General features: G+C 47.2%; 103 protein-coding genes, 1 rRNA gene and 1 riboswitch (1 of these 105 only partly in view). Of the genes, 31 read left to right on the top strand and 73 right to left on the bottom strand.

Annotated features, from left to right (window positions below; translation table 11 throughout):
• The 4 genes from J2T16_RS19555 to J2T16_RS19540 form a co-directional block, all read right to left on the bottom strand.
• Positions 1 to 188: ribosomal RNA gene (locus J2T16_RS19555) — 16S ribosomal RNA — on the bottom strand; the annotation flags it as partial.
• Between the two features lie 647 nt (positions 189 to 835).
• Positions 836 to 2059 (bottom strand): TraB/GumN family protein, encoded by a 1224-nt coding sequence (locus tag J2T16_RS19550; protein WP_154892206.1) that lies wholly within the window; start codon positions 2057 to 2059, stop codon positions 836 to 838.
• Between the two features lie 200 nt (positions 2060 to 2259).
• Complete coding sequence (locus J2T16_RS19545) at positions 2260 to 3123, bottom strand: DUF421 domain-containing protein (RefSeq protein WP_154892205.1); 864 nt, start codon at positions 3121 to 3123, stop codon at positions 2260 to 2262.
• 140 nt (positions 3124 to 3263) lie between these two features.
• Positions 3264 to 4013 (bottom strand): IclR family transcriptional regulator, encoded by a 750-nt coding sequence (locus tag J2T16_RS19540; RefSeq protein WP_251509851.1) that lies wholly within the window; start codon positions 4011 to 4013, stop codon positions 3264 to 3266.
• A 200-nt stretch (positions 4014 to 4213) separates the two neighbouring features.
• Between J2T16_RS19540 and J2T16_RS19535 the strand changes: the two genes are divergently transcribed.
• The 4 genes from J2T16_RS19535 to J2T16_RS19520 all read left to right on the top strand — a co-directional run bounded on the left by J2T16_RS19535 (position 4214) and on the right by J2T16_RS19520 (position 9541).
• Positions 4214 to 5446: an MFS transporter gene (locus J2T16_RS19535; protein WP_499019077.1), complete on the top strand. Its 1233-nt coding sequence runs from the start codon at positions 4214 to 4216 to the stop codon at positions 5444 to 5446.
• A gap of 25 nt (positions 5447 to 5471) precedes the next feature.
• Positions 5472 to 7178: a CocE/NonD family hydrolase gene (locus J2T16_RS19530; protein ID WP_499019076.1), complete on the top strand. Its 1707-nt coding sequence runs from the start codon at positions 5472 to 5474 to the stop codon at positions 7176 to 7178.
• A gap of 323 nt (positions 7179 to 7501) precedes the next feature.
• On the top strand, positions 7502 to 7972 hold the full coding sequence (locus J2T16_RS19525) for a MarR family transcriptional regulator (RefSeq protein ID WP_154892201.1): 471 nt from the start codon (positions 7502 to 7504) through the stop codon (positions 7970 to 7972).
• 150 nt (positions 7973 to 8122) lie between these two features.
• A complete protein-coding gene (locus tag J2T16_RS19520; RefSeq protein WP_499019075.1) occupies positions 8123 to 9541 on the top strand; it encodes an MDR family MFS transporter in 1419 nt (472 codons plus the stop codon).
• Between the two features lie 322 nt (positions 9542 to 9863).
• On the opposite strand, the gene J2T16_RS19515 is transcribed toward J2T16_RS19520, so the two are convergent.
• From J2T16_RS19515 to J2T16_RS19490, 6 genes are all read right to left on the bottom strand, one after another.
• Complete coding sequence (locus J2T16_RS19515) at positions 9864 to 10046, bottom strand: hypothetical protein (RefSeq protein ID WP_145407867.1); 183 nt, start codon at positions 10044 to 10046, stop codon at positions 9864 to 9866.
• Between the two features lie 188 nt (positions 10047 to 10234).
• Positions 10235 to 11533, bottom strand: coding sequence for an ABC transporter permease (locus J2T16_RS19510; protein ID WP_499019085.1), 1299 nt, complete (start codon positions 11531 to 11533; stop codon positions 10235 to 10237).
• The gene (locus J2T16_RS19505) at positions 11526 to 12428 is read right to left on the bottom strand and encodes an ABC transporter ATP-binding protein (RefSeq protein ID WP_499019074.1); all 903 of its coding nucleotides are present in this window, start codon (positions 12426 to 12428) and stop codon (positions 11526 to 11528) included. The genes J2T16_RS19510 and J2T16_RS19505 overlap by 8 nt, the downstream gene beginning before the upstream one ends.
• A 21-nt stretch (positions 12429 to 12449) precedes the next feature.
• Positions 12450 to 13352: an ATP-binding cassette domain-containing protein gene (locus J2T16_RS19500; RefSeq protein ID WP_445648446.1), complete on the bottom strand. Its 903-nt coding sequence runs from the start codon at positions 13350 to 13352 to the stop codon at positions 12450 to 12452.
• A gap of 12 nt (positions 13353 to 13364) precedes the next feature.
• Complete coding sequence (locus tag J2T16_RS19495; protein WP_090919013.1) at positions 13365 to 13754, bottom strand: GntR family transcriptional regulator; 390 nt, start codon at positions 13752 to 13754, stop codon at positions 13365 to 13367.
• 92 nt (positions 13755 to 13846) lie between these two features.
• Positions 13847 to 14560, bottom strand: a complete 714-nt coding sequence (locus J2T16_RS19490; protein WP_499019073.1) for a hypothetical protein — start codon at positions 14558 to 14560, stop codon at positions 13847 to 13849.
• Positions 14561 to 14777: 217 nt separating this feature from the next.
• On the opposite strand from J2T16_RS19490, the gene J2T16_RS19485 reads away from it, so the two are divergent.
• Positions 14778 to 15137, top strand: a complete 360-nt coding sequence (locus J2T16_RS19485) for a hypothetical protein (RefSeq protein ID WP_139168873.1) — start codon at positions 14778 to 14780, stop codon at positions 15135 to 15137.
• A 121-nt stretch (positions 15138 to 15258) separates the two neighbouring features.
• On the opposite strand, the gene J2T16_RS19480 is transcribed toward J2T16_RS19485, so the two are convergent.
• The 9 genes from J2T16_RS19480 to J2T16_RS19440 form a co-directional block, all read right to left on the bottom strand.
• Entirely contained in the window at positions 15259 to 15630 is a 372-nt protein-coding gene (locus tag J2T16_RS19480) for a hypothetical protein (protein WP_154960588.1), read from the bottom strand.
• 80 nt (positions 15631 to 15710) lie between these two features.
• Positions 15711 to 16175, bottom strand: coding sequence for a DUF420 domain-containing protein (locus J2T16_RS19475; RefSeq protein ID WP_090918548.1), 465 nt, complete (start codon positions 16173 to 16175; stop codon positions 15711 to 15713).
• A gap of 32 nt (positions 16176 to 16207) precedes the next feature.
• Positions 16208 to 17140 carry a cytochrome c oxidase assembly factor CtaG gene (gene ctaG / locus J2T16_RS19470; protein WP_336121234.1) on the bottom strand — a complete coding sequence of 311 codons (933 nt, stop codon included), beginning with the start codon at positions 17138 to 17140 and terminating at the stop codon, positions 16208 to 16210.
• A 171-nt stretch (positions 17141 to 17311) separates the two neighbouring features.
• Positions 17312 to 17632 (bottom strand): cytochrome C oxidase subunit IV family protein, encoded by a 321-nt coding sequence (locus J2T16_RS19465; RefSeq protein WP_090918552.1) that lies wholly within the window; start codon positions 17630 to 17632, stop codon positions 17312 to 17314.
• 3 nt (positions 17633 to 17635) lie between these two features.
• Positions 17636 to 18262, bottom strand: a complete 627-nt coding sequence (locus J2T16_RS19460; protein WP_336121235.1) for a cytochrome (ubi)quinol oxidase subunit III — start codon at positions 18260 to 18262, stop codon at positions 17636 to 17638.
• Positions 18259 to 20109 carry a cytochrome c oxidase subunit I gene (ctaD, locus tag J2T16_RS19455; protein WP_418792773.1) on the bottom strand — a complete coding sequence of 617 codons (1851 nt, stop codon included), beginning with the start codon at positions 20107 to 20109 and terminating at the stop codon, positions 18259 to 18261. Before ctaD ends, J2T16_RS19460 begins: the two co-directional genes overlap by 4 nt.
• Before the next feature lie 71 nt (positions 20110 to 20180).
• Positions 20181 to 21233 (bottom strand): cytochrome c oxidase subunit II, encoded by a 1053-nt coding sequence (gene coxB, locus J2T16_RS19450; protein ID WP_154892194.1) that lies wholly within the window; start codon positions 21231 to 21233, stop codon positions 20181 to 20183.
• A 566-nt stretch (positions 21234 to 21799) separates the two neighbouring features.
• Positions 21800 to 22555, bottom strand: coding sequence for a type I methionyl aminopeptidase (gene map / locus J2T16_RS19445; protein WP_090918558.1), 756 nt, complete (start codon positions 22553 to 22555; stop codon positions 21800 to 21802).
• A gap of 205 nt (positions 22556 to 22760) precedes the next feature.
• Positions 22761 to 22949: a hypothetical protein gene (locus tag J2T16_RS19440; RefSeq protein WP_017690840.1), complete on the bottom strand. Its 189-nt coding sequence runs from the start codon at positions 22947 to 22949 to the stop codon at positions 22761 to 22763.
• 395 nt (positions 22950 to 23344) lie between these two features.
• Here J2T16_RS19440 and J2T16_RS19435 point away from each other — a divergent pair, with 395 nt between their 5' ends.
• Complete coding sequence (locus J2T16_RS19435; protein ID WP_090918561.1) at positions 23345 to 23617, top strand: transposase; 273 nt, start codon at positions 23345 to 23347, stop codon at positions 23615 to 23617.
• 71 nt (positions 23618 to 23688) lie between these two features.
• On the top strand, positions 23689 to 24027 hold the full coding sequence (locus J2T16_RS19430; RefSeq protein WP_090918563.1) for a DUF4870 domain-containing protein: 339 nt from the start codon (positions 23689 to 23691) through the stop codon (positions 24025 to 24027).
• A gap of 345 nt (positions 24028 to 24372) precedes the next feature.
• Here J2T16_RS19430 and J2T16_RS19425 read toward each other — a convergent pair whose 3' ends face one another.
• The 3 genes from J2T16_RS19425 to J2T16_RS19415 form a co-directional block, all read right to left on the bottom strand.
• Positions 24373 to 25734: a nucleobase:cation symporter-2 family protein gene (locus J2T16_RS19425; RefSeq protein WP_336121236.1), complete on the bottom strand. Its 1362-nt coding sequence runs from the start codon at positions 25732 to 25734 to the stop codon at positions 24373 to 24375.
• A gap of 1 nt (position 25735) precedes the next feature.
• A complete protein-coding gene (locus tag J2T16_RS19420; protein ID WP_090918567.1) occupies positions 25736 to 26323 on the bottom strand; it encodes a xanthine phosphoribosyltransferase in 588 nt (195 codons plus the stop codon).
• Positions 26324 to 26557: 234 nt separating this feature from the next.
• A riboswitch (purine riboswitch) is annotated at positions 26558 to 26657 on the bottom strand.
• Complete coding sequence (locus tag J2T16_RS19415) at positions 26649 to 26774, bottom strand: hypothetical protein (RefSeq protein WP_499019071.1); 126 nt, start codon at positions 26772 to 26774, stop codon at positions 26649 to 26651. It overlaps the preceding riboswitch by 9 nt.
• Positions 26775 to 26920: 146 nt before the next feature.
• Here J2T16_RS19415 and mscL point away from each other — a divergent pair, with 146 nt between their 5' ends.
• Complete coding sequence (mscL, locus tag J2T16_RS19410; protein ID WP_090918569.1) at positions 26921 to 27415, top strand: large conductance mechanosensitive channel protein MscL; 495 nt, start codon at positions 26921 to 26923, stop codon at positions 27413 to 27415.
• Between the two features lie 283 nt (positions 27416 to 27698).
• Here mscL and J2T16_RS19405 read toward each other — a convergent pair whose 3' ends face one another.
• Entirely contained in the window at positions 27699 to 28001 is a 303-nt protein-coding gene (locus J2T16_RS19405) for a hypothetical protein (RefSeq protein WP_090918571.1), read from the bottom strand.
• A 79-nt stretch (positions 28002 to 28080) separates the two neighbouring features.
• Between J2T16_RS19405 and J2T16_RS19400 the strand changes: the two genes are divergently transcribed.
• Complete coding sequence (locus tag J2T16_RS19400; protein ID WP_499019070.1) at positions 28081 to 28875, top strand: NUDIX hydrolase; 795 nt, start codon at positions 28081 to 28083, stop codon at positions 28873 to 28875.
• A gap of 599 nt (positions 28876 to 29474) precedes the next feature.
• Here the strand turns inward: J2T16_RS19400 and J2T16_RS19395 are convergent.
• Both J2T16_RS19395 and J2T16_RS19390 read right to left on the bottom strand, forming a co-directional pair.
• Positions 29475 to 30278 carry a TrmB family transcriptional regulator gene (locus J2T16_RS19395; RefSeq protein WP_090918573.1) on the bottom strand — a complete coding sequence of 268 codons (804 nt, stop codon included), beginning with the start codon at positions 30276 to 30278 and terminating at the stop codon, positions 29475 to 29477.
• A 60-nt stretch (positions 30279 to 30338) separates the two neighbouring features.
• Positions 30339 to 31157, bottom strand: a complete 819-nt coding sequence (locus tag J2T16_RS19390; protein WP_336121238.1) for a zinc ribbon domain-containing protein — start codon at positions 31155 to 31157, stop codon at positions 30339 to 30341.
• A 355-nt stretch (positions 31158 to 31512) separates the two neighbouring features.
• Between J2T16_RS19390 and J2T16_RS19385 the strand changes: the two genes are divergently transcribed.
• Positions 31513 to 34218 carry a UvrD-helicase domain-containing protein gene (locus J2T16_RS19385; RefSeq protein WP_336121239.1) on the top strand — a complete coding sequence of 902 codons (2706 nt, stop codon included), beginning with the start codon at positions 31513 to 31515 and terminating at the stop codon, positions 34216 to 34218.
• 116 nt (positions 34219 to 34334) lie between these two features.
• Positions 34335 to 34703, top strand: a complete 369-nt coding sequence (locus J2T16_RS19380; RefSeq protein ID WP_090918577.1) for a hypothetical protein — start codon at positions 34335 to 34337, stop codon at positions 34701 to 34703.
• A 165-nt stretch (positions 34704 to 34868) separates the two neighbouring features.
• Here J2T16_RS19380 and J2T16_RS19375 read toward each other — a convergent pair whose 3' ends face one another.
• Both J2T16_RS19375 and J2T16_RS19370 read right to left on the bottom strand, forming a co-directional pair.
• A complete protein-coding gene (locus J2T16_RS19375) occupies positions 34869 to 35939 on the bottom strand; it encodes a Gfo/Idh/MocA family protein (RefSeq protein ID WP_499019067.1) in 1071 nt (356 codons plus the stop codon).
• A gap of 38 nt (positions 35940 to 35977) precedes the next feature.
• Positions 35978 to 36454 (bottom strand): GNAT family N-acetyltransferase, encoded by a 477-nt coding sequence (locus J2T16_RS19370; RefSeq protein WP_336121240.1) that lies wholly within the window; start codon positions 36452 to 36454, stop codon positions 35978 to 35980.
• Positions 36455 to 36704: 250 nt separating this feature from the next.
• On the opposite strand from J2T16_RS19370, the gene J2T16_RS19365 reads away from it, so the two are divergent.
• Entirely contained in the window at positions 36705 to 37766 is a 1062-nt protein-coding gene (locus J2T16_RS19365; protein ID WP_499019066.1) for a copper amine oxidase N-terminal domain-containing protein, read from the top strand.
• Positions 37767 to 38012: 246 nt separating this feature from the next.
• Here J2T16_RS19365 and J2T16_RS19360 read toward each other — a convergent pair whose 3' ends face one another.
• From J2T16_RS19360 to J2T16_RS19310, 11 genes are all read right to left on the bottom strand, one after another.
• On the bottom strand, positions 38013 to 38411 hold the full coding sequence (locus J2T16_RS19360; protein ID WP_253498157.1) for a RidA family protein: 399 nt from the start codon (positions 38409 to 38411) through the stop codon (positions 38013 to 38015).
• Positions 38412 to 38507: 96 nt separating this feature from the next.
• Entirely contained in the window at positions 38508 to 39479 is a 972-nt protein-coding gene (locus tag J2T16_RS19355; protein WP_154891471.1) for a D-alanyl-D-alanine carboxypeptidase family protein, read from the bottom strand.
• Between the two features lie 299 nt (positions 39480 to 39778).
• Complete coding sequence (locus tag J2T16_RS19350; RefSeq protein ID WP_499019065.1) at positions 39779 to 40669, bottom strand: hypothetical protein; 891 nt, start codon at positions 40667 to 40669, stop codon at positions 39779 to 39781.
• Positions 40670 to 40717: 48 nt separating this feature from the next.
• Positions 40718 to 43891 carry a DEAD/DEAH box helicase gene (locus J2T16_RS19345; protein ID WP_341181534.1) on the bottom strand — a complete coding sequence of 1058 codons (3174 nt, stop codon included), beginning with the start codon at positions 43889 to 43891 and terminating at the stop codon, positions 40718 to 40720.
• 203 nt (positions 43892 to 44094) lie between these two features.
• A complete protein-coding gene (locus J2T16_RS19340) occupies positions 44095 to 44514 on the bottom strand; it encodes a chemotaxis protein CheW (RefSeq protein WP_186809797.1) in 420 nt (139 codons plus the stop codon).
• 473 nt (positions 44515 to 44987) lie between these two features.
• Positions 44988 to 46949 carry an alpha/beta fold hydrolase gene (locus J2T16_RS19335; protein ID WP_499019064.1) on the bottom strand — a complete coding sequence of 654 codons (1962 nt, stop codon included), beginning with the start codon at positions 46947 to 46949 and terminating at the stop codon, positions 44988 to 44990.
• 92 nt (positions 46950 to 47041) lie between these two features.
• On the bottom strand, positions 47042 to 47701 hold the full coding sequence (locus tag J2T16_RS19330) for a TetR/AcrR family transcriptional regulator (protein ID WP_499019062.1): 660 nt from the start codon (positions 47699 to 47701) through the stop codon (positions 47042 to 47044).
• A gap of 271 nt (positions 47702 to 47972) precedes the next feature.
• On the bottom strand, positions 47973 to 49274 hold the full coding sequence (locus J2T16_RS19325) for an ABC transporter substrate-binding protein (RefSeq protein ID WP_499019061.1): 1302 nt from the start codon (positions 49272 to 49274) through the stop codon (positions 47973 to 47975).
• A gap of 286 nt (positions 49275 to 49560) precedes the next feature.
• Positions 49561 to 49725 (bottom strand): hypothetical protein, encoded by a 165-nt coding sequence (locus J2T16_RS19320; RefSeq protein ID WP_499019060.1) that lies wholly within the window; start codon positions 49723 to 49725, stop codon positions 49561 to 49563.
• A gap of 90 nt (positions 49726 to 49815) precedes the next feature.
• Positions 49816 to 50652, bottom strand: a complete 837-nt coding sequence (locus tag J2T16_RS19315) for a carbohydrate ABC transporter permease (RefSeq protein ID WP_339835094.1) — start codon at positions 50650 to 50652, stop codon at positions 49816 to 49818.
• Positions 50652 to 51533: a carbohydrate ABC transporter permease gene (locus J2T16_RS19310; RefSeq protein WP_090918610.1), complete on the bottom strand. Its 882-nt coding sequence runs from the start codon at positions 51531 to 51533 to the stop codon at positions 50652 to 50654. The genes J2T16_RS19315 and J2T16_RS19310 overlap by 1 nt, the downstream gene beginning before the upstream one ends.
• 143 nt (positions 51534 to 51676) lie before the next feature.
• Here J2T16_RS19310 and J2T16_RS19305 point away from each other — a divergent pair, with 143 nt between their 5' ends.
• Positions 51677 to 53515 carry a cache domain-containing sensor histidine kinase gene (locus J2T16_RS19305; protein WP_336121249.1) on the top strand — a complete coding sequence of 613 codons (1839 nt, stop codon included), beginning with the start codon at positions 51677 to 51679 and terminating at the stop codon, positions 53513 to 53515.
• A gap of 5 nt (positions 53516 to 53520) precedes the next feature.
• Complete coding sequence (locus J2T16_RS19300; RefSeq protein WP_336121250.1) at positions 53521 to 55146, top strand: response regulator transcription factor; 1626 nt, start codon at positions 53521 to 53523, stop codon at positions 55144 to 55146.
• Between the two features lie 367 nt (positions 55147 to 55513).
• Here J2T16_RS19300 and J2T16_RS19295 read toward each other — a convergent pair whose 3' ends face one another.
• Positions 55514 to 56479 carry an arsenic resistance protein gene (locus J2T16_RS19295; RefSeq protein WP_499019057.1) on the bottom strand — a complete coding sequence of 322 codons (966 nt, stop codon included), beginning with the start codon at positions 56477 to 56479 and terminating at the stop codon, positions 55514 to 55516.
• Between the two features lie 229 nt (positions 56480 to 56708).
• On the opposite strand from J2T16_RS19295, the gene J2T16_RS19290 reads away from it, so the two are divergent.
• Positions 56709 to 57467 (top strand): TspO-related membrane protein, encoded by a 759-nt coding sequence (locus J2T16_RS19290; protein WP_499019056.1) that lies wholly within the window; start codon positions 56709 to 56711, stop codon positions 57465 to 57467.
• A 363-nt stretch (positions 57468 to 57830) separates the two neighbouring features.
• Here the strand turns inward: J2T16_RS19290 and J2T16_RS19285 are convergent, their stop codons facing one another.
• The 4 genes from J2T16_RS19285 to J2T16_RS19270 all read right to left on the bottom strand — a co-directional run bounded on the left by J2T16_RS19285 (position 57831) and on the right by J2T16_RS19270 (position 61872).
• The gene (locus J2T16_RS19285; RefSeq protein ID WP_090918620.1) at positions 57831 to 58205 is read right to left on the bottom strand and encodes a RidA family protein; all 375 of its coding nucleotides are present in this window, start codon (positions 58203 to 58205) and stop codon (positions 57831 to 57833) included.
• A 131-nt stretch (positions 58206 to 58336) separates the two neighbouring features.
• Positions 58337 to 59017, bottom strand: coding sequence for an oxidoreductase (locus J2T16_RS19280; RefSeq protein ID WP_308722969.1), 681 nt, complete (start codon positions 59015 to 59017; stop codon positions 58337 to 58339).
• Positions 59018 to 59093: 76 nt separating this feature from the next.
• The gene (locus J2T16_RS19275; RefSeq protein WP_186809807.1) at positions 59094 to 60356 is read right to left on the bottom strand and encodes an MFS transporter; all 1263 of its coding nucleotides are present in this window, start codon (positions 60354 to 60356) and stop codon (positions 59094 to 59096) included.
• Between the two features lie 106 nt (positions 60357 to 60462).
• On the bottom strand, positions 60463 to 61872 hold the full coding sequence (locus J2T16_RS19270; protein ID WP_154960489.1) for a sensor histidine kinase: 1410 nt from the start codon (positions 61870 to 61872) through the stop codon (positions 60463 to 60465).
• A 237-nt stretch (positions 61873 to 62109) separates the two neighbouring features.
• Here J2T16_RS19270 and J2T16_RS19265 point away from each other — a divergent pair, with 237 nt between their 5' ends.
• A complete protein-coding gene (locus J2T16_RS19265) occupies positions 62110 to 62763 on the top strand; it encodes a phosphatase PAP2 family protein (protein WP_154891378.1) in 654 nt (217 codons plus the stop codon).
• Here J2T16_RS19265 and J2T16_RS19260 read toward each other — a convergent pair.
• From J2T16_RS19260 to J2T16_RS19235, 6 genes are all read right to left on the bottom strand, one after another.
• Positions 62756 to 64279 carry an HD-GYP domain-containing protein gene (locus J2T16_RS19260; RefSeq protein WP_336121252.1) on the bottom strand — a complete coding sequence of 508 codons (1524 nt, stop codon included), beginning with the start codon at positions 64277 to 64279 and terminating at the stop codon, positions 62756 to 62758. The genes J2T16_RS19265 and J2T16_RS19260 overlap by 8 nt on opposite strands.
• A gap of 253 nt (positions 64280 to 64532) precedes the next feature.
• A complete protein-coding gene (locus tag J2T16_RS19255; RefSeq protein WP_499019084.1) occupies positions 64533 to 65486 on the bottom strand; it encodes an anti-sigma factor in 954 nt (317 codons plus the stop codon).
• A gap of 35 nt (positions 65487 to 65521) precedes the next feature.
• Entirely contained in the window at positions 65522 to 66118 is a 597-nt protein-coding gene (locus J2T16_RS19250; RefSeq protein ID WP_090918634.1) for an RNA polymerase sigma factor, read from the bottom strand.
• A 727-nt stretch (positions 66119 to 66845) separates the two neighbouring features.
• On the bottom strand, positions 66846 to 66968 hold the full coding sequence (locus tag J2T16_RS19245) for a sporulation protein YjcZ (protein ID WP_154891472.1): 123 nt from the start codon (positions 66966 to 66968) through the stop codon (positions 66846 to 66848).
• Between the two features lie 377 nt (positions 66969 to 67345).
• Entirely contained in the window at positions 67346 to 67450 is a 105-nt protein-coding gene (locus J2T16_RS19240) for a YjcZ family sporulation protein (protein ID WP_222592193.1), read from the bottom strand.
• Positions 67451 to 67490: 40 nt separating this feature from the next.
• Positions 67491 to 67595, bottom strand: a complete 105-nt coding sequence (locus J2T16_RS19235) for a hypothetical protein (RefSeq protein WP_017690880.1) — start codon at positions 67593 to 67595, stop codon at positions 67491 to 67493.
• 524 nt (positions 67596 to 68119) lie between these two features.
• Between J2T16_RS19235 and J2T16_RS19230 the strand changes: the two genes are divergently transcribed.
• Complete coding sequence (locus J2T16_RS19230; RefSeq protein WP_499019055.1) at positions 68120 to 69241, top strand: hypothetical protein; 1122 nt, start codon at positions 68120 to 68122, stop codon at positions 69239 to 69241.
• Between the two features lie 262 nt (positions 69242 to 69503).
• Here J2T16_RS19230 and J2T16_RS19225 read toward each other — a convergent pair whose 3' ends face one another.
• Positions 69504 to 69830 carry an MTH1187 family thiamine-binding protein gene (locus J2T16_RS19225; RefSeq protein ID WP_090918642.1) on the bottom strand — a complete coding sequence of 109 codons (327 nt, stop codon included), beginning with the start codon at positions 69828 to 69830 and terminating at the stop codon, positions 69504 to 69506.
• 767 nt (positions 69831 to 70597) lie between these two features.
• Between J2T16_RS19225 and J2T16_RS19220 the strand changes: the two genes are divergently transcribed.
• From J2T16_RS19220 to J2T16_RS19205, 4 genes are all read left to right on the top strand, one after another.
• Entirely contained in the window at positions 70598 to 72931 is a 2334-nt protein-coding gene (locus J2T16_RS19220; RefSeq protein ID WP_154891382.1) for a ribonucleoside-diphosphate reductase subunit alpha, read from the top strand.
• A 237-nt stretch (positions 72932 to 73168) separates the two neighbouring features.
• A complete protein-coding gene (locus J2T16_RS19215; RefSeq protein WP_090918646.1) occupies positions 73169 to 74200 on the top strand; it encodes a ribonucleotide-diphosphate reductase subunit beta in 1032 nt (343 codons plus the stop codon).
• A gap of 139 nt (positions 74201 to 74339) precedes the next feature.
• Positions 74340 to 75713, top strand: coding sequence for an Imm51 family immunity protein (locus J2T16_RS19210; RefSeq protein WP_499019053.1), 1374 nt, complete (start codon positions 74340 to 74342; stop codon positions 75711 to 75713).
• 23 nt (positions 75714 to 75736) lie between these two features.
• A complete protein-coding gene (locus tag J2T16_RS19205) occupies positions 75737 to 76771 on the top strand; it encodes a phosphotransferase family protein (RefSeq protein ID WP_499019051.1) in 1035 nt (344 codons plus the stop codon).
• A gap of 236 nt (positions 76772 to 77007) precedes the next feature.
• Here the strand turns inward: J2T16_RS19205 and J2T16_RS19200 are convergent, their stop codons facing one another.
• Both J2T16_RS19200 and fosB read right to left on the bottom strand, forming a co-directional pair.
• On the bottom strand, positions 77008 to 78819 hold the full coding sequence (locus J2T16_RS19200) for a S9 family peptidase (protein WP_499019050.1): 1812 nt from the start codon (positions 78817 to 78819) through the stop codon (positions 77008 to 77010).
• 139 nt (positions 78820 to 78958) lie between these two features.
• The gene (fosB, locus tag J2T16_RS19195) at positions 78959 to 79378 is read right to left on the bottom strand and encodes a metallothiol transferase FosB (RefSeq protein ID WP_154960479.1); all 420 of its coding nucleotides are present in this window, start codon (positions 79376 to 79378) and stop codon (positions 78959 to 78961) included.
• Between the two features lie 160 nt (positions 79379 to 79538).
• Here fosB and J2T16_RS19190 point away from each other — a divergent pair, with 160 nt between their 5' ends.
• The 4 genes from J2T16_RS19190 (at position 79539) to J2T16_RS19175 (ending at position 85271) form a co-directional block, all read left to right on the top strand.
• The gene (locus J2T16_RS19190) at positions 79539 to 80438 is read left to right on the top strand and encodes an SDR family oxidoreductase (RefSeq protein ID WP_499019049.1); all 900 of its coding nucleotides are present in this window, start codon (positions 79539 to 79541) and stop codon (positions 80436 to 80438) included.
• Positions 80439 to 80626: 188 nt separating this feature from the next.
• Entirely contained in the window at positions 80627 to 82237 is a 1611-nt protein-coding gene (locus J2T16_RS19185; protein WP_499019048.1) for a gamma-glutamyltransferase family protein, read from the top strand.
• Positions 82238 to 82586: 349 nt separating this feature from the next.
• Entirely contained in the window at positions 82587 to 83594 is a 1008-nt protein-coding gene (locus tag J2T16_RS19180; protein ID WP_499019047.1) for a BMP family lipoprotein, read from the top strand.
• 24 nt (positions 83595 to 83618) lie between these two features.
• Positions 83619 to 85271 carry a methyl-accepting chemotaxis protein gene (locus J2T16_RS19175; protein ID WP_499019046.1) on the top strand — a complete coding sequence of 551 codons (1653 nt, stop codon included), beginning with the start codon at positions 83619 to 83621 and terminating at the stop codon, positions 85269 to 85271.
• Positions 85272 to 85960: 689 nt separating this feature from the next.
• Here J2T16_RS19175 and J2T16_RS19170 read toward each other — a convergent pair.
• The 12 genes from J2T16_RS19170 to J2T16_RS19115 form a co-directional block, all read right to left on the bottom strand.
• Positions 85961 to 87709 (bottom strand): NAD(P)H-hydrate dehydratase, encoded by a 1749-nt coding sequence (locus tag J2T16_RS19170; protein ID WP_499019045.1) that lies wholly within the window; start codon positions 87707 to 87709, stop codon positions 85961 to 85963.
• A 249-nt stretch (positions 87710 to 87958) separates the two neighbouring features.
• Positions 87959 to 88591: an NAD(P)-dependent oxidoreductase gene (locus J2T16_RS19165; protein ID WP_090918666.1), complete on the bottom strand. Its 633-nt coding sequence runs from the start codon at positions 88589 to 88591 to the stop codon at positions 87959 to 87961.
• Positions 88592 to 88946: 355 nt separating this feature from the next.
• Positions 88947 to 90716: an alpha/beta hydrolase family protein gene (locus tag J2T16_RS19160; RefSeq protein ID WP_499019044.1), complete on the bottom strand. Its 1770-nt coding sequence runs from the start codon at positions 90714 to 90716 to the stop codon at positions 88947 to 88949.
• The gene (locus J2T16_RS19155; RefSeq protein ID WP_499019043.1) at positions 90698 to 92173 is read right to left on the bottom strand and encodes a hypothetical protein; all 1476 of its coding nucleotides are present in this window, start codon (positions 92171 to 92173) and stop codon (positions 90698 to 90700) included. Before J2T16_RS19155 ends, J2T16_RS19160 begins: the two co-directional genes overlap by 19 nt.
• Complete coding sequence (locus J2T16_RS19150; RefSeq protein ID WP_499019042.1) at positions 92170 to 92970, bottom strand: hypothetical protein; 801 nt, start codon at positions 92968 to 92970, stop codon at positions 92170 to 92172. The genes J2T16_RS19155 and J2T16_RS19150 overlap by 4 nt, the downstream gene beginning before the upstream one ends.
• On the bottom strand, positions 92948 to 95698 hold the full coding sequence (locus tag J2T16_RS19145; RefSeq protein WP_499019040.1) for a lanthionine synthetase LanC family protein: 2751 nt from the start codon (positions 95696 to 95698) through the stop codon (positions 92948 to 92950). The genes J2T16_RS19150 and J2T16_RS19145 overlap by 23 nt, the downstream gene beginning before the upstream one ends.
• 121 nt (positions 95699 to 95819) lie before the next feature.
• Complete coding sequence (locus J2T16_RS19140) at positions 95820 to 95957, bottom strand: hypothetical protein (protein ID WP_161556981.1); 138 nt, start codon at positions 95955 to 95957, stop codon at positions 95820 to 95822.
• A gap of 172 nt (positions 95958 to 96129) precedes the next feature.
• Positions 96130 to 97434 carry an MFS transporter gene (locus tag J2T16_RS19135; RefSeq protein ID WP_499019038.1) on the bottom strand — a complete coding sequence of 435 codons (1305 nt, stop codon included), beginning with the start codon at positions 97432 to 97434 and terminating at the stop codon, positions 96130 to 96132.
• Complete coding sequence (locus J2T16_RS19130; protein WP_499019037.1) at positions 97412 to 97792, bottom strand: ribbon-helix-helix domain-containing protein; 381 nt, start codon at positions 97790 to 97792, stop codon at positions 97412 to 97414. The genes J2T16_RS19135 and J2T16_RS19130 overlap by 23 nt, the downstream gene beginning before the upstream one ends.
• Before the next feature lie 173 nt (positions 97793 to 97965).
• Complete coding sequence (locus tag J2T16_RS19125; RefSeq protein ID WP_154891398.1) at positions 97966 to 98379, bottom strand: GNAT family N-acetyltransferase; 414 nt, start codon at positions 98377 to 98379, stop codon at positions 97966 to 97968.
• A 76-nt stretch (positions 98380 to 98455) separates the two neighbouring features.
• Positions 98456 to 99313: an imm11 family protein gene (locus J2T16_RS19120; RefSeq protein WP_499019036.1), complete on the bottom strand. Its 858-nt coding sequence runs from the start codon at positions 99311 to 99313 to the stop codon at positions 98456 to 98458.
• A gap of 23 nt (positions 99314 to 99336) precedes the next feature.
• A complete protein-coding gene (locus J2T16_RS19115) occupies positions 99337 to 100146 on the bottom strand; it encodes an imm11 family protein (RefSeq protein ID WP_499019035.1) in 810 nt (269 codons plus the stop codon).
• Positions 100147 to 100281: 135 nt separating this feature from the next.
• Between J2T16_RS19115 and J2T16_RS19110 the strand changes: the two genes are divergently transcribed.
• Positions 100282 to 101202 (top strand): hypothetical protein, encoded by a 921-nt coding sequence (locus tag J2T16_RS19110; protein WP_499019034.1) that lies wholly within the window; start codon positions 100282 to 100284, stop codon positions 101200 to 101202.
• Between the two features lie 124 nt (positions 101203 to 101326).
• Here J2T16_RS19110 and J2T16_RS19105 read toward each other — a convergent pair whose 3' ends face one another.
• From J2T16_RS19105 to J2T16_RS19090, 4 genes are all read right to left on the bottom strand, one after another.
• On the bottom strand, positions 101327 to 101566 hold the full coding sequence (locus J2T16_RS19105; RefSeq protein WP_154960463.1) for a YezD family protein: 240 nt from the start codon (positions 101564 to 101566) through the stop codon (positions 101327 to 101329).
• A 158-nt stretch (positions 101567 to 101724) separates the two neighbouring features.
• On the bottom strand, positions 101725 to 102603 hold the full coding sequence (gene cysW / locus J2T16_RS19100; protein WP_499019033.1) for a sulfate ABC transporter permease subunit CysW: 879 nt from the start codon (positions 102601 to 102603) through the stop codon (positions 101725 to 101727).
• Positions 102604 to 102738: 135 nt separating this feature from the next.
• Positions 102739 to 103578 (bottom strand): sulfate ABC transporter permease subunit CysT, encoded by an 840-nt coding sequence (gene cysT / locus J2T16_RS19095; protein WP_499019032.1) that lies wholly within the window; start codon positions 103576 to 103578, stop codon positions 102739 to 102741.
• Positions 103579 to 103706: 128 nt separating this feature from the next.
• Entirely contained in the window at positions 103707 to 104792 is a 1086-nt protein-coding gene (locus J2T16_RS19090; protein WP_499019083.1) for a sulfate ABC transporter substrate-binding protein, read from the bottom strand.
• A gap of 425 nt (positions 104793 to 105217) precedes the next feature.
• On the opposite strand from J2T16_RS19090, the gene J2T16_RS19085 reads away from it, so the two are divergent.
• Both J2T16_RS19085 and J2T16_RS19080 read left to right on the top strand, forming a co-directional pair.
• The gene (locus J2T16_RS19085) at positions 105218 to 106066 is read left to right on the top strand and encodes an AraC family transcriptional regulator (RefSeq protein ID WP_499019031.1); all 849 of its coding nucleotides are present in this window, start codon (positions 105218 to 105220) and stop codon (positions 106064 to 106066) included.
• 108 nt (positions 106067 to 106174) lie between these two features.
• The gene (locus J2T16_RS19080) at positions 106175 to 106858 is read left to right on the top strand and encodes an S-layer homology domain-containing protein (RefSeq protein ID WP_154891404.1); all 684 of its coding nucleotides are present in this window, start codon (positions 106175 to 106177) and stop codon (positions 106856 to 106858) included.
• Positions 106859 to 107195: 337 nt separating this feature from the next.
• Here J2T16_RS19080 and J2T16_RS19075 read toward each other — a convergent pair whose 3' ends face one another.
• Entirely contained in the window at positions 107196 to 107822 is a 627-nt protein-coding gene (locus tag J2T16_RS19075; RefSeq protein WP_221790645.1) for a nitroreductase family protein, read from the bottom strand.
• A 236-nt stretch (positions 107823 to 108058) separates the two neighbouring features.
• A complete protein-coding gene (locus J2T16_RS19070) occupies positions 108059 to 108520 on the bottom strand; it encodes an RrF2 family transcriptional regulator (RefSeq protein WP_090918700.1) in 462 nt (153 codons plus the stop codon).
• A 429-nt stretch (positions 108521 to 108949) separates the two neighbouring features.
• On the opposite strand from J2T16_RS19070, the gene J2T16_RS19065 reads away from it, so the two are divergent.
• From J2T16_RS19065 to J2T16_RS19055, 3 genes are all read left to right on the top strand, one after another.
• Positions 108950 to 109675 carry an MBL fold metallo-hydrolase gene (locus tag J2T16_RS19065; RefSeq protein WP_499019030.1) on the top strand — a complete coding sequence of 242 codons (726 nt, stop codon included), beginning with the start codon at positions 108950 to 108952 and terminating at the stop codon, positions 109673 to 109675.
• Positions 109672 to 110247, top strand: coding sequence for a TetR/AcrR family transcriptional regulator (locus J2T16_RS19060; RefSeq protein ID WP_499019029.1), 576 nt, complete (start codon positions 109672 to 109674; stop codon positions 110245 to 110247). Before J2T16_RS19065 ends, J2T16_RS19060 begins: the two co-directional genes overlap by 4 nt.
• A 999-nt stretch (positions 110248 to 111246) precedes the next feature.
• Complete coding sequence (locus J2T16_RS19055; protein WP_186809802.1) at positions 111247 to 111732, top strand: CcdC family protein; 486 nt, start codon at positions 111247 to 111249, stop codon at positions 111730 to 111732.
• Between the two features lie 299 nt (positions 111733 to 112031).
• On the opposite strand, the gene J2T16_RS19050 is transcribed toward J2T16_RS19055, so the two are convergent.
• From J2T16_RS19050 to J2T16_RS19040, 3 genes are all read right to left on the bottom strand, one after another.
• Positions 112032 to 113045: an NADP-dependent oxidoreductase gene (locus J2T16_RS19050; protein ID WP_090918707.1), complete on the bottom strand. Its 1014-nt coding sequence runs from the start codon at positions 113043 to 113045 to the stop codon at positions 112032 to 112034.
• Positions 113046 to 113335: 290 nt separating this feature from the next.
• Positions 113336 to 114082: a type I methionyl aminopeptidase gene (gene map, locus J2T16_RS19045; RefSeq protein ID WP_090918710.1), complete on the bottom strand. Its 747-nt coding sequence runs from the start codon at positions 114080 to 114082 to the stop codon at positions 113336 to 113338.
• 587 nt (positions 114083 to 114669) lie between these two features.
• On the bottom strand, positions 114670 to 114694 hold the 3' portion of the coding sequence (locus J2T16_RS19040) for a serine/threonine protein kinase (RefSeq protein ID WP_336121268.1). Its footprint extends 806 nt past the window's final position; only the last 25 of its 831 coding nucleotides appear in the window; its start codon lies beyond the right edge, outside the window — the gene reads right to left on this strand; its stop codon occupies positions 114670 to 114672.

Genomic DNA, 114694 nt, shown 5'->3' with positions numbered 1-114694 from the left:
AACAAGTATTCGGTATTAGCTACCGTTTCCGGTAGTTGTCCCAAGCTTGAGGGCAGGTTGCCTACGTGTTACTCACCCGTCCGCCGCTAACCATCAGAGAAGCAAGCTTCTCTTCAAGTCCGCTCGACTTGCATGTATTAGGCATGCCGCCAGCGTTCGTCCTGAGCCAGGATCAAACTCTCCAATAAAGATGAATTCCGTCAGCGTCGTTAAACGCTGTGAAACTCATCGGGGTATTGAAAAGAGCGATAAGCTCATTTTGAATCTGACGAGATTAAAATCTCATTTTTGTTCCAGTTTCCATACAGCCAGATGGCATGTACCAAAAACCTTCACGTCATTCTGCAAGCAGAATGTTTACTCACTCGTTGTTCAGTTTTCAAAGATCAAACTTGTTCTCGCTACCGAAACCAGTTCGTTTCAGCAACTCTTATATAATATCATGTCCGAACCAACTTTGCAAGCTCTTTTTTTCAAGTTTCTTTCGAAGCTTATTTTCATTTGCTTGCCGCACCGTGTAAGCTGTGTTTTCTTGGCCGGAATAAGAATATACCACGTATCGACTCCACTTGTAAAGTTTTATTTATTAATTTCAGTTATCCACTTTTATCCAAATGAATATCAAGCTAAAGATTAGCACAGTCTATCACTACCCTCACTCTCCACCAACTGTAACCGACCAATCATCATTAGATAATAAAGACACCTACTCATAGAAAGAAACCCTTTCAAACTAAGCGTCTGAAAGGGCTCCTACGTGCATTCCTTTTATTGAAATAACTAAGGTGAATCATAAAGAGTAAACCACAGATACCTTACCTACCTAGTACTCACCTTACTTGCGCTCTACCTTATATCCTTTATCCTCTAGCAACTTCACAACCCCGTGGTCCCCTAAATAGTGTGCTGCTCCAACTACGATAAAGTACTCTTCGCCTTTGCCGTTTTTTAGGTAACCATCGATCTTGTCGGCCATACCGATATTGCGGTCTATCAACATCGCTTTGTTATACTCTTCATCATCGGAGAAGGTGTTGGTCAACTCCAGCAATTGCTCGTCATTACCTGTTTTCCACATCTCAGCCATCTGATTCGCGGAATTGTCCAGTACATCGAAGTTATCGATTGTGGAACGCAATGTTTTTTCCTGTAATTCTTTTGAGAAATTATCGAACATTCCTAATTGAGACTGGTAGGATTCAAGTTCAATGACAGGGATTTTACGCTCAATCGCTTTTTGAATAAAATACAAATCTACACCGGACGCTGCTTCCAGTCCAACTGATGACATCTTCAGACTTCCCAGCGTAGTTTCCACCACCCAAGGCTTAAATGCATCAAACGCATTAGGCTCTAACCCCTTTTTCTTCAAAATATCACCAAGCTTGCTGTATGTCTCACTGGAAATATGATCCTTCAACGTTGTGCCATCCTGATATGAACCCAGACTTAACACCAACTTCTGTTGCTCTTCGTCTGCCGCTTTACTCAGATCTATTTCTACGCCAAGATAGTCAGCTTCAGCAAACGCCTCTTCAAATTCAGGACGCAATGGATAAAAACTTTTGTCTGCTACATGCATCGACCCTACCAAATATACGGTATTGCCGTTATTCTGCACTTCCCACATGAAGCCGCGTCCACCGTTTTGAGCGGTTTCAACCGTGCCGTCACCCTTGGATACGAGCAACACAGTTCTTGTAGCCTTATCCCAACGAACCTCATACCCTGCGGCATCGCCAACGATACGAATTGGTGCGTAAGTAACACCATTGATGCGAACAAGTTTGCTTTTCAGCGTTATGGTCTTGCCATTGACGATTGCTGTGATACTGTCATCGGTTGTACCCGCCAGTTTGGCATCAAGTGCATCCAGCGTTGTACGGAGTGGAACGAGAGTCGTTCCTTTTTCAACAATTGGTGCACCCGCAGTGTATGTAACAGCTTTATTATCGATTTTAACAGCCGTGTCTTGCGGAGCAGCCATTGCCGGAACTGCTGATGCGAGCAATCCTACTGAGACGGTAAGAGATAAGAGTACGCGTTTCCATTGCTTCATATATTATGTATTTCCCTTCTTCTTCTAATTTCTACACTTTTGATGTAGACAAAGATCAACGAGATCACTTTCACCTTCTATATTACGTTCTAATGTGAAGTTCGTTCCAGAAAATTTTCCAAATATTCATAGATTACTATAGTTTATAAAAAAAGCCCTGGCTTTAGCCAGGGTTTCAAATGGTTTTGTTATGTACCTTTTCACGACGGATTCGTTTTTTGATAAGCATGCATTGCCGTTTGAAATTGATCTAACGCCTCCTGATATTTAAGACGATCTTTGTCGTTCGCTGCAAGTTGTTTTCTCATAATTAAATCGTCCTGCAATCGTTGTACCAGGTCTTTGATCTGATCATTTGGATTTGATTTGGCTGGTTTGGGCAAAGCCTCCGTTCCGGTCTGCACGGTCAGTTCTCCTTTACTATCCACCTGACCGATCGAAACTTGGCTTAAGGTCAGATCTAGCTTACGCAGTTCTTTTTTGACCCAATCCTCACTCACTGCAGCAGAATTTAAAGTTTCAGGTAGAATGCGACCATCCATAATGATCGTTCGCGGTTCCTTTTCCGAAGAAAGACGATACCCCAACATGTCCGCGGTGAGAGGTTGATATTCCTTTTTTAATAACACACTAATATCTCCGCTCTGTTCCATTACCGCAAATTCCACATCGGCCACCCGAAAAACATCTTTCTTACGAAGCTGTTCCAAAAACTCATCAATCGTCAGTCGTTCCTTTTTCAGATTTTTCTGAATAACAGCTCCATTTTCAACAAGGATCGTTGATTTTCCATCCACAATATCACGGAACTTTTTACTTTTCATCGTTAGGTACTCTGCACCTGCCGAGAAAGAAACCCACACCAGCACAGCAAGAAAGCCCAAATACCAGCTTGTGTCGGTATCCAAAGAGATGTAACCTACCAGGTTCCCGAGCGTGATACCCGTTATATATTCGAACAAGGAGAGTTCAGAGATCTGCCGCTTACCTAAAATCTTCGTAATGAGAAACAGCATAGTTACCGCAGAAATCGTTCGTATAATAACCTCTAACCAATCAGGCACGTCGCATGCTCCTTTCCGAATGAAGTCCATATTCCTCGGATGACATAACTTCATTATTAAAGGTTATAATTAACATGCGCGTCAGATTGTATGCATTGGATTGTTCAGTTTCTTGGCAATCTGATAGACCATCTACTTTTTTATCTTACTTGTCCAAGATGATATGAAATTTCTTTGGATGTCTCTAAAATTTTGTCGATCATAACACTCTTCTCTTCCTCTTTATACAGGCTCAAAGGGATTGCGAAAATAATGCTTCCGACTACATTGTGCGCGGCATCAAAGATAGGAGCACCGAATCCGATCGACTCATTTTTACGTTCACTGAACGTATAGGAGTATCCTTCACTTCTGATCCTCTCGATCTCCACTATAATTTGCTTTGCCTCATTTAATGGCACACCTTCCTGACTCAACACTTCCTTAATTTGTTCATCTGTTAAAAATGCTAAAATTGCTTTCCCGCTGGCTCCAATATGAATGGGTTGAAGCACTCCGAGCTCCAGGCGATACTGAAGGATGTTGGAACTATGAATACCTAAAATGAATGATAGCTTCTGATACTGCTCTTGATATTGTGCCAAATACACGGACTGTCCCACTTCATGCGACAAGGTCTTAAGGTAAGGTTCAGCTACGGATTTCAATCCAAAATTAGCACTAATAAATGATGAAAGTCGTACCCACTCATTCCCAATCGTGTACTTATTCGTTTCGGGGATAGTCTGTAAAATGTTCTCTTCTTTTAATGTCTTTAAAATACGGTGTATGGAACTAGGTGGACTTTCCAGATATCGTGCAAGATCATTGACTCCCCATACCGCTTGTCCATCAATGAAAGCCTTCATAATGGTTAATGTTTTCAAAGTTACGTTAGATTTATTGGTCATTAATAAGGCACCTTTCATCGTTAATCTTTATCTTGATTATAATGTAAGCGTATGCTACTATTCCAATCATACAACACACCCATTCCACATTCAAGAACACCATTCCATTATACGGAATGATAATTCAATTCCACTCATTAAGTTGAATGCCATTCCATATAGTGGAATGATAGGGGTGTGCACACATCAGGGGGGACAATATGAAAATTCACTATGCTTGGGTCATTTTTTTGGGATGCTGTATTATATCCTTCGTTGGTTTCGGATTAACAATCAATACAGCCGGTTTATTCTGGGGAGGGATGAGCACAGATTTAAATTTGACGCGTGCTGAAATCGCTCTCAATGCAACCTTTGGCGGGATTGCCGGTGCAGTTTCTTTGTTGTTTGCTGGTACAGTGTTTAAAAAGGTCAATACCAAACTGCTGCTCAGTCTGTCTTTCGGAATAACCGGTCTTTGTTTTATAGCATGTTCATTCATTCAAAGCGTCACTCCTTTCTACGGGATCAAAGTAGTCTTGGGAGTCGTGCAGAGTATCTCCATTGTGATCTCCATCCCTATTTTGCTCGGTAACTGGTTCGAGAAAAAGCTGGGGATTTTGTTTGGAATTACAGGTGCGCTGACCGCTGTCGGAGGCTCGTTCTTTAATCCTATAATCAGTCATCTTATTCTTGAACACGGATGGAGAACAACTTATATCATCGTAGGCATTATATGTCTTGTCGTGCTTTTACCGACGGCCCTTCTGATGAAATTCAAACCTGAAAACGGTTTGTTTCCTTATGGTGCAGAAACGAACCATACAGCAGCAGAATCAAATCAAGCAGTCAACAATGTGGAAGCGAACGGTCTGTCGATAAAAGAGGCATCCCGTACACCTATCTTTTACAGCTTTATCATAGCTATTATCTGTTTTCAGGCAGCTGGCTCTCTGGCACAACATGTACCGGCACTTATTCAAAGCTTAAACTTCAGTTTACAAGTAGGTGCAAGTGTGATGTCCGCCCTGCTTATTGGAGCCGCCATTGGTAAACTGCTTATGGGCTTTATGTTGGATCATGTTAAACCCGTCATCGTACTACTTATTTTCACGCTCCTTGGAGCTTCTGGATGGTATAGTACAGGCGTATTCAACAATGTAGTCTTTTTGAATGGTTCTGGATTTCTGAGCGGGATGGGACAAGCCATCGTACTTACTGCAATCCCTCTATTGATTCGTGGATCTTTCGGAACGAAAGACTATAGTCAAATCCTTTCTATTATTCTCATGTTCGGTGCATTTGCCAATGCTGTTTCTGTATATATACATGGATCGATGTTTGATCAAACCCATTCCTACTCAGCCTCATTGATTTTGAACGTGGTAGCGTATACAATTGGTTTCCTTTGCCTTGCATTTGCTATTCAATTCAGAAAAAGAATGACCACATAATAAATTCGTTAGAAGGTGTAAAAAAATGAGATCATTCCAAGTAAATCCCCAATGGGAAGGTTTAACTAAAACGATCGAACAGGAAAACCCACCTTGCAAATATGAAATCCACGGTATGAGTGAAGCCATAGTTTCGATGCGAGATGGCGTTCAGCTTCATACTAGGATTTACCGGCCTAATCAAGGTGATTCTTGGCCATGCATTCTCGTACGTAATCCCTATCCCAATAACCAAGACTTGCTTGAAGCAACCTATACACAATTCGTCAGGCATGGTTATGTTCTAGTTATTCAATCCTGTAGAGGAACAGGACTTTCCGAAGGGGAGTGGTCTCCCTTTGTGAATGAACGCGAAGATGGCATTGATACATTGGAATGGCTAGTCCAGCAATCTTTCCAAAATGGAAACATTGCACTCTTCGGCCAATCGTACTGTTCATTTACAACCTGGATTATCGCTGATTCGTTGCCTAAAGAAGTCAAAACCGTATTTCTAGATCTTTTTGGAGTGGATCGCTACGGACAGATGTATATGAACGGTATGTTTCGGCATGACATATATACGTCCTGGGCGTTTGCGAATTCCGGGGTTGAAACGACGACCGATGCAGGCGAGCTGTATCAAGACTCTCTCAGCATTCTGCCTCATAACCAAGCAGACGAGAAACTTTTGGGCCGTACCCTTCCCTTCTACCAAAGCTATATTTCAGAGACGAGCCGTGAATCAAAATACTGGCAGGAAGGAATATGGGCAGAGCTGTTAAATATTCCTGCCAAGATCAATATTCCAGTGTTTATGGTAGAGGGATGGTTTGACCATCATCTGGAGGGAGCCTTCAAAGGCTACAACCTGCTTCAAGATCACGTAAAACGTAAAAGCAGATTTGTAGTCGGCCCTTGGGATCATGTCGGGAATTCACCAGGTGAACGAACGTATCCTGATGCTAACCTTCTGGGAGCTTTTCGAATAAAAGCGGCCTTGGAATGGTTTGATATACATCTAAAAGGGAATCCTGGCACATTCAGCCCGATTTCCTTTTATCGTATTGGAGCTTCTCGGTGGGAAGAACGTCAGTCCATAACGGATCAGGATACAACCTGGCGTTTGTACTTTTCAAATAATCCTGAACAGCAACTAACCGACAAGCCATCGCAACCGTCAACAGTGAAGTATGCATACGATCCTTCCTCCCCCGTACCTACCCATGGAGGAAGTGCCTTACTTGCATGGATCATGCCTTCGTTTAAGGGTGCACCGCATGGTAGTTTGGCCCAACCTGACTTTTCTGATCGCCAAGATGTCCTGAGGTTTGACTCTGCTGTACTGGATGAAAACACACAAATAACGGGCGGTATTAAAGTGTGCTTAGAGGTTAGTACAGATGCGGAGGATACGGCTTTTAGTGTGAAAATCTGCGAGGTATTTCCGGATGGTCAAAGTTTTAATATCGTCGATGGCATAACTTCTCTGAGATATCGGAATAACATTGATCAACCCGTGGATTATACACCCAACCAACCTGCACAGGTCATTATAGAGATGTGGCCAACAGCGTGGGAACTGCAAAAAGGTTCTTTTATTCGAGCAGAAGTATCTTCTTCTAATTTTCCTGCTTACCATGTACATTCCAATGTGAAAGAACCTTGGGCTTCCACATCCAAATACAAGATTGCAGCTCAGACCCTATATACAGGCTCTAACTATTGTAGTTATATTGAATTCCCTAAATAGATTGTATTTTTAAAAGGAATGCAGTCTAGTTAGCAAATCATGCTTGCTTTAATTGATCGGATCAATCCATCGAATCGAAGATAAATAGGTGCCACTCCATTGCCGAGTGGCACCTATTTCAGTTACATGTCCCATCCATTTTGAAAATACATTCACTAATTATGACTCCCAGAATCCCATCATTTGATTTCCCCTTATAAAAGGTTATAGTTTATCGTAGGAGATAAACGTTGTCAGTGATATTAATTCACGTACTACTATGTAAGATGGTGCTTCTATGTTCTGTCTCACTTTATCATATTACTCGTATGGGGTGACTAACCATGAACAAGCAAGAACAGGTTATGCTGAATTTCAGGGACTTATTTAACAAGTTAGTCTGGATTAATAAATCGAAGATGGAAAGCAGTCTTCAAGGGTACAAGCCTTCTGAAGTCCATTGCATTGAATTTATAGAGAAAAATGTAGATTCCAATGTAACCAAGCTGGCGGAGTCCATGTATATGACCAAGGGCGCTATAAGTAAATTAACGAAGAAACTCATTGAAAAAGGCCTGATCGAAGACTATCAGAAAACGAATAACAAGAAAGAAGTCTTTTTTAAACTCACCCAGCAAGGCAGAGTCGTATTTGACATTCACGAGAAACTGCATAAAGAGTTTCAGGAAAGAGATGAATCCGTATTCAAGCATGTAACGGAAGAACAATTCGATCACATGCTGGACTTCATTGAACTGTACAGTAAACATTTGGACACTGAAATAAAGAAACAAGGTTTAGATATAATGAAGTGAAACAACTATAAATTAAGAATAAAACCAAGAGCAACCTTCTCTAAAGAGATACGGATGCTTTTTTTATACCTTTTTTATTGTTGACAAGGAAACTAAAAGTGGATAGAATTTTGGTTGACGAGGAAACAATATTAATTAAAGGAGTGTAATATGCGTACAAACAAAGCAAAAGAAACCGACATACCTAGACATATCCTGATTACCGCTTGGGCCATTGCTCTTGGAGCAATCGCTCCTATGTTAGATTCTACAATGGTGAATATCGCTGTAAGTCAACTCACAAAAGATTTTCATACCACATTAAGCACCATTCAATGGGCCATTACAGGATATATTTTAGCCCTTGCCATTGCAGTTCCGGTATCTGGTTGGCTTATGAATCAATTTAATAGCAAAAAGGTCTTCATTGGAGCGGTCATTGCTTTTGGCGTAATCTCTTTACTAATTGGTGTTAGCTGGGATATATCCAGTTTTATCGTCTTCCGTTTGCTTCAGGGATTTAGTGCCGGAGTCATTACCACCCTCATGTTCACCCTCTTGGTTAAGACAACCGGACAAGAGTACTTAGGCAGAGTCATGGCGATTGTAAGCACTCCTATGATCTTTGGTCCTATTTTGGGACCCATCCTCGGAGGGTTCATTGTTCAAGTCGCATCTTGGCCGTGGATCTTTTTCATTAACGTGTTCGTTGTATTGATCTCTGCACCACTAATGATCAGAAAGATTCCAAACTACGAGCCTTTTAACAAAGAAAGCAAGCTCGATCTATTCGGAATTATCGTTTTATCCATTATGAGCATAGCTTTAATATACGGAATCACCAAAGCAGCGGATTATGCCACTTTCAACAATCAGGAAACCATTTTGTGGATGGGGATTGGCCTTGCTTCGGCTCTCATTTATCTCGTTTATAATCGTATTAAAATGAATCAAACGGTTCTGCCCATGAATTTGTTTAAGCATAAGAACTTTGCAGCCTCAAGTGCCGGGCTATTCTTCGCTAATATCGCCATCATGGGTCCGATGTTAATACTCCCTTTGTTTTTTCAAACCTTTCGACACTTCACAGCCATTGAAACAGCCGTTGCACTCATCCCTCAAGGCGTTGGTATGCTGATCACCCGACCTTTCATTGGAAAAATGATCGACCGCATTGGTGCAAAATATGTGCTGATCGTCAGTCTCTTCCTTTCCCTTATTGGGTCCATTCCTTTTATCTTCATCACAGATCATACAAGTATGATCTGGATTTCAGTAATCTTATTTATTCGCGGTGCCAGCGTTGGGGGCATTAGTCTTCCACTAATGAGCGAAGCCTACAATGGACTGGGCAACAAGCAACTTCCGGAAGCGGGTGTTGGGATAAATATCATTGAAAACCTCGGTTCAAGCTTCGGCTCAGCCATTATTCCGACGGCTGTTGCTACAGTCATACAAGGCTTGCATCCAACCATTGCAAATCAATTGCAGGCGTACCATATCGGTTTTCTTTTAGCCGCGATCGTTCTGGCACTGATCTTGATCCCCGGCCTGTTTCTTACGAATAAACAGAAGCAAAAGACAACTTAAACTAGATTCACGAACTGAAATCGTAAATAACAAAAAGGTGCTACTCTATTGCCGAGTAGCACCCATTTTTTCATCAAGCGTTAAAACGAATCCAGGCCAACACAACACATACAATCCCTGATATCACAAAGACAGACGATATCCGGATATTACTTCGAAATTTAATGCCATTGAAGAAAACTCTGGTAAATAAAAAGCAGTCCCAGATGGGCCGCTTTTTTACTTACCAGAGTAAGCACAGTCAATAGATATCGAGACTTTATATTGCAAAGGAGGGTTACCATTCTGAAATGATATCCTATGCCTTTCCTTACTTCTTCATTCACTTTTTACTCCCAGCCATCCATAGACCTACAGCTGCGAAAACAGCTCCAGCTCCCATCATCACCCCTTGAACGGCATCCTTCACTACAGAGCCTTCTCCACTGATGACTGATGCTAACAATAGAACAACTACTCCTGCACTCATTAACTTATAGGACTTTGTATTTAATTGATTAATCATATTAACTACCTCCATAGTGTGTATTTGAATTGTTTTTAATTTTTATGCCCACTACAACATTATTCTAGCCAAGAGGTTATATTACGTTGTTTTAGGTAAATAAATATGCATAAATATACATTTATCATAAATTTTGAAAATACTCTCACTAATTATGACAACGCACAAGGGCTGCGTAGTTTGAAATATTAAATCTTGTACGCCTTCATCGCTTTAAACAACTCTTTGAAGGTTGGACGTTTGCCGTACATCAGTACGCCCGTGCGATAGATTTTAGCTGCGAGCCAGCCAAAGACCAGAATGGATACAGCCAGAACGGCAAGAGATGTAAGAATCTCCCAGGTCGGTGCAACGCCTGCCCCGATCCGTACAAGAATCGCTGTTGGCGAGGTGAACGGAATGAAGCTTGCAACTTTGAGCAATAAAATATTCGGTGCAGAGATGCTGAAGAGTGCAATATAGAATGATACCAGGGACAGCATCGTGATTGGCAGAACTGCCTGCCCCAGCTCTTCCGTACGGCTGACCATTGAACCGACGGCTGCGAACAGCACTGCGTACAGGAAGTAACCCAGGATATAGAAGATCAATCCATATACAATTACAGCGATATTAATGTCGCTAACACTTAAATTGAAATCATCCAGTACTGCGCGGTTGTGCGGTAATAGAATATTCCCCGCAATAACTGCGCCGAAGATTCCGATCTGTAACATACCTACCATGAAGATACCGATGATTTTACCAAACATTTGACTGAGTGGAGATACACTCGTAATCAAAATTTCCATGATTCTTGAGCTTTTCTCAGCAGTAATCTCGGAAGCAATCATATTACCTGTCATCATCGTAGATGTGAACAGCAAGATGATTAGCAAGTACACAACGATATAGTTGATCGGACTCATTGATTTTTCCGCACCAGCTCCAGCCTCACCATCATCGGCGCTTAGACTCTCTGCAGTCAGCTTCACAGGTGTTGTAATCAACGCCTTCTGTTCAGGTGTCAGTACATCCTTGACTACGACATCCAGCTTCACACTTTGCAGAGCAGATTCAATAGCCGTAGTGATCTGAGGTGAAATGTCATCTGTGGAATATAAAACAGGCTTCGGGAACTCCTGTCCTACTACCGTTTCAAGTTTCAAATAACCATCAATCAGGCCTGCCTTCGCATCTTCCTGTAATGCAGCTTCGTCCTTATCCCCACTCACGATGAAACGATACGCCTGATTTCCCTGAGCAGATGAGAAGTCTTCCAGCTTCTGTGCTACATCCTGCTGTTCCGTTGTCAGAAGACCGATGTTGACAGGATTTTTACCGGAAGCTCCGCCGCCAATTGGGCCTCCATTGAATAAAGTAATGAAATATGGAACATTGAGTCCAATCGAAATTAAAAGTGCAAGTACAATGGTAGTAACCATAAATGACTTCGTTTTTACTTTGTTTTTGAATGTGAAACCTGTAATTGTGCCCATTTTATTCATTCGACTCACCTACCTCACGAATAAAGATTTGGTTAAGCGTTGGTTCCTTGATCTCAAAATGCTCCACGGTGGTCTGTGCCATTGCCGTTTTCAAAATCTCCTGAGCGGCTGCAACCTCACTGACCTGAATCTGATATCCACGTTCGTTTTGCTCCACTCGTTTCACACCTGCCAGCTGCTCAAGTCCTTCTACCTGTCCAAGAGTATTGAGGTAAACTTGCTCACGCGGATAACGGCTCTTAATCTCCTTAATCTCACCTTGCACTACCGTGTTAGAACGATGAAGTATCGTGATCTGACGACATAACTCCTCGACATGTTCCATCCGGTGTGTAGAGAACAAAATGGCTGTACCTTCATCACGCAATTCTTTAACCGTTGATTTGAGCAACTCTACGTTAACCGGATCCAGTCCGCTAAACGCTTCATCCAGGATCAGAATCTGAGGTCTGTGCACAACTGCGGCAATAAAACCCATCTTCTGCTGGTTTCCTTTGGATAATTCCTCAATTTTTTTATCATAATACTCCGGCACCTCGAACCGCTTCAGCCAGTACTTCAGACTCTCATCCGCATCCTTGGCTTTCATTCCGCGAAGGCGTGCCAGGTAATTAATCTGTTCGCTAACTTTTACCTTGGGATACAATCCCCGTTCCTCCGGAAGATACCCCATAATCTCTTGTAGCTCTGTGTTGTATGGTTTGCCGTTGTACAAAATGTTACCGCCATCCGGGTGGATCAGACCGAGCACCATGCGCATCGTTGTTGTTTTACCAGCACCGTTGGCTCCAAGTAATCCGTAAATCTCGCCCTCTTTTACATTAAGCGTAACTCCATTGACAGCTGTTTTGTCTGCGTACTGTTTGACGACTTGCTTTAATTCCAATCGGTTCATTCAGAATCGTCTCCCTTCGGTTTATCTCCACTGTACGGGTGCATACCCGGCAATCCAATATTCCAGCACTTCTCCCAGTTCCAAATTACGGATTTTGAGCACCTGATGATTGGACAACTCCAACCTCTCCTGCGCTTCGCTCACCCGGGTTGTAATCACACGGATCAGGCCATTCTCTTCCTGAAAAGATTCAACTACACCAGGAATATTCTCGGGCCGCAAATTTCCTTCATACCAGATCTCCTTCCACTGCTCTAGCACAAGGTCTTTCTCCGCCATACCCAGAACCTGCCCGCGGTGCATCAGTACGATGTAATCTGCCAGCCGCTTCACTTCATCTGCAATATGAGTGGCAATAAGAATGGTCGTGTCTCCACCTTCCATATAATTGCGGAACTGTTCAACCATCACCTTCCAGGCAAAAGGATCAAGACCGGACGAAGGTTCATCCAGAAGAAGCAGTTTAGGCCGAGCAGCAAGTGCTGCGGCTATTTCAAACTTCCTCCGTTCTCCCTTGGACATCTTGGTCAGCTTCACATCACTTGGCACGTCCATGTCTGTTATAAGCTGTTTGAACAGCTTCATATCCCACCTTGGGTACCAATGTGATCTGAAATCGGCTGCCTCCTGAGGCGTCATCCGATTCTCTTCAATACCACTGTTATCTGCCACAAAGCCAATCTGTTGTCTCAGCTCAATCGGAAGTATCCCCGAATGCTTCTCCTGTCCAAACCATATGATCTCACCACTATCCGGTAGTACAATTTGTTGCAACATGTTAAGCAATGTGCTTTTGCCAGAGCCGTTATGCCCCAGAATGGCAACAACGTATCCTTCTGGAATCGTCAGATCAATCGGACCTATAACCCTGCGTTTACGCATCTTGGATACACCATTTAATTGAACGGCTATGGATTCTACCATACTTCTCCCTCCTTACTTTGAATAATTCGCTCTCAGGGCTTCCCGGAACAAAACTTCCATTTCCTCTTCTGTACACCCTACAGCTTTGCCCGACTGCACCGCAGCTTGCATCGCTTCCTCCGCTGCCTTCAGCCTGTAGTTCTCTCGTTCTCCCGCCTCAACCTGGGCCACAAATGTTCCTGTCCCCTGCTTCGTACGAAGCAGACCTTCATTCTCCAGATCCTGATAGACCCGTCTAACCGTAATTACACTGCAATTCAGCGCTCCGGCAAATTCGCGAATGGACGGCAAATGTGTCCCCTCCCCCAGTTGACCCGTTATAATTAACGACCTTAATTGGTTCTCAATCTGGTGATACAAAGGTTCAGCGCTATTCTCATTTATTTGAATGGGTATCTTCACATCTTGCACCTCGCCCTCCGGTACACTTCACTCACTTGCCTGAACGTGCCGGTTTCATCCTTTATTCTTTTTATCACTAATTCTGCCGCCTTCTAACTCAGATCTCTCACGGCAAGCTTCTTCAACGTCACTCGACTGAACCCCCATAATGCTGCCAAACCTGCAACCACCGCAATCCACATGATTGGAGATAACAAGCCCCACAGTTTACTGTAGTGTATTACATACCAGAATCCATAATTACCCGAGAGGCGGATCAGAACAGATATCACAACAGCCATCGGTAAGAACATGAAGCTAAGCATCAAATATTTTTTACCACTGAAGAGAAACTCTCCGTAAATATACAATCCTGTAATTAGAAGTCCATATCCCGTGCAACTCAGCGCAAAGGCTAAATACTGATCCCATGTGAAGCCTTCCGTGTGTAATCTGACTGCATATAATGATCCGTAGAAGAAAAAACCATTATATGCGAATGCAATCAGAGATTGCTGCAGTCTCGACCACATCACAGTTTCATTCGGAATCGGGAGCCTTCGATAAAAGGCGAGCAACTGTGTGTAGGAATCTTCTTGTATGTAGCGGAAGGAACGTCTGCTGAAAAGAAATCCTAGGAACGGGAGCATAATGAGAAAAAACGCATCTACTACCGGGTTAATAAAATTACTCTGTTGCTGCCCAATCAGCATTACGCCGCTCATACTGCCTGTGTAGATCATAAATATGGCAGACCATAACCACTGCAGCTTATCCTTACTATAATCGTTACGGGTTAGCCACCACGCTTGCTTCCATGCATCCATATCTATGCCTGCCTTTCAACTGTCTTCCTTCATCTGGTTGACTGTGCTTTTGTTTTGATCACTGTGTCTAGTGTGTATATCAATATACACAGTATACAGACCTATTGCATGTCCCGTCAACCCCTTTTTTTCCTGAATCAGGAAAGCAGGATAGGAAAAGAATCCATTCTGCGATAAGATATACACAGCGATTTTAGTTGAGAGGAATGATCACCCTATGGGATGGCTTATTGAGCCCATACTTGTATTTGGTTTTATCCTTGCGATGATCTGGCTCATCATTCGAAGTGAGCCAGGTCGGGTTAAGAGCAAAAGTGACAGCAAAAGGCATTCCAGACAGTCCAGACAGCATCATCATTCGTCTAGCTCGGCTACGTCTTCTTCTATGATGACCTCTGACTTTTCGACGGACTCGCATACCAGGCCCACTCACGACCACCGACTCCATCACGATCACAAACATCACGATATAGATTCTTCTTCGGGCTCTCATCATCATTCGAGCAGTGATCACGGAAGCAGCGACAGCGGTGGGGATAGTGGCGGAGGTGGAGATAGCGGTGGCGGCGGAGACTAACAATTCCTGCTCTGTCTCATTAGAAAAAGAGCTGTACCCGGCACTGTGAATCAATCACAGAAGGGCACAGCTCTTTTTCTTTTTCTTTTCCGGTCACCTGATAGCAGAAGAAGCTCATGTCTTACACGAGGTTGTAGCCTGTTGGCAAGCTGCGGTTTCTACGGATGGCGCGAATCTCAGCCAAAGTGAGACGCTGATTGGTGGAGATCAACGACTCTACATCTTCGCCGCGGATCAAGTCATCCAAATCTCTCAGATTGGTGTTCCCGCGATAGACACGGAAGCCTCCCTGGAAGTTTGGCCGTGTAAACACCACAAGTGTTGCATTCGAACTCGTTGAAAAGAAGCGCAGGCTCTCAACCCCGTCCAAAATATTGTCCAGGTTGCGAAGTCCAGTGTTACCACGATAAATGCGGCTTCTTCCTCTGTAGTTCTCTTCGGAATACACGGTAAGACGAGGATACGTCTGACTGATGCTGACTGTTTTTTTCATTTTGGTTCCCTCCTCTCAAACTCATTCTATGAATGAATAAGAGAGATGGTATGGACTAATCATCTGCGAGATTCATCCATTTAAGCGCCGAGGATAACTTCCCATACCGGACTTGTGTGTCCCCCCGGATAGAGCAGATATAACAACACATATACCACCGTACCTGTCAGTGCAGAGCCAAACCAGATGATGGAGGTAAATTTCCCCCAGCGGCGATGTTTTCCAAAATTCTTTTTGAAGCCAAGTACCAGTGTCGAGATACCAAATACAGCGGCAACCGTGGCCAGAATAATATGAAAGATCAGAAAGATGCGGTAAAAGATCTCCATATCCGGGTCTCCGCCCCAAGCCGTATTACCAACAAATACAGTGCGGGACATGTAGATTACAAAAAAGATTAGAGCTGCGATCGCTCCCGCTACCATAGCAGACTGGTGTGCCTCACGTTTACCACGAATAATTAAAGCCCAGCCAATCGCCACAAGTATCGCACTAAGCACAATGAACGAAGTACTGATTGTAGGCAGCCAAAAATACATATCCATCGTGTGTTCCCCCTTTTGTCGTCACATTAAACTCACGATTTGGCGGCCGGATTGAGCGGCCCCTGCTCTTTACCGCCACCAGCAGGCGAGAGATCATCATCCTCTTCCTGTCTCTCTTTCCGATACCATTGAGAAAACACATAAGCCAGCATGGAGACAAAGATACCCTCCTGGATAAACTTCATAAGAATCCCACCCACCTGCTGATCCTCCTTCGTAGAAGACAGGACATTAAAGAACGCCGGCCCTCCGAATGAACGAAGAATCGCCGAGGAGTCGCCCGATACGCAATACCTCATCGCTTCAGCCCATACAGCCGGATTGCTATACGTCTGATACAGCGGTTCGGAGGCAAAAATAATCAATCCACATGCAGGCGTTAATAACACCATGTTCAAAAAGATAAATCCAACCTTCGACAAACCTGACGCTTGTCTACCCTCTGGCAGAGGGTTAAGTAACGTCCACCACATCAGCATGGATGTGATAAAAAGTACGATATAATACAACCGGTGAACGGTAAAATTCAACATGACATAATCATGCACAACGGGCAGATGATACAAGGAAAACAGTCCGTTGAACAACACTGCCGCTACAATGGGATGCGCCAGGAAGGCTAGCTTGCGAGTAGGCAGCCAGCGCACAATACCGCGCCATACCCAAGTCGGCAAACCTTTCATCATCAATGGCGGAGCAACAAGGTAGGATAATGCCATGCTCACCATATGGAAACTGAACATCACATGACCTAGTAGATTGAAGGGACCCGCTTGTGCCAGATATAGAGCGAATAGACCTGCGAGAAACATGACCTTCTGTCCGGTAGTTGCCGGCTCAGCACCCCGTACTTTCTCGCTGAACGGACCCACTAATACAAGATAGGCTGCCGCAATAATCAAAAATAAAGCAAGAATAAGCGGACTCCATAAGTCGTCAAAACTAAAATATTGCAACCCGAGCATACGGGAAACCTCCCCGTGACCTGTTTTGGTGAACATTTATTTCACTTACCACGATGTCATACTCTCTTGATGACGGTACATTGGAACGATCCAGAGATGCAAACCTCCATCATTCATCATTCACTCGTATAAAAGGGGAAAAGACGGCGGCATTCGCCGCCGCCATCTCTCTTACCACCAGACCCAGAAGAGGGCCATAATAATACATGTAAAGGCTACGAAAAATCCAAAGGCCATAAATAGTATTGGCATCAAGTGGCCTTTGTCCTTCAAGTGCATCCAGTAACCAAGTTGCACAAATACCTGCAGAATGGCCATGACAACCATAATAATAATGGTGAAGGTTGTGTTAACCCCTCCGGCTGCAGCAGCTGCAAAGGCAATCAACGTGAGTATAATGGAGAAAATAAACACGACGACATGCTTCGAAGGCCCTTCCGCACGGTGACGGTGCTTCACCGGCTGTTGATCACTTTGATCCTGAGCGGACATGTGTTACCCCACCTTTCCGAGCAGGTACACGACCGTAAAGATGAACACCCACACAACGTCGATGAAGTGCCAGTACATGGCTGAGACATAGACTTTCGGTGCGGTTACGACCGTTAATCCTTTTTTGAACAGTTGCCCGATAATGATTCCGATCCACACAATACCGAATGCAACGTGGGCTCCGTGGAACCCGACCAGCGTGTAGAATGCCGAACTGAAGGCGCTCGTGGTCATGCCAAACTCTTTATGTTTCACGTACTCGTAGAACTCGTAAATCTCCAGACCAAGGAATCCCAGACCTAGAACAACTGTGATCCCCAGCCACAAAGCCAGTGAATTTCGGTTCCCTTTGTGCATCGCCTGAATGGCGAATACACTCGTCAAGCTGCTGACCAAGAGGATGAAGGTTGCTGCTGCCACAAGCGGCAGATGGAACAGTTCATTCGCTGTAGGTCCATCATTGGTCTGCCCGCGAAGTGCGAGGAAGGTCGCGAAGAGTGTACCAAACAGTACCGTCTCACCGCCAAGGAACAGCCAGAAGCCAATCAGCTTGTTGCGTCCTTCCAGCGTTGCCTTCTCTGGTTCGTGCGGCAGTTTGCTGTTTACCGGCTCGGCATGTGAGGTTGTCATGTTCTCGCCCCCTTCTCGTCCTGATCCTCGGGTTCAATGTGCCAGCCGTGATCGTCATATAATGAGCGCAGTGCCATCGCACCAAATGTAATGAGAAGACCGATAATAAGCACAATATAATTATTGAAAATAAAATTCATGAATTCCATTTCGAATTTGTCTTTGCTGAACATTAGTCCAAGTCCGGCGATAAAAATACCTACCGACATCACAAACGGCAACGGTGTAGCAGATGGCATATGAATGGAACCTACCGGCTCCGCCGGAGTCATCTCCTTGTTGCCTGCCATCTTTTCTTTCCAATATGCATCGATACCACGTACCAGTGGTGTTTGTTTGAAGTTGTACTCTGGCGGCGGCGATGGAATCGTCCACTCCAGTGTACGGCCGTCTTCCCACGGATCGTTTGGTGCATCGATTGGTTTCTTTGTCGTGATGACGATGTTCACCAGGAAGATAATGACCCCTACGCCCATGAGGAACGCCCCGATGGAGCTAACCAGGTTAAGCAGGTCAAAATCCTGATTCGGCAAGTATGTAACAATCCGGCGTTGCATCCCCATCAGACCGAGGAAATGCTGTACGAAGAAGGTCAGCTGGAACCCGATCATAAATGTCCAGAATGTCCACTTCCCGAGCGACTCACTTAGAATACGACCAAACATCTTCGGCCACCAGTAATGAAGTCCGGAGAATAATCCGAGAACCAGTCCGCCCACAATAACATAGTGGAAGTGAGCTACAACAAAGTACGTGTCATGGAACTGGAAGTCTGCAGGTGCAGAAGCCAGCATGACACCGGTAACCCCACCCATAACGAAGGTTGGTACAAATCCGACAGCAAAGAGATTGGCCGCCGTAAAGCGAATCTGTCCGCCCCACATCGTAAAGAGCCAGTTGAAGATTTTGATCCCTGTCGGAACCGCAATCAGCATCGTTGAGATCGAGAATAACGCGTTGGCCACGTTACCCAGACCTGTCGTAAACATGTGATGCGCCCATACCATGAAGCCCAAGAAGGCAATCAGAATGGTTGCAAATACCATGGAGCTATATCCAAACAACCGCTTACGCGAAAAGGTTGGAATAACCTCCGAGATAATGCCGAATGCCGGCAAGATCAGAATGTAAACTTCCGGGTGTCCGAAAATCCAGAAGATATGTTGCCAGAGCACGGGGTTACCGCCACCTGCAACATCGAAGAAATTCGCACCGAGAATACGGTCAAACGTCAATAATACAAGGCCCACCGTGATGGCAGGAAAAGCAAACAGGATAATGGCTGATGTAATAAACGTGGTCCAGGTAAACATCGGCATCCGCATATAGGACATGCCTGGCGCACGCATGGTGATAATGGTAGCCAGGAAGTTAATGCCTCCGATGAGTGTACCCAGACCGGCGATCTGAAGACCGATCGTATAGAAGTCTACACCGTGTGTTCCGCTATACTCCGAACCGGAGAGAGGTGTATATGATGTCCAGCCTGCGTCCGGCGCGCCTCCCATGATCCAGCTCAGATTAAGCAACAAACCACCGAACAAAAATGTCCAGAAGCCCAGAGCGTTAACAAAAGGGAACGCTACGTCACGTGCCCCGATCTGCAAAGGGACCACCGCATTCATAATGGCGAAAATAATCGGCATCACGCCAAGGAAAATCATCGTAGTTCCGTGCATCGTAATCAATTCATTAAACACTTGCGCCGATACAAAATCGTTCATCGGCTTCATCAGTTGAATCCGGATCAAAATGGCTTCAATTCCGCCAATGCCGAAGAAAAGTCCGCCTGCAATCAAGTAAAGAACGGCGATTTTTTTGTGATCGACGGTGGTGATCCAGTCCATCAAGCCCTTGTACCGCTTGACGCTATGCGCATGAGCCAAGGTTGTGTACCCCCTTCTTCATCCTTGCTGTTCTATTCGTAGTCCAATTTGTAATTGGCCAAATATTCGGCAATTCCGTCGATTTCTTCATCCGTCAGTCCCAGACTCTTCGGACTTGGCATCGTATTGCCCGGCTTCACAGCTTGTGGATCATGAAGCCACTCTTTCATGTTATCCAGTACCGGTTTACCTTCTTCCTGACCTTCACGTTGATTCAGCAAAATACCTGCGACGGATTCCTTGCCACCAATACCTGTAAGGTTAGGTGCAACAGGTCCGCCCTGATCGCCTACAGCGTGGCAAGACAGGCAGTTCGTTTTGAATTTCTCAGCAAGCTGTGTGTCCTCAGGAAGCACAGCTGGCGCTTTCATCGCGTTAACCCAGCGGTCAAAGGACTCCTGGCTAACAGCCTTAACTTTGAATTCCATGAAAGCATGAGATCTACCGCATAACTCGGCACATTTACCACGGTAAACGCCTTCATTTGGAGCAGAGAAGCTGAATTTGTTCAGTGTTCCATCCGGGTTTGTGTCCATTTTGCCCGCAAGTGACGGCACCCAGAAGGAATGAAGCACGTCCGCGGTTTTCAATTCGAATGCAATTTTCTTTCCGGTCGGGATGATGAGGTCTTGAGCGGTGGTTATGTCATACTGAGGATAAGTGAATTCCCACCAATACTGATGTGAGGTTACCTGGACCTTAACTGCGTTTTTGTCGCTCGACAAATCTTCACCTTGGGCGAAAATCGTCTGAACTGTTGGTACAGCCAAAATAATGACCAGCAATAGAGGAATGGCTGTCCATATTACTTCCAGCTTGAAATTGCCTTCAACCTGTTCGGGTACTTCATTCTGCCCGGCTCGTCTGCGAAACTTAATCAGGACATAGGCAGCAATTGCAAATACAATGATGAGCACCACGATCATAATCGCAATAGACAGCTTCATCAGATCATATTGGCCTTGCGCCACAGGACCCTGAGGTTTCATTACTGACAAGTCTTCCCGCCCGCATGCGGATAGCAGCAAAGAGAACACCGCCAGCAAGGGGAGAATTCGCTTTGCAACCTGCCACTGTTTCATCATTGATCTACCCCACTTTTTTACGTTTTCGTAGATTACGTTGTCGTCGGTACAAAGGCAACACATGTACGTTTCAGCACGATACACATAATCCTCTTCATCATATAGGATGCTTACAAAAATAACGCTTCCAGTACTCCCGTCATTTCCTGTCCAGGGCATGTCTGCGCATTCTTCCAATTCATTCTATATGCTTCAATCACTTATTAAATATAAGTTGAGGGTATGATTTTGTCAATCTTTGGACACATGTTCACAAATTGTTCACTTTATGTATAAAACCGCATCACAACTTGGTTTGCAAACGATTTCACTTAAAAGTATTACAATTAACCACTGAAAAATTTTGCCAAATTTCGGTGATGATATCAGATTTCTTGGCGACTTTTATCACAATAAAAACATGCAAGATTATGCAAAAAGATTCTTCGCCTTTTCAGGAAACGATTACCACACCAACTGGAAATGGACGATTCTGCCCCATGGATCTTCAAGTCGATATTTGCATGGAGCATTCACGCCAGCTTTACAGCATTTCAATTATTCAATTATAGAGGGAAAATTTTCGTTTAAGTTCCATCCGTTAGGATCAACGGCCCATCCTTGGTAATGGCTACGGTATGTTCATACTGTACGCCCCAGCTTTCATCCAGCGTTCGGACTGTCCAGCCATCCTCATCCCACACCACAGCCCCGGAGCTACCCTTCGTGAATATGGGTTCAATGGTTATGACCATGCCTTCAGTAAGCATCATTCCTGTTTTTCGTTTTCCATAAGGCAGTACATTCGGTGGCTCATGGATATATTGCCCTATGCCATGGCCGATAAGCGGTTTAACGATTCCATATCGGTACAATCGTGCCGTTCGTTCAATTGCGCTACCAATGTCTCCAAGTGTATTCCCTGGAACGGCCTGTGCTATCGCCTTATAAAGCGCCTTCTCCGTACGTTTCATAAGCCGACGAATAGATCTGCTCGGTTCATCTATGGCATATGTCCAGGCCGAATCAGCAAGCCAGCCGTCTTTGTTTACTACCATATCAATCGTCACGACATCTCCACTTGCAAGTGCCTGGCTCCCAGGAAACCCATGACAGACCACATCGTTGACGGAAGCACATGTAGCATAGGGATAACCTTTATACCCTTTCTGCTCAGGTGTGGCTCCATGATCCGCGAGAAAGGCTTCAACGTGCTCGTTAATCTCCGCTGTTGTGGTGCCTGGAACCATGTACTGTTCAATATGTTGATGGCATTCTTTTAATATCCGTCCCGCTTCTCGCATGTAGCCAATCTCTTCTCTGGTTTTCAATATAGGGTCCACATGCCTTCATCCTTCCTGCTGTAGGTATACTTCCATGTATATGCAGGCAATTCAGAACAAAGCCCCTAAAGTGATACCAAATCCAAGATAATATAGATACATGCTAATTGACTCCACAAACGCAAAAAAAACCGTCTGCCGGAGCCAAGGCCCGAGAGACGGTTCTATTCATATTGGAACAGTATAATCAGAAGTTGGTGTTGTTTCAGGATACGGAAGAATCCATCTTGACAAGTTCATGCTCAACGACAGAAGTCAATTCTTCCTCATATCCACCCGTAATCCGGTATTTTCTCACATACTCCTTCACGAATTTTTTTGGATCTTTAGGACGGAAAATCCGAGTCATTTCCCTCAAACTTTCTTTGACCTCATTGTGACCTTTCGTTGCCATTGTAATTCCCTCCCAAAACGTTGAAAGTGAATGCTCCGTTTAGAGAACGCCGAATAAGTCTTAAATGCCATTCATGAAGTTGTGTGCGCGGCTTAAAGCAAGCTTTAGGTCGGGAACCTCGCCGAATAGCAAGTACCTGACACTATAAATACCCGATATGATTCAGGTTGAATCATAATCTTATTGTATCATATTCGGAACCTCGTTACGACTTGACGATTTTTCCTAATATATATAACGGTTTTACTGCCCAAAAAGTTTAATTCCGAATCATATTTTATAAAATGTTTATTCTATACGGATTAATCTATCCAGCATAACCCGCAACTATTCGGGGGATATTATCTTGGATCACCAAATTAGTTAACTATATGGAATTAAAAGGAGGACCTGTTATGGAACGAAAAGAACAGGATATGTTACCCCTTTCGCATGAAAAGGTTGAGGTCGACGGCGTTTATGTCAATGAAGCCGGGCAGGAAGAGCACCTTCACCGGGGGCAAGAGTTTCCTGCCGACCTCGTACTCGGCAAGACCGAATGGAAGCTGACAGAGTATGCATTTGATAATCATCATGAAGGAAAAACAGATGAGCGTCTGGTGCCCAAGGAAGATGATGAAGATAAAAAAGGGAAAATAACCAGTCCTCGCAGACAGATTCAAACTTAATCCATTCATCGGTTCAGTTCTGTCCACCTCCTACATAGCCTATATAAAAAGGACAAAGGAGGCTGGGCCGAATGTCTCCCATGAAATCGTCCAGCGGTCTGGATGAAAATATAGCCGGCATGTTGTGTTATTTATTCACGTTTGTAGGCGGCATCATCTTTCTAGCCGTGGAGAAGCGCAGCCGATTTGTGTTGTTCCATGCCCTTCAATCCGTGACGGTTTTCGGACTGATTATGGTTGGGCATGTACTGTCGGCCTTTCTCCCACTGTTTGGTCCACTTGTAGCTTCACTGTTATCCCTGTTAGGTGTAATCGTATGGCTCCTGACCGTCGTTACAAGTCTGCAAGGAAAATGGCTTAAGCTACCTTGGGTTGGTGATTTTGCCGAGAAGCAGATGCGGCACCTATAATATCGTATCGTGCAATAACAAGAAAACACCGAAACAATGGTTTTTGCTGAACCCATTGTTTCGGTGTTTGCTGTGCGTAAATTATGTTAACTGTCCAAAATAAAGGTTAACTTATACTTCATCGCATTGATATTTTATAACATGAATAATATAAGAAATAAATCATTCATATGCTGAGTCAACATGCTTTATGACGTGAATCATTCATCATGTACGCTTTACATAATAACCCTTCTGACCAAGCATCAGGCTAAAAGGAACAGCGATTCCGGCCAGTTTATGAAGGGATAGATCCCACTCCAAGCCATAATCCTATCCAGCCTTACATTACTCCTTACCTCACCTTTATGCAGTCTTGGTGTTCTCCTGAGCCATCTCATCTGTATGCTGTGCAGCCAGTTGGGCAGCTGTTTCTTTACTGCCGAGGCCATTAAACAACAAATTCATAAAGATTGCCGTAAAGCTACCTGCAATGATACCATTGCCCAGCATAATCTGAGCCCAGGCTGGTGCACCTGCGAACAACTGCGGTACCACCGTTACCCCTAGTCCCATGCCAATAGAACATGCAATGATGAACAGGTTCTCATGACGGTTCAGGTCCACCTGAGTGCCAATGATGCGAATACCCGACGAAATCACCATACCGAACAACGCCACCATGGCACCGCCAAGCACTGATCCGGGAACAAGCTGAGCTAGAGCAGCAATTTTTGGTACAAAGCCAATAACGATCAGCAAACCGCCTGCAACAACGATGACATCCCGTGTCTTCACACGAGTCATCTGTACAAGCCCTACATTTTGCGAATACGTTGTATAAGGGAACGAGTTAAAAATCCCCCCAAGCACAATAGCCAGTCCCTCTGCACGATATCCACGCGCCAAATCCTTGGAGGTCAGATCCTTGTCCAACATTTTACCCAGAGCCATAAATACGCCCGTAGATTCGGCCACACTGACAATCGCGACCAGAATCATCGTCAGAATAGGTACAATCTCAAAGGTCGGTCTTCCGAAATAAAATGGCTGAACCATATGGAACCAGCTTGCATCAAGAACGGGAGCAAACTTCACCTCACCCATGAAGCCAGCAGCCACTGTGCCAACGAACAGACCGATTAATACAGAGATGGAGCGTACAAAACCTGTAGTGAAACGAGTCATTAAAATAATGAAGATGAATACACCGAAACCGAGCAACAGATGTACACCGCTGCCAAAGTCCTCCGCATTCTGACCCCCACCCAAATCGGTAAATGCTACCGGAATCAGGGTCAGACCAATAATGGTGACCACGGAACCTGTAACCACTGGCGGAAAGAGCCGAATGAGTTTGCCAAACAAACCCGAGAAAATGAGAACGAACAGACCAGAGGCAATAATGGCACCGTAAATGGCAGATACGCCGCTGCTCTTCCCGATCATAATCATCGGAGATACGGCCTGGAAGGCGCAGCCCAGCATAACTGGCAGGCCAACGCCGAAATATTTATTGCCCCAGACCTGAAGCAGTGTAGCTACACCGCAAGCAAGCAGGTCGATCGCAATCAAATAGGTAAGTTGCTCCTGTGTGAATCCAAGTGCGCTACTAACAATTAGAGGGACAATAACAGCTCCTGCATACATCGCAAGTACGTGCTGCAAGCCAAGTGAGAAGGTTTTGGCCGGATGCCGGTGACGTTGAAAAATACGTTCGCGTGCCATACTAGTTCGTGCCCTCCTCATCTGCAAAAGTTACTTGTCCATCGGACAGTGCTCCAATACGAACTAAAGATTCCACGCGGTAACCCGCTTCTTTCAACAGACGGCCTCCCGGCTGGAATGCTTTTTCAATCACGATCCCGATCCCAACGACTTCGGCGCCAACCTGTTCTACAATACGAGCCAGGCCAAATGCAGCTTCGCCGTTCGCCAGAAAATCATCAATGATCAGCACGCGGTCGCCGGGGTTCATAAACTTCTTCGCTACTGTGATTTCATTCGTCTCCTGCTTGGTGAAGGAATACACTTTCTCCACCAAAATATCTTCGGTTAGGGTAAGTGACTTCTGCTTACGGGCGAAGATCAGCGGAACATTGAGTTCCAGTGCGGTCATAATACCCGGCGCAATGCCGGATGATTCAATCGTCAGCACACGTGTAATGTTCTCCCCTTCAAACCGACGAATGAACTCTTTGCCAACTTCCTTCATCAACACGGGGTCCATCTGGTGGTTCAGGAATGAGTCTACTTTGAGTACCTGCTCGGACAGGACAATGCCTTCCTGTCTTACTTTGTCTTTTAACAATTGCATCGTTTTTTCCTCCCAAATGCCCTCTACCGCCATGTACAGTCTGCTCCACAATATCTCTTCCGGGTAAAAAAACAAAAAGCCCGCCTGTCCACACCTGCGGCATGAACCGGAGACGGGAAAGACGGACTTGTTCCTGTACGGACACAAGCCGCTCGAACACTGCATACGCCACAGGGTGAGGCTCAGGAAGCCATACCTATGTATTTAGGCAGACCTAACCTTAACCCACGCAGAGCGTAGAAGCATCCTTCCCGTAGTCCAATCATTCCGGTGATCGGGTAGAGACATGCAGGCCTATTCCTGCACATATACGAGTAACGGCTATTCAATTCATTTTGGCTTCACGATTCGTATCCATGTATAATTGCGAACCTGAATGTAAAAGTGTAATCTCACTGACAATGTTAGAAGTATACCGAATTGGCGGCTTGAAATAAAGAGGTATTTTCATGGAATTTGCGGAAACGATGTTTCTTTTGCATAATGGGGGATGATTGATTTTCATTTTTTATGTACAATATGAGAACAAAAGCGTATCCTGACGGGACTTACCTTGGAGGATGCGTTCCGAATCTAGTCGTTAAAGGAGATTGTTACATGAAAGGCATACTGAAAGAATTTAAGGAGTTTGCTGTTCGCGGCAACGTCATTGATCTGGCGGTCGGTGTAATTATCGGAGCTGCTTTTGGAAAAATCGTTACGTCCCTTGTGAATGATATCATCATGCCACCGGTTGGAAAACTGCTCGGCGGAATTGATTTCAGCCAAAAAATCATTAACCTGGACCCTGACGTAAAGACAGCCGGTGGACAAGACATCACGACACTGGCTCAAGCCAACGAAGCCGGTGCCACCGTCATTGCTTACGGTCAATTTATCAATGTGATGATTGATTTCATTATCGTAGCGTTCTGTATCTTCATGTTGGTTAAAGGCATTAACTATCTGAAGCGCAAAGAACATGCCAAGCCTGAGCCGAAAAAAACAACGAAAGCCTGCAAGTACTGTCTGTCTGAAATTCCGGCTGCAGCTACTCGTTGTTCCCAATGCACTTCCCAGCTCGAGGCTGAAGGAAGCAACGCTCCGGCATAAGGGTCTGATCTATTATTGTGTAGAGCAAACAATTAAATAAAGCAAAACGCAGGTTTGATTCTTGATACAGCGATGACATCTAAGCCAATGTACGCTTATGTAATGATTATTGTCTGCATCTATAGAGCATTTAAGCATACTCATTCTTGTTTGATCGAAAACTATTTTAGCTATGCATACGCGTATAAAGTACATCAAACCTGCAAATGTTCAGGTTCCACCTTAATGGTGGGACCTTTTTTTATTTACTGTGATTGCTGTATGCTGGTCATGCGTCTCTTATTTAGAAACGTTTTGGCAGCAAGTGTTCCAGAATCGATTTGAGATCTTTGTCTTCCTTGTAGACCTCTTCCCCGGTATCCAGTTCAGTAACCCGAATGTATTCAAAATTGGCGCTGGCATCCGTCGGTTTAAACAACAACTGTGCTTCGTCTTCCAAACGAACATGAAATCCCATGTCTTTGAACATCGTCGTAAGCTGACTCGTGGCCGGCTCCTGACCTTGCCCTACAAAGATAAGTCCCCTAAGCGCTTTACGCTCCTGAGGTTGCGGATAAATCACCTGAAAGTGTACAATGCATTCCATACAATCGTTCCCCTTTCGTTAAAAAGATACTTTGTGAAATTTTGAACTTTAAATTCTGCTATATAAGGAGATACGTTTCATGACCCCAGAACGTTTCGACATTTATGACGATCAGCAACAATGGATCGGTACAGCACCCCGAAATGAGGTCCATGCCAAAGGATATTGGCATCGTTCCTTTCATTGCTGGATCGTGCGTGACGAAGGCGACAAGCGCATGGTTCTGTTTCAGCGAAGACGGGATATTAAAGATACTTTTCCCGGATATTATGATATCACAGCGGCAGGCCACCTCGTAGCCGGTGAACAGCTACAGGATGCACATCGTGAACTCGAAGAAGAGCTCGGTGTGCATACCTCATTCGATGCACTGACTTATTTGTTCACGGCTAGGCAACAGCTACAGGGTGAGGTGCGTGGTATTCCGTTTCTGGATCGGGAATTCAGTGCTGTCTACGGTCTGTGCCTGAACCAGCCACTGGAGTCCTATGTTCTTCAGGCTAGCGAAGTGGATAGTCTCTATGAAGCGCCACTGGATGACTTGCTCGCCCTGTTCCGCCAAGAGAAAGATGCCGTGCAGACATCTGGTGTGCGTGCGCAACAGACATTCGTGCAAGAAGGTGAAGCGTTATCTACCCCATTAGAGGATGACACACCCTTAACCGCATCCCTACGAACTGGTGAGTTACTGTCTGAGTGCACCCAAGAAATCACAATGACATCAACCGACCTTTCGTCCAATCATGGCGATTATGAGCATTCCGCCAGTGCTGCACGCCTCATATGCGAAGTAAGCACGGCGGATTTTGTGCCGCATGGCTCCACGTATTATATCGACGTACTCAAAGCTTTGAAACGAGTACATGGGGTCTAACTTCATTTTCTCAAAAATAGCATCATTTCATACGTTTAACTCATCCCTAGACGATTACCTTCATTATTCCAATCACATTACCCTTTAGGTATTCCAGGAGCATTCCTTTACTATCAACCGGATGGCAAACCAATGCTGTAACAAGCATCACTGCATTTGGGTTCTGAATTGTATCGTTGTACCCATGAACCACCTAAAGTGAATGTGCGCGAGCTTGGGCTCAGAAAAATTCTAACGATCACAGGGAACGTTATTTGCCCCATTTCGGGGTCTCGTGAAATGTAACGATCACCAGAGACGTTATTTAGGCAAAAATGGCTCTATTGGCGGTGAAAAGATGTTTTTTGGACGAAATAGCGTTCCTGAGGATCGTTAGAATCTGAAAGAGGTCGATTTCTCCAAAATAAGGCTTGTGGTGATCGTTAGCGCTCAAGCCGTAGGTTTTCGAGTATGTGCTAGACAAAGAGGCTATAAGGTGCCACGATCAGTAACACAAAACAACACAAAAAGAACGAAGCCGCAACGAACCCTTCTGTTCGCGCCTCGTCCTTTTTGGTATTTCTTATTTCTCCCGTAAGAGCTCTCCTGCTACTGTAGTGTTACTGTTCATGATCTGGTGCAGGGGTAGACCAGTACCGTGCAGCAATGTCTGCGTACCGACGTCCGTAGCGATCCTCCAACTCCTCGCCGATATCCTGCTCCAGTTCATACAGCACCAGTTCTTGTGCAAAATGATTCAGTAGCAATCCGGTCATTACCGGATGAGCTGTGACCACGGCCTGCGTAGGACATGACTCCCCACGCATGCCCAGCATGCACCAGCGGCGATCTACAACGAGCGAGAACTTACGCCCGTTACCCATGCCATGTGAGGGCAATCCCGGCAAAGGAAGCGGCTGATCTACCATACCTTCCCCACCTTCACAGGACCACAATAAGCGTACACCCCGAGCCTCAGCCTGTTGCAACTCCTCTCGAAGCAGTTCTGCTTCCTCGCGCCACACATCCACTACAATCTCGTGCTGCGCTGCGGCAAGTTCACGACTCAGATTCTCCAGAACATTTTTGTCGCCTTCGACATTGTAAAACACAGGTTTCTCCGGTTCGCTCTTCGGCATGCTTCGCTCGACGTAATCCAGAGAAGTATGCATCTGATCCGAGATCATGCGTGTCATCTCTTCCGGTTTCAACATGCTGTACTTCGCAGGTTCTCCCGGACTGCACCGGAGAAATCCTCTTGATTCCAGTCGTTGCAAGGTTGCATATACATTGGAACGGGACACACCCAGCCGTTTGGCTACCTCATATCCAGAGGCTGATCCCTGGCGGGCTAATTCCACCATAATTTTAGATTCCATCTCGGTGAACCCGAGATGACGTAGATGATGCAGCAGTTGGTCCATATTTCTGTCCCCCCATGCTGTCAGCAACCAGCACTGCCTAACGGCAGCACGTCTACTGCATCAAATCTGCTCGGCTCCGCAACGCGGGCACCACTTCGAGCCTTTTGGCAATTCGGATGCACAAATCTGACACTTCACCATTTCGCGTGGCACTTCCGTCTGCACATCTACGGTGTTCACGATCGGATTGTTTTCTTTCCAATAACGAATACGCTCATCCAGCTCCTGCTGACGCTCACGTTCCCGCTGCATTTCCTCTTCTCTGCGGCGTTCCCACTCTGCATCGAACGCTTCCTTCTCTTCCAGCGTAAACTCGGTGCTGTTATATCCCGGTTCCGTATCCAGATCCGCAATCGAAGGGATAACCGTATGATACGGCTCGGTCTCTTCATGTTCTTCCACAGCCGGCGGTGCATCAAAAATCGACTGCTCCGTAACCGGGTTCTGTGCAGCTGCCGTCTCATGATTTGCCGTTTTGGCAACCCCTGCCGCTCCGGCCATTCCCGATGCAGCTGCACCCGGTTTGGATTCGCCCAATTTGCGTCCACACTTCGGACAGAAATTGGCATCCAGTGATGCAACGTGTCCACACTCACACAGGCGTTCATTTTTCAACTCGGCAATCTTGCTACGCAGAGCGTCGATCTCATCCTGTAACTCGTCACACAGATTAGACAGATCTACCATTTCCTTTTCAGCGAGCGTCATATCCTGTGCACGATAACCTTCATAGAAGATGCGGCCCATATCGGTAAAATGGACTTCCTGTTCCTGTTGCAAGCCCACAATCTGATTGTTCAGTTTGCCAATCTCAACGGCGTGCTGTGCACGCTCTGTTGCTTTGTTTGCTCCGTTTTTGATGCGCTGAAGCAGTTTCATCACAATTCCTCCTCTGTCCCGTCAAAACAATATCATTATTATTCTTCATTAGTTAGTAGGTGAGCAATTCGCAACATGCGAGATGCTCTGGATATATAACTTATACGATATGAAGCCAAAAAGTTGCGAAAAATCGCGCTGGTACCCCATTTTATGCGGATATTGGATCAAAACAGGGGCTTTCGTCAAGACCATACGTTCGGTATAATGGAACTTTGACTCCATATGAATGGAACACGCAGGATTCGCAACTTACTCTATCTTACCAATTTACAATGCGATTGTGAAAAGGGCAAATTCTTTACTCTTGAACGGGATTATTCAATCCCTGAATGTATACAGAGGTGGATGAAACATGTTAAGTCCGAACTCAACGTTCTACCCCCGTCCGCTCGGGGTGACCCCCGCGTCCTCCTTGCCTCAATCTCCCTCGGCGCCGCTGGAAACCAGCCGGCAGCTTGTGGGTGATGATCAGCAGGACGCCTATTATTTCCGCTCGCTTGAAGAAGCCGGCATTAAACTCAATGGTCCGCAAATTTCGGCTGTTCGTCATGGCAGAGGGCCTATTCTCACCCTCGCTGGTGCTGGCTGTGGCAAAACAACCGTGCTGGCTGCAAGGGCAGGCTACTTGATGGAAGTCAGCGGTGTACACGCGGGCAGCATTCTGCTCGTAACGTTTACCAACAAGGCAGCGGCCGAGATGAAGGACCGGATTTCTGCTTTGCCAGGGATCAGACCTGCTGCAGCAAGAGCGGTACAGGCACGCACCTTTCACTCGTTTGCGCTGACTTTGTTGCGCCATTACGGGGTGCAAGAAGACATTTTTGGTGAGTCGCGGGCCCAGCATACGGTGCTAAAAATGCTTCTTCGCCAAAATGGCATGAGCGAGGCATTTCAGCCGGAGAGTCTGCTTGCGATGCTGTCCGCCTGGAAGATGCAAGGTTCAGACACGGCAGACTTGCCGGAGAAAACGCAAGATGAGCGCGATGCCAAGCGGGTATTGCTCGGATACGAAAGCTGGAAACAGGATCGCGGCAAAATGGACTTTGATGATATCCTGTTGCGCGCGGCTGCGCTACTTCGGGATCCGGCGGTGTTAAAGCCGCTGCAGCGGCGTTTTCAATATATTATGGTTGATGAATTTCAGGATACAAACCGGCTGCAATACGAGATTGTACAGATGCTCGCTGGAGCACACCGCAATCTGATGGTTGTTGGAGACGATGACCAGACGATCTATACGTTCAACGGCGCACGGCAGGAATCGATTTTGGAATTCGATAAAGTATACCCAGGTGCACGTATTGTGACGCTGGATATTAATTATCGCAGTGATGCGCGTATTCTGGGACTTGGAAGCGAGCTGGTCGCACGCAACAAACGCAGACGTGACAAACGGCTGCGTGCCGCAGGACAACGCGGGGATGCGCCCCGGTTCGCTACGCCATCTAACGCCGAGGAAGAAGCCGCCTGGGTCGTGAATCAGATCTGTGAGCAGGTGGAGGAAGGACAGTTTCCATATCGGGACATTGCTATTTTGCACCGAACAGCCAGTAGCAGCCGGGCGGTATTTGAGCAATTGGTGCTGAAGGATGTGCCCTTTGTACAACACGGGGCCGCTCCGGTGTTCTATGATCAGTCACTGATTAAGCCGTTAATGGATCATATGCGCCTGTCTCTGAACCCACGAGCGATGGATGCTCTGCCAAGCGCACTCGGCCCGCTGTATGTGTCCCGGGATGCCGGTCTGGAGTATATCCAGCGCTGTGAGCAGGAACAGGCCAAGAAATATCCGCTAATCCATCTGAGCAAATGGGACAAGTTGAAGCCTTTTCAACAGGAGCAGGTCAAGGAACGCATCAAGCTGATCAAATCTCTGCACAAGCTGAAGCCGATTATCGCGATTCAGGAGATGCGCCGCCAGTTCTACGATAAGTATATGGAGAGCGGCGACCCGACTATTTTTACTCATTATAAGGAAACGATGCTGGAAACACTGGATGAATTCGAAGCGGCTGTCAAAAAGTTCGAAACCGTGGAAGAATTCGTGCAATTCGCAGACGAGTTGTCCCGCAGACATCGCGAGATGGAATCACTGCGCCGGGCGCAGGATAGTGATGCGGTGCAGCTCATGACCATTCACCGGGCCAAAGGACTGGAGTTCCCATGTGTGTACTGGATCGGAGCCAGTGAAGGCATTGTGCCGCACAGTACCGCCTTGCGTCAGGATATTCCGGAAGATCAGAAGGCAGCACTCACCGTGCAGCAGACGGATGCTGAATTGGATATGGCTTTGGAGGAAGAACGCAGACTCGCTTATGTAGCCATTACCCGTGCGAAGCAACACTTATATGTGACATCACCCGCAAGCCATCACGGCAAACCTGCTGATGTGTCGCGTTTCTTGCTTGAAGCCTTTGGCATGGAGGTTCCAGACAAACGTAAAACACGGGAAGAGGCACGCAGCGGCAGCACGTCGTCATCTAGTAATGATGGACACGCAAGCTATAACAGGAACAACAACGGAAATAGCAACAACCGAAGCAGCAACGGAAACTGGAAAAGCATCGGTAACGCTAAAGATGCCGGCAGACGTGAAAATGGTAAGGGTGGTACTGCACATCAAACTTCATCTTATGTGCAGCACGATCGGCAGCGTAGTGCAATTAACCATAAGGATCATCGGGAAATGGAGATGCTGGATGAGCGGGATGAAGATCGTCTCAGCGAGAAACGCGGCAGCGGAATTATTAGAGATCATAAAGCATTTAGTACACCCGGACTTCATCCAAAAGTTGCCTCTACAACCTCCACTTCCAGCACTTCCACGCATCCTGATTCTACTCGATCTGGTGTGAACAAAGCCGAGCGGACAGAAACGGTGGCCGTCTGGAAATGTAGTTCTGTTACATGCAAAGCATGGTTGAGGCAGAAACCGGCTGTAGCGTCCAGTAAAACGTCGAAAAAGGCCAACTCTGGCCCTCCTGTCTGTCCACTATGTTCAGGAACGATGATTGCCGGCACCCGGCAGGTTCCAATGACGAATCGATTTGGAAAATAGAGAAGCATCTTCTTCGTTTCAGGGCGCTTGCTGCTGTTTATTAACAGTAGAAGCGTCTTTTTTCCAATTCAACAGTAAAATGGTCTTTTTTTCAATATTGAAATGGGGGTTGGATTATGCAGGAAGGCAAACAACATCTGTATGTGTCGGTAACTCATAACCTTATTGAACGAACGAGAAACGAATCTACTCCGTTCGAAGTCCTTGTGGATGATGGACAATTGGCAACATTGCAAGATCTGATGAAAGTGCTTGAGGAGGGGGACGACTACTCGTTACAGCGGGCCCCCGTACCTTACAAATCGGCAGACCACGACGATGGAAATGAACGATTAACAGACGGCGTGACGATGCTGTACACCTTCCTCTACGATCATGGTACAACGGAGACCAGACAGGCTATAGAGGACATGGACGTGCTTCCAAAGCTTCAGAATACGGACTACGATGACCCGGGATATGAAAACTCACCGATGAATAAATGATGAAATGCAACCATCCTATAACCAAAGCAATAACCCTCCTTCTGCTCCATTTACCATTTAGAAGGAGGGTTATTCTGTCAGCGGAATTTCCCGCGAGAATAGTCATGATTTAACTTTCCGTTATTATTTATTTTTTATATTCCTTATATTCTATATTTTCAACGTCTAATCCAAACGCACTTCCTGCCCTTGTTCGGCAGACTCATAGATGGCGCACAGCATACGCGTGGAGGTCACCCCATCCGCAATCGGGCTGATGGGCGGCGTACCGTTCAGGCAACATTCTACAAAGTGATCGATCTGATTCTGGAATGCACCGTGAATATCCAGACCGGAATGATCTGTCTGCGGTTCGATGTTCATGATGGTGTCATGTTTCTCGGTGACAATCAGTGTTTTGGGCTCCAGTTCAAATCCGCCGCGCTCACCGTACAGCTTAACAAAGGATTCATCCTCACGGGCATGGAGGGTAAAACTCACATCTACCGCCAGAGAAGCACCATTTTCAAAACGGATCAGGGCATTGGCCATATCTTCGACATTATTGATCGCAGCACTGTAGTCTGCCGCTTTGTAAAATGAGAGATGTTCCACATTCGCACGATTGCCGAGTTTACGATACGTATTCCCGCTGACGGAAACAGGCTTCGGTCTACCCATAAGATACCAGCACTGATCGATGATATGTACACCCAGGTCAATCAATGGGCCACCTCCGGAACGAGCCTTGTCCGCAAACCAGCCGCCCGGGTTACCCAGGCGCCGCAAAATCGACGCTTTCGCATAATAAAGCTCGCCAAACTCGCCGGCATCAATGAATCTGCGCAGCATCTGCATGTTGTTATCGTACCGCCGTACAAAACCCACAACAAAGGTACGCCCGCTTTTTTTCACCGCTTCCTCAATTCGCAGTGCGTCTTCCACATTCGTAGCCACCGGCTTTTCCAGCAACACATGCTTGCCAGCCTCCAATGCCGCAATGGCAAATTCCGCATGCGTATTATTCCATGTACAGATACTGACCGCATCGACATGCGGGTCTTCCAGCATCTCACGATAGTTGGTATATACGGACTGAGCGTCATATTTCTGTGCGGCTGCTTTGGCCCGTTCCTCGTTCAGATCACAGATGGCATAGATGACGGCATCCTCATTTTTGGCATAACACCTCATATGAAGATCCGAGATCGAACCTGTGCCAATCATACCGATATGCAGCATTTGCTTGGTGCTCATCTTCGTCCTCCCTCCCTTTTCCAAAACTTCGTTAACGTCTAGTCTGCCCGCAGCATGTCTTCGTAAATACCTGGTGTTGAATTTTCAATCTCCACTGCGCCCAGCGTTCGTTTGTAGAAGTCCATCGGCCCGGCCGATCCGATAATCGCGTAACCGTAGCCATCCGCTCTCATCGCATGCATACAAGCCAGTAGCAAGGCAGTCCCAACACCCTTTCCACGGGCATCCAGGCTTACGCCAGTAGGGCCGAAGAAATTACGACAGGTCGCTTCATAACAGGCAAAACCAATCATTCTTCCATGCTCCAGCGCAATATAACAGGTCACAGGTTGACGGGCAAAGGCGACATCACATTCATCTACCCAATGCTGGTTAAAATGGGTTCTCACCCAGTTCAGCACCTGCTGTTTCTCCGGAGCAATAGCTCTGCGAATGACAATGGATGCGGCCTTCAGTTTTTCCAGCCCGCCGTGTTGCTCAGGCAGACGATAAAGCGCAACCAACATATCACTCATCGGTTCGTTTCCTCCTCATCTGGCACGGAATGATCCGCATACTTTGAAATTAACCTAATCCTACTGCTGATAACCTGCTTCTTACGCAATATTTCGAATTGAAACGAACATACGGCGCTTACAGTGTTTATATCCTACTGCAACACTGAGACAGGTTATCCCGTCAGTAAAGATGAGATGCGGTGATCTGTATAAAAGTTTACCGCGACACAACGCAGATGAGAAGGGATGATTACGAATGAAAAACAACATGAAAAAGGTAAGCTCCATCATGGCTCTATCAATGGCACTAAGCGGCGGGGCTGCTTATGCTGCTTCAGTAGATAACACGGTACAACCTATGCAGGAAACCGTCACTTCTGCCCCGAGCAGTACTACAGGAGTTGTACATGTATCCGTCAATGGTGCAGCGGTTGCTAACGGATATTGGACTCAAGACGATAAGGCTGCCATGATCCCGCTTCGAGCGCTAACCGAAGCTCTCGGAATCGAATTGAAATGGCATAAGGAAGACAAGTCCGCAGAGCTGACTCGCGGCGCCTTGTGGACTCAGGTTTTTGCGGGTAAAGATCGTTACTCTGTAAACAAAATGCTGCTGACCCTCGGTACAGCACCTGAAATCAAGGACGGAACACTTTACGTACCTGCTGTTTTTGCGGAGAAAGTCCTACATGCCCAAGTAAGTACAACGGGAAATCAGGTGGAGATTAGAAGTGAGGAGGACATCAAAACGGTTACAGAACGCGGTGTGATTACCCGGATTTCAAATCAGGATAAATATCAATCCATTCAGATTGGTGGCGCAGGGCCAGATGGTGTCGTGCTGAACCTAAGCGAGAAAACAACTTTCACTTCCGCAGAGGGAAAAGAGATTAAACTAGCCGATCTGTCTATCGGTATGATGGTAGAAGCTGAACACTCCTTGATGATGACCAAAAGTCTGCCTCCACAAACACCAACCTATAAAGTAACTGTCCTGGATACAGCAGCTGAAACAGCAGCGCAACCTCAAGAACTTTTTGGAACCTCCGGTACGATTGAAAATGTAATTATGAAGGACGGCACGGTATCCCAGATTGAGATTAAAGGTACACGTCTGGCTGAGACTGCACCAGATCATGTCATTTTGAATATCGAAAAAGAAACTTCGCTAGTGAACCAGAGGGGCGAAATTGTAAAAGCCGAGCAACTGACTAAAGATGCCAAAGTGATGGGTTTCTATAGCCCGATGCTGACTCGCAGCCTGCCTCCAATCGGGACAGCTTGGAAAGTGGTTGTAGAAATTCCGGCAGTTCAGCCCAAAGCCGAGTAAAGGCGGTAGGATGTGCCGATAGGAAGTTAGAATTAGCCTATAGGCAAGTAAAGTAGAGTACATGTGGAATGACGCGTAAAGGCTAGAAAAGCTAAAAACCTTTCCCTCCTGTCTTCTGCCAGGGCGTGGAAAGGTTTTTTCACAAATGAGTAAGTATCAAAACTTCTAAGGTATGCATTCTAAGGTAAGTATCTGTTATCTGTTATCTGTTATATTTCTTCTGTTTTCCGGATAGAGAAAATATGATCAAGCCTCATCTGAAGATTCTATAATTGCTTCAGCCTCGATCTCCACCATTAGCAAAGGATCAATGAGCGCATTGACTTCGACCATCGTCGCTACAGGCTGGATCTGTCCGAAGAATTCGCCATGTGCTTTGCCAACCTCTTCCCACTTCGAAATATCCGTGACAAACATACGTGTTCTAACCACATCGGTCAAGTCTGCACCAAGCTCTTTCAGCGCTTTTTCGATCGTCTCCAAAATAAATTTGGTCTGCACATACGGGTCACCCGCACCCACAACGACGCCATCCTGCATTGCTGTTGTCCCAGCAACCTCAACCCGGTTACCTACACGAATTGCACGACAATACCCAACCAGTGGTTCCCAAGGGGAGCCCGTAAATACCTGCTGTCTGCTCATTTTCCTAACCTCGCTTTATGTGACCCCTGAACAAGTCAATTTCACCTTGATTAAGGCTTGGTTTTGTTCAGGGGGCTTAAATAACGTACCAGCGAATTACAGTTTAATATTAGCCTCGTCAAAGTAATCTTCCAGCGTTAAACCACTCTTTACAACATCGGATGCAATATCTGCACCAACATAACGAATGTGCCAAGGCTCATACACATAACCCGTCTTGCTCTCTTGGCCTTTCGGATAACGAATGATAAAGCCATATTCGGCAGCATGTTCATCCAGCCATTTGCCTTCTTTGGATGAGCCGAACACCTCTTCCAGCACATTGCCCACGCTTGGACTGGATACATCTATGGCAAGACCTGTCTGGTGTTCACTGCGGCCTGGAACGGCACTTACACGGGAAGCATACTCTTCCCCTTTGGTTTTCACATTATTGTTGTAGATGGATACCTGACGCTTGTAAGACCGGTATCCAGACACGGCACGAAGCTCAATCCCGTCTGCTTTGGCACCAGCAAACAGTTTCTCCAGCGCTTCCGCAGCTTCTTTGCGCATATGACGTTTCTCATGTGGCCCCTCGAATGAGAACGGCACGTCAGGCTCGACCAGATCACTCGGCTCATAACCTTCCGGCAGACTACGCTGTTTGTTGACAATGACCGTCATGGCCTCCGCATTAGTAACCACCGATTGGGAGTCAATCGTGGTCTGCAGAGCGCTGATGCTGCGTTTCTCCATGAGCGGATCTTCTGCTGTTGCACCACCACTTCCATTGTCCGCAGAACCCTGCCCTTCTCCGGTAGATACGCTGCCTGAGCCGTTATCTGTGCCTTCATCGCTACCCGAATTGGTTGTGTTATTGCCCTCCGCATTACCTTTGCCATCTGAGCCAGATTCATCGGTCAAATGCACGGTTGTGCCATCCGTTCCCTGCTCCGTGTTAGGTGTTCCGTTCGCGTTCTGATTCTCGTTCGCACCGGAACCGCACGCAGCCAGCAAGGCTCCACATATCATAAATGAGGACAGCAGAACCACGATTCGGCGCTGTCTTCCTGTTCCTGATTTCATCATAAAACTCCTATCACCTTAGTAGAATGAATATCTTTTTTGCGTTTTCTCATGGTTACTATGATGTTCCCTGCGACAGTATACCTTAAATGTACGATAAGCTCCACCAGTAAAGAGTTCCTTCTCCCAGTCTCTATGCAAGGATATACCCTTTATACAGCTCGTAGCCTTTATTTCTGTACATTTAATGCAACATCCCAATCTTAGATAACTTCAGATGGAAACTGGAAATGAAAGCTAAGCTCCACAAAAAAGCAGGGGCGATCTGGTGATCTCCCCTGCTGTACTTGTGTGATGCCTCATTTGGTTGCCGGGCTGTCCTTTTGCTTCTGGACAGCCTGCCACATCCGCGCAGCCACGCGCTCGCGGATGAGATCCAGACCGGCTGCTGCGGGCACACCCGGCAGCAGCGCGGTCAGCTCGGGCAGCGCAGGCGGTTTGCCCGGCTGCGCAAGCCGCACCTCCACGGCCCCGAAGCCCGGCCCCGGCTGGTGCATGGCGCCGTCCGCGGCGGCCTCGGCGATCCACTCGCCGACGGCCGCGCCGCCTTCGCCAGCCCGTGCCTGCGGGCGGCCCGCCGTTTCCGCTGCGCGGCCCGGGCCGCTGGGATCATGGGCAAGTTCCTCTGCCCATGATCCCAGCACGCCGGCGAGCAGCGCTTCGCGCGGCAGGCCGGCATGCGCCAGCTGCAGCAGCGGCTCGGCCGCGAGGCGCGCAGCAACGGCGCGCTCCGCCGCCGCGGCATGCGCGCAGCCCGCACGGCCGCAGGTGCACGCCGCTGCAGGCGCAGCGCCGAGCGCGGCCTCGCTTGGCGTGCCAGCAGGTGCCGCCGCGGGCAGTAGCCCGGCGAGCTCCTCTGGCGCCGGGCCACCGCGCAGCAGGGCGTACAGCGCCAGCGGGCGCTTGCGCAGCTGCGCAAGCACGGCCTCGCGCTGCGCCTCGCTTAGCTGCGGCAGCGTGCCTGTGACCGTGAACACGCCGGATGCGGCTGTTCCGGTCTGATCTGTATCAGCGGACCCGGGCACAGTCTCTCCCGAATCCGCCGCTGCATTCACCTCTGCTGTCCACACTCCGGGGGACATATGCAGCTCTACGTTCCATTTTTCGCTCATCATCATCCCCCTCTCTTCATTGATCATGCAAACCAGCTTTACCAACAACAAGCCGATTTTGCCTTCATTGCCAAACATTCAAATGTAGTGTGAATAACCTTATCCACTACATACCTCAGTGTTAATCTATAACCAAGTCTCTCCTTGAAGCGAGATCAGACTACGCAGTTCATCGTCTGACATCTCGGTCAGCCAGTTTTCACCCGAACCTACAACCTGCTCGGAGAGAGCTTTCTTGCTCTCAATAAGCTCATCAATTCGTTCTTCCAATGTACCCTGGCAGATCAACTTGTGTACCTGAACGTTGCGATTCTGCCCGATACGGAATACCCGGTCTGTCGCCTGGTTCTCCACCGCCGGATTCCACCAACGATCATAGTGAATGACATGGCTTGCCCGTGTCAGGTTCAGACCCACGCCGCCTGCACGAAGAGACAGGACAAACATAGACGGTCCTTCTCCTCTTTGGAATGTCTCCACCATTTCATCCCGCTGCGCCTTGGAAACTCCACCGTGCAGGAAGTAAGGCTCTTCCTCATAACGCCGGTTCAGTCTGGAAACCAACAGATCCCCCATCGCAACATACTGGGTAAAGATCAAAGCCGATTCTCCATTATCCCGAATAGCATCCAGCAATTCGAGCAATCGTTCCATTTTGCCGGATGCCTCGGCCTTGCCATGCTCCTTCCGGCTGCTGTCCGCCAGAACAGGGTGATCACAGATCTGCTTCAGCTTGGTCAGCGAGGATAATACGATCCCTTTACGCGCAATACCGTTCCGTCCATCCAGACCACCCATGAGATCATCCACGACCCGTTGATACAGAATCGCCTGCTCCGGTGTTAGTGAACAATAGGATTTCAGTTCCAGCTTTTCTGGCAAATCTTTGCGAATATCCGGATCACTCTTCAGCCTGCGTAACATAAACGGCGACACCAGTCGATGCAGTTCCCGGAGCGAAGCTGCGTTCTCTTCCGAAGGCGCCAGACCTGTATACCGCTGGCGGAACGAAGAAGATGTACCGAGATATCCCGGATTCAGGAATTGGAAAATAGACCAAAGCTCACTCAAACGGTTCTCCACCGGTGTTCCTGTCATGGCAATCCGATGAGAAGTGGACAGCCGCATGACACTCTGAGCCTGCTTCGTCCGATAATTTTTAATATACTGTGCCTCATCCAGTACAACGGTCGACCAGTGCAACGAAGCCAAATCCGGGCCATCACGGCCTGCCAGGTGATAGGTTGTGAGCACGATGTCATGCTTCTGCGCTTCCTCTTCGAAAGCATCTCCATGTAGCCTTTGTCCACCATGATGAATATACAGTGACAGGTCTGGAGCAAAACGCTTCAGCTCACGCTGCCAGTTGCCCAGTAGAGATGTTGGGCAGACAATAAGTGTAGGACATTGACCTTCCGGCATATCTGTATCTGGATCACCAACGGACTCCTGAGCTTCTTGCAGTGCAGCCTGGCGCTCCTCCTCTTTGCGATCCAGCAGACAAGTGATGACCTGAACCGTTTTTCCAAGTCCCATATCATCGGCAAGACATACCCCGAAGCCCAGTTCACCCATGGCAGATAACCACTGAAATCCACGTTCCTGATACGGTCTCAGTTCACCATGCAACTCCGCTGGCACTCGGCGAGGTTCAATGTTACGAAGCACCTGTCCCTCTAGTAGGAAAGCGAGCATGCCTTCAGATTCAGCACCAAAAACAGACATCCCTTTCCAAATGGAATCTTCCCCTTCATCTGCGGCAAGATGTAGCCATTCGGAAAGCGGCATGTATTGTTCTTCTTCTTTTTTCATATATCGAAGCACTTGGCGAATCTCTTTGGTATCCACTTCAATCCATTCCCCGCGAAACATAACATAGGGAACGGTGGATTCAGCCAGTGCGGCAAGTTCCTCTGCCGTAATCGGCTTGCCATCCAGCATCGGCTCTGCTGTAAAGGCTACGAGTTGCTCCATGCCGAGTGTAGAACCAGCTCCAGGTTGACGCTCCGGTGCTCCGTTCATCATCTGCAAGCGCAGACCTGCACGTCGTTTCCCCGCGCGACTCCATCTCGACGGCATTAGAACCGTTACCCCAGCCTTCTGCAACTTGGGAACGGCATGGGTAAGAAATTCAAAAAAACTCTGTTGCTGCAACTGCATCCCCTCGGGACGAGCATGCAGCAAAGCAGTCTCCAGTTCTGGTGCCAGCTCAGACGCCTCACCGATGGCCATCAGTAACTGTTCTGCCACAGAGGCGTAGTAGACTTTTCCCCGATCCAGATCACGCTCAGGATGTGCCCAAATGCTTCGTGCAGGCAGCCTGAGACCTGCCTCCTGATCGCTATCCACCCAGAAACTGATACCCCAGGTCGTCTCCTGCTCCCCCAGAGGCGGCTCCAAACGCAGGACCAGTCTGAACTTCCCTTCCGCAGGCGGCATTTCTTCGACACCAAATGCAGGCATCGTTGTACCCCCGGCCTCATGGATCGCATCCACGAAGTCCGCCATATCCTCTGTCGGTCCTTGCACAGTGACTGGGCGGAATATGGAGATCAGACTGTTCCACCATAGCTCAGACACCGGTGAAGAGCCGCGCCTGAACGATGTCCGGTAACGTGAAAGTTCACTATCCATGCTCTCCAGTTCATTCGTTACCACCGCATGAATGATGCCACTCATAAATGAAAACAATACCGTGCCTGCCGCTTCCTCACGTGTCTCCGGCTCCGTGGAGGCGTAGGCCCCCGGCGCTGACAGCGCAATGGGAGGCATCGATTCGGCAAGGCTTCTGAAACGCTCCTGATCTTCTTCAAGCTGCAAACGCGGATGCCACACCCCTGTAAGGGTCTCCTGACCCGTTCGCCGTCTTGCGCCTGTTTTAGCGGCAAATGCCGCCGCCGGAGCAATTGCCCCTCGTAGCAACAATTCCTGTGTGAACTGTGCTGCCTTGACCCAGTAACGCATCTCTTCTCCAGCCTGAATCCCAGCTGCATGTAACATCTGATCGTCCCACTGCAATAACAGTCTGAAAGCATCCTTCGGTGAAACCGCCAATCCTTCAAGCGTGCGTCCAAGCAACTGCCTCCGCTTTACGTTTTTGGCTTCTGCCGCATTTCGAAGCGGATTCGGCCAGCGCAGTTCGGCAAGACGTAGCGCGGCAGGCTGAAACAGACGACCCCCGTCGCCAAATTGCAGCCTTCGCACCACGTGACTCCATGCATCTACGCGCGGTTCCGATGTTTCACCGGAAAAACAAAAAAATACGTCTCCAAGCCATACTCCATACAGCGATTGCATCATTACAGTCTCCCGTCATCCCTTCGCATTGTTACTCTCCATCATATACGAAAATGGACGGATTTAAAAACCTTTACGTATAAAAAGTGCTGATCATGCTCTTTTTCTATACAAAAAAATGCCCCTTCTCCATTATTCGGATGAGGAACATTTTGTTTAAACATTTAATGATGCGGGCCGTCAGACGGTCACCATTTTTGATCCGATCAGGATCTGACCAGACTTCCGAGCAGCACATCCAGGTTCAGAATACCCGCGCGGTGATCCGCACAGAATCCGATTTTATCAAAAACACCAAGCATAAAGCGGCGGTGTTCTTCTGCAGGCTCTTCGAAACGATCATACGTCACAACCGAATCTACCATGTCTACAATTAGAGGCACATACCCGTTCTTGTAAGGGACTACGATAATTCGTGTAGATGAGGTATCTTCCTTCTCCGGCATGCCGAGCAACACACGAAGACTCACGACAGAAACTACCTTACCGTACAATGAAGCGAATCCTCTGATCTCTGGACTTCCGAAAGGAACCGTTGTAACCTCTACCATTCTAATAATTTCATGAACCTGATCAATGCGAAGTGCAAAAATTTGATCTCCCACCGAGAAATTAATATATTGCATTACTTCATCCATAATGTCCCCATACCCTCTCATTCCGTAAAATCAGATCATCAACACGCTTTTGGCTGTCGAACTTTAGACGATGAGTCGTTACATGTTGTATCGGTAATTTTGGCGTAATTGTTTAGGCTTTCAAGAAGAAGAATCGCAGTTACATCTCTTTCCCTGTTTTCTTTGAAAAATAAGCGATTTAACCCTCATTTCTGTGGATAACCCATTAAAAAATTCTAAAACTTTGCTTATCTTGAATAAAAATATAAAGTTATACCCCATTTGTGGATAAGTTGTGCACATGTTGCTCACAATCTGTGGATAGATACCTTCATTTATGTGGATATTCATAATTTTGATGTGGACATGTTGTGTATTTGTTTGTAAATCTAACGTAAACTTTGTCGTTTTTCGCCTGCTTATCCTCCACTGTGGACATATTGTGGAAAGCCTTTCAATAACAATATTGGATTTCACACTTTCTACCTGTTGTTATTCACATCGCTTTCACCAGCCCAACCAAGAAGGATTTCCGCTGTACGTTCAACCTGAAAAACTGGAAAATAGTGCCCATAGGGGAGTTCCACTTTTGTATAACCCGCATGTAAACTAGCAGGAAAATGATATTCTCGATCCTTTTCAGCCCAAACAACCAGTGGGTCTGCGTTATACCCTGCCTGCTGAAAGCTTCCGAGTTCATCCCAAAAGCTTATCATCTGCTTATGTCCCAAGTGAATCCATCGCAACAAATCTACATGTGCACCCGCTATACGAGGTGAACGGAGATAGGCTTGTACCCTCTCAGCCAGCCTCGTAACGCTGATCTTATCCACCACTTCTTCACCGCTCGCACTAAACACCCGCGCCCAACTGCTCCGGGACTTACTCCGCAGTAATGTCCTCACAACACGCCTAGGCAGATGAAGCACCTGTTTTAAACGTCCATTATTCCCCTCATTCACATTGTCCGCAACAGGCTGGAGTAACGCCAAACGGATATCGGTACGTCCGCTTCGCTTCAACGCTGCCGCCGCGATAGCTGCACCTACAGAGTGACCTACTAGTTTGATTGGACCCTGCACTTCAGATAAGGCTTCCACAAGAGCGTTAACCTGACCTGTAAATGCATCTTCTGCCTGGTGAACAGGTGAACGACCAAATCCTGCGAGATCAACGATCCAGACAGGATTACCCGTAAGTTTCCGCAATTGTGACCCTAATGGAAGCAAATCATCGGCACTTTGCAACAAACCATGCACGATCACCCACGGCTCCCCCTCCCCTTCCCAGCCTAAACTCGCCAGATTTCCCAAACGTACACGGATATAATCGTTTAGAACATGTTTATGCTCAGCTTCAGCCTTGGACAGAAGCCGGTAATCCAGATCAGCAATAATGAACGGAAGCTGCTCCCGGATATCTGGCCAGTTTCTCCCCATTCGTTGCATCAACCCCTCAGTCTCCTCTACCGGAAATGTCCTGTCTGTAATAAAAGCAAGTGACTGTGAAGGTATACCGCTGACGCGACTTCCACCAAGGCTCATAAGGCGTTGAATCCAGGATAACGGCAATGATCCTGCCGGTCTGGGCACATCCAGTTGCTTTGTGATCAGATGCAGCAATTCCTTCATGTCTGGACTCTCTTCTTTACGGGCGAGCAGTGGATAAGTCCCTCCGAACGGTGCCTCATCTCGAATTAGAAAGACAAGTGTTTCTGCCACCACATCATTCTCCACGAGTGGCAACCAGTACGACGATCCACCAGGCACAACCGGCATAAAACCTTTCTGAACGGCTCCAATAAGTAACCCGATCCCGCCAGTCTGCTCGGTTTCACCTGTTGGGCGTGGCCCGACTACCGTACTGGGATTCACCACGGACAACGGGTAGTCATACTGTTTTGCATGTGCCCTTATATAAGCATCGGCCTTGAATTTCATCTCTTCATAAGCACTCTCTTGGTTACCGGCATGATTCATTTCAACCTGTTCCTGTTTCTCTTGCTCATTCCCTTGCCCATAAGGGCTCATAAAACCAACCACATGAATGAAATGTCGCAGACTTCCGCCAAACTTCATCTCCTGAGCCAGCTGAGCAATCTCTCTGGCTCCATGCATAAAGGTTTTTTCTGCTGTCTCTCGTCCCAGCGTAATGTCCATCGTTCCCCCTGCATGAAGAACGACATTCGCCTTCCTGATGCGTTCACGATCTGCTCGAACAAGCCCTAAACCTGTCAAAGATAAATCACCTTCGATAAACGTAATCCGTTCAAAGCCTCTCACACCGTAACTCTCCAGAACTGATCTGGCGCGCCGCTCGGAGCGAACCAGCAGCAGCATATGTATATCTGTTTTCTCCACAAGTTGTTTGACTGTTTCCTTTCCAATAAAACCGGTACTACCTGTCATAAACAGAACGGTTTGCTCTAATCTTGCTTCGTTCATCGATATGCCTCCAATTTATCTTGATCTCGTTTATTATCAAACTACATATTAGTACTATTTAGTACTAATTAATCTCAAAAAAAGAGCTTCGTTTAACGAAGCATCTGACAAAACGTACATGCGGACTGCTCTATAATACCCAGATCACGAGAAGTTCCAGCCAAGATCAGCGAACCTTCAAGTGCTACGACAAATAAGGAAGCTGCCGCCCCCGGCTCAATCCCTTTGCGGAATTCGCCTCGTTCTGCCCCTTGCTGGAACAGCTTCTCCACCATAGGTACAAGTTCTCGGAAAAAGATCGAGATGCTTTCCTTCGCCAGGGAAGCACTTTCCGGTGCCTGCATATAAAGAGTGACAAACGGGCATGTACCTTCAAAGTTTCTACTTTCTATACCTGCCGAGAGCAATTCCAGGAAAGAGTTGATGCGTTCCTCCACTCCCCGCTCACGCTGACTTAGTAGCAAGTACAGCTCGGATTCATATTGTGCAATCCAGAACTGCACAACCGCCTGAAGCAGTTCCTCCTTGTTTTTAAAATGATAATAGATATTGGATTTGGATACGCCACTGACACGCACCACCTCATCCATGCTGACATAAGCATAGCCTTGCCGGAGGAATAACTGCGCAGCAACTTCCACCGCTTTGGTACGGTTAACTGGACTAGAATTTCTGGGACTGGAGCTTCTAGGTTTGGATGGTTTAGAAGATTCAGGAGTCCCTTGATGTGATGTATGGTTAACGTTATTCATAACTAGAACTATATAGTACTATTTTAACAAAAGCAAGCATGGCTGTTTATAAAAGTAGATCAGAAGATCATTTTCTGAAAAGTTGTCCACATTTAGATCATATACACACAGGATATCCACATCTAGTATTAAGCCGATGTAAAAGTTGTACTTTAACATTTATAAACGAGCAAAGTTATCCACATTTATAAGGTGAATACTGTACTATAATAGGTAATGCAAAGAAGCCAGTTGCAAAAGCCGCAACTGACTTCAAGTAAACATACTTTATTTATTTTTTAAGACTATCCCAGTTCTGCTGCAATGCATCAAGCAATGCTTTTTTATCCGATTTACCTGCAACATATGCTTGGATAGTGCTACCGAACTCTTGTGGAACACCCTCAGGGAAACGGTTGAAGTTCCAGCTTAATGTTTTATTTTCCTGACTATATTTCATGATATCTGTTGCGAGGTCCCCGAGCTCTTCCTCCGATGCCTGAATGGAACTGAAGGCCGGAATGAACTTGAATTCTTTAGTTAAATAGTTTTTACCAATGTCGGAGGTAACGAGCCAGTCCAGAAATTCTTTTGCCTCCGCCTTCACTTGAGAGTTTTTATTCACAACCCAGTAGTTAGGCACACCTACAAACAGCCTATCATTCGGTTCATTCGTAATCGGCATAGGCAGAATACCCAGATTCAGATCCGGATTGATGCCGTCAATCTGTACTTGTGTCCAGTTTCCTTGTTGCATCATCGCCGCTTCGCCACTAGCAAAAAGAGTTACCTGCGTGTTGTAGTCTGTGGTGAGCGGATTTTTGTTGCTGTATTTGAGCGTCAGATCAAGCAGGTTGATCCATTCCTCGAAGACTGGGTTACCCGGGATTTTCTCCGTACCCTCATTCAGACCTTGAATGAATTTTACCGGATCGGCCTGATTCGCAAATGCTACATTGACGTTATGATTCCCGAGCACCCACCACTCCTGATAACCGTTCGAGAACGGTGTAATGCCTGCGTCCTGAAGTTTCTTTGCTGCTTGATCCAGTTGTTCCAATGTTGTTGGGATTTCAGTGATGCCTGCTTTGGCAAACAGATCTTTGTTATAGATAAAACCGTACCCTTCCAGCGCGAGTGGCTGTCCATAAAGCTTGCCATCCTTAGTCATCGGCTCTTTGGCCACTTCCAGTACATCCTTAGCCCAAGGTTCACTAGATAGGTCTTCGAGATATTCGAGCCAGGTATCGAGTTCACGGTATCCACCGACGTTAAAAATGTCCGGTTGCTCACCTGCGGCAAACTTCGCTTTTAATGCAGCCCCGTAGTCACTTCCACCGCCGACCGTCTGAATGTCCAGCTTCACGCCTGGATGGGAAGACTCATACTCTGCTTTGAGACGATTAAGCGCTTCGGCAATTTCAACTTTGTATTGGAAAATTTTAATCGTTTTGGCGCCACCCGCTGCGTCACCACCACCCGTTTGAGCATCTGTATTCACGGGACTACCGCTTTTGTCCCCGTTTCCGCAACCTGCCAGCATGACTGAAAAAGCAATGAGCATCAGCAATGTTAACTTTGTCATTCTTTTCATAGATACACTCTCCCTGTAAGTAGTTTCACTTTTACCGTCTGCATCTCTTGCTTACCCTTTTACTCTGTACTTCGTTTGTTTAAAAATGACCCAGTTTTCGCTTTTACTTCTTTCGCTTACTATATAGATGAACTAACGCAATTCCCACATAGGGTATGCGTAGTTGATCACGGATTAACGATCAAGCCAGCTCTTGTCTCTTTGCCTTTGATATCGGTAGGGCCAGTTTCTTGTGCTTGGCCTTTTACAGGATTCATTCTTTGTTTCCCTTGTTTTAATCTCGTCTTTACTCTGTCTTTTCATGTTCTGCTGCTCTGGCCCATCTGCCCATTCTTGCAGGCAGATGGGCCTTTTGCTCACCCCCGTGCGAGGCAGGAGCGGAGGCATCATGATGCGCTGGAGGAGCGGAGCGTTCGCCTTTGAACCTCGGGGGCTTCCTTGCCTCAATCATTCAGGCCCCCGAGGAGCAACAGCGACCGAAAGCGCACATGATGACGGAGCGGCTTTCCCCGCACTCTCCCCGGAGCGACCTACCGCACACCTACCCCTTAACGGACCCGGCAGTAATCCCCTGAATGATATACCTCTGCATCAGCAGGAAGAAAATAATGATTGGCATGATCCCAAGTACCAGAGCAGGCAAAGCCAGATCCCACTGCTTCGTATATTGACCAAACAGCGCGAAGGTTGCAATCGGAATGGTCCGCAGATTGGAGCTTTGCAGGATCAAGGATGGCAACAGGTAGTCATTCCAGATCCAGAGCGTATTCAGAATAATGACGGTAACATACATCGGTTTCATCAGCGGGAAAACAATCCGGAAGAATACCCCATAGGCCGAACTGCCGTCCACACGGGCCGCTTCTTCGATCTCAAGTGGCACCGATTTAACGAATCCGTGAAACAGGAAGATGGACATCGGTGCTCCAAACCCGAGATAACAGATAATGAGTCCGCCAAGGCTGTCGATCAGTCCCAAATTGCTGGTTACCGTAACCAACGGGATCATGATAGACTGGAACGGAATCACCATTGCGGCGATAAACAGACCGAATAATATCCGGTTGAACCGTGTATTGCTGCGAACCATGCGGTACGCGGCCATGGAACTGATCAGCACGAGCAACAGATTGCTGACGATTGTTACAATCAGCGAGTTCATGAGCGCCGATGGAAAGCTAATTTTCTCCCAAGCGTTCGCGTAGTTGCCCCACTGGAACACTTCCGGCCAGGCAGCCGAATTGGTAAGCAGGTCACCAAAGGTTTTAACCGAATTCACAAACAGGAAGTAAAACGGAATCAGGAACAACAATCCGATCAACACCATAACAATCTCGGTAATTACGGTACCGAAGCGATAATTTTTCGTTGTTTCCATCAGGCTTCAACCTCCTTGCTCTTCGTCAAACGAACCTGAACCATGGTGATGATGGCAACGATCACGAAGAATATAAATGCTTTGGCGGTTCCAATTCCGTACCGGTTGTTCACGAAGGCTTCATTGTAAATATTGAGTGCAACCGATTCGGTTGAACCAAACGGGCCACCCTTGGTGAGCGACAAGTTGAGATCGAACATTTTGAACGACCAAGAGATCGCCAGAAACAGACAGATGGTTACACCAGGCATAATGAGTGGTAAAATAATGCTCCGTAGCACTTGTCCGCGGCTGGCTCCGTCAATCTCGGCAGCTTCCAGCAGATCAGGTGATACATTCGTTAAAGATGAGATATAGATGACCATCAGATATCCGGCGGTCTGCCATACAAACACGATGACAATTCCCCAGAAGGCCGTCGGCTCATCTCCCAGCCATGGGAGGTTAAAGAAGGACCAACCCGTCACGTCGCCTACTGCTGAAAACCCTTTCACAAATATGAATTGCCAGATAAACCCGAGTAACAATCCACCGATTACGTTAGGCATAAAAAAGATCGTACGCAGAATATTTCTCGTCTTGAGCGGTTTGGTCAGGAAGTAGGCCAAGAAAAAACCGATGACATTGGTGAGGATCACCCCTACAACGGTGAAGCGTACTGTGAACCAGAATGCATTCTGGAACTTGGGATCGTTTGCAAAAATATGCACGAAGTTATCAAGCCCAACCCAGTTAATGCTGGCAGATACTCCGTTCCAATCCGTAAAGGAATACATCATGCCAAGCAGGAAAGGGACCACGATGATGAGAATAAAAAATACAACGGAGGGACCCACGAACACAAGCTGCTGTAACAGCTGTGAAGATTTGCGATGCTTCATATCGTTCTCCCCTTCTATAGATGGATGATATTGGTCTCTTTTTCTATTAAACTCCAAAATCGTGAAGGGAAACACCGACACTCGTGAACAGTTGGGTGTAAAATATTGTCCTCTCTTGACGAGTCACCAGAAGGGGTGTACTGATGTCCAAATACTACAGTATCCGCACCAAGCTCATTGCCTTTATGCTAATTGCAACAACGATTCCGCTGTTGGCATCTATAAGCATGACCTTTATTCAGACCAAAACAGCCTTGCGAGAACAGGCACTGGAAGAGAATAAACGTCTTATTTATCAGGCTTCAACCAATCTCAACAATTACGTCGATAACGTGGCAAGGGCATCGCTCGCCATATACAATGATCCCACTTTCCTGCGGAATTTGGCTAAATTGCCGGGGGATTATCGGGCTGTTGCCGAGGTGTATACAACGTTGCAAACGATCAGAGCCGCTGTACCGGATGTATTCCAGCTCTATCTGCATTCTTTTGTATCCAACCAATCCACCTTAATTACCAACCCTTTCCCGAAGCGGGAGGAACGTAAGCAAGCCTATTCCGATTCACTGCATGGTAAAACAGGGGACGCAGGATCGGATATCTGGGTAGAATCTGCACATATGAGTCACACCTACGGTTTCAAGGCAGCTTCTCCTGACGATTCACCAAGAACCGTGATTACCTTGCACCGGATCATTCGGGATATCCCATCCCCTGAGCGGCTGGGCGTTCTAGCGATTGACCTCAACATGAACAGTATTGTTGCGATCTGTAGCAGACTGTATGATCCCGCTAAAGAGCAGATCTATGTCGTCGATGGGCAGAACCGGATTGTTTATCAAGGACGTACCGAGGTACAAGCCACCAATGAGGCTGATCACTTGCAGCAAGTGGCAGGAAGCACGCTCGAAGATGGACGAAACCTCGCCGGTTCGGCAAGGAATGCTGCTGGACATTTTGAACAAGATCAGTCCATGTATATATATCAGCAACTTGGAAGCAACTACGCGGACTGGACCATAGTGAAGCAAATTCCGAATGAAACGTTATATGCGAGAGCCACAGCGTTAACCTGGAACAATGCAATGATTGCTATTGCAGCGTTGATCCTTGTGATCGTGGCAACTTTATTCATTTCCATACGTATTACAGGTCCGCTCAAACAGCTCATGCGATACATGAATCAGATTCAGGCAGGACGCCTGCATGTGGATATCCGTCTATCGAGCCGGGACGAATTCGGGGTACTCGCGAGGCATTTTCGGGATATGATGGATACTGTGAATAATTTGATCTTGCGAGAGTACCAGCTTGAACTTGCGAACAAGACGAATCAGCTCAAAGCATTGCAAGCACAGATTAACCCGCATTTTCTATATAACACTTTACAATCCATTGGAACTCTGGCGTTACAACAGCAAGGAAAACGAGCATATACCTTACTATCTTCCCTATCCAAAATGCTGCGCTACAGCATGCGGGATCAGACCTGTGTAACCCTCCGCGAGGAAGCAGAGCATGCTCGGCTGTATCTGGAGCTACAGCAGGAACGTTTTGGTGAACGCCTGGAGGTACACATGGATTTTGCAGAGGATACATTATCTGTTCAGATGCCTCGCATGACATTGCAACCATTGATTGAGAACTATTTCAAACACGGAGCCGATGTACAGCCGGGAAAAGGATATATCTCCATCACTAGTCGCCAAGTAGACAAACACTGGATAGTAATTGAATTGATCAACAACGGTCCAGCTATTCCTGAGGATAAACTGATTGAAATACGCGAATGGCTACAATCCCAAGAGACAGAATCTTCAATGTCCTCCCAGGATTCTGCCATGTCCGAATCCATCGGTCTTCGCAATGTGGTACGCAGACTTGCACTTAACGCTCATCCCGGCATGCCTGCCAGGATCGAAATTGATAATTTGGAAGCAGGCGGTGTAAAACTTCAAGTCAAACTATACGCGGGAGAGTGAACAACATGAAAGCACTGCTTGTTGATGATGAACAGCATGTCCGCCATGCGATCCAGCTTCTTGGTCATTGGGATGACCTGGGGATTGACGTATTGCTCGAAGCAGCAGACGGAAATGAAGCGATCGAGGCAATTACAGCGCATCAACCTGAGATCATACTGAGCGATATGCGAATGCCCGGCAAGGATGGAATGGCATTGCTTGAATGGATCTCAGCACATGCTCCACATTGTAAAGTCATTGTTATTAGCGGATACGACGATTTTGAACTGGTAAGACATGCAATAAGGCATGGCGGCATGGACTATTTACTGAAACCCGTCGAAGCAGACGAACTGAATGCCTCCTTGATGAAGGCAGTGAAATCTTGGGAAGAGGAGCATACCTTACGCACAGAGTCCACCAAACAATCCATCGTGGTGAATCGTATGCGCCCGCATTATCAGGATCGTCTGCTCACCGAGCTGGCCATTGGCAGAGGTAATACTTCCGCACATATTCAGCGATTACAGGAAGAATTGAATCTCCCCCGCCTCATTCCGATGTGCTGTGTAGCCGTCACCAGTCTGTCTCATCTGGATGCGGATTGTTTAGCGAAATATCGCAGTCAACCAGATCTGCTCGTGTTCTCCGTGCTTAACATCTGCGCGGAGATGATGCGCACACCAGATGAAGGCGTCACCTTTCGTCAGCTCAACCAGCCGGATGAAATTGTTCTGTTGCATTGGGGGGAACCGTCCTCACTGGTACGCATCCTGGACAGCATTAACGATGGATTGGAGCAGACGATTCAGCGCAGGCTTCATTTTGGGATATCTACTTGTGAAAACTACCCTGCCGGTATTTCCGGAGCCTATCTGGATGCCAGCTCTAAATTGTGGCGACGCAACACCATACTTACGCAGCGGCGTATTCACTCTACCCTTGAATCTTCGAGCAGGAATAAGGGTCAACGTTTGACTGTTTTTGAAGAGCCTATGCGTATAGCTGCCTTGAGCTGTCATGCTACCAGTGTAACCGATACCGTCACAGCGTGGCTTGAGCCGTTTACCAAGCTGGAGGTGATCAGTGCAGAGCAACTGCAACAATGGATGCAAGAGCTGGAATGGATGCTCAGCCGTTGGCTAGATGATGCCGCTGGCCAGCTCTCCCCCGAGGAAGAAAGTGCCGAGGATCAGTTTCCTCCTTTTGCCGAATTGCCTTTCGACGCTGAAGGCTTGCTTTCGTTCCCGCTTCTTCGCTCTCTGTTAGAGCAACGATTGCTTGCCGCCGGAAAAGCACTCACAGCTCAGCGTCACGCCGATCCTGATCCGATGCGCGAAATCGCTCGCTACATGGAAGCTCATTATCAGGAGGACTTGTCATTGCAACAGATTGCCGCACGCTTTTATCTGAGTAGGGAGTACATTTCTCGGAAATTCAAACAGCAGTTCGGGTTGAACTGGTCAGAATATCTCGGCAAGCTGCGGATTAACAATGCTAAGCTCCTGCTACAAAACCCTTCTCTGCGAGTTGCCAAAGTCTCGGAAATGGTCGGTTTTCAGGATGAAAAATATTTCAGCAAGGTGTTTAAAAAAATAGAGGGCATCACCCCCGCAGAATATCGCAAAACCATATCAGGAACCGGGTAGTTAACATCCCTGTTTCGATTAAAAAAGAGGACTTCTCGACATGATCTGTCGGAAGTCCTCTTTATGCCTTACTATACATCAATGCAAGTTTAGTCAGGATGGCTTACTCGCTCTCTTTTTTCTAAAGTAATATATCATTCGAAAGACTGCTCCTATTACAAAAACGGTCATAAACACATAAGGGAGGTTATCCCCTGTTTTCTGAGCCATGATGGGGAAATAGATTACACTGAACAGCAATATGGCAATATCCAGATAGAACAACACTTTCCAATACGTATTGACGATTATCCCTCCTTTTATTTACCAAATATGGTGCCCTTAAAAGTATTGTATCATATCAATCCATATTGGACGGGAGCGATGGTTACCGATCTTTCAGGATCACACCAGGCACAAGCCGGATATAAATCAACTCTCCTGCAAGCTCCACTATCGTCTGTGTGACGATAACTGCCGCAGCAATGGTTGCCCACTCTGGCGAGAGGGATAATGCCAAAGGTAGAACAACCAGTGAATTACGGGTTGCCGCACTAAAAATCAGCGCCCGACCAGCACCTGTATCGAGTCGGAAAAGCTTTGCAATAAACCTGGATATGAAGGGCATAATGATGAGGAATGCAGCATAGATCGGAATGACATTCACAATACTGTTCAGATCATTGTAGACCTTGCCAATCTGGGAAGCTACCACAACGAGCAGGGCGAGTGCCATCATCGGAACCGGGAGCCATGCCGTCGCATGAAGCAACCGCTGCGCACCTACATCTTTTTTACACAATACTTGTGTCATCACTGCGAGCAATAGCGGAACAACAATCAGCAGCAAAAAAGCCTCTACAAACGGCTCTGCCTTCATTATTGTGGCTGCATCAGTGCCCATGAATAACCAGAGATACCCCGGAAGCAAAATCATTTGAACTACAAACAGCAGCGGAGTTGCTGCCAGCATCAGCTTCTCGTTCCCCTTCCCGAGCTGTGTAAACACAATGACGTAATCAATACAAGGAGTTAACAAAACTAGATAGACTCCTATCAACACATCAGGCGATTGCGGAAAAACAAGCGTAAGCAGCCAGACCACAATTGGAACAGCGATAAAATTCGCGATGAGCTGCGCAGCCATAAAATGCAGATTGGACCAGGATGCCCGAAGCTCTGTAAACGGAATCTGCACGAACATGCTATAGAGAAGTACGGCAAGAACGGGTGATACCGCATAGTGCAGTGCATTGCCCCAAGCCGGAGCGGCTAGCCCGATCCATGCACCTGCAAATAGAGCCATCACATAGAACCAGGTCTGTTGTCTCTCCATTGTTTCTCTTGTTATCATCTCTCTCCCCCTATTGTATGAAAACACTCCTATGAGCATATTCACGCCTGAAGTTGCGTACATTGGGACAGAGTACACTCCGTTCCAATAAGCTAGACCATGCGAGGTCTCCGGAAGGTGAGCGTTCTCAAATTTTGAAAACAGATTATTAAAACACGTCTTTAGTGGGTATATTTATTGTAGACTGACCCACGGTTCATTACATTTGTTAAACCAAGGAGGAAACGTCATGTCCCGTAACAATCCGTATAAGTGGTTAAACGCCCTCGGTTTTATTGCTGTGATTATTGTAAATTATCTCTCCAATGCCCTGCCCATTGGCGGCAAAACCAACAAGGAAGTTTCGGATATGTACCCTGTACTGCTGACACCTTCGGGTTATGCCTTTGCAATATGGGGGCTGATCTACCTGCTTCTCGCAGGTTTTATCATCTATCAGTTCACCCCTGCCTCCTGGAAAAATAATTCGATTACCCGCCTCGGATACTGGTTTCTCGCCAGCTGCGCCTTTAATGTCGCCTGGATTTTCGCCTTTCAAAATCTCAAGACTGGACTCGCGCTACTGATCATCGTATTGTTGTTGCTTACTCTGATTATGCTGTACGTCAAAACACGTGCGATCACTATGCCAACCACGGCTGAAATCTGGCTAGTCAAACTGCCATTCAGCATCTATCTCGGATGGGTTAGCGTAGCAACCATCGTTAACACAGCCGTTTATTTGTACAAAATCGGATGGGATGGATTCGGCATCAGTGAAACGGCATGGACGATCATTATGCTGATCGTTGGTATGGTTCTGGCCGTGCTTGTCAGCTTCCGGTACCGTGACAGTGTGTACCCACTCGTATTCACTTGGGCATACATTGCTATCGCTCTCAAACAAAAGGATGTCATCTCTGTCTACTATACGGGGATTATCATTGCCATCGTTCTGGCGATCTACGCCGTGTGGCTGTTCCTTGCGCGCAATCAAGACCGTGATTGAGTACCCTTTTCTATCAGTTGAACTAAAGACTTTACACACCCACTTCGATGACAGAATAACCTTCCAATCGCTGTTATCCCCAGATTTTTTTGATTCCCTTTTTAAAAGGGAAAATCCGGTGATAAAGGCGAAGCCTATGCTTCCGATGTAGCTTTCTTTCAGAAAGCTTTTAGCTTCGCTTTTCCAGGTTTTTTCTGTCCTCTCCGTTATCGTGTAAATGAATCGTTAAACTGATATATTATAAAATAAACCGTAAACAAAAAGCCGATTTTCAGGTCAAACGACCCTAAATCGGCTTTTTGCTGTAATTGTAGGTGCTACAGGATTCGATCGCTCATCCTGTGGCAAGGCTGAAATATGATCCTATTTCAGCGCGATCACTTCAATCTCAACCAGTGCATCCTTCGGCAAACGCGCAACTTCCACAGCACTGCGTGCAGGATAAGGCTGCGTAAAGAAGCTGCTATATACTTCGTTGACAGGAACGAAGTCATTCATATCTTTCAGGAATACAGTTGTTTTCACCACTTTATCCATGCTTGTGCCTGCTGCTTCGAGAATTGCTTTAACATTACTGAGAGACAGACGAGTCTGTTCCTGTACATCCGCACCAAATTCACCGGTTTGCGGATTAAGGCCAAGCTGACCAGACGTATAGATGAAATCACCAGCATCTACGGCCTGACTGTATGGACCAATGGCGCCTGGCGCCTGTTCGGTCGAGATTGCTTTTTTCATTCGACAGGTACTCCTTTGTGTTCGCTACCCCGCCACGACATGGAGACAAGGCGTGCTTTTATTTTTAAAACCTATTATACCATGCACCTGTTCTGACAAGAAACGTTTGTCTCCCTGCGCCCTTGCAAGTCTTAAGCGTCCTGTACCCCAAGCGCATGAATCACTTCATTGGGATAAACATGATTGCCCTTCGTCTGCACCATTGCGACATTTCTCATCGCTTGAGCAATCGTTGACGCTTGAATGGCCCGATATTTGTCTAAACGGCCTTTCATCCAGCGATCCAGAAAAGTCATCACATGTGCAGCGAACTGTTCACCCGGACGTTTCTCGCCTCGATCCCCCAGAATAAGAGATGGACGAAAAATGTGTAAGGCACGGAACCCGATACTCGAAAGTGCATCCTCCATCTCACCCTTGGTTCGACTATAAAACACACGCGAATCCGCATTCGCTCCCATCGAGGAAATCACTAGCATCTGCTCCACACCATGCTGCTTTGCCAGCGTCGCTGCGCGAACCGGATAGTGATAATCCACTTCACGGAAGTTCTCCTGACTGCCTGCTTTCTTGATCGTCGTACCCAGACAGCAGTACAGGTCATCGATTCCTTCAAACAAATGCCCTTGACCCTCAAGCTGTTCCCAGTCTACAACGTATTGCTTCAGTGAGGGATGTTCCAGATCAAGTCTGCGTCTGACCAGAATGCGAACCTCGCTGTATGCGGGGTGCCCGAGCAGATTGTGAACCAAAAGCCCACCCACCAGTCCAGTAGCCCCGATCACCATCGCTTTGCGTTCAGGATGATGCATCTCTCCAACCACCCCAATCTATTCATATATAGCTGAGTATTATATCAAAGAACATCGTAATCAGCTTTTTTTGTTGTTATTTTAAAAGAACCCGACGTCCCAAAGTAAACGTAAGCAGCAACATCACTGCACCAACCGTCACTTGGAATCCGTAAGTGGATATCCAGACCATCGCTTCCGAGAGAGTCTCCATCTTCTCGTACAGCCAGCCTCCAATCAGCGGGCCAATAAACGATGTTACGCCAGTCAAAGCTGAATAAACGGCTATAAACATCGGTCTTTCACTTTTCGGTGTGTCGCCAATCGTAAAATTAAACGCGAGCTGGTTGAAACCGCCAACACCAATCCCAAGAAAAATGTGGGACAGGAACAACGCAACCAGTACCGGAGTAAAGGACATCAACCCCCACGACAGGCAGGACAAGGCGATGACGGGTAACGTCCAGAATAACAGCGTTTTGTTGCTGTATCTGGCATTCAGGTTGCCCCAAATATAGAATCCTCCCATCATTACCAGTGTTTGCACGACCGTGATCAGTGAGACCATCTGATAGCTGACTTTCAGCAGATCGAGCATAACGTAAGAATAGAGAGGCACAATTAATGTCTGGATCAATAGCCATGCCGCCAGAAAAATAGTCGCCTTCAGAAAAACCCGATCCTGAAACGGTTTGATAAACATCCGTGAGAACGACTTTTCGGTCGACCGTTCAAAGGGCAGATCCGGATAAAAGAAATAAATGACCGTATTGGCGATAGCACAGATCCATACAGGAATAAACAAAATCAGAAAACCGGTCTCTCCCGGATAACGATCCAGCAAAATCCCGCCACCAAATAAACAAACGCTTCCAAGTGCATTCAGAATCGTATTTCGTATCCCGAAATAACGTCCTCTTACCTTGGCAGGTACGATATCCCCAATCAGGGATGTCCAGATCATACCGCCGATGGTATTACATATGAATGCAACCGTGTATAGGCCAATAAAAACACTGACCCACCATTCCTTAGGGAAGATGAACGGAATTAATCCCGTTGCACTCCACAAAATACGGTGCCCTCCGACGAACAGCAAAAGCGCGCGCTTACGGCTCCGAATACGTTGCATCCAGTATGCTGCGCCGATCTGCGCGATGTTTACAAACGTGGTAATCGCGAGCACAAAGCCGATATGCCTCGACCCGGCCCCAAGATACAGCAAAAACCCGGTTAGAAATGGACCACCCAGCAACGTTTGCAAAATAATTGCCGGTACGCCCTCCCATGTTGCAATTGATAAATTCGTGCGTTGTGTCGAACCCTTGCGCCGTGGCTTGCCTAACGAAGAGGGGTTCATCTTGACCATCTTCTGTATGGGGATACACTCCTTAGACCGGGTAAAGCTTTGCCGGCCGATGCTAGTTGTCACCCCAAATTCTACTCACGGCACAGAGGTTGTCAACTCATTTTTTCACGGTGAGTGGAAGCCGCAGACGAAAGATACTCCCCTTGTGCTCAGCACTTTCAAGTTCAATTGATCCACCCAGTAATCTTGCCAGATCCCTGCTGATCGAGAGGCCAAGTCCGGTACCCCCAAATTTACGGCTAATCGAACCATCTGCCTGCTGAAATGCTTCAAATATAGAATGATGCTTGTCCTTCGGAATGCCGATCCCGGTATCCTGAACCGAAAAAACGAGCCATTGACTTACCATATCCGCCTGTTTAGTCTGTTGGGTACTCACGGTCAGAGTGACCTTCCCCTTCGGAGTAAACTTGATGGCATTGGACATTAAATTCCGCAAAATCTGCTGCACGCGCTGCGGATCAGACCAAAGTGTATCTGGCAGTCCCTTTTGCTTCTCAAGCACCAGCTCAATTCCTTTTTTGTCAGCAACGAGCCCAAAATGATTCATGGCATCTTCGATCAACTGACTCAGACTGATGTCCTCCAATACAATATCCAGCCGTCCAGCTTCAACTTTGGACAAATCGAGAATGTCGTTGATTAGCCTGAGAAGTTCTTGTCCGGATTGATCAATCATGCCTGCAAAACGCACAATCTCATCCTGATCCATGGTATCGGCATTCTCACCAATCATCTGGGCGAAGTTAATCACGCTGTTGAGCGGTGTACGCAACTCATGAGACATATTCGCCAGAAACTCCGACTTGTACTGTGAAGCAATTGTCAGCTGTTTGGCTCGTTCCTCCAGAACAATCTGTGCTTTTTGTAACTCTTCCTTCTGCACAGATAAGAGGCGATTCGTACTCTGGATCAAGAGAATCCGATTTTGTTCATTCTGAAAATCACGTAAGATAAATGCAAATATAAGACTAAGAGCAATTCCGGTAGGAAGCGTATAAGGCATAATGTGTGAGAAGAAATAGGCTGTAGGAATGACACCCACGAAGGCGATATTCACACTGTTGACAACGTTCACGATCAGTGTAACGATGATTCCTTTGACAATAAGTCTGTAGCTACTGCGTCGCATCCATATATTGAGTCCCGCACAGAGCAATCCCAGAAGAGACATGTTAATTACCGCGGCTACGGTCGCATCGGAAATACCAAAGGTTAGCCTCGATAGTCCAATCCCCACACCTATAATCATGACACTATACGGTTGTCTGTATGACAGAACAGCAACAATTAGAGGTACATAACGAAGATCAAAAACGACTTCATCATTCAGCTGAAATCCAAACACGGTACTGATCCAGCCAGCAAAAATCAGCACTAGCACGGAACAGATCTGTTTTACCTGGGAAGAGGCACGTATTACGATATATTTATAGAAAACACTTGCAAGATAAGCAATCGTAATAAGCATCCCCATATTGAGTACGAACATTTTCGAAAATTGCATGCATTCACTCCTGTTGTTCGACGTTATAACCCAAGTGCTTATTTCGTTCGTATTTTTACATCATATCACGCTAGGCCCACCTCGGCATGGAAACCTCATCAAAAAGAAACAAAAAAATACACAAAATGAGGATTCAATTTGTGTACAAGACATAGTAAAATATATTGTTGTTTTATTTTTTTCATTTACCGCTATGATCATGTTTGCTTGAAGCATGATGAAAGGAGATCTACAGCTGTGCAATTGTTAAAAGACAAATCCTACTGGCTGTCGCTTAGTCTGATGTTATCCCTGGCTGTCATGGGACTTTTCTATGATATTCTGAACAATCCGGGTCGTGGATATGTTATCCTAAATTCTCCAATTGACCAGATGCTTCCTTTTATACCCGCGATGTCGATTCCCTATCTGGGATGGTACCCGTTTGTATTCGGCGTGCTGGCCTACCTGTGTGCCAAGGATCGGCTTATGTATTATCGGGTCTTGTTATCCATGAACATCTGTGTCTGGATCTGTTACCTGATCTACTTCAACTTCCAAACCATGGTTCCACGGCCGGAATTAACTGGCTCTGGCTTGGGTACAGTCGTCATCGGATGGCTCTACAGCCAGGATCGTCCATATAACTGTTTTCCCAGTATTCACGCGCTGCACTCTTATCTGGTGATGCGTGCCGTTCTATCGGTTTCAACCATCCGTAAATCCGTCAAGGTGGCGGTAGTTGCCGGTGCATCCCTGATTATCATCTCTACACTGCTCATCAAGCAACATGTCATTTACGACGCACTGAGTGCAGTTATTCTCGGTGAATGTATCTTCACGATCATTACTGGATTAGCGCTTTATCGACGTCGCAGAAAAGCCTCCAAATGGACTGAGGGGATCAACTAACCCCCTCTTCAGGCTTCTTGTCCAGTTGCTTCTGTCTTCTCCACTCGTCAATAAACAAACCTGCATAATAGGGGTCCCACTGGGTCCCCTTTCCTTCTTCAAGAATCATAAGCGCTTTCTCATCGCTCATTCCATTCCGGTAAGGTCTGTCTGACGTCATGGCATCAAAGGCATCCGCTACCGCAATAATACGCCCGAACAGCGGGATCTCTTCGCCTGCCACGCCATCCGGATAACCTTTGCCATCATACCTCTCATGATGGGATCGCACGCCCGGTAGAAAGTCAGCCATGGCATCCACAGGTTCAATCTGAAGCAAAATACTCTCTCCTAACACGGGATGCGTACGGATGATTGCAAATTCCTCATCACTTAGCTTGCCATCTTTGAGTAATACCTCGTCAGGTATACCGATTTTTCCGATATCATGGAGCAAAGCTGATTTGTACAACAAGTCGGCCTGTTCGTCATTCATGCCGCTAAGCCTGCCGATCAGAATGGAATATTCCGCCACACGCATCGAATGTCCCGCCGTATATTTATCACGGGCATCCAGTGCGGCCGCAAGCAGGGAGAAGTAACTTTGCAGCAGTTGCCGATTGCGCTCCTGTCTCATCTCTAGCCGACTAATCATCATATTGAATCCCGAGATCAATTGCGAAAATTCATCCGAATACAGATCCGGCGTTCTTCTGCCGAACTCACCGTCCTGAATCCGGTTCATCTCTTGTGTCAACTCAGACACCGGATCACGGACATCCCGAATTAACAACCAACTGCCTACCATGGAGAATCCTGCACCCAAGATGACGATGAGTACACCCCATAACGTGTATTCTTTTGCAAACACCGGGTCTATGTACTGGAGCCGAATATAAGTAGCCAGAAAAAATAAACATAACGGAAATAAACCGATAAGTGCAGTGCTCGTCTGAAACTTCCGCTGTATTGAGATCAGGATGCGTCCGCCAAGCGAAGGTTCCATCCTATACAGCATCTTGCCTCTACGGCGAACTTCGAGTAGTAGCGGCCTCACCGCCCTCACCGTAAGGTAATATTCAATCAGGGCATGCATAATTGCAATCAGGAATGCACACATAGCCGCAACAACGACATATCCATAGGGGATTTCTAGCCAGCCTGTGGAGATCATCCATAGCGTAAGTCCAGCCGCAGGCAGAGAGAAACCTAGCATATGTGGTCCAATAATGCGATATATGGTCTGGCCCGGAAAGCGGTGAATTCGTTCATACATCCGATTTAGTTCAGCCATTTCATGATGCTCGGCAGCGAAAAATTGCCTTATTGGACCCAATTGAGCCCACAATGTAATCAACTCCGCAACCAGCATAAACAGAATCGATATGAGTACAATGAAAATCAATCGAACATATTGGATATTGGGTACCTGTAAGGTTGAAATCATCACCACGGAACCCACAACAAATACGGCTGATAATGAACCAATTAGATAATTGCGTAGCAGACGGAAGATAAATGCACGATATACTTCCAATCCAATCCCTCGCTCTCTATGTCTAACCCGTTCCGCCCTGATAAAAAAGGGAGAATAAGGATGTTTTCTCCTATATATTTATCGGTTATTCCCACTAAAAAAATTAATAAAATCCTGCGAAAAATACTACATATTCTGCTTGGCTGTCTTCGGGGATTGCTTCATAGAAAAGGCCGCTCCTTGGGGGAGCGGCCTTTTTATGAAGGTTTTTGTTACATATATTCCATTAAAGCTCCTTTTGGCGACTTGGCATCTAACTCGTTTTAATTTTAGCCGCCAAAATCATTGTGCCGCGTGGTTGATCCCCCAGCGCATCCGGTTCAAGCGTGATCGCTACGGTGTCATAATCGTTTGCGGAATCCAGCGTGTAATAGACCGCTCCTGTACCGTCGTGACTTAGGAACGTCCCGGCATTCTTAGGAGTATCCCCCTTAATCAGCCATACCTGAAATGCCTGATTACCTTCCAGAGCAGGCAGTTTCTCTGCCTGCACCACGAGGTGCGTGCCTTTGCTATCGATCACGATGGTCGCCAGACCTTGTGCAACAATATCTTGCGTTGCCGGGCTCAGCTTGACGGCCTCGCCCGTTTTCATGCCCTGCGCAGGCGCCACAGCTGAAGCGAGTTGTTCTTGCAGCTGCGCATTTTGCGCTTGCGCCTGAGCCAGCTGCTCCTGCGCGGCCGATACGCCTTCGGCTTGCTGCGTCAGCAAGTCGATGCGGCTCTGCAGCTGCGCCGTGTACACGCCGAGCACCAGCGCCGCTGCCGCGAGGCCCGCACTGGCTGCGCGCCATGCGCGGCCACCGCGCACACGTGCGCGCGTACCTGGCTGCCCCAGCTGTGCCTGGGCAGCCTCTTCGGCCCGGGCCGCAGGCACCGCCGCTGGCGGCAAGCCAGGCCCGGGCTGCGCCGCACGCTCATGCTGCGGCGCAAGGTCTTCTTGAAGCACCGCGGATGCGGGTGCTTCAGGTTGCTGCGCAGGAGTCGCAGCCGGCGTCGCGCCGGTGCTCTCCTGCGCCTGACCGAGCACGTTGCCCAGCACGCGTGCTCGCATGCCCGGCGGCGGTGCCACTGGGTCCGCCGCAAGTGGCAGGGAGCCGGTTACCTCCTGCAATTCCCTTACCTCCTGACGACAAGCTTCGCAATTCGACATATGTGCTTCGAATGCCGCCACTTCCTCTGCTTCCAGTCCGCCCAGCACATACATCGGTGCCAGATCAGACCACTCCTCATGTCGTTCTATCATGGATGTATGCCCTCCCTTCCCGCGTCCGGATGCAACTCAGCATCAGCAAGTAACTTCTGGAGCTGACGCATGGCAAGCCTGACACGGCTCTTCACCGTACCCAGCGGAATCCCGAATCGGCTGGATACCTCTTGTTGCGTTAAACCTGCATAATATATCGATTCAATCACTTGCTTCTGGTCCTCGTTCAATTGGGTCAACGCCTCTTTAATACGTGTGCCTTCCCATTTGCGCTGGACCTCTTCTTCTGTATTTGTATATTCGTCAGCATACGCCGCCAGTGTCTCATTCTCAACTGGAGTGGTTGCTGCTCCTTTCGATCTCCGCCTCAGCATGTCCACTGCGATATTGCGCGTAATCGCGAACATCCACGTGGTCAGCTTCCCCTGTGAGGCATCAAATCGTTCCGCTTTGTTCCAGATGCGCAGGAAAAGTTCCTGCACGGTCTCCTCTGCCGTCATCGAATCACCAACAATTCGGTAAGCAAAAGAATAGACGGCCCGTTCATATCGGTCATATAGCAGTTCCAGTGCAGAAGCATCACGCTCTGCAATTCGTTGCATCAACCTGCTGTCCTCTATCGATTCAGTCATCCGAGGGCCCCTTTCTGTATCTTCCCTCATATTATAACCTACGCAGAAACGTTTGAAGAGGATTACCCTCAATAACATTTTTTTGAGATATTTCTTCTAAACTCCGGACTCAAATGAAGGCTTAAACCCGTGCCTCAGGAGTTATCCTTCCTTTTTATTGCAATAAATTACAGACTGTGGTATGATATAAAAGTTGTATAAACAACCTCATATGATTTTCTGTCTTCTTTTTAACCCCGGAATATTTTCTTCATGCTGCGACCGCAGCGAATATGCTAACTAACCTATGGAGATTGACGAACCTGAATCACAATAACCCGGTAGACTAAGGGTTTACAAGATGTTCCCATTCACACTGGCGCGGTCATCGGAGCCGCAAGGACAAAAGAGAGGTAGGGCTTTTGTTGTTTTGGATATCATTTATTCTTGAGAAGATTGAAAACATACATCAAGCACCCGGAATTGGGTTCCGGGTGCTTTTCTATATCCAATTCTCTTTATCGCTTTTGGAGAAAACCGGTACACGTTCCCCGCTCCCTGAGAAAAGCACGCCTTAAAAAAAAGATAACCCCGGCTTACTGCCGGAGTTAACACGTTAATGATTCCGTTATATTCTTTCGAGAAAGATTCTTATAAGAAACGGATCTGAATTGCATGATCCAGTCAGGCTTTCCGATCAGCCCGATGTTGCAGTCCACGTTTGGACCGCGGCCTCTCAGCAGAGGGATTAGATAAACATGGTTTTAGAGATGATTACGAGCAGAATGAATAAAACAAGAATGGTTCCCATGGAGCTCCACACGCCACCACCACAGGCAGGTGAACAACCATGGTGGTATCCTTGCACCATCGGTGCTTGATTTGGCTGGTAGCCATAAGGCATTGTTCCGTAATTGTACATGTCTTGACCTGGATATTGGTATCCGTACATATGTTCATGCCCTCCTTGTTGTCCGTAAACTTGCCCCTGTCCGTTCGGTGAGTTCGGTTTAACTTCGGTCATCGTCATGCCTCCTTAACATTTGCCTACACCTTAAGCTATGTATTTGCCCTATACGGTGACCGGGCTATGGCCCTCATGATCTCAAAATAGGCGTTTAACCACTGATAAATAAACTACACCTTGCTTCCGTTACAACGATTAGGGGACTGAACTCTCTTTCCTTCCCCAACGGTGCTTGTCCAGTCTCATAAAACCCTGCCGGTTACCCGGCAGAGCAAGACACATTATACCCAGAAAGACTTAGTGATGATTACGAGCAGAATGAACAACACCAGGATTGCTCCAGTGGAAGTCCAGCCGCCGTATCCCATTCCTCCTACTTCACCCATCTTAAACCCTCCCTTACGTGTGAATTTACAAAACCGTTTATTAGATCAGGAATGCTTTAGAGATGATCACCAGCAAGATAAAGAGAACCAGAATCGCGCCAGTCGATGTCCATGCACCGCCGTATCCACCAACTACTCCACTCATGTAAAACCCTCCTTTGATTTGAGGTACAGTTCACTATATGCATCGGACGCACAACCGACCGGGCGCAGATGTAAAATGGGCTGACTTCCAGTTTTGACTACATTCTTCACCAGGAAGAATAGTATTAATTGAGCTTATAAATATATCCTTTATTGTCTTTCGCTTACCTTAATTAATACTTAGTGTTATAATTTATTAGATTTGTAGCCTTTATGTTCCTAATATTGATATATGCTATCCATTTATTCAGAAGGGCTGCTATTCTAAAATCTATACGGAAGGGAGTATTTCAGCTTGTCTTGAGCAATGTGTCCATTATTACAAAATACAGTAGTTTCTAGATTGAACCATTCGAACCATTCAATATCAATCATTAAATGTCTGATTAGATTGAGTAAGTAACCTACAAATGACCAACATTTATTTTGCAGAATAAAAAGTACAAATTTTAGAGTTTGGTATTTCACCTGATGACCGGAGTAAAAAAACCCAACCGATGGGAAGCATACTAGGGGATTAGAAAAATGAAAAAACGGGTTATGATTCTTGCTTTAACTGTATTGCTCAGCGCTTGTGGTAATTCGGAGACAACTAAAACAGCTGACAACAAGCCCTCGGAAACAACGAATGCTGCTGAAACTGTCAAAGCTGAAGCTAAAGAAACAAAATATACTACATATAACGGTGAAGGATTTTCGTTCTCATATCCGGAGTCTTGGGAAAGTGTAGATACAAGTCAAATGCACGCAGCAGTGAAGGGCGCGTTCTCAGACCAATCAGGAACAAAGAAGTTTGCAGATAACATTAATCTAACGATCGAAGCCAACACATCAGGTTCAATCAACCCTGAGGAATTTGCTAATAACACAGCTGACTATTATGTAAAGAATGGCGCATCTATTGGTATATCTGATTATAAAAAGACCAATTTTAGCATCAAGCCTTATAAAGACATAAATGCAGGCGTACTGGAAGGAAGTTATACTCATTCCTCTGGAACCAATGTAGTTCTAGTTCAGTACATGATTCCAACAAATACAGACCTGTATACCTTGACGTTAACTTATGGCAAAGAATCATATCATTCAGATGAAGTGAGTGATATTCTTAATTCCTTGAATATTACTTCTCCACTGGCGCAAACAGCTGTAAATACATCTGCTGCAGATTCATCGGCCGCAGCAACTGCTGCTGATTTCTTTAACGATCTTACATCATCCGTCTCATCTGAGACAGCCGTGATGGAGCAAGCATCTTATAATTTTCTCGCAAAACATACCGACCTGTTCCCAGCAGATACTGCTGAGCTTCGCAAAAAGGTCAAAGGACTTGTTAAAGCCGATGTAACCACCCGACATCTCAATAAAAATGTAGCCAACTACTATGAAAATTTTGTAAAAATAAGCGGACAGGTTATTCAGGTGGAAGAAGACAATTCACTTGGATCACCCATTTCTATCTTGCTGTTAGAGGACGATTACGGAAATTATATTACAGCCATATATCCTGCCTCGACCGGAGACTTGCTTGATGGGGACTATGCCACTGTTATTGGCGCACCTATCACTAACTACTCCTTCGACAATGTTAGTGGCGGATACACCAATTCTACTATAGTAGGTGCATCTTTAATCGTTGCTGAATAATAAAAACCAAGAATAGGTACAAACAGGCCAGCTTAATTAAGTTTAAGCCGGCCTGTTTGGTGTAAAGTTCTTTTTTTGAATGCACATGATCACAAAACCTTGAACTGTTTTCTCGATGTAGATACCCCGGTTTACATTTGGCAACTGGCTTATCGTTCTTGATATAGGACAGAGCACCGCGTAGTTTGAGTCATTTGTCAAAACTCAAAAACGGCAAGCCCCTATTGGGACTTGCCGCGTAAAATGGGTTTTATTCCGTTTCTCAATTCGGCCTGTTGTGTAGTGAAATCAGCTTATCTTGTACGGATTGCAGTTTCTGCACACTGGAAGCGTCCGGTTTATCACGCCGGTCATCAATTTTCACGGATGTGGAGACACGCTGGGCTCCTGACAGAAACGGAGCTTCATGTAAAGCCGCGATGGCGGTGAAAACTTCGTTCAGCGGACCTTCAATAATGGTGCTCATCGAAGTTAACTGATATGTAATGCCACGTTGTCTTTCCAATATCTTTTGCATGTCTGCTACATAACTGCTCAGACTGGTGGTTCCTGTTCCAATCGGAATAACGGTTACTTCTGCAATTGCCACTTCGCTCTGCCTCCTCTGGGCACCGTTCGAACCGTTGCCGCTCAAGTTTTAGTCGAGTTTTGACTGATTTTATTTTACCAGTTTAAAGTGCTCCAATTCAAACTGACGTGATGACGTCATTCCAAATCCCTTAAATTTTTTTTCGCAGAATCTTCAAATCTTCCAGTCCTTTTCCTTTGCGGATTTCTGGCTTAGATGGTATACTCGGAATTACGTTTTAAGGTTTCCGCCCTGTTTACAAACACTATATGTTGGGGTACATTAGTATAACAACAACAAAATATAGTGAAACGGGATACCCCACTTCTTATAACCAGCATCTGGAATCTATCGAAAAACAAGATGAAATCACCTCCAAAGGCACGTCCCTGTAGGTGTAAATCGCTTTCTCGAAGACAGGGCTGGCATGGAGGTTAACGGGGCTGTTTGGACTGCGTCCGTTAACATTATTCACAGGTATGAAATGATCAGACAAAAGCTTACATACAGCAACTTGTTCTGTCGAAGGCATGCATAGATAAGACTGTCAAAAACCAGAACATGAATGGGCATTTTCAGCCGTAAGGCAAGGGGAATGCTTTTTGTATGAGCAGGTTCTGTCCACTCCTTGTCGCATGATTTCATCCCAAACGTATCTGGTTACTGCCACTGTAGTCCGCAAAATCCGTATTTACTCACCGTTGTAGACCTCCAATTCTTATTTTCAAAGAATTGTTTTATTTATTTTTTATCATTATCTTTTTATCATGTGAAAGCGAGGAATATTCATGCCACAAGTTGTGACCAAGCCGAACAATCGCCAGCTTGCCTTTGACGAGATGCGTATCTCGGTATATGCCGACCGTATCCTGGAAGGACTGGACATGCTCGACAAGGAACGTCTGGTTCGCGGAGTAACGAGCAAACTTCGTCGTGACGAAGTTACCGGAGATGAGATCAGCAATGCTTTTATGATGAGCGCTCTGGAACTGGTAACGAAAGAAGAGCCGAACTGGAAATTTGCAGCAGCGAGATCCCTGCTTACTTCCCTTTACAAAAAAGCGGCAACCAACCGCAGATACAAATCCTACCCGGACGAACCTTACGGCGCATTCCATCCGCTGATCGTTGACCTTGTCAAAAAAGGCATCTATCGCGAAGAGTTGCTGGAATGTTACACCAAGGAACAGATCGACGAACTTGCGGAGTGCATTGACTATCGCAACGATCTGCTCTTCGATTACATCGGTTTGCTCACACTGGCTGAGCGTTACCTCGCCAACGATTTTGATGGAAAAGTCATGGAATTGCCGCAGGAGCGTTACATGGTTATCGCCATGTACCTGATGCACCAGGAACCTGCCGAGAAACGTATGGATCTGGTGAAAGAAGCCTACTGGGCGATGAGCAACATGTACATGACGGCAGCTACGCCGACTATGTCCAACGCAGGTAAAAAGGTAGCCGGACAGCTCTCCAGCTGCTTCATCGACACAGTAGATGACTCGCTCGAAGGGATCTTTGATTCCAATACAGACGTAGCTCGTTTGAGCAAAATGGGCGGCGGCATCGGCGTGTACCTCGGTAAAGTCAGAGCACGTGGTTCAGACATCCGCGGTCACAAAAACACCAGCTCAGGCGTTATTCCTTGGATTCGCCAGTTGAACAACACAGCAGTAAGCGTAGACCAGCTTGGCACACGTAAAGGTGCGATTGCGGTTTACCTGGATGTTTTCCATAAAGATATCCTGGCATTCCTCGACCTGAAGCTGAACAACGGCGACGAGCGGATGCGTGCGCATGACGTTTTCCACGGTATCTGTCTGCCTGACCTGTTCATGGAGCGTGTCGAAAGTCGTGGCGAATGGAGCTTGTTCTGCCCGCACGAGACGAAAAAAGTGATGGGCTGGAAAGATGAGAACGGCCGTGCACTGGGTCTGGAAGACTTCTACGATGAAACTAAGGGTCAAGGTACATTCCGCGAGAAATATGAAGAAGCCGTGAATCATCCGCTTTTGTCCCGTATTACGGTACAAGCAATCGACATCATGAAACGTGTCATGAAATCACAGCTTGAAACAGGTACACCGTACATGTTCTACCGTGACACTGTAAATCGTTCGAACCCTAACCGGGCACATGGCATGGTGTATTCATCCAACCTGTGTACTGAAATTATGCAGAACCAATCCGCTACCGTGGTGGAAAAAGAAGAACTGGTGACCAAGGATGGTCAGACACGCATCGTGATCTCCAAAGTTCCTGGTGACTTCGTCGTCTGCAACCTGAACTCGATCCACTTGGCTCGCGCGGTACCTCATAACGTACTGGAGCGTCTGATTCCGATTCAGGTTCGTATGCTGGACAACGTTATTGACATCAACAACATTGAGGTGCTTCAAGCCCAATACACGAACAGTCAGTATCGCGCTGTTGGTCTGGGAACGTTCGGATTGCATCACCTGCTTGCGCTCGAAGGCATTCGTTGGGAATCCGAAGAAGCTGTTACCTATAACGATAATCTGTATGAAAAAATTAACTATTTGCTCGTTCAAGCCAGCATGGAATTGTCCAAAGAAAAAGGACATTATCCGAAGTTCAAAGGCTCCGACTGGGAAAGTGGTCATTACTTCGATCAACGCGAGTACACAACGGGTGAGCGCGTAGGCGAATTCGTAACTACAGATCAATGGAAAGAACTGCAATCACAAGTCAAACAAAACGGCGTACGTAACGCATGGATGTTTGCTATCGCACCAAACGGTTCCACCTCCATCATCGCCGGTTCAACAGCAAGTATTGATCCACTGTATGAGCTGTTGTCCTATGAAGAGAAAACAACATACAAAATTGCCAACCCGGCACCGGATCTTTCCGAAAAAACGATCTGGTACTACAAAACGGCATTTATGGTGGATCAACATGCTTCCATCAATATGGCCGCTGCCCGTCAGCGTCACGTTGACCAAGGTCAAAGCTTTAACCTGTATGTTCGTCCAGATATCAAGGCAACGGAGTTCCTGGAATTGCATCTTCACGCTTGGAGAGCCGGCATGAAATCGACTTATTATGTTCGTAGCCGTGCATTAACGATCGAGGAATGTGATTCCTGCGCAAGCTGATCCACATAAGAATGGTAACATCGTGATGGATATGGGCACCTCCATTCTGTCACGCTGATCTTGATGACCACCGGGGCATCCCTGTTTTGAATGCAAAATAGCGTTGCCCTGGTTCTTTTTTGCCCAAAACCTGACCACAGCATCGCAAGATGTTAAATATATGCCAGCCAAAACAGTACAAGCTTGTTCTGTCATCGTCGTTATATAGTTTAAATTCATTCAAGGAGTGAACGGATTATGCAAGTACAGAAAATTTTCAATACCGAAGCGCCTAACCAATCGACACGTATTATTGAAGGTGAATGCTCGGGTATCCTGAACTGGAACGACATTCGTATGCCTCATATGTACAAATTGTACAAAGTATTGTTGCTTAACCACTGGATCGCTGACGAGATTCCGATGTCCAAGGATGCTTCCCAATTTGCCCAACTGGACGAAGAAGAGAAACGTACGTTCAAAATTAACATCTCCCTGCTGGCTGTACTGGATTCCATGCAAACGATGTTTGTTGGTGACGTGAAACGTTATTTTACCGACTCTTCCCTTGAAGCGATCTCGGCGATCATCGGACAACAGGAAGTTGTGCATAACCAATCCTACTCCTACGTTCTGTCTTCCATCGTTTCCGATCAGGAGCAGAAAGAGATTTTCGAATATTGGAAACATGATCCGGTGTTGCTGGACCGCAACCGTTTCATCGCGGATATTTATCAAAGCTTCCGGGACAACCCGTCTCCACAGACGTTCTTCCAAGCGATGGTTGCTGACTTGATTCTCGAAGGTATTTTCTTCTATAGTACATTTGCGTTCTTCTATAACCTGGCTCGTGACCAGAAAATGATGGCAACCAGCCAGATGATCTCGTACATCCAGCGGGATGAAAATCAGCACTGCTACTTCTTCGCGGAAGTGTTCAAACAGTTGCTGGTAGACTTCCCTGAACTGAACACACCAGAAAACATGGACTACGTGTACAAAACGATTGACCGCGCAGTTGAGCTGGAAACGAACTGGGCACATTATACACTCAGCAACGTTCGCGGCATCGACCTGAACGAGCTGGAAGACTACATTAAATACACAGCGAACAAACGCTTGCGTCTAATGGGTATGGAAAAGGCATATGAAGGCGTTGACGTGAACTGCATGCCTTGGATCAAACCTTTCTCCGACGAAGCGCTGAACGCAACGAAAACAGACTTCTTCGAAGCCAAATCCCGTAACTACGGTAAAGTCGGCGACGATAACGGATTTGACGATTTGTAGAATAACGTCTAACACTGCACACTCTCTCATGCTGGGAAGCTTTACGGCTACCCGTATGAGAGAGTGTTTTTTTGTCTCTAAACCTTGTAAAATAGTGGGTAGAGTTGCCTATTCTTTCACGATGAAATGAGGTCTAATCATGGATAGAGAGTTGCTGGAACAGATTAATGTTTGGCATGAACAGGAAGACTATGCGCTCATCGTAAAACGTATTGAGGCATTACCCGAATCCGAGCAGGATGCCGAAACGATCGGACAGCTTGCAAGAGCATATAACAATTTGGAAGAGTATCGCACAGCCATAAAACTATTACAAGGCGTTAAGGAACAAGGCCAACTAGACCCGTTATGGCACTTCCGGTTAGGTTATGCCTACTGTTACGTCGCTGAATACAAGCTGGCACAGGCAGCTTTTAAAGAAGCGAATCGACTTGAGCCCAATGATGAGTCTACCCTGGAATATCTGGACTGGATTCGCCCCAAAGCAGCTAAAATGGATCGGGATCGCATTCGCTGGGAGACGGAGCAGGCAGAGTGGGAGCAAAGCGGAACACTAAACCAGCTTCAGGTTGCTTCAGGCACATACGATCCCGCAACATTCTGGCGGTATAGCGATTATGCGCAAGATAACCATGTGTCTTCTCCTTTTGACGAGGAATTAATTCAATCCATTGAACAGGAACTCGGCTACAAACTGCCAGCTTCCTATATCCAGCTAATGAAAACGCAAAATGGCGGTTTTCCTGCGCGCACAACGTTTCCGACCCAAGAAGGTACAAGTTGGGCAGAGAATCATATCGCCATTACAAGCATCTTGGGTATTGGACGGGATAAGATGTATTCCCTTGGTGGAGAGTTCGGCAGTCGCTTTATGATCGAAGACTGGGGATACCCTGACCTCGGGGTTGTCATCTGTGATTGCCCGTCTGCCGGTCATGATGTCGTCATGCTGGACTATCGCTTCTGCGGCCCTCAAGGCGAACCTTGTGTCGTTCATGTGGATCAGGAAAGCGATTATGAAATTACTTATCTGGCACCGAATTTCGAAGTTTTCATTCGGGGCTTGCTGGACGAAGAGGATTTTAATTTGCTTGACGAGGAAGGCTCTGACTCTCTTGATGAAGAACAAGCAATTACTGCTGTATTCACTGAGAACCAAAGCGTGTCAACATTCTCTAAAGAAGCCATTGCCCCTTTTAGGTTCATTGATGCGGGAACCAATTCCTATTCCGTGATTCTCAATGCAGGTACATATCTTCAGGACGTCTTTGACTCACGTGCAGATGAAGGTTTCGAAGGTGGCGGGTACGATTGGGCCTCCCTCGCAACTGTCTTTCTTGAAGAAAAGATGCCTCATCTGACTTCGGTTATTCGTTTCGATCCGGAAGCGGATATGTTCTGTGCCTATACAGATGACAAAGAAGCGCTCATATCTTTTATTCTCGGATTCAAGCAGGCATGTGAGCAACGCAATCTTATTCTCGACCTGTTTTCAAGAGCGGAGCTGGACTAAACAGAAAAATAAGGAGCCTTTTTATGACGACTCGCATCTACTTTGCTTCCAATAGTCTCGGTCATGTCTCGGAGCCCGATCTGCAACGGGCACTTGATCATTTCAATCTCGGGGAATTAGTCCATTTTCACCGGACAGCTGAAGGGGTGATGGGGCAAACCCTGCTCGTTCAAACTACGCTAGGCGAGTTTATTCTGAAGGGCAATCCGTTGTACAACGGACAGTTTCAAGAAGAGCAATTCTTCGTGGAGCAACTGGCGGCGCGCACTACCATTCCTGTGCCTGTTCCCTATCGGATTCAGGAGGACACGCAGCTACTGGGCTGGAGTTACGTAATCATGCCCAAGTTGCCTGGAAACCATCTATATGATCCTGTTTTCCAAGCGACTCTAACTTCACAAGATCATAAAGACATTACAGATGTACTGGCTGAAACGTTAGCCGAGTTGCATCACTGGAAAGTTCCGGATGCCGGAGAATACGATCCTGTGGCAGACAAAATCATGCCTTTTGCCGGCTCGTATCTGGACTGGCTGTACGGAAGCATCCGCCACTGGTTACATGATGCGGAGAAGTACTCCGTGATTACTGACGATGATGTATGCTGGGTGGATGAGCAATTGAGACAGTCCGAATCTGCTTTTTTAGTCTCGACGGTTCATGAATTTGTCATGGGAGATTTTAAAGTTGAGAACTTTCTTATCCAAAAAACAGATCCGCCTGCATCCTCTTGGAGAATCAGTGGATTATTTGATTTTACGACTGCTTATTTCGGCGATGGCACAGCCGATCTGACGAAAATGACTGCGAGATACCTCCGGGAAGACCGGCCTGATCTGGCTGCGAGATTTCTTCATTCTTACCGGGAAAAGGTCTGTGCAGACGATGTGGAAAAATGTAAACATTTTCGTTCACGCCTTCTGATTCACCTATTGTATCAACGTATTCTATGGTGGGGTGAGGCGAAGGCGACCGGACAAGTGACCTGGGAAGCTGATCTACCTTTTGCTCCGTGGGCAGAGCGGTATATCGAGAAGGTACTCTCTTTGCTGGACTGAACGTTCTGATTGTAAGACAAGCATGCGGCTTGTAGGTGCTAAAGGAATCCGTGACTACCAGATGATATATAAATAACAACTTCATGTGATTGACTTGAAACAAAAATAGCCAGTGATCACAAGGATCACTGGCTATTATTTGTTGCTCTATAGTAGACTCCATGTCTGTATGAGCTACCTCTTGTCACCCTCATACGAATGATCCACTGAAGTCTATGGTGATCAAATGATTCGAATTAAACTTGTGCAACAGGAGTCTCTTGATGCTTTTGCAAAAACTCTACCATTTTACGATAAACTAATATTTCATTTGTTTTTCTGGAGAAACCATGGCCCTCATCATCCAATACAATGTACTCCACGTCTACACCTTTTTCCTGCAGTGCGGCTACGATCTGGTCGGATTCAGCCTTGACCACCCTTGGATCGTTAGCCCCTTGAATGACTAGCATCGGGTTTACCATCTGATCCAGATACGTAATCGGGGAATCTTTGGTTAAGCGTTCACGGTCACGTACCGGATCACCTAGCCATCTGTCCATCATTGGCTTCCAATCCTCCGGTACAGATTCCAGAAAAGTAAACAGATTGCTTGGGCCAAAGATATCAACTGCTGCACGGAACAGCTCTGGATGACGACCTGCAAGTAGCAGCGTCATGTAACCTCCATAACTACCGCCTACCACAAATAAACGCTCTGGCGAGCTAATCCCCTGATCAAACAACCACCCAATGCCTGCAACACAGTCCAGTCTCGGTCCTTCGCCCCAATCCCGATTAACCATCTTCACGAATTCAGCACCATATCCCGTGCTACCCCGGAAGTTCGGAGCGAAGATATTGTACCCTTGTGCAAGCAACAACTGAAACATCGGACGGAAAAACTTGGCTTCCGATGCCTGTGGCCCGCCATGTGGCCAGAATACACTGTATCCGTTCGCCTGCTCCGGCTTCGCTTTGAACAGCAATGCTTCAATCTCCAGCCCGTCATAGGAATGGTATCGCACGACATCTGGATATACGAGATCATCCGGGTTCAGACCGGTTACTCGATTGGCCGTTAACGGCTCCCAGGACTCACTATCTGCAACAAGTCGATAGATATTATGCGGCTGCACAGCACCACGTCCGAGAATATACACGTTACCGGATTTAGTCACGTTCACCTGTTCAATCGTATCGAGTGGCATGTCCATGCGGCGAGGTTTTCCAGCACCTTTTTCCAGCGCATACATGTGATACTCCGGCCCGGTCAGTGTCCAGATATATAACGTTTCAGTTGCCTCATGCCAGCGGATTTCATCTACATCTTCACCCTCAATATGACACAACGCACGGAATTCTCCCGTATCTATGACATACTCAGCTACATAGGCATATGCCGAATTATCGTTGGTAATCAGCAACAAACGGTCATTACCTGCAAATAGAACATATGGAACCTGACTCTGCCGCTCCGTAACCGGTACTATGGCATGAGATTCCCCGTTCCGGTGCAGATGAGCAGTCTGATACGTATTGGAGTACATTTTCAAAATAACATAGGCTTCTTCATTGGGACTTACCGCAATCAGGCTGCTGGTTACCTCTTCTCCCTGATACAAAAGCTTGTCTTCCCCAGTCTCCAGGTCACGAAGGCGTGCATTCATATAATTAGGATTGCCTGAACTGGTGTTATAATATAACCGTTTTCCGTCCTCAGATAAATGAGCATAATAACAGCGGTCATTCGGATCAGCTGGGACAATCGGAAGCGGAACTCCCCCCTCCGGTGGCAACGCATAGAGGTGATAGTTTTCGTTCCCATCTCGATCAAAAGCGGTAAGAAGATGACGCCCTTGCGGATCAGCTTTAATAAATTGACTGCTTTGGTTCAAATACGTCAGTGGATACGGATACCCTCCCGGCAAGTCCATCGCCCAGATATTCGGCTGACCATTCAGGTTGCTATCCATATACAACTTTTTCTCATCCGCTGATACGGCAAAATGCGAAATACGATACGTCTGGAAATACTGCTCTACATCCGGTTTCGGAAACTGAATCATGACAAACCTCCTTAAGATTAAACCCATGAATTTAACATTGGTAAATTAAGGTTCCATTTGTCCAGTTTATCGTTTATTCCATTGTTTTCACAATAGATATGTGAGCTTTAATTCCATTTATTTTTTATTTGTGCATACCTCATGAATAAAAGGTCATATGCGGTTTAGCCTCACGATAATAGTCCAACCGCTTCTTCAAGCTGCCTGTATGTAGTTCAAATAGATGCCCGTCCGGGTCTGTAAAATAAACCGATCTCCCATCCCGCTCATCTCTCGCTCTTCCTGGAATAATATCGGCTCCTGCAGCTCGCAGTTGCTCCACGGATGCGTCAAACTCTTCTTCTTTTACCGTAAATGCGATATGGGTATAGGTTCGTTCCGTATAATTCCGAAGCACATCCTCCTGATTCAAAGCAATCCAGAGGCCCGCCAGTTCGAAGTAGGCCAGTTTGCGTCCTTTCACCTGAATTCGGGCACCGAGAGCCTGCTCAAAGAACGTAATAGATCGCTCCAGATTCGATACGGAAAAGCACAAATGATTAATTCCCTGAATGTTCATAGGGCTCCTGACACCTCCATCAAATTTAAAGGGTTACTCCCTTATTATGGTATATATTTTCGGTAGAACACAAGCTTATAGCACGGCCAAACTGCATCTTTTTCGGGATGAATGCATAGGGTAGGCTTATCAAGGAACGTTCGAGGAGGATATGCAAACCATGAACCCTGTCTATCCATTTTACGGTGAGAAGACGGTATGCAAACCACAGAAGTTAGCTTTTCCGCCCCAGCATCAGGATCAGCAGCCCGGTCTGGAATCGCTGATGGTGCCCGAACCGATCAGTGAAGACCCTGCTTATATTGGCAGTTGCAAACTGCAAGGCAAAGTTGCGATTATCACAGGCGGCGATAGTGGTATCGGTCGGGCGGCGGCGATTGCTTTTGCCAAAGAAGGTGCAGATGTTGTGATCGCTTATTTATATGAACGAACGGACGCGGAATGGACACGTGACCGAATCGTGGAGCTGGGTCAGCGCTGTCTGCTCATCGAGACGGATCTTCGGCTAAAACCAAACTGCGAAGCCGTCATTCGCAAGACAATGGAAATGTTCGGGAAGATCGATGTACTGGTCAACAACCACGCCGTGCAGTATGTACAGCAAAGCATTGTCGACATCACCGAGGAGCAGCTCTATCATACGTTTCAAACAAATGTGTTCTCGTATTTCTTCCTGATCCAGTCTGCCCTTCCCCATCTGTGCCAAGGGGCGTCCATCATCAACACCGCCTCCATTACAGCTTACAAAGGTGATGTGCGACTCATTGATTATTCATCGACCAAAGGCGCTGTCGTCTCCCTCACTCGTGTTCTCTCCCAATCGCTCGCTGACAAAGGCATCCGTGTAAACGTCGTGGCTCCGGGACCTATCTGGACTCCGCTTATTCCTGCCAGCTTCTCGGCTGAAGATGTGCAGGTGTTCGGCACCGATACACCCATGGGCCGAGCAGGTCAACCTTACGAGCTAGCTGCAGCCTATGTCTATTTGGCTTCACGCGATTCCTCCTATGTTACGGGCGAATGTATCCATGTCAATGGCGGCGATATGGTGACAACTTAAGGGCTACTGGCATGAGTATGTGTACATTCAAACGGCTTTGCTTATATTCTATGTTCTTGCCCCTTGATGTCAGGTTGGATTTGGATGTTTTAGCAGGAGATTGGCTTGTCGGTTGCGAAAAGGGTTAGAAGCTACACTCCGGTTAAACAACGGAATCTGACATCTCGTGACAAGGAGCTGATTGACGAATGAACTTTGATCCCCTCTATCAACCTTATTCCTCGTACCGTGTGCCGGTATACGCCAAGCAAGGCATGGTTGCTACGTCGCAGCCACTTGCTGCGCAGGCTGGTCTGGATGTGTTGAAACAAGGCGGCAATGCGATTGATGCCGCTATCGCCACAGCGGCAGCACTCACCGTGCTGGAGCCGACCTCCAATGGCATTGGTGGCGATGCCTTTGCCCTCGTCTGGACGGAGGGCAAGCTGCATGGCCTGAATGCCAGTGGACCTGCGCCTCAGAGCATTTCGATTGAGGCGCTACAGGCGGCAGGCTATACGGAGATGCCGAAGCTGGGGGTTGTGCCGGTGACGGTGCCTGGCGCACCGGCGGGTTGGGCGGAGCTGAGCCGTCGCTTTGGACGGCTCACGCTGGCGCAAGTGCTGGAACCGGCCATCCGCTATGCGGAGGAAGGTTATCCGCTTGCGCCGGGGCTGGCCCGCCACTGGGCACGGGCAGCCGAGGTCTATGCACGCCAGGGCGATGCGGAAGCAGGGCGTGCATGGTTTGAGACGTTTGCCCCTGGCGGGCGTGCACCCGCGGCGGGGGAACTATGGCGCTCGCCGGGCCATGCGGCCACGTTGCGCCGGATTGGCGAGAGCGAAGCGCGAGACTTTTACGAAGGAGAACTGGCGGAATGCATTCATGCTTTTATGGCAGAACACGGCGGTTACCTGACACGAGATGACCTGAAGGCTTTTCAGCCGGAATGGGTTGATCCGATCTCTGTTTCCTACCGGGGTTATGATGTATGGGAGATTCCGCCGAACGGGCAAGGACTCATTGCCCTATCCGCACTCAATCTACTGAAGGGATTCGACTTCGCCGAGAAGGAATCCGTCCTCAGTTATCACCGGCAGCTGGAAGCGATGAAACTGGCTTTTGCCGATGGAGAAAAATACATTACGGAAGAACGAAAAATGGGCGTATCCGTGGAGGATTTGCTGTCCGAAGCCTACGCGGCAGAACGGCGCAAGCTGATTGGGGATACCGCACGTGCGCCCGAGGCAGGCGATCCACGCGGAAGCGGAACCGTTTATCTGGCTGCGGCAGACGGCCAAGGCAATATGGTTTCTTTTATCCAGAGTAACTATATGGGCTTTGGTTCAGGGCTGGTTGTGCCAGGTACAGGCATTGCACTCCAGAACCGCGGACATAACTTCTCGCTGGACCCGCAACATGCGAATGCACTGGAGCCGGGTAAACGCACGTATCATACGATTATCCCCGGATTCCTCACCCAAGGCAGTGAAGCCGTCGGACCTTTCGGGGTCATGGGCGGTTTTATGCAACCTCAGGGTCACGTGCAGGTCATTATGAATACGATTGATCATCATCTGAATCCGCAAGCCGCTCTCGATTCACCTCGCTGGCAGTGGACTAAAGACAAAACGATACTGGTCGAGCAAGACTTCCCTCCCCACATTGCCCAAGCGCTGGCTCGCAGAGGACATAATATCCAAACCGAGCTCGATTCGTCCCAATTCGGACGGGGGCAGATCATATGGCGTAACCCGGATACAGGTGTGTTATGCGGTGGAACGGAAAGTCGGACGGACGGCTCGATTGCGGCATGGTAGGAAATCCATAACGTGATGAATGTAAAGGTTGAGCAAGGCAATGTAAAGCAAAGCAGAGTAGAGTAGGATTCTCGCTCTACTTTGCTTTTTTTGTTTTTTACGGCATTACGATGCCAACTCATAAGTTCTTATAAGAATGATTAAACAACATAATTGTAAAAACTATGTATAATTCATGAAATAGATTTATATTTCTGTAAATTTTCATTAGAGATCGTAAAAAAACGGCTTTTTTCGCCGATATAGATAAAGGGAAAAACTCGTTGCATAGATGATTGGGGTTCATCCATCTTCCAGTATATTTCCAGAATTATTACATAAGAAACTTACAGAAATGAGGGCATTTCACATGAAAACAACGATGTTCATCCGTTTAGGGCTCACCATGCTTCTGGCCCTGACACTGATCATGTTAGCTGCTTGTTCAACCAGCTCTAAAACAGCAACCACTGACGTAAAGACCAGAGTGGGAATTGTACTTACAGAGGTCGGTCTGGGAGACCGATCTTTTAATGATGCGGCTTTTAACGGACTGGTCAAGGCGAGAGACGAGAAAAGCATTGTTTTTGACTATCGTGAACCAAGCAAAGATTCGACTGCAGAAGCAGCGTTTGAGGAATTTTCCCAAGAAAAGTTCGATCTTATTATTGGTTTAAGCGATACCGTTCAAGCAGATATGGAGAAGGTTGCTGCCAAATATCCGGACCAGCAATTCCTTTTAATTGACAGTACCTCTGAGCTTCCTAACATCGCTTCCATTTCATTTCGCGCGGAGGAAGGCAGCTATCTGGCAGGTGTGATCGCAGGCATGGCTTCCAAGGAGAAACATGTCGGTTTCTTGGGCGGGATGGAAATTCCGGTGCTCAAAAATTTTGAGCAGGGTTTCAAACAGGGTGTGCTTGCTGTTAATCCAGAAGCTGCAGTAGATATCGTCTATGCTGGTGATTTTGGAAATGCCGATCTGGGCAAGCAACTCGCTGAGCAAATGATTCGGGAGAAAGGTGCCGACGTAATTTATGTGGCCGCTGGTCTTACCGGTGTCGGCGCACTGAATGAGATTCAAGCACTCGGCAAATACGCCATTGGTGTAGATACCGATCAGTTCTTTTTAGCGGAAAAAGCAATTCTGACATCCATGCTAAAAAATGTGGATGTCTCCATCTACAACGCCGTGAAGTCGTTTATCGAAAACAAACATACCTTCCCGAAAAGACAAATTGTAGAAGGACTTGCCGAGAATGCTGTAGGCCTAACCGCACTGCATAACATCACGCTGAGTGATGAACAACAGCGGACCTTCGATGATCTGAAAGCCAAAATTTCTTCAGGTCAAATCAAAATTACAGTGAATCCATAACCCATGATTTGAGGAGGCTCGCATATGAAATTACAGGGAAAACTTATTGTCAACGCTCTGATCTCACTGCTTCTATGCCTTGCGCTGGTCGCTTATATTATTATGGAACTGCTCAGTATGAATGCAAAAAATCAAAATCTGGTACCTGCGATGCTCAAGGTAAGCGAGCTGAACTCCAACCAGATTCAGACCCAGCAGGCGCTGGATGTCTACTCCTTCTCGATGACTGCAGGCAATCAGGAAGCTGTAATGCTTCTTTTAAAAGAAGGCCAAGCCATGATTAAGGAACTCACGGGTGGCTTGTTAGAAACGGATCAGGAGCTGCAGCTCATCCAAACGGTTCAAACGAAGCTGCAAGCACTGGATCAAGGTGCAACCCAAGCAATGAGCAATATGGACAGTGCAGAGGCCAAACGTTACAGTGCACGGGTTCGAGGCATACAAAATGACATTTACTCACTGAATGAGATAACCCGGGAGCGCTACACTCAATATACGCTCGATCTGGAAAGTGGCATCCAGCAGACATGGCAGATTGCCCTTGGCGGGGCTGCCCTTTTGTTCATCGCGGTCATGCTGTTTAACATGTATACTTCACGTCAGATAGCCAAACGTATTCGTCTGATCAAGGATGCTGCCGGGCATATTGCCAGTGGTGACCTGACCCAAACGCTGCCGGAACCTCGGGGGAAAGATGAACTGGATGATCTGAGTCGTTCCTTTGGACAAATGACGAATAATATTCGCGGAATCATCCAATCCATTGACACGGCGGGGCAGCGAGTCGATCAGATGGCTCAGGATATTGATCGCGGTAATGATACGGTGCAAGCCATCGTACAGCAGGTGTCACGTACCACAGAAGAGCTGTCCGTTGGCAGTCAAAAAATTGCGGAAGATCTCAGCGAAACGGTTATAGTCGTAGACAAGATGCAGTCTACCTTTAACCATAATCTGGAGGCCACTGCCCAATCTGCCAAGGATGGACGCGATGTTCTAACCACAGTTGAAGAGGGAAACAGGGCGATTGAAGAACAGTTGCGACTCGCCGAAGTAAATCGCCATGCCATGTCCGAAGTGGAACAGACCGTGCTGGAGCTGGAAGAGAGCGCGGCTCGCATTACAACGATGACGGGATATGTATCCGAGATTGCCAAGCAAACCACCATGCTCTCCCTGAACGCTTCCATTGAAGCTGCACGTGCCGGGGAAGCCGGACGCGGATTCGCTGTTGTGGCAGGTGAAGTGAACAAACTGGCGGAACAGTCTGCTCAATCGGTCAAACATATCTATGCCGCCGTTAACGAGATTACAGCCTCGATGGAAAAAGTAAAAAGTTCCGTGGTGCAAAGCATGCAACTCTTTGGGGAACAGGAGCACGCCACGGGTCAGACGCAACAATCCTTCTCGGCGATTCGTGAGAGTGTGGAGCGCATCAGCGAAGGCATTCAGCAGCTTGCAGAGGACATGTCACAATCCAACAAACTTAGTTCACAGGTGCAACAGGCGATTGAAAACATCAGTGCCATCACCGAGCAATCTGCAGCCAGCAGTGAAGAAATCACTGCTTCCACCGCAGAACAACAACGTTCTTTCTCCGAAGCCAGTATCAAGGTCAAGTCACTTCGTGATATCAGTGCTGAGATGCATCAGGAACTCCAGCGTTTCCGTCTGTAAGAGGAGTCCACGAGATGTGTGTACCTGTAGTAAAGTAATCAATGAAGCTGCAGTATATATGCGCGCGGAGTATGAGGATTATGTGAGCGAAAGGTGAGTGAAAATTTAATTTTATCCTAACGATCTCAGATGAGCTTATTTGCATGATTCTGAGTCGTTTGAAATTCTAACGATCCCCAGAGAGCTTATTGGGGCCAAAATGGAGGGAAATGTCTCCTTTTTATAATAAATGATTGAAATAAGGTTCCCTGAGATCGTTAGAAAATAAAACGGGTGGATACGTGCCCAATAAGGTTTCTCATGATCGTTAGAAATGTTCACCCTGAAAAAGAATGCAGATCGGCACTAAGAAACGTTGTTCCGTCAACACTTGAATAGGCAGTAGGTCATGTTAGTGAGTTGGAACGATAGAATGTGCGATGGTCAGGTTAATCAAGTTGGGCTGATGAATGTGCAATGGGTGGGTAGATGAGTTGGGTAGATACTGTAACAATGTTTCCAAATGGGTGGTTCGGTGCTTTCAATAAAAAACGATATAGACTGTTTTTTATTTATAAATTCACTTTATATGAGAAAGGAGCCCCTCGAGATGATGGCGGGCTCCTTTTTCATATGTTTATACTTTCATGTGATAGGTATTTAAACATTATCGCTTCCGTATGATCCTGCACGCTGGATTGAACACACCTCTACAGTGCATCGATAATATCTCCTGCCAGCAAGGAAGATGGATCGCCTCGCCGCAATGCTGCCCGTTCGGCAGCCTGTCCGTGCAGGTATACACCGAACGCGGCGGCTTGTTCCGCGCCTAGCCCTTGAGCAAGCAGACCGGCGATGATGCCGGTCAACACGTCACCGGCACCGCCTGTTGCCATGCCGGCGTGGCCGGAGGTGTTGATGTACGCCTCGCCGGAAGGCGTTGCGATGACCGTTCGTGCTCCTTTGAGCACAAGGGTCACGCCCTGCTCGCGGGCGTACCGTGCAGCGTGTCCAATTCGGTCACGCTGCACTTCAGGGGTCGACATGCGCAGCAGTCGGCCCATCTCGCCAGGGTGCGGCGTCAGTATGGTCGCCGCACTGCGCTGGCCCCAGGTGCGTGGCCCATCTGGGCCTGCATCTGCCAGCATGTTGAGGGCGTCCGCGTCGATGACGAGCGGACGATCCGTCTGTTGCCACAGACGGCGCAGCCAGTCGGTGTCGCCTTCGAAACGACCAAGGCCCGGGCCGGTCGCAAGTACGTCGCGGCTCTCCGCAAGGCGCAGCACCGCTGCGGCGGAAGCCGCGTTCCATTCGCCGCTGGCGCCATCGGCTGCAGCGGCGAGCATAAGCTCGGGCACGGTGCCGATGACATGCGGCAACAGTGCCGCGGGCAGCGCCCATGTGGCGAGCCCGCAACCTGCGCGCAGCGCGGCTTTGGCCGAGAGCAGGCCAGCGCCGCTCATCGGCATGCTTCCTGCGGCCAGCAATACATGGCCGTAGGTGCCCTTATGGCCGTCCGGTGCCCGGCGACGGCCTGTGTCCACGCGCAGCGCACCCCGCAGCACCTCGTCCGTCAGCAGACGGACAGAGGGGCCATGCTCTGGCGCAAGGCGCGCGGGAATGCCGATGGCGCGCACAACGATGCGCCCTGCGGCAGAAGCGCCCGGGTACTGTACCAGACCACGCTTAAGCAGCGCAAGGCATACAGTTAACCGGGCTTCAATGCACGGCTCGTACACCTCACCGGTGTCGGCGTCCAGCCCGCTTGGCACATCGGCGGATACGACTGGCTTACCGCTGTCGTTCGCCGCGCGAATCAGCGCCGCGTATGCTCCGCGCGGCGCACCACGCGAGCCGGTGCCCAGTAGCGCATCGACGATGCCTGTGCACCGGCTAAAGTCCACGGCTTCACGCCCGTGGACAATGGCAGGGATGCCGAGCTTCGCGGCGGCATCCCGTTGCACTGCGGCTTCGCCCCGCAGTGCCTCCGGGGCATCGGCGTAGACTAACGTCACGCCAAGCCCCGCTTCAACCAAATGGCGCGCCGCAACCAGCCCGTCGCCGCCATTGTTGCCCTTGCCGATCAGCATGTACCAATGCTGATCACCGGGATGCGCCATCACCAGCGCCGGATCGGCGATGATGTCACCCCCGTAACCTACGCGGTCGCCGGGCCCGGTATGTGCCCGCAACGCCTCTTTTGGCTGGCCGCGATCAGGCCAGCCACCCCCACCCTCACCAATGTTTCTGTGCCGTGCTTCATCACTTTCAGCATGGTCGCCTTCACCCCAGCCGCGATCATCCCGCCTGCCACCCTCTTGCCCTTCCCGGCACAGCTTGATAACTTCCTCGGCAATAGCTCTGCCTGCATTCTCCATCAGACTGGCCGCAGGAATACCAAGCTGCTGAATCGTATACTCGTCCATAGCCCGCATCTGATCAGCGGTTACGATAAACAACACTCATCCCTCCCCGGTCGCGTTATGAATAACACTGCTTAGAGCATCACACTCATGGGTATTCTATTCTCATAAGTTTTCCATTGCCATTAGTTTCCCAATCTATCATGTGTTACTCGTTTTCCGATCATTCGTGCCTTACGAGTTTTCAATCCATTTATGTCTCATTGGTTCTCCACTCACTCGTGGTTTGCGCCAAGGGCTTATCTGTCACATCTATAATTATCCCATTTGCTTATCTATCCTCAGTTAGTACCCCACCGTAAATCGCGCTTGAACAAATTGCGGATCATCCAGTTCGTCCACCAAAGCTGCGGCAAAATCACCTACAGAAATGCTGCTTTCGCCCAGATCATCTGTAATGACACGAGTCATGCCAATCCGAAATTGACCTGTTCTCCGCCCTGTCGTGATCGTTGCTGCCGGACTCATATACGTCCAGTGAATATTGGATTCTTCCAGAAGTCCATAAGCATCCGCATGAGCCTGTGCAAGAGGTTTGATTTCCTCTGGAAAACCCGGGGTATTCATCAGCATTTCACCTGAATCGGTCATCAGACTACCTGCTCCGCCTACAACAACCAGACGCCCGGCATTGGCACGGCGCACGCCTTCGATCAGTGAACGCGTTACCTCCAGCAGTTCCTCTTCCTCGCCAAACTTCGGCCCGTAAGCACTTACTACCGCTTCTTGTCCCGCTGCAAAATCAGCAACCTGATCCGGGTTAAGCACATCCCCCTGCTCTACACGCAAGCGCTCATGCACCATCTCCACCTTGGACGGATCACGCACCACCGCGGTCACTTCATGCCCACGATCCATCAATTCCCACAAAATCGTCTTACCAATCGCTCCGGTCGCTCCAAAAATAGTTACTTTCATATCTGAATCCCTCTTTTCTATCGATGTCATCTAAATAAGCTGTACCGTTATTTTAATACTTAATCCTGTTGTTATATACCTTAAACGGCTCACGCCATCTTAAACCGGATAAACCTACTTGTAAACTCGAATCTTCATCAGCGGTACCAACACCTCAGCTGAGCGTTTCTATTTCATTCACATATTGTAGATTTCTTTATATATGTTCTTCCAGGTTTCAACCCATTCTTCACCCTTCTTCTCTCATCTATAATAGTTCCACGTACGCCAAAAAAAAAGCCGCACGGGCGGCTTCAACAATTCATCTTGTTTATCTCTCCTGGTCACGTATGCTTAAAGAACTTATCTTCGTTGTTTATCTTGGCTGAGTTACCCTGTTTCGGGTTAGAAAATGAACTGCCTTCGCCGCCCAGATTCGCTCTGCATACACCTCATGCTGCAGATCATCAATGACGTGCATCTCAAGTTGCCTATCGACCGCCTCTACAGGCTCTTTCCGCTTCAATATCTCCCGATATAAGCGCTCCGTCTGTTCCACCGGGCAGAGCTGATCATTCCGTCCATGGACAAGCTGTAGATCTACTTCACACAATCCAGACGCATAGGTTAACGGGCTTCTCTCCCGCAGTGCGGATTCATCCTGTAACAATCCTCCAATTTCCATCTGCAAAAACGATCTTAGCTTCGCCCCACCACCAGCATACAAGCTGCTTAAGTCCGTAAACGGTGCGCAAGCCACAACGGCGCTCCACAGTTCCGGGTTTCTACCTGCCCCTAACAGCGCTAAATAAGCCCCATAACTGACGCCATACAGTGAAACTGCCGAATATGAACCCAAGACCTGCTCTCGAATAATCCGAATAACATCTGCATCCACACCGCCCCAATCATTCTGAATACGTTGCTTGTAATCAGAACCGAATCCTGAACTACCGGGATAATTCAGCCCAATCACCCTCACTCCAGCCTCACATAAACGCGCAATAACCGGGCTGTAACTGTCCAAAAGGCAATTATGTGGCCCACCGTGCAGATAGATGACTGCCTGTTCTTCACCTCCCGGATGGATATCCATATAAGGAATGAACTCGTTCCCGTAACGCAGGTGTTTGTACCTGGTCTCCGGTTGCTGTACGAGATTACCTACAAACGTATCCCCATGCCTGACCGAAAGTGGCGTAATGTCACCAAACGATTCAGATATTTTATATCTGGCGGGCACCGGGGCAGTCGTAATGGACTCGAATTTACCAATGAGACTCTGCTTGTCCTTGCTGTGAACCGCTTGCGTTAACGTTCCGGGATAATCACACAGCTCAAATGTCTTTTTTCCATCCAGCGTGTACTGAACGTATTGCCACTTACCACGCCTTATTCCCTCGCATAAGATATGCTGTCGATCCACATCCAGCTGGATACGAATCATCTCAGAGAACGGCTCAGTGTGCTCCAGACTACCTTGAACAACATTCTCCTGAACGCTCATCCAGCCAGGACAAAAACCATCTCCCGCCGGAATGCAGACAGCAATCTGATCACCTTGCTTGTCCATCACCGGATAAGCATATTCCTTATAAGGAATTTCCCGAGATGATCCGGTATCTTTCCCGTAAAAATATACTCTGCCAACCCCGCCCACATTAACACCAATCTCTCGCTCGGGCTTGGCCCAAAACACAAATTGCGGGTTATCCAGTTCTGGAGTAACCCACTCGGCTTTTTCTTTCACGGGATCATACAGCCCGATCTGCACCGTTCCTGAACGATGCCGAACGGAAAAAAGTAGCAGGAGTTGTTCATCTTGCCGGGCAAACTGCATCACCGGAAACGGTAATTTTAGAGAGAGCGTTTGAATCATGCTTATGTGCTCCCGCTCTTTTTGGAAGACATAAATCCATCTCTCCGTCTTCTCCAGGGTGATTGCCACCACTTGGTCTGTTGCGATGAATTGAACATGCTGTACAGTCTGGCCCCGTTCTGTCCAATGATCGGAAAGACAAAGCACACCTTGAACATCGCCAGCATCGTCAAGCTCACACCATTCACATGTCTGGTCGTCATAACACAAGACCATGCTTGTCCGATCCCGGTTCACACTCATTCGGTTCAGGAATGGATTGCCCAACCGGATTCCCTCCCCTCATGCCAATACTTGAATTGCTCCCAGGTATCAAGCTGTAGTTCCAGCTTGAGCGTAAGCTGATGCTGTGTGGCCGTTGCTGCGGGACTCTCTGTTCCCAAACTACTTAACGCTTGCCGGATCAAACGGATTTGCTTCAGATTGGTTGCTGGCAATCCCGCGATCAGAAGACGATACACCTCCGCAGCACGTTCCTCTTCCCCTTGCTGGATGAGCACGCCAGCCATTTCGATTGAACGTTGCAACAATTTGGAAGGAATTGAACCCGTCTTCATCCGTAACAATTGAATCAACATTTTGTATTCTAACTCCTGCTCTCCGAGTTGTTGATATACCGACATTTTTAACTGAAGTATATGCCCCAGCCAAACCGAGTACACATCTGTGCAGAGTTTTTCGGCAGCTATTAGTGTCGTTTCTGCATCCATGAGAAGCCCTGCCCGGATCTGCAACCCTGCAATATTTAGAGCGGTTTGAATCTGAAAAACATGCCGATCCGGCCCTGGAGGAAGCTCACGAATACGCATCCCGGCTCGCTTCTCCAGTTCGATTGCACGTGAGATGTGGCCTTCCTGCATCTCAATTAATGCTTCACCGTTATCTAGTGCCGCCTCTTTTCCAATACGATAAACTTCGTCCAATTCCTCATGCTCCAGAACGGCCCGAGCGTGAGCATAACATTCTCTTGCCGCGTCATAATCATCCCCATTTTTGGTTAATAACTGACCCAGTTCAAACCATAGAATGGCCTGCTGCGAAGCTGATAATTGTTGGAATATGGCGTTTTGACTAAAAAAGCGAAAACAAGCCCTGTACCGCAGGTGATTATCCGATTTGCACAACAAAATCCAGGCCAGCCTGTTATATAGAGCCAATGCTTTACGTTGTTGTTTACCTTCCGCTTCATCGTGCCTACCAGCCATCCGCAACTGTTCATTTAACAAACGCCGGGTATGTTCCGGTGTATCTCTCACCAGAGAAATAGCCAGCCTCGATACATGTTGGGGAAGGTTAACACTCACGGGATATTGATGAAAAAATAACAATACGCTTACGTCCTTTAATTTTTGACGATAGAGCAGATGATGTATGGCTCCCAAATCTGCAGGATGCAGACCGGAGACCACCTCAACCAAGATCCATTTCCGTGGCCCCGGTGCCCAGCCGGCTCGATGGAATCGGAGCAATGCATTTTTGCATGCCACCAGATCATCAATCGGGTGAACCGGGTTCAACTGATAAATGAATGGCAACGTGCGATACGCATCATCAAGCACAAGGCGAATCGCCTGATCCTGCCAATGCATACTTAACTTGCGTAGCTCTTGCTGCACAATATCCGAACGTCCTTCAACCACAAATAACCCTGGTTCGTGGCTCGCACGAAACCATGTACTTCTCAGATCATGATAGTCCGTACTTTCCAGCAAAACAGGTTTCATGAGGACTCCCTCTCTTTCCTGATCCGGCATACATGTATAAGTTCAGGCACCTGCTGTAAAGGCAATGCACTCATCAAGCGATAGCTCCCTTGATTGTTTGCATCAAGAGAAGCCTTAATCTGCTTTTCCGGGTCGGAACTGCACTGATGTAGAGCATAAGCAACAAGCCACCGTGCCCAGCCCTTGCGTTTTGCCGCAGGCATGGTGAATATATGTGACAGAAGGATGCTATCAAACTCATCACTTAACAGACAGCCTCCGATCTTCGTTCCTTCTAGTTCCACAAGTCCCGACCCTTCCAGTAAACGTCCATACAGCCCTTCATAGATATCATCCACTGCCTTGCGAGCAGCTTGGATTCCGGGGCATGTTGGATCACTGCTTTGAAGCAAATGAGCCATAACTTCCTCTTGCCCTTCTGCAGGCAACCACTTCCCGTTCAAATCCGGCATAACCGGAACAGAAATGTGCTTCAGATCACCGTAAAAGCGATATCGATGGGCAAGCACATCTGCCTTATACCCGAGCCTTTCCCATGGAAACGAGGCGGGTGCAGTTACATATATAGAGGAGTAGGACAACGTATCCAATAAGGATGTGATCCGTCCTTCCCAATATGCATGAGATGAAGCTTCACTCCATAAATCCATCATATATTGACCTTCGCCATGATCTATCAACAGCATGGAAGAGATCGTTTCTCTTTTCCCAGGCTCACTGGCATAGTATCGACCCCCGACCTTGCCGGGTTCATGCTGACATTGTGGCAGGATATCAGCTATGGATGTTTGCATCATATACCTGTACCTCCCTGGTCTGGTCGAAGCCTGAATATACCATGGGTTCATAAGAAACCGCAGGATAAAATCGACGAAGCAGAAAAGAGTAAATCCCCATGTATCCCGTCATATAGTCCGGGGAGAATGATTCCATATCCTCCAGTGGCCACATCCACAAGTCTTCCTGCACATCACTGCGAAGCATGTATAGACTCTGTGTATACTCTTTCAATTTGGCTTCGTATCTGCCAGGGAAACTCCGATTGGCCATGATCAAAAAGTCCCCGTTACCCGCTATCCCATGACACTGGCTAAAAGAAGCAAAAATGGTCGACTGGGCTACCGCATCTGCGGCCTGCTGACCAAGTCTGTAACATACCGGATCTTGCAGAACCTCGGCTGCAGTCAGTAAAAACCGTCCTATACCCGCCGAACCATTACACCAATGAATCCAGAGAGCATCCGGCTTTTCGGGGGAAGCAGGCCATAACCTCACCCCATTCTTGCCTTCGTAACTCGCATGTTCCAGCGTGTCCACAATGCGCTTCACCGCCGAATAATACTCGCCCTTCCCCGTCTGCTTCGCTAAAGCAAGCAAGAAATATCCGATCCCTGCCATGCCATGCGAAAACCCATACGAGTGGTGGCTTTTTTTATCCGACTTGTCCTTCACTTCCCACATGCTCAACCCGTCTTCCGTTCGCTTTTCCTGCTGTAAAATCATTTCACCGAGTTCATCAGCCCTTGTCAAAAGTTCGGAACAACCTCCAAGATGATGTACCTCCATCAGCATTAATCCTAAACCTGCCGCTCCATGACTGATATTGGTTTGAACCGGTTCATGTCTTGTCATCTCCAAGGCCAGATTTTCAGCAATGCGAAGTAACGGTTTATCATCCAGCGCATCCGCTGTCTGTGCCAGTGCCCAAGGAACAGCCCCATAACCGAAATACAGGCTTTCTGGCGTTTCTCCGGGAATATAAGGCGTATGATTCAATATCCACTCCAATACTTCACGAGCATACTGATGATACTTTCTATTCTGCGTAATCTGCCCAAGCTGATGAAAACCATAGGCCATGCCCGTCCATCCAAAGTTGAAATTAGCCGGGTGGAACATTTTGCTCATCCTATTTTCGGGATAAAGTTGGTGAGCATTGTTCAAATCAAGGGATTGAACCAACTTGTTAGCCATAAGCTCGGCTTGATGAAGTACTTCCTCTGCCGTCATGTCTGCTTCATTCGTGCGCGAAGATTGCTCGCACCCTGTTAAATCGCCCTTAGCTTGTTCACACATACGTATTAGCTGTTCACGTATTTCAGATAAATCATTATATCGTGCAGACATGATCTCGATCCCCAGACTCCCCAGCCCAAGAAGCTGTTTATCATTGAGATTGTCCAAATAGGCTTGTCCAGCAGACAGATGAGACTGTCTGTATTTCAGATAAGGGTCCATGGAGGTTGCCATGTAATAATAAACGGCTCCCAGCGCGTAGAGATCATCGGAGTATTCCGAGCGCTGACTGTGCTCTCTTCCTCGAAGCACATAACCAGGCGTGTGCCCTGTTAATGGTTTCACCTGACTTTTGCTATCTTTCACATAGGCTAATTCCAGATCGATCAACCGCACACTTCCGTCAAGCATCACAACAATGTTATTCGGAGTTAAATCGTTGATGACAATGCCTTTATCGTGAAAATGTTCTACAATATCCAGAATATCCGAGCCGATTCGGTAAAGCTCTTCCTGATTGTCATCGGTAGCTACATGTCTGCGGTGGATGTACTCGCGCAAGCTGATGCTTTCGAAGTATTCCAGAATCAGATATCGATTCCGTTCAGCACTGAACAGATCGATAGGCCGCGGAGTATACCCCGTATCCTTCATCAGATCAAGCACATGATACTCGTTATCCAGATAATCATGGGCAGAACGCCCGGCACCATCCACGCGCATGAGATGAACCGCTTCTTTCATCACAGCTTGCTCATGCCGGGACGTGGAGACAAGAAATACTCCTCCTTTGCCCGATTTTTTGAGCACCCGCTTCACACGGATTTTACGTATTCCGAACTCATTGTTACTGGAATTATTCGGATTGTTTACTGCCTCATTTTCTTTCTTCCACCCGGCCTGTATACTCACCAGCTCTTCCGGCTCGTCTACCCACTCGGGCTTGTATCTGCCTGGTATTCTTCGGTCTTCCTCCAGTCTACCTTCCGGGTTCTGGATCGCATATACTTTTGCCGCAGAGTAACGATCATAATAGAACCGGTCTACAAAGGCTCCATAGCGATAAAATACACATGAACTTCCCCGGTAAGCCCGATCTGTAGGAATCGCGGGGCCTTTCAGATCCCCCGTACATGCATACATCTCCTCAAGCAATTGTATAAATTGTTCATCACTGCGTGCATAGATCGTCACACACTTCCCGGTCTGAGGTAGCGGTGTAGAACCATTGGATGCCTCAATTAACTTCAGCCCGCTATTTACGACTTTCCACATCACACCATACGTTGTCAGAATGGGTGTAATCCTTCGTAGCAGTTCAGCTCCCTCTACAGGCACAACCGATAAATGAATCTTCCATCCCTGTGGGGGAAGTGTTAATCGGTCCGGTTTAAAACAAATCCAATGGCCGTCATTCGACCATTGGATGGATTCCGGTAGATCCCGGATTATATATTGCAAAGCGTTCTCATAGGCGTCCTTCTTTTCAGTCAGGCTTGCTGATTTCAATGAGAATCACTCCTTTTTTGAAGTAGAGTAAGAGGGGGAGGTACAATTATTTTAGTTTAGTAATGCGAAATCAAAGACTTATCTTAAAGAATCATTCAGTGGTTCGAGACGATGAAGAGTTCTAAGCCTCTACAACGATTGTTTGTGAGCTTGTCCAGCTGCACACTGTACACAAGCTAGTTTCCTCGAACATGTTGTTATCCTCTTCAACCTCCAGAGCCATCAAATCCTGTACAGATAAAATTTCCTTGTTTTCCATGATAAATTACCTCCCATTTGTCTCCCCCTCTTATAAACCAAATTCTACATAAAATTTTAAATTCCTTCTTTTTAATTGAATTTTTTTACAAAAATTATTTATTAAATCCATATATAGTTGTAATACCTGTCATACCCTTTGTTTTTTTCGCAGAAAAAGGAATGATCTAACATCAAACTTCAGAAGAAATGGAGGACTTTCTGTGTAAGGTGTGTCCTGCTCGATCTTCTCGAAAAGGTCTGACGAACAGGCTTGCCGTGCCCATAAAAATAACAAACATGCCGATTCCCATGTACACCCAGGATGGACTATAGGCTTCAATTAACCATCCTCCGAGTAACAAACCGAGCGGGTTACTAACACCACTCATAAGTACTCCCATACTATTCATGACACGTCCTCTTTTTTCTTCCGGTGTAGATAACAGAATAGAAGTGATTAACGGTACATTTACAAGAGCTAGCCCCAGCATTAACAGGAAAGAGCAGGCAATGGCAAAATACAAGTTAGGGTACATCGGCATGAGCAGCAAGCTTGCGCCCGAGATCAGATAACTGATTAGGAACCAATGGGCCAGTGACAGACGTTTGGCATATTTTCCACTGAGCAAAGAACCAACGATACTGCCAGCGGCAAATGCAGATTGAAGTAAACCATATCCTTGTGGCCCGGCTTCAAGCACCATATTGGCAAAAATCGGCGTGAAGATATGTAGCGGGGCCCCTGCAAAATTGATAATAGCACCAAAGATAATACAGCAAGCCAAAACTTTGTTTGAAAATAAAAAGGTAATCCCTTGCATGCTGTCTTTGACAAAACCTGAAAATCCTTTTTGTTTGACCACTTTGGTCACAGGGATACGAATGAAGGCAATCGCAAGTGCGGATAACAGAAAAGTGATCGCATAGATGAACAGGATCGATTGTACGGAAATAAAGGCAATTAAAATTCCCCCTAAAGCATAACCGAGCAGTTCTATCGTTTTGGAGGAGGAGTTCAATAGGGCATTGGCTGGAGCGAGTTGCTCTGTCGGTTTGGGCAGAATCGCCGGAATGACCGTTTGAGTGGCAGGGTTGAACATGAAACCGAGAATCGCAATGAGCAGATTGGCTACATAGATATGCCACGGAAGCATGCTACCCGTCAGAAATAGAATCGCTAAGATACAAGCAATAACGGCTCTCCATATGTCGGTCCAGATCAGCAATTGTTTCTTTGGCAGCCGGTCACTGATCGTTGCAAGCGGGATACCCAGAAAAGCATAGATCAAGTAGGGAAGCATCGGAATTAATGCCGCAGCAAGTGCGGATTCAGTTAACTGCAAGATGTACCACATCGTGGCCATGGAAAATAAAATCTGACCTGCACCTGAGACAAGCCTGCCTACCAGTAGCACTGTAAAGGAAGGTATTCGTAACACGGCAAGATAGCCGTCTTCGCCAGTTTTATTCGTTTTATTTGTTGTTTTCTGGTCCATTTTCATCGCCTCCATTTGCAATCTCTGTTCGATCCTCCGCTTGTTTTAATCGTGCAACCAGACCCGATTCTTGTATTCTGCGCTGCATTTTGGCTTTGACTTGTTCCAGTTCTGCAGTGTACTCCTGCAACTCGTGAAACAGCGTCTGGTGAGTGCGAATTCCTTCCCGAATCAGCATCGCTGTCGCATCCGAGCGGTTTTTGGCGAGTTCCAGAAATACCATCTGGTCGATCACATCAATCTCATCTTGACTTAATCGAACAGAAACTACACCCTTGGTACCTGAAAGATTTTTAGCAGCCTGCTCCATCGATCGCTCGATCATTTGATTGAACTGTATTTTTTGATTTTTGTTCAACATATTTCCTCCATATTTTATAATCTGTAATTCGTAAATCGTAAATTGTATTTATTTTACATTATCATGTAAAAATATGGTTGTAAAGCAAAAAACCTTTGGTTTCCCAAAGGTTTGCGGTAACTATTTATGTCGTACCTGCTGTATTGGTGGGTTCCGTTCCGGTTCAAACTTTATTCCCCCTGCCTCCACCACATGCCTTCCGATTTCGGGCTTGTATATTCAAAGCCAAATTGAGCATACAGGCGATCCGCAGGAACATCAGCCAGTAGACTGACCAACCCCCGCGCAGGCACAGCTTCACGCAAATAGTTCATAATTTCGATCATGATCAGTTTTCCATAACCCTTCCCCTGAAGATCAGGATGCACTGCAATATCGACCACTTGAAAAAAACAACCACCATCCCCAATGACACGTCCCATCCCGATGAGGACATCCGCTTCTCGCAAACATACCGCAAATAAGCTACGCGGTAGCCCTATCTCAGCACCCTCCCGGCTCATCGGACTTAGTCCCGCAATCTGCCGCAGTGCCAAATATTCAACCGCAGCAGGCGGTGCATGTTCAATGTTCACCTCGTTCATACAATGCTCCCCTCTCCTGTTAGAACCTCTATAACCAGAATAAATTCTAAATCTTAGCTTTTAATTCCTTCATAACCTATGACATTTTTTCTGATGACTTGGCCTCATTCCAGGATTCCAATAACAAGACTGGTGGAATATACATTGGCATCATCCATTGATAGGACAAATCTTTCAGCAACTCACCCAGCCATAATTGCCCTTGATGATCCAGCTTCATTTTCCATCGCCCGCTGATCATCGTTTTCCCCTGATCCACAAGTTCACGGGCATCTTCATAGGCATACTCTTTTCCTTTGTTTTGTTCTATCAATTCAAGTGCAGCATCATACAATTGTTGCTGCTCATCTTCCTTCTCTTGAGTAAATTCGGAGTCAAACACCAGCGTGAAATCAAGCCCTTTAAACTTATGCTGTTCCACTACCGCTTTAAATTCTTCTGTTACATAGATTTGGTGAGATGCTGTTTCCTTCACCTTAAAAATCGCCGTCCCAGGTCGTATTTTAGATACGTCGAAGAATATTTTATTGAATCTGGAGAAACGCCCCTTAAAACTATACATCACATCTGAACGTTTCCAATCCACACAATCAAGGATAGTGACCACATTAACAGCGTATAGATCCAAGCTGTCATGCAGCAATTCAAGAAACTCTACATGTGACTGTAACAAAGAAACCAATGCATCTCTTACTTCACCTGTCACAATGAGTTTTCCTAGCGTAAAATCCGGGAAGTCATGATAAACTCTTTTTTTTAACGTGACTACCTTAACTGGCTCCCAAAGCTCTTTTAACGGGCTACCATTAAAATCAGAATTAAGCAGGTGCTCTGAATTTTCTAAATTTATATCCATACTTTTCTGATGGCCACTCAGTTTGTAGACTTTCAGTATCCTCATCTTCTTTCTAACATTTCTATAGGGTAGGGGCATAGTAATAGGTTAATTTCACGTACTTATTGTTCCAGAAGATCGGCCTCATGCCAGGATTTCAATAACAAGACTGGTGGAATATACATTGGCATTATCCACTGATAGGACAAATCTTTCAGCAACTCACCCAGCCATAATTGCCCTTGATCATCCAACTTCATTTTCCATCGCCCGCTGATCATCGTTTTCCCCTGATCCACAAGTTCACGAGCATCTTCATAGGCATACTCTTTTCCTTTGTTTTGTTCTATCAATTCAAGTGCAGCATCATACAATTGTTGCTGCTCATCTTCCTTCTCTTGAGTAAATTCGGAGTCATATACTACGTTGAAATTCAAACCTTTGAATTTATTTTCTTCCACCACTTGTTTGAATAGATCGGTAACGAACACCTCTACGGTGGCGGTCTCTTTTATTTTAAACATATATGTATCCACTGGAATTTTGGAAAAATCAAACACCAGCTTGTTAAAGTCAGCCCAAGAACCATCACTATATGTCCTGATATCTGAGCGATTCCAATCTACACAATCCAGTACATTAATAACATTTACTACGTATAGCTTTAGTTCTTCATGCATTAAAGGAAGAAATTCTACCTCACGGAAAATACGAGGTTCAAGTACCGTTCTAACGTTTTCTTTCATAATTGGTACCCCTGGTAACAATCTAGGAAAGTCACTATATCTTTTTTTGCACAATGTTTTCACTACAGTTGGAGTCCAAATTCCCCCTTTCATAACCCCTTTAAAATCTGAACCCAGTTCATGTTGCCGATCAATATAATTTATTTCCATACAACTATCTTTATGTCTTAGTGCGTATACCTTCAAAAAATCCCCTCCTTATTTCTTCTTGATCTAATGATTCAACTGCTTGAATTCATCTACTTCCTGTGTAATAGTGAGAGAAGGCTTGCGTAAAAGCGTGTTTAGATACGTCAAGTTGGTTGTAAAGGAGGAAATGTTGTGTTTCAACGTTGGTTGGATAACCTGTCATCACATCCCGATGCTACGTTTATACTGCTTGGTGTTGTTGCATTGCTTCTGGCAGCTTATCTGTGGTCGGCCACAGAAATTCGGCGAAGCCATGAAAGGCATATGCAGAGGATACGAGATACATTATACATAAGCACAGGCCTTTTGGGACTACTTACCATTTGGGAACAACGAAAATATGAAGATCCCGCACAGGAACATCATGAGTTGTTACAAGCCATGCAGGCCTGCAAAGCGGCCTCATGCCTCTCCCCGCAGCTTCAGGATCAGATTCGTGACTGCGTTAAAAATGAAGATCCCGCCAGGCTTGCTCTGATGCATAAAGCACTTGAACGGGAGTGCACTGCACTATCGGATGAATTCAGCCGAAATACATATTCGGTGCACTGGGGCCGTGCCATCTGGAACATTCTCAGGCCTGCAGCTGAACCTGCCGCACTCACGGCCACAGCACTTTTAATCGGATACCTGTTCTACACAGAGCGTATCACTAGTACCCCCGTAGATTCCTGGGATAACCTGTTGCCATGGTTTCAGGCCATTTCTCTCATGCTTACGATACTATACGGTTACATGCTTTGGTCCAGCCCCAAGCGTGGCACTTCAGGAGCTCTGGTCAAATGGCTATCCCTCTTGATCGCACTCTGCTCTTTGCTTCATCTGATCGGACTTGCGGCGGCCCCTTATGCCCTTGCTCTGCAACTCATTCTGTTTGTCTCCGGATTCGGATTAACTGGATCACGCTCCCGTAGCGAGCGCCCATATGCCGGACATGCTGAAACAGATGAAAACAGTAGCAATATCCGTATGGCTACGCCAGTACATGAAGCTGTTGTAGAGGATTCCCCTCCCCCTGTGACACCTCGCAGATCTGTATCGGCGTCCGACTAGTTCACACAAAAATGGCTATCCCTAAGTCATCACGACGACAGGGATAGCCTGTTTATTTTTTAAAATCAACCATGTAACACACAGGATTTTCATATGAAATGCTCTTAGGATAAGATGAAAAGGGTTATCCTTTTGCACTCGCGTTTGTTCCACGAACGGAACGGGCGGAGTTGCTTCTAGCCGTATTGCCAGATTTGGAGGTGCTACCGGAGGACGTATTTTCAAAACGCTTGCGCTCGGTTCGCTCCATCTGCACGATCTGTCCCTCATGTACCACGATGTGCAATGAACCAAATTCCATGTCATCCAGCTGCCCGGCAATTCGGTTTAACCATACCTCATCCACTTTTAACGGCTTAGCCACTTGAGCCGCCTCCTCTTCTCGGGCTATAACCCGTTATTCATCCTGTACGTACCTGTCATTTAAAGTGTTGAATTATAATTCATTCTTATCCAACCCATATACTTGGTTTATACAATATCAGGGCTTCCAGCAGCTGTCAATTGATATTTTGATCCACACTATGCCTTTTCCGATACGGCTTTACGACCAAGCCAGCTCTTGAGTAGCAACGTAGCTAAAGCCAGGATTAACAGTAGGGAAGCAACGGCAAATGAGGCCGAAAACTGATATTCGTTATACAAAATCTCGACGTGAAGCGGCAAAGTATTGGTTTCTCCACGAATATGTCCGGATACAACCGACACTGCTCCAAACTCACCCATAGCACGTGCATTACACAGGATAATTCCGTAGAGAAGCCCCCATTTAATATTGGGTAATGTCACACTCCAGAAGATGCGCCACCCGGAGGCTCCAAGTGTTACAGCCGCTTCTTCTTCTCGCGTGCCTTGATCTTCCATCAACGGAATCAGCTCTCTCGCCACAAAAGGAAAGGTAATAAATAACGTCGCAATCACAATTCCCGGCAGTGCAAAAATGATTTTGATATCATGCTCGGCCAACCATGGGCCAAACCATCCGTTTGAGCCAAACACCAGGACAAAGATCAAACCGCCAACGACAGGCGAGATGGAAAAGGGAAGATCAATCAGTGTGATGAGCAGTCCTTTACCTTTGAATTGGAACTTGGTGATGACCCAAGCCGCTGCCACGCCAAAGATCGTGTTGAGTGGAACAGTTATTGCGGCAACCAGCAGTGTCAGCTTCAGTGCAGACCAGGCATCCGGTTCCGTCAGCGCAGCGATGTAGACCCCCCAGCCTTGTTTCAACGCTTCCATAAGTACGATGACCAGTGGCAGGATCAGCAACCAGATCAGGACGAGACTCGCAAGTCCGATCAGTAGCCATTTTACCCAAGGTGCTTCTGTTGTGGCGCGATTTGTACTGCGACCGGTTTTTACAGGTGGAACAGGTCTAAGGGGAACAGAACCCGCCATATGTACACCTCCTTCGGTTTGGTGAGTGCGCCACATTGTGGCAATGTAAATCCATCCGGGCCGCCACGAATGGGCAAGCCGCACGGACAGAATGTGAAGTGATCAGGCACCCTTCTGGCTCTACTATTGCTGCGATCACACTCTCCCGGCCTTCCGACTCCAGCGCTGGAGAGAGTTGATGATGAGCAGCAGGATAAATGAGATCAACAAGAGTAACAAAGCTACCGCTGTAGCCCCTGCATAATCAAACTGCTCCAGCTTGGACATGATGAGCAGCGGTGCGATTTCCGTTTTCATCGGCATATTGCCTGAAATAAATACGACCGAACCATACTCACCAATGCCCCGTGCAAAAGCTAGCGCAAACCCCGTCAGCAGCGGTGGGACGAGATCCGGCAGCAAAACGGCACGGAATATTCGCCATCGCCCCACACCCAGCGTCGCCGCTGCTTCTTCGACCTCAGCTTCAAGCTCTTCCAGCACTGGCTGTACCGTACGCACGACAAAAGGGATGCCGATAAACATAAGTGCGAGTGTAATTCCCACTTGAGAGTATGCCAGCTTGATGCCCAAAGGTTCTACAAATTGTCCGATCCATCCATTCCCGGCATAGATCGCTGTCAGAGCCACCCCGGCTACGGCTGTGGGTAACGCAAACGGAAGATCAATAACCGCATCGAACAATCTCTTACCAGGGAATTCATACCGAACCAGCACCCAGGCCAGAAGAAGGCCCAGGAACAGGTCAATTAGTGCCGCCGCACCAGCTGTCAGGAAACTGACCCGGAACGAAGTCAGCACCCTTGGATTGGTAGCCACCTCCACCATCGTTGCCCAGGTCAATCCCGTGGAGTTGAATAACAGTGCCGTCAGCGGGATCAGCACGACCAGACTCAGGTAAAGCACGCTGTACCCCATCGTTAATCCGAATCCCGGCAATGTCCGCCTTCCCCGGGCCGCGATAACCTTGCTCATGCCTATTCATCCTCTCTGCCGTCAGCCGGTCAGGCTGGTTGGCCGCGTACAGCCCAATATGTTTACTTTGATTGGTTTGATTTGATTGGTTTCTTTTGCTCGCTTTTGATGCTATTGTCCTTTTATTCTTAGCTACCCGGCACGTAGATCTGATCAAAGATGCCGCCGTCTTTGAAATGTTTGGCTTGGGTATCCCGCCAAGTTCCAAAGACATCTTTTAACGTAAACAGCTCCAGCTTCGGAAACTGATCTTTGAATTTTTCCTTTACGCTATCCAGCGTAGGACGGTAGTAATTTTCGGCGGCAATTGTCTGGCCTTCTTCGCTATATAGGTATTTGAGATATGCATCTGCCACGTCGCGAGTGCCTTTTTTATCCGCATTTTTATCCACGATCGCTACAGGAGGTTCAGCCAAAATGCTGATAGAAGGCACGACAATGTCAAATTTGTCTGGCCCTAACTCTTTGACGGAAAGGAATGCCTCATTCTCCCAAGCCAGCAATACATCCCCAATGCCGCGTTCCACAAATGTCGTTGTCGCTCCACGAGCACCCGAGTCAAGCACAGGGGCATGTTTGAACAGCTCTTCCACGAACTGCTTAGCCTTCTCTTCGTCGTTGTTGTTATGCTTCAGCGCGTAACCCCAGGCCGCTAAATAGTTCCACCGTGCTCCGCCTGATGTCTTCGGATTCGGAGTAACGACCTGCGTATCTCCTTTGATCAGATCATCCCAGTCCTTGATGCCTTTCGGATTGCCTTTGCGCACCAGAAATACAATCGTGGACGTGTATGGTGAACTGTTATGCTCGTATTTTTCCTGCCAGCCTGCATTAATCAGACCTTTATCTTCAATCGCATCGATATCATAGCCCAGTGCCAGTGTCACCACATCTGCATCCAGTCCGTCAATGACCGAACGGCTCTGTTTACCCGAACCTCCGTGAGATTGTTTGATCGTCACTTCCTGGCCTTTCTCTTTCAGCCAATGGGCGGCAAATGCTTTGTTATATTCCTCGTAAAGTTCCCTTGTCGGGTCATAGGAGACATTGAGCAGTTCAACTGCTTTGCTGCCTTCTTTATTCCCATCTGTCCCCGTTCCTGTTGATGCACTCGCTGCACTTGACCCGTCGTTATTTGATCCGCAAGCTGCCAGCACCCCCGTTAACACCAATGCCAGCCCCATCAGAATTCCTTTGTGAACTCTCTTTTTCATCATCTTACACTCCCCCCGATATAAACTTGCATGATCAACTACAGGTCGGCAGAACAGCGGTACGCACCAGAAAAGAACAAAAAGACGGAGGAACCCCCTGCGCACTCTTCCCTCATCAAGTCATACCGACCCCTAAAGTCGTGTATGCTTCATCGGTAAAATGCACTGCGGTGTTCCTCCGTCTATACGGTGAGAACGTTATGCTGTTCAAGTGTTTGCAGTCATTTTTATTATTCCTACCTGTTTAGTAAGTTATATACGTATAATAAAGGCAGTCTATATGACTGTCAAACGTTTTTTCCGTTTTTTACCGAAATACCGCAACATTGACTCCACTTCCCTCCCTCACCATAATATAAAATATGAGACCAACATACCGACCACCCCTGTTACGTAAATCAGACGGATTCCGCCGGCAAAAACTAATGGTGCTACCCGAATCATTACTGATGGAAGCGGCTGCTTCCCCGGTGACATCGGGATTGTATGTTACGGATATTGGATATTTCCATGAAGCAGAGCATCATTATCGGGATCGCCCGGAAGGATGTGACTCCCACATTCTGATGTACTGCACGGAAGGCTCAGGCTGGTATGAACTGGAGCAGGGTAAAACCTGCAAGGTGCAACCGGGGAACCTGATTATTTTGCCCGCCCACGTTCCTCATATCTATGGTGCCAACACGGAAGAACCGTGGAGTATATACTGGTTTCACTTGCGCGGTGAACACGCCCATGCATATATCGAATCTTTGATCTCGCAGCAAATTACAACAATGCCACCTGCGAAGGCACAACGATGGCTGGAGCTTTTTCATGAGTGTTACGGCGCACTCGAAACCGGATATTCGCTGCAAACGATGACCTTTGCCTCACAGATTATTGGTTACATGCTGGGCTTGCTTGCTTACGGTTCCTATGCCTCTGCGACAGATAACGGAGTGATGACCAGCAAACAAGCAGCCGAGTATTCTGTACAATATATGCTGGAGCACCTGGAGAGCGGGGTTACACTCAAGGAACTGGCAGCGCATGCCCGCTTGTCCGTGCCGCATTATTCCCAAGTGTTCAAACAGGTGACGGGTCATTCACCCATCGATTATTTCTTACGGCTCAAAATCCAGCATTCCTGCCGTTATCTTGATTTTACCGATTGGACGATCAAACAGATCAGCTCCGAGCTGGGGTTCAGTGACCCGTACTATTTTTCACGACTTTTCAGCAAAATGATGGGACAATCCCCCACGGATTACCGGAACCAATCCAAAGGATAAATTTGTGGGAAATTACAGCAACCTTTTGAACAAAAGGGTCGTCTATAGGGGCAAATCACTTTAAAACAAAGGGATATGAACTTCCTGGAAAAGCGAGGCGACACCGAAATGAAGAAAAATATTATAGCAACTCTTACAGTAGGAGCCCTGCTTACACTCTCCTTAAGTGCAGGCCCTCTCCATGCTGCGCCGTCCAAATTTACGGATATTCAAGGTATTCCGGGTGCAGACAAAATCGAATCTCTCCATCAGAATGGATTAATTAAAGGGGTTAGCGATAACTTGTTCAAACCAGAAGAACAGCTGAGTACCGCGCAAGGCGTTCAATTGATCGTAGACGGACTGGACTTAAACCTGAATGCTATTCGTTTTATTAAAATGCCTGTGCCTAGTGATTATTTCTCTGCTGTAAAAGACGGTGTCTGGTACAGCGATGCTTTCATCCGCGCACAGTACAACAGTATCAAGCTTCCGCAAAATATTGATCCTTCCAAACCGCTCACTCGTGAGCAGTACACTCTGTTCCTCATGCAAGCGATTGAGGCCAAAGGTGGTCTGCCTATGATCAAAATCCAGCCGGTAGACATTGCGGACGAGAATGAGCTTACACCAGAGTACCAAGGTGCCGTACAACGTTCTCTGGTGCTGAAGATTAGCGCGCTGGATGCGGAAGGACAGTTCCATCCGAAACAAACCATTACTCGTGCTGAGGCTGCCGTGATGATGTACAATGCCATGGAGCACATGAAATCCTTCTTCACACCGCAAATCCCGGAAACACCGGAGAAGTAAATGGTATCTCAGGATAAAAGAATAGAATGGCAAACCCCGCATCTTTCTTCTTTAGAAAGTGCGGGGTTTTGTGTACAGCCTCAGTGCGATTCTAAGACACTTGGGGAAAACCTCTAAGAAAAACTGGTTTCCCAGGTCGGCTAAATCCGAGCTTCGTAGGATCAAATCTTCCTTCAGCGAGCCATCCTCCTGAAACGGATCTACAACAATCAACTGGTGTTCTACTAGAAATTGCGTACCGACGGTCTGTAAAATAGCAAAAAAGCGAGTACTTTCCTCCAATAAGAGGATGTACTCGCTTAGAATATTACTGCCTATAATTCACGTTTAGATAGACTTAGAAAGAACCTTTTACAACCACTTCGGACAATGGGAAGCGACCTGATGGACGAGCTGGCTCAGCAGCTTTACCTACAGTAATCAGCAAAGTTGGTACAAAGCGTGCAGGGATGTTGAATGCTTCGATCAATTGTTGTGGGTTGTATCCGCCCATTGGGCAAGTGTCATAACCCAGGGAACGTGCTGCCAGCATAATGTTTTGGGAAGCAAAAGAAGCGTTGCGGATTGCTTCATCACGAGCGATTTGCGGGCTTTGGTAAGCACCGTTAATTTGACCCACCAACGCGTCACGAACTTCAGCAGGCAATGCGCCAGCTTCAACAGCTTGATCGTAGATGAATGTATTGCGGTTCGCTTCCAGATCACCGAGAACGGCAATCGTAACAGAACTGTCCATTACTTGAGTTTGTCCGTAAGCGATCGGGAGCAATTTTGCTTTGTCTGCTTCGGATTCAATCACGAGGAATCTCCAGTGTTGCAGGTTCCAGGAAGACGGGGCTTCAGAAGCTGCAGTCAAGATTGCGTTCAGGTCAGCCTCCGGCAATACAAAACCTTTTTCATACTTTTTAACTGCGTGGCGTTCGCTAATAACGCTAAGTGTTTCATTTTTTTCAGTAACGGACATGTGTTCCACTCCTTAGTTCTGTTTGGAATATTATATTTTTACGTTCGCAAAGCACGCCTTGAAAGCCATTCCGCCCCAAGCACAGGCCTTCCGAAAATAACATCAGCGCAGACGAACGCTCCCCATCTGTGTTCACGTTATGCCCGGAATTACCTCAACTTTCAACCTCTTTTACACCGGAGCATACGTATCTCTTACACTTCTCTCCCATGAGCCATGACTCTGACAGCACGCATTCAGATCTTCTCTTTGGTAGATACCCCTTCCATCGGAAAAGGACCTTCTCCACGCTCAATGCTTTGCATCACATCAAGGATGGATATGCGGTCGAAATAAGCGCTCAGCGCTTCTTCCCCTCCATCGTATATAGCCCCCATCACACCCTGCATATTAGAGGAAACTTTACACGGTGAACCCGATTCACCTGAACACCAGCTTGGCCCGAGCGAACCTCCAGCAACTAGTCTGTACACTTCTCCAAGCTTGATCTCTTCACTTGGTCGACTAAGCAAGTATCCCCCATGAGCACCTTCTTTGGTCGTCAAGTAACCATGTTTGCGCAGAACACTCAGTACCTTGCGGACTCTGGCCGGATGTGTGCCCACACTTTGAGACAGGTCTTCACTGTTGGCCATACACTCGCTTCTCATCGATAGAAAAACAAGACAATGCACCGCAATGGTAAATTCGCTGTTCATAACTTACTCCCTTCCCGGCATACAACACCGATGAACTTCATTCCAAGGTAAGTATAACTGTCATTATATGAATAACAGTTATGTTTGTCAACACTTGCTCCTGAACGTCATTTGATCTTAGATTTCCCTGTTATATCAATACTTACACTCTCTTGGTAATCTGCCGAACGCTGATTCAAAACGGTTGTTGAAAACGTTCTATGCATAAAAAAGTGAGCCTTTCGCTTCGCGAAGGGCTCCAATAAGATAGACATATGAAAGGGCTTACGTGATTATTATAATCGCTAATCTTCATTTTGAAAACGCTTTTTTTGTAAAGTTTGATTTTAAGCTGATTCAGGATTTATCCGGATATGATGAAAATTTATATTGCATAAACTAATGTCATTAGTTATATTGCTAACATCATTAGTTTTAGGAGGATTTCCGATGCGGATCACCCGTGAATTCGATGTTTACCAAGTCACCTTTCTTCCCCGCCTCTTCCCTGTAAATGTCTATCTTGTTGAAGAGGAACAAGGCCTGACCCTGATTGATACAGGCATGCCATTCAGTCTCAAAGGTATTCTGGAGACAGCCGCTTCCTTGGGGAAACCCATCACCACCATCATCCTGACCCATGCCCATGCGGATCACGTTGGGGCGCTTGATGGTCTCAAGGATGCGCTCCCCGATGCTGAGGTATGCATCTCCAGCCGAGATGCCAAGCTATTAACCGGGGATACATCGCTGTTGCCGCACGAGCCGCAGACCCCGGTACGCGGCAGTGTGCCCAAAGGCATCCGTACGCAGCCGGATCGCCTGCTCGAAGATGGCGACCAGATTGGATCGCTGGTCGCTATTGCTTCTCCAGGCCATACGCCCGGGCATATGGCCTTCATGGATACACGCAGCCGAGTGTTGATCGCCGGCGATGCGTATCAAGTGCGCGGGGGCCTCGCCGTGTCCGGCCGCGTGCGCCCGCTCTTCCCGTTCCCTGCGCTGGCCACGTGGAATCGCGAAGCGGCACTAGCCAGCGGGAAGCGCCTGGCGGAGCTGGAGCCGTCCGTGCTGGCCGTTGGCCACGGACGAATGTTCCGCCAGCCCGCGGCGGCCATGCGCGCGGCAGTCGCTGATGCTCATCAGCGACTGCAACCAGCCGGGGGGCAGCGATGAGCCCCCGGCAAGGTCTGGATCGCGGCGCACTACTTGGCGCTGCGATTCAGATCGTGGACAGCGACGGCTTTGAGGCGCTGACCCTGGCCGCTCTTGCGAAGCGGCTGGATGTGCGCTCGCCGTCGCTCTATAACCACATCAGCGGGCTCCCCGGGCTTCGCCAGGAACTGGCGCTGATATCAGTTCAACAGCTTGGCCTTGCCGTAAACGAGGCTACGGCGGATCGCACCGGCGACGAGGCCATTCAAGCCATCGCCGCTGCTTATATAGGCTTCGTTCGCCAGCATCCCGGGCTCTACGAAGCCTCATACCATGCGCCTGACCTGAATGAACCGCAGCTCGCGGCATGCAAAACAGCTCTGCTGGACATGCTGCTGCATACCTTGCAGCCATACCCCCTCACCGAAGCGCAAGCATTGCATGCTGTTCGGGGGTTGCGCAGCCTCTGCCATGGTTTTGCCTCTATTGAGGCACAAGGCGGCTTCGGCATGGATTTCAGTCCGGACGATAGCCTGCGTCTGACCGTATCCGCTTTTCTCCACGGGCTGCGCCACCTGCCCGAAGACGTATAAACGAGAGCAAAGCTAAGTTTCCTAAATACCCGAGCAAGAGAAAACCGCCGAGACACTCGTAAGTAACCGAACGAAACAAAATACTCTCGCTCGGAAGCCGAGCTACACCAAGTAATAGAAGTCTGTCTAATCAAACGAACGAAGTTTCCCGCACCGCTTGTAGCTCCGGCTCACGCGGTGCCCCTCTTCATGCGAAGCATGCCTACAACTAAGCTAACCTCCGTCGCCTGATCCGTTGAATCTGTCCGACCTACTACAATTTCCTCTCAACAAAGTGAGACTTCCATGCGTCTGCCAGAATTCTAACGATCACTACAGACCTTATATGCCCGATAAACAGCCTTTTGGAATTCTAACGATCACCAGAGATGCTATTTTCTCAAAAAACGGTTAGAAACCATATAACAGACCGAGAATTCACAAAATAAGGTTTCTCCTGATCGTTAGAATTAAAAGAAGCAGAAAATGCGGCAAATAAGCTTCCTGGTGATCGTTAGCCTACATAGCTTGTGCCCAGGAACAGGAGCAGGAGGTTAATAAGTTTAGATACACCATCCCACGCCTGTCCATCTGTTGCAGTAATCCCTTCTTAGTGCAGCCATTAGTACATCTGTTAGTACATCTGCTTAATTTCCTCTTATTCGAATAAACGACAACTCAGCGGGAACAATACTAGAGCGTGTCTTGAAACCTACTGAAGTGCATCTTTCCCCCTTTCCGCCCCCTGCTACGTCACTTTCCCTTGACGTGTCCCGATACGCCTGCGGGAAACTTCCTTACTTGGAATGAACATTCGGCAAAATCAGCTTTCTTCAGAGTTTTCAGACACTTCTTACATATTTTCCGAATAAAAAACGATCAACATTGCCTGCATTTTTAAAAGATATGTATTCTATCGATTTCCTGTGTTTGTGCTATAATAGGAACTGAAAAATCAGGTCTTTTTGTATCTTATCCGGTTGAACGGATTACATATCATTGTAGAAAGAGGGCGTTTACGTGGCTCAAATCTCTCCGTACTATCTTCAAATCGGGGCGACTGTTGGCATGCTTGTCATGGCCTTACTTGCCATCTTCATTCGTATGAAAGCCAGCCACCGGCCGGTCACCATCCGTAAAATTATTATTCCGCCGCTCGGCATGAGCACAGGCTTTTTTATGTTTGTTGTACCGGAGACCCATGTTCCATGGTTATGGGCATTCATCGCTCTGCTGGTCGGCTGGTTTATTTTCTCGTATCCTCTCATTCGCAGCACCAAGTTTGAACGCGTAGGAGAAGAGATTTTTGCCACACGTTCCCGCAGCTTTGCCTTCATTTTGCTAGGACTTCTGGCTGTACGCCTGATTCTGCATGAAGTTATCCAGCGATATGTCAGCATTCCGCAAACAGGCGGCCTGTTCTTCCTGCTGGCGTTCGGTATGATTGTGCGCTGGCGTGTATATATGTACAAACACTACAAGGAAGTGCTCGCTGTTCAGAACTAAACGGTAGCTAAAATCTCCCGGCACTACCCTGATTTTTATAGGTCTAGAGCAATAAGAAATTAGACAATCAAGGTATTAAGCATTTACCAATCACATTGATCACATCAACTTATCGATAACATCAATCGACATCAACATCATTTTAAAAAGACACGTTCAACACACCATCAAAAGGTGCCAAGAACGTGTCTTTTGCTTGCAGGCTGCAACGACTTAATCAGAACTGTTATGCGGAAGTCGCTTTAATCGTTGGAATGAATGTACTCATCCATCAACCCAAGTTTACTCGCTCAATCCATCTATTCAGGGTCTGCAACCTTCACTAGCTGCTTGCCCAGATTATCTCCAGAGAAGAGTCCAATGAAAGCTTCCGGCGTCCGTTCGAAGCCGTCCACAATATTTTCTTCATACTGCAGCTTGCCTTCCTGAATCCACTTAGCAAGCTTAGCACGTCCTTCCTTGAAAGACTTCGTGTAGTCGCCCAGCAGAAAACCTTTCATCAGCGCCGTGTTCGTTAGCAGCAGTGTTTGTGGACGCATGCCGATATCCGGTTTCTCCAGATTATAAGACGAGATCTGTCCGCACAGCGGAATACGGGCATTCCGATTGATATGACGCAGTACAGCATCCGAGATATCGCCGCCAACATTGTCGAAGTATACGTCGACTCCGTCAGGACAAGCCTTTTCAATCGCTGCCGACATATCTTGCTCCGTCTTATAGTTCAGCACAACGTCGAAACCAAGCTTTTCTTTCAGATAGGTACATTTATCGTCAGAACCTGCGATACCAACCACACGCGCACCGACGATTTTACCGATCTGACCTGCGATCATCCCCACAGCTCCTGCCGCGCCAGAGACCACAACGGTCTCTCCATCTTTGGGTTTGCCGATATCCTCCATGCCGAAATACGCGGTCAAACCTGTCAGACCCAATGCACCGAGATAAGCTGTAATTGGAGCCTCGTCCGAATCAATCAGCGACAGATCCGTCGTATTGACCGCAGCATATTGCTGCCAGCCCCACATCCCCGTCACCAGATCACCTTTGCGTAAATTGGGCTCGGATGATTCCACAACCTGCCCGATCGCTCCTCCCTTAATGACTTCATTCAGGGCGTACGGCGGTGCATAGGATTTCGTATCTTTCATTCGTCCCCGCATGTACGGATCGACCGACAAATATAATGTACGAACCAGCACTTGCCCAGCTTCCGGTTCAGGTAGCGATGCCTCAACGAATTCAAAATTCTCTTTGGATGGAGCCCCTTCAGGACGGGACGCCAGTACGATCTGTTTATTTACACTCATTAAAATAACCTCCTGATTCCCAGTGGCTCCAAGGTCAGCCCTTGTCATCTGCAGTAACACAGGCACACCACTGGCTCTATGTTGATCTTCATAATAGTTTAAACCGAAACAGGCGGATCACAAACGTGGGCCGCCCGGAAATATACAAATTTCGTCACATTATAGCTCTAAACCAACCTTACAGCACAGTGAAAATGAATTAGCCAATAGTGAAATGACACAATCTTTTCATTCTGGGCGAATAGCCTTACATCTGTGTGTAGTCCACCCATCTGAATCCCTACCCCATCTTATTGCGCAGTCAGAATGACCGGTCCATCGGCTGTAATGGCAATGGTATGTTCATACTGAGCGGACAGACTTCCATCCAAAGTGCGTGCAGTCCAACCATCCGAATCCAGCTTGCTGCGGAATGTTCCGATATTCAACATCGGTTCAATGGTGATGACCATGCCCTCTTTAAGCCGCGGACCGCGATGCGGTGGGCCGTAGTGAGGAACCTGCGGCTCTTCGTGCATCTTCTCTCCAATACCGTGTCCAATAAATTCACGAACCACGGACAGTCCTTCTCCTTCAGCATACGTTTGAATGGCATGCGAGATGTCTCCGATCCGGTTACCGACAATAGCAAGCTCAATGCCTTTGTATAGAGAGTTTTTCGTCACGTCTAACAAATGTTGCGCTTCAGGACTTACATTTCCGACTGCATAAGACCAAGCCGAGTCCGCCAGCCATCCATCCAAATTCACGACCATGTCGATGGTAACGATATCGCCGTCTTTCAGCACGTATTTTCCCGGAAAACCGTGACAGATCACGTCATTAACCGACGCACATGTCGCATAAGGGTACCCGTTGTAGCCCTTTTGCTCCGGTATAGCGCCATTTTTCTTCATAAATGCCTCTGCAAACTGGTCAATCTCCTGTGTTGTGATTCCCGGACGAATCAGTTTTGCAATTTCTCTATGGCACGCAGCCAGAATTTCTCCAGCTCTTCTCATTTGTTCAATCTGTTCTTTCGTCTTTATCATGATCATGCCAACTACTCCTTGTCCGTTATGATCTTATCCTGTCTTCTATTGTAACGCGAAACGCTCAAAATAAAAAATTCCGATAACTGAGGCAACATCCTATTATACGCCAAGCTGTGAATGAATGAGTATTTTTTTCTCCAAAAACACGAAACCCCTCTTGGGCAAGCCACGTATTAGCATAAAAATAACTGAAAACGAAAGGATGAACGACTCATGTTTAAGAAACTCATAGGCAAACTCATCGACTCCAAGTCCTCATCTCAACACAAACGTTACAGTTCTTCCAATAGACGTTCCTATAAAAAATACAGCAGTTCCTCTGGCAAACGCGGCTACAAGCGCTATTCCTCATCTGATATGAAGTACAGGGATCAGCGCCATGGATCAGGATATTACAAAAGCAGAAAGTATAGCTCCAGCTAAACGATTGAATCTGATATGACTCTACGTCGGTCCCGAATTCGCTCTCGCTTGAACCTGACTCTTTACCACCAGATATAACAAAGGGGTGTTCCATCGATACCGTACACACGGCCTTCGGAACACCCCTGCTTTTTAGTTTATAACACTTCTACTCCGCTCTTCTGCTTCTACAGCAACGGTCTCAACCGATCC

The sequence above is a fragment of the Paenibacillus intestini genome (genome assembly GCF_030803945.1).
Classification (GTDB): Bacteria; Bacillota; Bacilli; order Paenibacillales; family Paenibacillaceae; genus Paenibacillus; species Paenibacillus polysaccharolyticus.
The sequence above is the reverse complement of the archived record's forward strand: the minus strand, read 5'-3'. Positions and strand labels throughout refer to the sequence as shown.

What these genes read in the sequence shown, in the direction of transcription:
- J2T16_RS19230 (WP_499019055.1), top strand. Translation starts at nt 68,120, where the DNA reads ATGAAAAAACGGGTTATGATTCTTGCTTTAACTGTATTGCTCAGCGCT.
- J2T16_RS19390 (WP_336121238.1), bottom strand. Translation starts at nt 31,157, where the DNA reads ATGAAACTGCTTCAGCGCATCAAAAACGGAGCAAACAAAGCAACAGAG.
- J2T16_RS19065 (WP_499019030.1), top strand. Translation starts at nt 108,950, where the DNA reads ATGCGGATCACCCGTGAATTCGATGTTTACCAAGTCACCTTTCTTCCC.
- J2T16_RS19385 (WP_336121239.1), top strand. Translation starts at nt 31,513, where the DNA reads ATGTTAAGTCCGAACTCAACGTTCTACCCCCGTCCGCTCGGGGTGACC.
- J2T16_RS19295 (WP_499019057.1), bottom strand. Translation starts at nt 56,479, where the DNA reads ATGATAACAAGAGAAACAATGGAGAGACAACAGACCTGGTTCTATGTG.
- J2T16_RS19200 (WP_499019050.1), bottom strand. Translation starts at nt 78,819, where the DNA reads ATGATTCAGTTTCCGAAACCGGATGTAGAGCAGTATTTCCAGACGTAT.
- J2T16_RS19355 (WP_154891471.1), bottom strand. Translation starts at nt 39,479, where the DNA reads ATGAAATCAGGAACAGGAAGACAGCGCCGAATCGTGGTTCTGCTGTCC.
- J2T16_RS19190 (WP_499019049.1), top strand. Translation starts at nt 79,539, where the DNA reads ATGAACCCTGTCTATCCATTTTACGGTGAGAAGACGGTATGCAAACCA.
- J2T16_RS19490 (WP_499019073.1), bottom strand. Translation starts at nt 14,560, where the DNA reads ATGGATGCATGGAAGCAAGCGTGGTGGCTAACCCGTAACGATTATAGT.
- J2T16_RS19550 (WP_154892206.1), bottom strand. Translation starts at nt 2,059, where the DNA reads ATGAAGCAATGGAAACGCGTACTCTTATCTCTTACCGTCTCAGTAGGA.
- J2T16_RS19280 (WP_308722969.1), bottom strand. Translation starts at nt 59,017, where the DNA reads ATGCATCATCCTGAACGCAAAGCGATGGTGATCGGGGCTACTGGACTG.
- J2T16_RS19300 (WP_336121250.1), top strand. Translation starts at nt 53,521, where the DNA reads ATGAAAGCACTGCTTGTTGATGATGAACAGCATGTCCGCCATGCGATC.
- J2T16_RS19425 (WP_336121236.1), bottom strand. Translation starts at nt 25,734, where the DNA reads ATGGCACGCGAACGTATTTTTCAACGTCACCGGCATCCGGCCAAAACC.
- J2T16_RS19205 (WP_499019051.1), top strand. Translation starts at nt 75,737, where the DNA reads ATGACGACTCGCATCTACTTTGCTTCCAATAGTCTCGGTCATGTCTCG.
- J2T16_RS19275 (WP_186809807.1), bottom strand. Translation starts at nt 60,356, where the DNA reads ATGAACCCCTCTTCGTTAGGCAAGCCACGGCGCAAGGGTTCGACACAA.
- J2T16_RS19535 (WP_499019077.1), top strand. Translation starts at nt 4,214, where the DNA reads ATGAAAATTCACTATGCTTGGGTCATTTTTTTGGGATGCTGTATTATA.
- J2T16_RS19460 (WP_336121235.1), bottom strand. Translation starts at nt 18,262, where the DNA reads ATGACAACCTCACATGCCGAGCCGGTAAACAGCAAACTGCCGCACGAA.
- J2T16_RS19485 (WP_139168873.1), top strand. Translation starts at nt 14,778, where the DNA reads ATGGGATGGCTTATTGAGCCCATACTTGTATTTGGTTTTATCCTTGCG.
- J2T16_RS19070 (WP_090918700.1), bottom strand. Translation starts at nt 108,520, where the DNA reads ATGAACAGCGAATTTACCATTGCGGTGCATTGTCTTGTTTTTCTATCG.
- J2T16_RS19500 (WP_445648446.1), bottom strand. Translation starts at nt 13,352, where the DNA reads ATGGTAGAATCCATAGCCGTTCAATTAAATGGTGTATCCAAGATGCGT.
- J2T16_RS19375 (WP_499019067.1), bottom strand. Translation starts at nt 35,939, where the DNA reads ATGAGCACCAAGCAAATGCTGCATATCGGTATGATTGGCACAGGTTCG.
- J2T16_RS19350 (WP_499019065.1), bottom strand. Translation starts at nt 40,669, where the DNA reads ATGTTTGGCAATGAAGGCAAAATCGGCTTGTTGTTGGTAAAGCTGGTT.
- J2T16_RS19240 (WP_222592193.1), bottom strand. Translation starts at nt 67,450, where the DNA reads ATGGGTGAAGTAGGAGGAATGGGATACGGCGGCTGGACTTCCACTGGA.
- J2T16_RS19530 (WP_499019076.1), top strand. Translation starts at nt 5,472, where the DNA reads ATGAGATCATTCCAAGTAAATCCCCAATGGGAAGGTTTAACTAAAACG.
- J2T16_RS19050 (WP_090918707.1), bottom strand. Translation starts at nt 113,045, where the DNA reads ATGAGTGTAAATAAACAGATCGTACTGGCGTCCCGTCCTGAAGGGGCT.
- J2T16_RS19415 (WP_499019071.1), bottom strand. Translation starts at nt 26,774, where the DNA reads ATGAAAATACCTCTTTATTTCAAGCCGCCAATTCGGTATACTTCTAAC.
- J2T16_RS19235 (WP_017690880.1), bottom strand. Translation starts at nt 67,595, where the DNA reads ATGAGTGGAGTAGTTGGTGGATACGGCGGTGCATGGACATCGACTGGC.
- J2T16_RS19330 (WP_499019062.1), bottom strand. Translation starts at nt 47,701, where the DNA reads ATGAATAACGTTAACCATACATCACATCAAGGGACTCCTGAATCTTCT.
- J2T16_RS19175 (WP_499019046.1), top strand. Translation starts at nt 83,619, where the DNA reads ATGAAATTACAGGGAAAACTTATTGTCAACGCTCTGATCTCACTGCTT.
- J2T16_RS19435 (WP_090918561.1), top strand. Translation starts at nt 23,345, where the DNA reads ATGGAACGAAAAGAACAGGATATGTTACCCCTTTCGCATGAAAAGGTT.
- cysT (WP_499019032.1), bottom strand. Translation starts at nt 103,578, where the DNA reads ATGAGCAAGGTTATCGCGGCCCGGGGAAGGCGGACATTGCCGGGATTC.
- J2T16_RS19510 (WP_499019085.1), bottom strand. Translation starts at nt 11,533, where the DNA reads ATGAATAAAATGGGCACAATTACAGGTTTCACATTCAAAAACAAAGTA.
- fosB (WP_154960479.1), bottom strand. Translation starts at nt 79,378, where the DNA reads ATGAACATTCAGGGAATTAATCATTTGTGCTTTTCCGTATCGAATCTG.
- J2T16_RS19210 (WP_499019053.1), top strand. Translation starts at nt 74,340, where the DNA reads ATGGATAGAGAGTTGCTGGAACAGATTAATGTTTGGCATGAACAGGAA.
- J2T16_RS19480 (WP_154960588.1), bottom strand. Translation starts at nt 15,630, where the DNA reads ATGAAAAAAACAGTCAGCATCAGTCAGACGTATCCTCGTCTTACCGTG.
- J2T16_RS19405 (WP_090918571.1), bottom strand. Translation starts at nt 28,001, where the DNA reads ATGGAATGCATTGTACACTTTCAGGTGATTTATCCGCAACCTCAGGAG.
- J2T16_RS19365 (WP_499019066.1), top strand. Translation starts at nt 36,705, where the DNA reads ATGAAAAAGGTAAGCTCCATCATGGCTCTATCAATGGCACTAAGCGGC.
- J2T16_RS19440 (WP_017690840.1), bottom strand. Translation starts at nt 22,949, where the DNA reads ATGGCAACGAAAGGTCACAATGAGGTCAAAGAAAGTTTGAGGGAAATG.
- J2T16_RS19310 (WP_090918610.1), bottom strand. Translation starts at nt 51,533, where the DNA reads ATGAAGCATCGCAAATCTTCACAGCTGTTACAGCAGCTTGTGTTCGTG.
- J2T16_RS19090 (WP_499019083.1), bottom strand. Translation starts at nt 104,792, where the DNA reads ATGAAAAAGAGAGTTCACAAAGGAATTCTGATGGGGCTGGCATTGGTG.
- J2T16_RS19250 (WP_090918634.1), bottom strand. Translation starts at nt 66,118, where the DNA reads ATGACTGAATCGATAGAGGACAGCAGGTTGATGCAACGAATTGCAGAG.
- J2T16_RS19135 (WP_499019038.1), bottom strand. Translation starts at nt 97,434, where the DNA reads ATGGACCAGAAAACAACAAATAAAACGAATAAAACTGGCGAAGACGGC.
- J2T16_RS19080 (WP_154891404.1), top strand. Translation starts at nt 106,175, where the DNA reads ATGAAGAAAAATATTATAGCAACTCTTACAGTAGGAGCCCTGCTTACA.
- J2T16_RS19360 (WP_253498157.1), bottom strand. Translation starts at nt 38,411, where the DNA reads ATGAGCAGACAGCAGGTATTTACGGGCTCCCCTTGGGAACCACTGGTT.
- J2T16_RS19270 (WP_154960489.1), bottom strand. Translation starts at nt 61,872, where the DNA reads ATGCAATTTTCGAAAATGTTCGTACTCAATATGGGGATGCTTATTACG.
- J2T16_RS19540 (WP_251509851.1), bottom strand. Translation starts at nt 4,013, where the DNA reads ATGACCAATAAATCTAACGTAACTTTGAAAACATTAACCATTATGAAG.
- J2T16_RS19370 (WP_336121240.1), bottom strand. Translation starts at nt 36,454, where the DNA reads ATGAGTGATATGTTGGTTGCGCTTTATCGTCTGCCTGAGCAACACGGC.
- J2T16_RS19430 (WP_090918563.1), top strand. Translation starts at nt 23,689, where the DNA reads ATGTCTCCCATGAAATCGTCCAGCGGTCTGGATGAAAATATAGCCGGC.
- J2T16_RS19245 (WP_154891472.1), bottom strand. Translation starts at nt 66,968, where the DNA reads ATGGTGCAAGGATACCACCATGGTTGTTCACCTGCCTGTGGTGGTGGC.
- coxB (WP_154892194.1), bottom strand. Translation starts at nt 21,233, where the DNA reads ATGATGAAACAGTGGCAGGTTGCAAAGCGAATTCTCCCCTTGCTGGCG.
- J2T16_RS19320 (WP_499019060.1), bottom strand. Translation starts at nt 49,725, where the DNA reads ATGATTGAGGCAAGGAAGCCCCCGAGGTTCAAAGGCGAACGCTCCGCT.
- J2T16_RS19150 (WP_499019042.1), bottom strand. Translation starts at nt 92,970, where the DNA reads ATGATGCAAACATCCATAGCTGATATCCTGCCACAATGTCAGCATGAA.
- J2T16_RS19525 (WP_154892201.1), top strand. Translation starts at nt 7,502, where the DNA reads ATGAACAAGCAAGAACAGGTTATGCTGAATTTCAGGGACTTATTTAAC.
- map (WP_090918710.1), bottom strand. Translation starts at nt 114,082, where the DNA reads ATGATCATGATAAAGACGAAAGAACAGATTGAACAAATGAGAAGAGCT.
- J2T16_RS19315 (WP_339835094.1), bottom strand. Translation starts at nt 50,652, where the DNA reads ATGGAAACAACGAAAAATTATCGCTTCGGTACCGTAATTACCGAGATT.
- mscL (WP_090918569.1), top strand. Translation starts at nt 26,921, where the DNA reads ATGAAAGGCATACTGAAAGAATTTAAGGAGTTTGCTGTTCGCGGCAAC.
- J2T16_RS19345 (WP_341181534.1), bottom strand. Translation starts at nt 43,891, where the DNA reads ATGATGCAATCGCTGTATGGAGTATGGCTTGGAGACGTATTTTTTTGT.
- J2T16_RS19285 (WP_090918620.1), bottom strand. Translation starts at nt 58,205, where the DNA reads ATGAAAAAAGCAATCTCGACCGAACAGGCGCCAGGCGCCATTGGTCCA.
- J2T16_RS19060 (WP_499019029.1), top strand. Translation starts at nt 109,672, where the DNA reads ATGAGCCCCCGGCAAGGTCTGGATCGCGGCGCACTACTTGGCGCTGCG.
- J2T16_RS19290 (WP_499019056.1), top strand. Translation starts at nt 56,709, where the DNA reads ATGTCCCGTAACAATCCGTATAAGTGGTTAAACGCCCTCGGTTTTATT.
- J2T16_RS19400 (WP_499019070.1), top strand. Translation starts at nt 28,081, where the DNA reads ATGACCCCAGAACGTTTCGACATTTATGACGATCAGCAACAATGGATC.
- J2T16_RS19505 (WP_499019074.1), bottom strand. Translation starts at nt 12,428, where the DNA reads ATGAACCGATTGGAATTAAAGCAAGTCGTCAAACAGTACGCAGACAAA.
- J2T16_RS19340 (WP_186809797.1), bottom strand. Translation starts at nt 44,514, where the DNA reads ATGCAATATATTAATTTCTCGGTGGGAGATCAAATTTTTGCACTTCGC.
- J2T16_RS19335 (WP_499019064.1), bottom strand. Translation starts at nt 46,949, where the DNA reads ATGAACGAAGCAAGATTAGAGCAAACCGTTCTGTTTATGACAGGTAGT.
- J2T16_RS19120 (WP_499019036.1), bottom strand. Translation starts at nt 99,313, where the DNA reads ATGCCCCTACCCTATAGAAATGTTAGAAAGAAGATGAGGATACTGAAA.
- J2T16_RS19465 (WP_090918552.1), bottom strand. Translation starts at nt 17,632, where the DNA reads ATGTCCGCTCAGGATCAAAGTGATCAACAGCCGGTGAAGCACCGTCAC.
- J2T16_RS19305 (WP_336121249.1), top strand. Translation starts at nt 51,677, where the DNA reads ATGTCCAAATACTACAGTATCCGCACCAAGCTCATTGCCTTTATGCTA.
- J2T16_RS19125 (WP_154891398.1), bottom strand. Translation starts at nt 98,379, where the DNA reads ATGAACGAGGTGAACATTGAACATGCACCGCCTGCTGCGGTTGAATAT.
- J2T16_RS19520 (WP_499019075.1), top strand. Translation starts at nt 8,123, where the DNA reads ATGCGTACAAACAAAGCAAAAGAAACCGACATACCTAGACATATCCTG.
- J2T16_RS19220 (WP_154891382.1), top strand. Translation starts at nt 70,598, where the DNA reads ATGCCACAAGTTGTGACCAAGCCGAACAATCGCCAGCTTGCCTTTGAC.
- ctaD (WP_418792773.1), bottom strand. Translation starts at nt 20,109, where the DNA reads ATGGACTGGATCACCACCGTCGATCACAAAAAAATCGCCGTTCTTTAC.
- J2T16_RS19075 (WP_221790645.1), bottom strand. Translation starts at nt 107,822, where the DNA reads ATGTCCGTTACTGAAAAAAATGAAACACTTAGCGTTATTAGCGAACGC.
- J2T16_RS19325 (WP_499019061.1), bottom strand. Translation starts at nt 49,274, where the DNA reads ATGAAAAGAATGACAAAGTTAACATTGCTGATGCTCATTGCTTTTTCA.
- J2T16_RS19180 (WP_499019047.1), top strand. Translation starts at nt 82,587, where the DNA reads ATGAAAACAACGATGTTCATCCGTTTAGGGCTCACCATGCTTCTGGCC.
- J2T16_RS19085 (WP_499019031.1), top strand. Translation starts at nt 105,218, where the DNA reads ATGGTGCTACCCGAATCATTACTGATGGAAGCGGCTGCTTCCCCGGTG.
- J2T16_RS19420 (WP_090918567.1), bottom strand. Translation starts at nt 26,323, where the DNA reads ATGCAATTGTTAAAAGACAAAGTAAGACAGGAAGGCATTGTCCTGTCC.
- J2T16_RS19140 (WP_161556981.1), bottom strand. Translation starts at nt 95,957, where the DNA reads ATGGAAAACAAGGAAATTTTATCTGTACAGGATTTGATGGCTCTGGAG.
- J2T16_RS19515 (WP_145407867.1), bottom strand. Translation starts at nt 10,046, where the DNA reads ATGATTAATCAATTAAATACAAAGTCCTATAAGTTAATGAGTGCAGGA.
- J2T16_RS19395 (WP_090918573.1), bottom strand. Translation starts at nt 30,278, where the DNA reads ATGGACCAACTGCTGCATCATCTACGTCATCTCGGGTTCACCGAGATG.
- J2T16_RS19155 (WP_499019043.1), bottom strand. Translation starts at nt 92,173, where the DNA reads ATGAAACCTGTTTTGCTGGAAAGTACGGACTATCATGATCTGAGAAGT.
- ctaG (WP_336121234.1), bottom strand. Translation starts at nt 17,140, where the DNA reads ATGCTCGGGTTGCAATATTTTAGTTTTGACGACTTATGGAGTCCGCTT.
- J2T16_RS19215 (WP_090918646.1), top strand. Translation starts at nt 73,169, where the DNA reads ATGCAAGTACAGAAAATTTTCAATACCGAAGCGCCTAACCAATCGACA.
- cysW (WP_499019033.1), bottom strand. Translation starts at nt 102,603, where the DNA reads ATGGCGGGTTCTGTTCCCCTTAGACCTGTTCCACCTGTAAAAACCGGT.
- J2T16_RS19475 (WP_090918548.1), bottom strand. Translation starts at nt 16,175, where the DNA reads ATGGATATGTATTTTTGGCTGCCTACAATCAGTACTTCGTTCATTGTG.
- J2T16_RS19185 (WP_499019048.1), top strand. Translation starts at nt 80,627, where the DNA reads ATGAACTTTGATCCCCTCTATCAACCTTATTCCTCGTACCGTGTGCCG.
- J2T16_RS19165 (WP_090918666.1), bottom strand. Translation starts at nt 88,591, where the DNA reads ATGAAAGTAACTATTTTTGGAGCGACCGGAGCGATTGGTAAGACGATT.
- J2T16_RS19255 (WP_499019084.1), bottom strand. Translation starts at nt 65,486, where the DNA reads ATGTATGTGCTGGGCGGACTGGAAGCAGAGGAAGTGGCGGCATTCGAA.
- J2T16_RS19380 (WP_090918577.1), top strand. Translation starts at nt 34,335, where the DNA reads ATGCAGGAAGGCAAACAACATCTGTATGTGTCGGTAACTCATAACCTT.